This is a genomic window from Pantoea sp. JK (assembly GCF_026130245.1).
GTDB classification, from domain to species: domain Bacteria; phylum Pseudomonadota; class Gammaproteobacteria; order Enterobacterales; family Enterobacteriaceae; genus Pantoea; species Pantoea trifolii.
On record NZ_JAINFN010000010.1, the window covers coordinates 1 to 115,343 of the forward strand.

90 protein-coding genes, 2 tRNA genes, 1 pseudogene and 1 riboswitch (1 of these 94 running past the window's edge) are annotated in these 115,343 nt (G+C 54.7%); of the genes and pseudogenes, 41 read left to right on the top strand and 52 right to left on the bottom strand.

Annotated elements, in window-relative coordinates; all coding sequences use genetic code 11:
- The coding region (locus tag PanJK_RS24025; protein WP_414858957.1) for an IS3 family transposase at positions 1 to 88 on the top strand (88 nt) is incomplete at its 5' end.
- A 34-nt stretch (positions 89 to 122) separates the two neighbouring features.
- Positions 123 to 1,004 (top strand): annotated as a pseudogene (locus tag PanJK_RS19440) (IS3 family transposase); the annotation flags it as partial.
- 3 nt (positions 1,005 to 1,007) lie between these two features.
- On the opposite strand, the gene PanJK_RS19445 reads toward PanJK_RS19440, so the two are convergent.
- From PanJK_RS19445 to PanJK_RS19460, 4 genes are all read right to left on the bottom strand, one after another.
- Positions 1,008 to 1,667 (bottom strand): phage integrase central domain-containing protein, encoded by a 660-nt coding sequence (locus PanJK_RS19445; RefSeq protein WP_256696938.1) that lies wholly within the window; start codon positions 1,665 to 1,667, stop codon positions 1,008 to 1,010.
- 214 nt (positions 1,668 to 1,881) lie between these two features.
- Positions 1,882 to 1,958 (bottom strand) — tRNA-Pro (locus PanJK_RS19450).
- 70 nt (positions 1,959 to 2,028) lie between these two features.
- On the bottom strand, positions 2,029 to 3,783 hold the full coding sequence (yejM, locus tag PanJK_RS19455; protein ID WP_256696937.1) for an LPS biosynthesis-modulating metalloenzyme YejM: 1,755 nt from the start codon (positions 3,781 to 3,783) through the stop codon (positions 2,029 to 2,031).
- Between the two features lie 22 nt (positions 3,784 to 3,805).
- Positions 3,806 to 4,033: a YejL family protein gene (locus tag PanJK_RS19460; protein WP_036648480.1), complete on the bottom strand. Its 228-nt coding sequence runs from the start codon at positions 4,031 to 4,033 to the stop codon at positions 3,806 to 3,808.
- A 158-nt stretch (positions 4,034 to 4,191) separates the two neighbouring features.
- Between PanJK_RS19460 and yejK the strand changes: the two genes are divergently transcribed.
- Positions 4,192 to 5,196, top strand: a complete 1,005-nt coding sequence (yejK, locus tag PanJK_RS19465; protein ID WP_256696936.1) for a nucleoid-associated protein YejK — start codon at positions 4,192 to 4,194, stop codon at positions 5,194 to 5,196.
- A 35-nt stretch (positions 5,197 to 5,231) separates the two neighbouring features.
- Here yejK and PanJK_RS19470 read toward each other — a convergent pair whose 3' ends face one another.
- The 3 genes from PanJK_RS19470 to PanJK_RS19480 form a co-directional block, all read right to left on the bottom strand.
- On the bottom strand, positions 5,232 to 9,044 hold the full coding sequence (locus tag PanJK_RS19470; RefSeq protein WP_265302219.1) for a S6 family peptidase: 3,813 nt from the start codon (positions 9,042 to 9,044) through the stop codon (positions 5,232 to 5,234).
- A gap of 217 nt (positions 9,045 to 9,261) precedes the next feature.
- Positions 9,262 to 9,546, bottom strand: coding sequence for a 50S ribosomal protein L25 (gene rplY / locus PanJK_RS19475; protein ID WP_256696934.1), 285 nt, complete (start codon positions 9,544 to 9,546; stop codon positions 9,262 to 9,264).
- Between the two features lie 131 nt (positions 9,547 to 9,677).
- Positions 9,678 to 11,432: a DEAD/DEAH box helicase gene (locus PanJK_RS19480; protein ID WP_265302222.1), complete on the bottom strand. Its 1,755-nt coding sequence runs from the start codon at positions 11,430 to 11,432 to the stop codon at positions 9,678 to 9,680.
- A gap of 165 nt (positions 11,433 to 11,597) precedes the next feature.
- Between PanJK_RS19480 and rsuA the strand changes: the two genes are divergently transcribed.
- The 3 genes from rsuA to PanJK_RS19495 all read left to right on the top strand — a co-directional run bounded on the left by rsuA (position 11,598) and on the right by PanJK_RS19495 (position 14,236).
- On the top strand, positions 11,598 to 12,320 hold the full coding sequence (gene rsuA / locus PanJK_RS19485; protein WP_061717809.1) for a 16S rRNA pseudouridine(516) synthase RsuA: 723 nt from the start codon (positions 11,598 to 11,600) through the stop codon (positions 12,318 to 12,320).
- 12 nt (positions 12,321 to 12,332) lie between these two features.
- Positions 12,333 to 13,526 carry a Bcr/CflA family multidrug efflux MFS transporter gene (locus tag PanJK_RS19490; protein WP_256696931.1) on the top strand — a complete coding sequence of 398 codons (1,194 nt, stop codon included), beginning with the start codon at positions 12,333 to 12,335 and terminating at the stop codon, positions 13,524 to 13,526.
- A gap of 383 nt (positions 13,527 to 13,909) precedes the next feature.
- Positions 13,910 to 14,236 (top strand): hypothetical protein, encoded by a 327-nt coding sequence (locus PanJK_RS19495; protein ID WP_008105027.1) that lies wholly within the window; start codon positions 13,910 to 13,912, stop codon positions 14,234 to 14,236.
- Here PanJK_RS19495 and yejF read toward each other — a convergent pair.
- From yejF to yeiP, 9 genes are all read right to left on the bottom strand, one after another.
- Positions 14,230 to 15,819 (bottom strand): microcin C ABC transporter ATP-binding protein YejF, encoded by a 1,590-nt coding sequence (gene yejF / locus PanJK_RS19500; protein WP_265302227.1) that lies wholly within the window; start codon positions 15,817 to 15,819, stop codon positions 14,230 to 14,232. The genes PanJK_RS19495 and yejF overlap by 7 nt on opposite strands.
- The gene (locus PanJK_RS19505; protein ID WP_265302230.1) at positions 15,820 to 16,842 is read right to left on the bottom strand and encodes an ABC transporter permease; all 1,023 of its coding nucleotides are present in this window, start codon (positions 16,840 to 16,842) and stop codon (positions 15,820 to 15,822) included.
- Entirely contained in the window at positions 16,842 to 17,933 is a 1,092-nt protein-coding gene (locus PanJK_RS19510) for a microcin C ABC transporter permease YejB (RefSeq protein ID WP_265302232.1), read from the bottom strand. The genes PanJK_RS19505 and PanJK_RS19510 overlap by 1 nt, the downstream gene beginning before the upstream one ends.
- A gap of 10 nt (positions 17,934 to 17,943) precedes the next feature.
- Positions 17,944 to 19,752 carry an extracellular solute-binding protein gene (locus PanJK_RS19515; RefSeq protein ID WP_265302234.1) on the bottom strand — a complete coding sequence of 603 codons (1,809 nt, stop codon included), beginning with the start codon at positions 19,750 to 19,752 and terminating at the stop codon, positions 17,944 to 17,946.
- A gap of 65 nt (positions 19,753 to 19,817) precedes the next feature.
- Positions 19,818 to 21,383 (bottom strand): cyclic di-GMP phosphodiesterase, encoded by a 1,566-nt coding sequence (locus PanJK_RS19520; RefSeq protein ID WP_265302235.1) that lies wholly within the window; start codon positions 21,381 to 21,383, stop codon positions 19,818 to 19,820.
- 282 nt (positions 21,384 to 21,665) lie between these two features.
- A complete protein-coding gene (gene mepS / locus PanJK_RS19525) occupies positions 21,666 to 22,241 on the bottom strand; it encodes a bifunctional murein DD-endopeptidase/murein LD-carboxypeptidase (RefSeq protein WP_265302237.1) in 576 nt (191 codons plus the stop codon).
- Positions 22,242 to 22,755: 514 nt separating this feature from the next.
- Positions 22,756 to 23,463 carry a phosphatase PAP2 family protein gene (locus PanJK_RS19530; RefSeq protein ID WP_265302239.1) on the bottom strand — a complete coding sequence of 236 codons (708 nt, stop codon included), beginning with the start codon at positions 23,461 to 23,463 and terminating at the stop codon, positions 22,756 to 22,758.
- Positions 23,464 to 23,507: 44 nt separating this feature from the next.
- On the bottom strand, positions 23,508 to 24,482 hold the full coding sequence (locus PanJK_RS19535) for a CobW family GTP-binding protein (RefSeq protein ID WP_265302241.1): 975 nt from the start codon (positions 24,480 to 24,482) through the stop codon (positions 23,508 to 23,510).
- Between the two features lie 106 nt (positions 24,483 to 24,588).
- Positions 24,589 to 25,164, bottom strand: a complete 576-nt coding sequence (yeiP, locus tag PanJK_RS19540; protein ID WP_256696917.1) for an elongation factor P-like protein YeiP — start codon at positions 25,162 to 25,164, stop codon at positions 24,589 to 24,591.
- A gap of 152 nt (positions 25,165 to 25,316) precedes the next feature.
- Between yeiP and PanJK_RS19545 the strand changes: the two genes are divergently transcribed.
- The 4 genes from PanJK_RS19545 to fruA all read left to right on the top strand — a co-directional run bounded on the left by PanJK_RS19545 (position 25,317) and on the right by fruA (position 29,630).
- Entirely contained in the window at positions 25,317 to 25,571 is a 255-nt protein-coding gene (locus tag PanJK_RS19545) for a YkgJ family cysteine cluster protein (RefSeq protein WP_008105007.1), read from the top strand.
- Between the two features lie 279 nt (positions 25,572 to 25,850).
- Positions 25,851 to 26,981 carry a fused PTS fructose transporter subunit IIA/HPr protein gene (gene fruB / locus PanJK_RS19550; protein ID WP_256696915.1) on the top strand — a complete coding sequence of 377 codons (1,131 nt, stop codon included), beginning with the start codon at positions 25,851 to 25,853 and terminating at the stop codon, positions 26,979 to 26,981.
- The gene (gene fruK / locus PanJK_RS19555) at positions 26,978 to 27,916 is read left to right on the top strand and encodes a 1-phosphofructokinase (RefSeq protein ID WP_256696914.1); all 939 of its coding nucleotides are present in this window, start codon (positions 26,978 to 26,980) and stop codon (positions 27,914 to 27,916) included. The genes fruB and fruK overlap by 4 nt, the downstream gene beginning before the upstream one ends.
- 16 nt (positions 27,917 to 27,932) lie before the next feature.
- Complete coding sequence (gene fruA, locus PanJK_RS19560; protein WP_265302245.1) at positions 27,933 to 29,630, top strand: PTS fructose transporter subunit IIBC; 1,698 nt, start codon at positions 27,933 to 27,935, stop codon at positions 29,628 to 29,630.
- 57 nt (positions 29,631 to 29,687) lie between these two features.
- Here the strand turns inward: fruA and nfo are convergent, their stop codons facing one another.
- Both nfo and PanJK_RS19570 read right to left on the bottom strand, forming a co-directional pair.
- Entirely contained in the window at positions 29,688 to 30,533 is an 846-nt protein-coding gene (gene nfo, locus PanJK_RS19565; RefSeq protein WP_008104999.1) for a deoxyribonuclease IV, read from the bottom strand.
- A gap of 56 nt (positions 30,534 to 30,589) precedes the next feature.
- Positions 30,590 to 31,633, bottom strand: a complete 1,044-nt coding sequence (locus PanJK_RS19570) for a YeiH family putative sulfate export transporter (RefSeq protein WP_256696912.1) — start codon at positions 31,631 to 31,633, stop codon at positions 30,590 to 30,592.
- A 139-nt stretch (positions 31,634 to 31,772) separates the two neighbouring features.
- Here PanJK_RS19570 and yieE point away from each other — a divergent pair, with 139 nt between their 5' ends.
- The 4 genes from yieE (at position 31,773) to PanJK_RS19590 (ending at position 36,269) form a co-directional block, all read left to right on the top strand.
- Positions 31,773 to 32,639, top strand: coding sequence for a DNA-binding transcriptional regulator YeiE (yieE, locus tag PanJK_RS19575; protein WP_256696911.1), 867 nt, complete (start codon positions 31,773 to 31,775; stop codon positions 32,637 to 32,639).
- A 136-nt stretch (positions 32,640 to 32,775) separates the two neighbouring features.
- Positions 32,776 to 34,242 carry an amino acid permease gene (locus PanJK_RS19580; RefSeq protein ID WP_256696910.1) on the top strand — a complete coding sequence of 489 codons (1,467 nt, stop codon included), beginning with the start codon at positions 32,776 to 32,778 and terminating at the stop codon, positions 34,240 to 34,242.
- Positions 34,243 to 34,404: 162 nt separating this feature from the next.
- Positions 34,405 to 35,484: a FecCD family ABC transporter permease gene (locus PanJK_RS19585; protein ID WP_154181553.1), complete on the top strand. Its 1,080-nt coding sequence runs from the start codon at positions 34,405 to 34,407 to the stop codon at positions 35,482 to 35,484.
- Positions 35,484 to 36,269 (top strand): ABC transporter ATP-binding protein, encoded by a 786-nt coding sequence (locus tag PanJK_RS19590; RefSeq protein ID WP_008104987.1) that lies wholly within the window; start codon positions 35,484 to 35,486, stop codon positions 36,267 to 36,269. The genes PanJK_RS19585 and PanJK_RS19590 overlap by 1 nt, the downstream gene beginning before the upstream one ends.
- A gap of 170 nt (positions 36,270 to 36,439) precedes the next feature.
- Here the strand turns inward: PanJK_RS19590 and fghA are convergent, their stop codons facing one another.
- The 3 genes from fghA to ptrR all read right to left on the bottom strand — a co-directional run bounded on the left by fghA (position 36,440) and on the right by ptrR (position 39,397).
- Complete coding sequence (gene fghA / locus PanJK_RS19595) at positions 36,440 to 37,282, bottom strand: S-formylglutathione hydrolase (protein WP_265302253.1); 843 nt, start codon at positions 37,280 to 37,282, stop codon at positions 36,440 to 36,442.
- A gap of 12 nt (positions 37,283 to 37,294) precedes the next feature.
- Positions 37,295 to 38,419, bottom strand: a complete 1,125-nt coding sequence (locus PanJK_RS19600; RefSeq protein WP_265302255.1) for an S-(hydroxymethyl)glutathione dehydrogenase/class III alcohol dehydrogenase — start codon at positions 38,417 to 38,419, stop codon at positions 37,295 to 37,297.
- 66 nt (positions 38,420 to 38,485) lie between these two features.
- Complete coding sequence (gene ptrR / locus PanJK_RS19605; protein WP_101763711.1) at positions 38,486 to 39,397, bottom strand: putrescine utilization regulator PtrR; 912 nt, start codon at positions 39,395 to 39,397, stop codon at positions 38,486 to 38,488.
- A gap of 99 nt (positions 39,398 to 39,496) precedes the next feature.
- Between ptrR and PanJK_RS19610 the strand changes: the two genes are divergently transcribed.
- From PanJK_RS19610 to mglC, 7 genes are all read left to right on the top strand, one after another.
- Entirely contained in the window at positions 39,497 to 40,624 is a 1,128-nt protein-coding gene (locus PanJK_RS19610; RefSeq protein WP_265302258.1) for an MFS transporter, read from the top strand.
- A gap of 117 nt (positions 40,625 to 40,741) precedes the next feature.
- Entirely contained in the window at positions 40,742 to 41,407 is a 666-nt protein-coding gene (gene folE / locus PanJK_RS19615) for a GTP cyclohydrolase I FolE (protein ID WP_008104975.1), read from the top strand.
- 53 nt (positions 41,408 to 41,460) lie between these two features.
- Positions 41,461 to 42,621 (top strand): DUF418 domain-containing protein YeiB, encoded by a 1,161-nt coding sequence (gene yeiB / locus PanJK_RS19620; protein WP_265302261.1) that lies wholly within the window; start codon positions 41,461 to 41,463, stop codon positions 42,619 to 42,621.
- Between the two features lie 142 nt (positions 42,622 to 42,763).
- Positions 42,764 to 43,804, top strand: a complete 1,041-nt coding sequence (gene galS / locus PanJK_RS19625; RefSeq protein WP_256696907.1) for an HTH-type transcriptional regulator GalS — start codon at positions 42,764 to 42,766, stop codon at positions 43,802 to 43,804.
- 302 nt (positions 43,805 to 44,106) lie between these two features.
- Positions 44,107 to 45,102: a galactose/glucose ABC transporter substrate-binding protein MglB gene (gene mglB, locus PanJK_RS19630; RefSeq protein ID WP_256696906.1), complete on the top strand. Its 996-nt coding sequence runs from the start codon at positions 44,107 to 44,109 to the stop codon at positions 45,100 to 45,102.
- 70 nt (positions 45,103 to 45,172) lie between these two features.
- Complete coding sequence (gene mglA, locus PanJK_RS19635; RefSeq protein WP_008104954.1) at positions 45,173 to 46,693, top strand: galactose/methyl galactoside ABC transporter ATP-binding protein MglA; 1,521 nt, start codon at positions 45,173 to 45,175, stop codon at positions 46,691 to 46,693.
- An 18-nt stretch (positions 46,694 to 46,711) separates the two neighbouring features.
- Complete coding sequence (gene mglC, locus PanJK_RS19640; protein ID WP_007889502.1) at positions 46,712 to 47,722, top strand: galactose/methyl galactoside ABC transporter permease MglC; 1,011 nt, start codon at positions 46,712 to 46,714, stop codon at positions 47,720 to 47,722.
- A gap of 93 nt (positions 47,723 to 47,815) precedes the next feature.
- Here mglC and sanA read toward each other — a convergent pair whose 3' ends face one another.
- The 5 genes from sanA to PanJK_RS19665 form a co-directional block, all read right to left on the bottom strand.
- Complete coding sequence (sanA, locus tag PanJK_RS19645) at positions 47,816 to 48,535, bottom strand: outer membrane permeability protein SanA (RefSeq protein ID WP_008104952.1); 720 nt, start codon at positions 48,533 to 48,535, stop codon at positions 47,816 to 47,818.
- A gap of 134 nt (positions 48,536 to 48,669) precedes the next feature.
- A complete protein-coding gene (locus PanJK_RS19650) occupies positions 48,670 to 50,367 on the bottom strand; it encodes an NAD-dependent malic enzyme (RefSeq protein ID WP_256696905.1) in 1,698 nt (565 codons plus the stop codon).
- Between the two features lie 160 nt (positions 50,368 to 50,527).
- A complete protein-coding gene (cdd, locus tag PanJK_RS19655; protein WP_256696904.1) occupies positions 50,528 to 51,424 on the bottom strand; it encodes a cytidine deaminase in 897 nt (298 codons plus the stop codon).
- Between the two features lie 124 nt (positions 51,425 to 51,548).
- Entirely contained in the window at positions 51,549 to 52,241 is a 693-nt protein-coding gene (locus PanJK_RS19660) for a CidB/LrgB family autolysis modulator (RefSeq protein WP_265302269.1), read from the bottom strand.
- Positions 52,234 to 52,617, bottom strand: a complete 384-nt coding sequence (locus PanJK_RS19665) for a CidA/LrgA family protein (protein ID WP_265302271.1) — start codon at positions 52,615 to 52,617, stop codon at positions 52,234 to 52,236. Before PanJK_RS19665 ends, PanJK_RS19660 begins: the two co-directional genes overlap by 8 nt.
- 153 nt (positions 52,618 to 52,770) lie before the next feature.
- Here PanJK_RS19665 and PanJK_RS19670 point away from each other — a divergent pair, with 153 nt between their 5' ends.
- Entirely contained in the window at positions 52,771 to 53,127 is a 357-nt protein-coding gene (locus tag PanJK_RS19670; RefSeq protein ID WP_256696900.1) for an endonuclease domain-containing protein, read from the top strand.
- 222 nt (positions 53,128 to 53,349) lie between these two features.
- Here PanJK_RS19670 and metG read toward each other — a convergent pair whose 3' ends face one another.
- Complete coding sequence (gene metG, locus PanJK_RS19675; RefSeq protein ID WP_256696899.1) at positions 53,350 to 55,383, bottom strand: methionine--tRNA ligase; 2,034 nt, start codon at positions 55,381 to 55,383, stop codon at positions 53,350 to 53,352.
- Between the two features lie 284 nt (positions 55,384 to 55,667).
- Here metG and apbC point away from each other — a divergent pair, with 284 nt between their 5' ends.
- Positions 55,668 to 56,780 (top strand): iron-sulfur cluster carrier protein ApbC, encoded by a 1,113-nt coding sequence (apbC, locus tag PanJK_RS19680; protein WP_265302275.1) that lies wholly within the window; start codon positions 55,668 to 55,670, stop codon positions 56,778 to 56,780.
- On the opposite strand, the gene PanJK_RS19685 is transcribed toward apbC, so the two are convergent.
- Positions 56,777 to 57,229 carry a GNAT family N-acetyltransferase gene (locus PanJK_RS19685; RefSeq protein WP_256696897.1) on the bottom strand — a complete coding sequence of 151 codons (453 nt, stop codon included), beginning with the start codon at positions 57,227 to 57,229 and terminating at the stop codon, positions 56,777 to 56,779. The genes apbC and PanJK_RS19685 overlap by 4 nt on opposite strands.
- A gap of 316 nt (positions 57,230 to 57,545) precedes the next feature.
- Here PanJK_RS19685 and ahpC point away from each other — a divergent pair, with 316 nt between their 5' ends.
- The 4 genes from ahpC to PanJK_RS19705 all read left to right on the top strand — a co-directional run bounded on the left by ahpC (position 57,546) and on the right by PanJK_RS19705 (position 64,584).
- The gene (gene ahpC, locus PanJK_RS19690; RefSeq protein WP_007889514.1) at positions 57,546 to 58,109 is read left to right on the top strand and encodes an alkyl hydroperoxide reductase subunit C; all 564 of its coding nucleotides are present in this window, start codon (positions 57,546 to 57,548) and stop codon (positions 58,107 to 58,109) included.
- 67 nt (positions 58,110 to 58,176) lie between these two features.
- Entirely contained in the window at positions 58,177 to 59,745 is a 1,569-nt protein-coding gene (gene ahpF, locus PanJK_RS19695) for an alkyl hydroperoxide reductase subunit F (RefSeq protein ID WP_265302277.1), read from the top strand.
- A gap of 123 nt (positions 59,746 to 59,868) precedes the next feature.
- Entirely contained in the window at positions 59,869 to 62,145 is a 2,277-nt protein-coding gene (locus PanJK_RS19700) for an ATP-binding protein (RefSeq protein ID WP_265302279.1), read from the top strand.
- A 126-nt stretch (positions 62,146 to 62,271) separates the two neighbouring features.
- Positions 62,272 to 64,584 carry an ATP-binding protein gene (locus PanJK_RS19705; protein ID WP_265302281.1) on the top strand — a complete coding sequence of 771 codons (2,313 nt, stop codon included), beginning with the start codon at positions 62,272 to 62,274 and terminating at the stop codon, positions 64,582 to 64,584.
- Here PanJK_RS19705 and PanJK_RS19710 read toward each other — a convergent pair.
- Positions 64,550 to 65,254: a response regulator transcription factor gene (locus tag PanJK_RS19710; protein WP_265302283.1), complete on the bottom strand. Its 705-nt coding sequence runs from the start codon at positions 65,252 to 65,254 to the stop codon at positions 64,550 to 64,552. The two genes, PanJK_RS19705 and PanJK_RS19710, sit on opposite strands and share 35 nt — an antisense overlap.
- Before the next feature lie 573 nt (positions 65,255 to 65,827).
- Here PanJK_RS19710 and PanJK_RS19715 point away from each other — a divergent pair.
- The 4 genes from PanJK_RS19715 to PanJK_RS19730 all read left to right on the top strand — a co-directional run bounded on the left by PanJK_RS19715 (position 65,828) and on the right by PanJK_RS19730 (position 69,421).
- Complete coding sequence (locus tag PanJK_RS19715) at positions 65,828 to 66,217, top strand: hypothetical protein (RefSeq protein ID WP_265302285.1); 390 nt, start codon at positions 65,828 to 65,830, stop codon at positions 66,215 to 66,217.
- Positions 66,218 to 66,224: 7 nt separating this feature from the next.
- On the top strand, positions 66,225 to 67,052 hold the full coding sequence (locus PanJK_RS19720) for a tetratricopeptide repeat protein (RefSeq protein WP_265302287.1): 828 nt from the start codon (positions 66,225 to 66,227) through the stop codon (positions 67,050 to 67,052).
- Positions 67,049 to 68,437, top strand: a complete 1,389-nt coding sequence (locus tag PanJK_RS19725; RefSeq protein ID WP_265302289.1) for an FKBP-type peptidyl-prolyl cis-trans isomerase — start codon at positions 67,049 to 67,051, stop codon at positions 68,435 to 68,437. Before PanJK_RS19720 ends, PanJK_RS19725 begins: the two co-directional genes overlap by 4 nt.
- A gap of 363 nt (positions 68,438 to 68,800) precedes the next feature.
- Complete coding sequence (locus tag PanJK_RS19730; protein WP_265302291.1) at positions 68,801 to 69,421, top strand: response regulator transcription factor; 621 nt, start codon at positions 68,801 to 68,803, stop codon at positions 69,419 to 69,421.
- 14 nt (positions 69,422 to 69,435) lie between these two features.
- Here PanJK_RS19730 and PanJK_RS19735 read toward each other — a convergent pair whose 3' ends face one another.
- From PanJK_RS19735 to chiP, 6 genes are all read right to left on the bottom strand, one after another.
- A complete protein-coding gene (locus PanJK_RS19735; RefSeq protein WP_265302293.1) occupies positions 69,436 to 69,633 on the bottom strand; it encodes a hypothetical protein in 198 nt (65 codons plus the stop codon).
- A 177-nt stretch (positions 69,634 to 69,810) separates the two neighbouring features.
- Entirely contained in the window at positions 69,811 to 71,676 is a 1,866-nt protein-coding gene (locus PanJK_RS19740; protein WP_265302295.1) for a GNAT family N-acetyltransferase, read from the bottom strand.
- A complete protein-coding gene (gene galE / locus PanJK_RS19745) occupies positions 71,673 to 72,695 on the bottom strand; it encodes a UDP-glucose 4-epimerase GalE (protein ID WP_265302296.1) in 1,023 nt (340 codons plus the stop codon). The genes PanJK_RS19740 and galE overlap by 4 nt, the downstream gene beginning before the upstream one ends.
- A gap of 56 nt (positions 72,696 to 72,751) precedes the next feature.
- A complete protein-coding gene (locus PanJK_RS19750; RefSeq protein WP_265302297.1) occupies positions 72,752 to 73,876 on the bottom strand; it encodes a sugar efflux transporter in 1,125 nt (374 codons plus the stop codon).
- A gap of 53 nt (positions 73,877 to 73,929) precedes the next feature.
- Complete coding sequence (locus PanJK_RS19755) at positions 73,930 to 76,593, bottom strand: beta-N-acetylhexosaminidase (RefSeq protein WP_265302299.1); 2,664 nt, start codon at positions 76,591 to 76,593, stop codon at positions 73,930 to 73,932.
- A 51-nt stretch (positions 76,594 to 76,644) separates the two neighbouring features.
- Positions 76,645 to 78,042 (bottom strand): chitoporin ChiP, encoded by a 1,398-nt coding sequence (gene chiP, locus PanJK_RS19760; RefSeq protein ID WP_265302301.1) that lies wholly within the window; start codon positions 78,040 to 78,042, stop codon positions 76,645 to 76,647.
- A gap of 268 nt (positions 78,043 to 78,310) precedes the next feature.
- Positions 78,311 to 78,406: riboswitch (TPP riboswitch) on the top strand.
- A gap of 33 nt (positions 78,407 to 78,439) precedes the next feature.
- On the opposite strand from chiP, the gene thiM reads away from it, so the two are divergent.
- From thiM to fbaB, 3 genes are all read left to right on the top strand, one after another.
- Entirely contained in the window at positions 78,440 to 79,225 is a 786-nt protein-coding gene (gene thiM, locus PanJK_RS19765; protein ID WP_265302303.1) for a hydroxyethylthiazole kinase, read from the top strand.
- Positions 79,222 to 80,022, top strand: a complete 801-nt coding sequence (gene thiD, locus PanJK_RS19770) for a bifunctional hydroxymethylpyrimidine kinase/phosphomethylpyrimidine kinase (RefSeq protein WP_256696890.1) — start codon at positions 79,222 to 79,224, stop codon at positions 80,020 to 80,022. The genes thiM and thiD overlap by 4 nt, the downstream gene beginning before the upstream one ends.
- 147 nt (positions 80,023 to 80,169) lie before the next feature.
- Entirely contained in the window at positions 80,170 to 81,222 is a 1,053-nt protein-coding gene (fbaB, locus tag PanJK_RS19775) for a class I fructose-bisphosphate aldolase (RefSeq protein WP_265302305.1), read from the top strand.
- 156 nt (positions 81,223 to 81,378) lie between these two features.
- On the opposite strand, the gene PanJK_RS19780 is transcribed toward fbaB, so the two are convergent.
- The 5 genes from PanJK_RS19780 to PanJK_RS19800 all read right to left on the bottom strand — a co-directional run bounded on the left by PanJK_RS19780 (position 81,379) and on the right by PanJK_RS19800 (position 86,400).
- A complete protein-coding gene (locus tag PanJK_RS19780; protein WP_256696888.1) occupies positions 81,379 to 82,065 on the bottom strand; it encodes a GntR family transcriptional regulator in 687 nt (228 codons plus the stop codon).
- Between the two features lie 98 nt (positions 82,066 to 82,163).
- Positions 82,164 to 83,624, bottom strand: coding sequence for a mannitol dehydrogenase family protein (locus tag PanJK_RS19785; protein WP_265302308.1), 1,461 nt, complete (start codon positions 83,622 to 83,624; stop codon positions 82,164 to 82,166).
- A gap of 44 nt (positions 83,625 to 83,668) precedes the next feature.
- The gene (locus PanJK_RS19790) at positions 83,669 to 84,952 is read right to left on the bottom strand and encodes an MFS transporter (protein WP_007889540.1); all 1,284 of its coding nucleotides are present in this window, start codon (positions 84,950 to 84,952) and stop codon (positions 83,669 to 83,671) included.
- An 83-nt stretch (positions 84,953 to 85,035) separates the two neighbouring features.
- Positions 85,036 to 86,046 carry a Zn-dependent oxidoreductase gene (locus tag PanJK_RS19795; protein ID WP_256698430.1) on the bottom strand — a complete coding sequence of 337 codons (1,011 nt, stop codon included), beginning with the start codon at positions 86,044 to 86,046 and terminating at the stop codon, positions 85,036 to 85,038.
- 278 nt (positions 86,047 to 86,324) lie between these two features.
- Positions 86,325 to 86,400 (bottom strand) — tRNA-Asn (locus PanJK_RS19800).
- Positions 86,401 to 86,706: 306 nt separating this feature from the next.
- Here PanJK_RS19800 and PanJK_RS19805 point away from each other — a divergent pair.
- Entirely contained in the window at positions 86,707 to 87,828 is a 1,122-nt protein-coding gene (locus PanJK_RS19805) for a Gfo/Idh/MocA family protein (RefSeq protein ID WP_265302313.1), read from the top strand.
- A gap of 40 nt (positions 87,829 to 87,868) precedes the next feature.
- Here PanJK_RS19805 and yegS read toward each other — a convergent pair whose 3' ends face one another.
- The 8 genes from yegS to PanJK_RS19845 all read right to left on the bottom strand — a co-directional run bounded on the left by yegS (position 87,869) and on the right by PanJK_RS19845 (position 101,510).
- Positions 87,869 to 88,768, bottom strand: coding sequence for a lipid kinase YegS (gene yegS / locus PanJK_RS19810; RefSeq protein WP_265302314.1), 900 nt, complete (start codon positions 88,766 to 88,768; stop codon positions 87,869 to 87,871).
- A 231-nt stretch (positions 88,769 to 88,999) separates the two neighbouring features.
- The gene (yegQ, locus tag PanJK_RS19815; RefSeq protein ID WP_265302316.1) at positions 89,000 to 90,367 is read right to left on the bottom strand and encodes a tRNA 5-hydroxyuridine modification protein YegQ; all 1,368 of its coding nucleotides are present in this window, start codon (positions 90,365 to 90,367) and stop codon (positions 89,000 to 89,002) included.
- A 145-nt stretch (positions 90,368 to 90,512) separates the two neighbouring features.
- The gene (gene baeR / locus PanJK_RS19820) at positions 90,513 to 91,220 is read right to left on the bottom strand and encodes a two-component system response regulator BaeR (protein ID WP_008104910.1); all 708 of its coding nucleotides are present in this window, start codon (positions 91,218 to 91,220) and stop codon (positions 90,513 to 90,515) included.
- 9 nt (positions 91,221 to 91,229) lie between these two features.
- A complete protein-coding gene (gene baeS, locus PanJK_RS19825; RefSeq protein WP_265302319.1) occupies positions 91,230 to 92,615 on the bottom strand; it encodes a two-component system sensor histidine kinase BaeS in 1,386 nt (461 codons plus the stop codon).
- The gene (gene mdtD / locus PanJK_RS19830; RefSeq protein WP_265302321.1) at positions 92,612 to 94,018 is read right to left on the bottom strand and encodes a multidrug transporter subunit MdtD; all 1,407 of its coding nucleotides are present in this window, start codon (positions 94,016 to 94,018) and stop codon (positions 92,612 to 92,614) included. The genes baeS and mdtD overlap by 4 nt, the downstream gene beginning before the upstream one ends.
- A 96-nt stretch (positions 94,019 to 94,114) precedes the next feature.
- Positions 94,115 to 97,171 carry a multidrug efflux RND transporter permease subunit MdtC gene (gene mdtC, locus PanJK_RS19835; RefSeq protein WP_265302323.1) on the bottom strand — a complete coding sequence of 1,019 codons (3,057 nt, stop codon included), beginning with the start codon at positions 97,169 to 97,171 and terminating at the stop codon, positions 94,115 to 94,117.
- Positions 97,168 to 100,290, bottom strand: a complete 3,123-nt coding sequence (locus PanJK_RS19840) for an MdtB/MuxB family multidrug efflux RND transporter permease subunit (protein WP_265302325.1) — start codon at positions 100,288 to 100,290, stop codon at positions 97,168 to 97,170. Before PanJK_RS19840 ends, mdtC begins: the two co-directional genes overlap by 4 nt.
- A complete protein-coding gene (locus PanJK_RS19845) occupies positions 100,290 to 101,510 on the bottom strand; it encodes an MdtA/MuxA family multidrug efflux RND transporter periplasmic adaptor subunit (protein WP_256696878.1) in 1,221 nt (406 codons plus the stop codon). The genes PanJK_RS19840 and PanJK_RS19845 overlap by 1 nt, the downstream gene beginning before the upstream one ends.
- 238 nt (positions 101,511 to 101,748) lie before the next feature.
- Here PanJK_RS19845 and PanJK_RS19850 point away from each other — a divergent pair, with 238 nt between their 5' ends.
- Both PanJK_RS19850 and PanJK_RS19855 read left to right on the top strand, forming a co-directional pair.
- The gene (locus PanJK_RS19850; RefSeq protein WP_265302330.1) at positions 101,749 to 102,711 is read left to right on the top strand and encodes an aldo/keto reductase; all 963 of its coding nucleotides are present in this window, start codon (positions 101,749 to 101,751) and stop codon (positions 102,709 to 102,711) included.
- A gap of 218 nt (positions 102,712 to 102,929) precedes the next feature.
- Entirely contained in the window at positions 102,930 to 104,264 is a 1,335-nt protein-coding gene (locus tag PanJK_RS19855) for a carbohydrate porin (protein ID WP_265302332.1), read from the top strand.
- A gap of 115 nt (positions 104,265 to 104,379) precedes the next feature.
- On the opposite strand, the gene yegD is transcribed toward PanJK_RS19855, so the two are convergent.
- The 3 genes from yegD to PanJK_RS19870 all read right to left on the bottom strand — a co-directional run bounded on the left by yegD (position 104,380) and on the right by PanJK_RS19870 (position 109,147).
- Entirely contained in the window at positions 104,380 to 105,732 is a 1,353-nt protein-coding gene (gene yegD / locus PanJK_RS19860) for a molecular chaperone (RefSeq protein ID WP_256696875.1), read from the bottom strand.
- A 77-nt stretch (positions 105,733 to 105,809) separates the two neighbouring features.
- A complete protein-coding gene (locus tag PanJK_RS19865) occupies positions 105,810 to 108,374 on the bottom strand; it encodes a diguanylate cyclase (RefSeq protein WP_256696874.1) in 2,565 nt (854 codons plus the stop codon).
- 161 nt (positions 108,375 to 108,535) lie between these two features.
- On the bottom strand, positions 108,536 to 109,147 hold the full coding sequence (locus PanJK_RS19870) for a phosphatase PAP2 family protein (RefSeq protein ID WP_008104884.1): 612 nt from the start codon (positions 109,145 to 109,147) through the stop codon (positions 108,536 to 108,538).
- A 230-nt stretch (positions 109,148 to 109,377) separates the two neighbouring features.
- Between PanJK_RS19870 and udk the strand changes: the two genes are divergently transcribed.
- From udk to asmA, 3 genes are all read left to right on the top strand, one after another.
- The gene (gene udk, locus PanJK_RS19875) at positions 109,378 to 110,016 is read left to right on the top strand and encodes a uridine kinase (protein ID WP_008104883.1); all 639 of its coding nucleotides are present in this window, start codon (positions 109,378 to 109,380) and stop codon (positions 110,014 to 110,016) included.
- A 72-nt stretch (positions 110,017 to 110,088) separates the two neighbouring features.
- The gene (gene dcd / locus PanJK_RS19880; RefSeq protein WP_256696873.1) at positions 110,089 to 110,670 is read left to right on the top strand and encodes a dCTP deaminase; all 582 of its coding nucleotides are present in this window, start codon (positions 110,089 to 110,091) and stop codon (positions 110,668 to 110,670) included.
- Positions 110,671 to 110,816: 146 nt separating this feature from the next.
- Positions 110,817 to 112,613 (top strand): outer membrane assembly protein AsmA, encoded by a 1,797-nt coding sequence (gene asmA / locus PanJK_RS19885; protein WP_256696871.1) that lies wholly within the window; start codon positions 110,817 to 110,819, stop codon positions 112,611 to 112,613.
- A gap of 32 nt (positions 112,614 to 112,645) precedes the next feature.
- Here the strand turns inward: asmA and PanJK_RS19890 are convergent, their stop codons facing one another.
- Positions 112,646 to 114,202 carry a TerC family protein gene (locus PanJK_RS19890; RefSeq protein WP_265302338.1) on the bottom strand — a complete coding sequence of 519 codons (1,557 nt, stop codon included), beginning with the start codon at positions 114,200 to 114,202 and terminating at the stop codon, positions 112,646 to 112,648.
- A gap of 789 nt (positions 114,203 to 114,991) precedes the next feature.
- Between PanJK_RS19890 and wbaP the strand changes: the two genes are divergently transcribed.
- Positions 114,992 to 115,343, top strand: the 5' portion of a protein-coding gene (wbaP, locus tag PanJK_RS19895; protein ID WP_176972414.1) for an undecaprenyl-phosphate galactose phosphotransferase WbaP. It continues 1,082 nt past the right edge of the window; only the first 352 of its 1,434 coding nucleotides appear in the window; it begins with the start codon at positions 114,992 to 114,994; the stop codon falls past the right edge of the window.

Below are 115,343 nucleotides of genomic sequence, written 5' to 3' on the forward strand. Positions count from 1 at the left end.
TTATATCGAAGTGTTCTACAACCGGACCCGACGCCACAGCCACTTGGGAGGCGTCAGTCCAGAGGCCTTCGAAAAGGCCTCGTCGTGAGGACAGCGAATGTCTACGGGAATGGGGTCACTCCAAACAATTCTCGCTAATCAGCGAACTCAGGGCGCGTTATCCTGTGGCGCTGCTATGCCATGTGTTTGGAGTCCACCGAAGCAGTTTTAAATACTGGCGATGTCGTCCTGCTGAACCCGATGCTGAGCGGGTACAGCTGCGCAGTCTGGTCCGGGAGCTACACAGTGCCAGCCACGGCTCGGCGGGCACCAGAAGCATTGCGGCAATGGCAACGCTCAGTGGTCGCAGGATGGGACGCTGGCTTGTCCGGCGGCTGATGAAGGAAGCAGGCTTAGTCAGTTGCCAGCAACCAAAGCACAGATATAAGCGAGGAGGCCAGGAACATGTTGCCATCCCAAACGCGCTTGATCGCCAGTTTGCTGTAGCGGAACCCAACAAAATCTGGTGTGGCGATGTCACTTATATCTGGAGCGGCAAACGCTGGGCTTATCTTGCCGTTGTCCTCGACTTGTTTTCCCGAAAACCAATCGGCTGGGCAATGTCATTCTCGCCCGACAGCAAACTGACCATGAAAGCGCTGGAAATGGCATGGGAAACGCGAGGAAGGCCATCTGGTGTGATGTTCCATAGTGATCAAGGCAGTCATTATACAAGCACGGAGTTCCGCCAGTTGCTGTGGAAATGCCGGATAAAACAGAGTATGAGCCGTCGTGGAAACTGCTGGGATAATAGCCCAATGGAACGGTTTTTCAGAAGCCTAAAAAACGAGTGGGTGCCGGTGACTGGTTATATTAACTTCAGCGAAGCAGCTCGTGCGATCACAGACTATATCGTCGGGTATTACAGCTCACTCAGGCCGCATGAATATAACGGTGGATTACCACCGAACGAATCGGAATACCGATACTGGAAAAACTCTAAAGCGGTGGCCAGTTTTAGTTGACCACTACAGTTCAGGTAAGAGGGCGGGGCGATGTTTTACTTTTGGCTTATGGAACGTCTTACCGATTTTTGTCGCTGGGTTTGAAGTGACTAAGCCAGAATTCAAAGCGTAATCCATAACCTCATTAATACGCTGACTCAACCTTTTAACAGTTTCGAGTCTGCCTGCAGCATGAGTTGGGCTAAGGGATCCGATGAACTGTTGGGCTGTAATGTTGGAAATAGGCATAGAGCCAATATGTGGGAACACATATTTACTCATTGAACGCCAGATATCGTTAAGAGTGTGAGTTGTTAATCCTGCTGCCTCTTTGGTCTTAAACCACTCAGCTGCAACTTTTTCAAACGTACTTTCACTCACACTCTTCTGACGAAGTTGCTCTGCCTTTTTATGCTCTTGAGGGTCAACGTCTTTGCTGAGAAGAGCGCGGGCTGATTCACGATTTTGGCGAGCTTCGGAAAGCGAAACGGAAGGGTATGAACCAAAGCTGATCATGGCCCGTTTACGAGTGAAGGGTTTGTAATAACGAAACCGCCAGAGTTTTGAGCCTCCGGGAGTTACCTGCAGTTCCAGACCATCCCCGTCATAAAGAACCAATGCTCGTTCAGCAGCTTTGGCGTTCTTCACTTCGGTATTGTTTAAGGGCTTGGTCTGTCTTGCCATAAGCAGTCTCCATTCTGTTCCTCGGAAGGCTTAGGCATATCAAAAGGCAGTCTTAGAAACGTATGCCCATGAGTATGCCTAAATCAGGTGGATTCCACTGTATCAATCAGGATTTCACTAGACAACAGAAAAACAGCAGGTTTCAACAACCTACTGTTTAAACTGTTTTTTATGGTTCTCTCTGGACTTCACCAGACAAAACGTTGGGAGAATTTGGTCGGCACGAGAGGATTTGAACCTCCGACCCCGGACACCCCATGACCGTGCGCTACCAGGCTGCGCTACGTGCCGAACGTGGAAGAATATTACTGTTTCCGCGCACGATTGCAATATGAGCAGCATTTAACTGCCTCATAATTAATCAGTTTGCGACGAATCGCTTCTCTTCCGTCAATACCTGCAGCAGCAACGCCAGCTGCGGTTTATGATCTTTTAGCTTATGACCCTGCGCATCGTAAGCGCTGTAGCTGCCATTGTTATTCAGCACCAGCGTCACGGTTGGCGTGGTCACTACCAGCTTGCCATCTTCGCTGCTCGCCACCCAATCGTGGCTGCGTTGCGCGGCAAACAGGTCTTCACCCTGCGAGAAGTTGGCGGGGTTGGTGCGCACGTGCAGCAGACGCTGCATTAGCGTGGTCATCACGTCCTGCTGATCGGTCAGGCGATCGATGGTTTGCGCGGGCGTATTCGGCCAATGCACCACCAGCGGCACCTGCAGGGTCGCGCGATTACCTGGATTGTCATCGTTGCTATCCAGATTGACCGCACGCTGCGCCGTAATCACCACCACGGTATTTTTCAGCAAATCGCGATCCTGCAAGGTTTGCAGCACCGCATTAATCTGCTCATCGACACCGCTTGCCTGACGCGTATAGCTGCGCTGGCGCGCCTTCAGGTTGTCGCCATTGACCGTGACACCGTTCAGGGCAATCCACGAGAACCACGGCGCGCTGTTAGATCTCTGGCCGTTGAGCCAGTTTTGCCACTGCGTCACCGTGGTGCTATTCGGCTGGTTATCGGCCTGAGGCAGCGAATAGTCCGCTAATAAAGCCTGGCGATACAGCGGTTGGCTGAAGCCGTCTGATGAGAACAAGCCAAACTGATAACCTTGCGCATTCAGCGCATTGAGCAGAACGGAAGGCGTGCGTGACGCTAATACGCCATCCATATAGCTGGAAGAGATGCCGTAGAACAGGCCAAACAGCCCTTTTTCCGGCTGCACTCCCGCGCTGTAATGCTGGGTGAAGCGCACGTTTTCGCTGGCGAATTGATGAAGCGACGGCAGCGCTTTATCGACGGTGGCGTTATTCAGGCCATCAACCGTCAGCACCAGCAGATTGTGGCGCGTACCGCCATCACGGAAGGTTATGTCACTCAGCGGATACTGCACTGACAACGCTTCAGGATCGCCTTGCTGCACCAGACGGCGCTGATACTCTTGCGCATCCAGCAAACCGTGACGCTCAAGGAAGCGACGCGCGGTCATGGGATAGGAGAGCGGCAGATTGGCGCGCTGCATGGTAATCGGGCGATAGAAGTTAGCATCCGCCCAGATATACAGCAGATGGCTGGCGAAGAAGGCGCTGATAAACAGGGCCGCCAGCGGCTTACCGAACGAACGCCGATTAAGGCTGCGCAGCTTTTGCCAGCTCCAGGTCGCGAACAGCATCTCGACGAGGAAAATCAGCGGCACGCTGATAAACATCAGTTGCCAGTCGCGCGCCATCTCGCTTTGATCGGGGTTAATCACCAGCTCCCACACCACCGGATTAAGATGCAAGTGGAAGCGGCTAAATACCGCACTGTCGACCATGATCAGCGTCAGCCCGGCGGTGGCGATAATCGCCGACAGCACCCTGAGCAATCGCTGTGACATCACCACAAAGGTGAGCGGGAAAATGATCAGCAGATAGCCCGCGAAGACAATGAAACTGAAATGACCGATCCAGCTGGTAAAGGCATAGATACGTCCCGCGAGCGACGCGGGCCAGTCGGCGACCAACAGGTAGCGGCTGCCTAATATAAACGCGAAGATAATATTAAACAGGGCAAACCAATGCCCCCAGCTGATCATCTGGGAGACTTTTTCGCGGTAGCGCTGCCGGTTGGTTACCATATTATGAGGTCAAATCTGCATATTAATGAGCGTTATCGTCGCGTACGGATGACTGCAACGCATCCGCGAAAGATCGTGCCAGAGTGCGGCGTTGAGCCGGTGAAACGCTGGTATTGATCAAGTTAGTTACCATGTTACCCAATACCATTAGGGAAAGGTCGGTTGGCGCTTTGTCTTTTTCAAGAATCTGCGCCATCTCTGCGAGGAGCTTTTCCACGCGTTCGTCACTGTAACGGGATGATTGTGGCATATCGTCGTCTAATCAAGGGTGAAAAGGCGGTATATTACCGTAACAACGCACTTTTTTCCGCAATTTTATCGCAAGCAGAGCGATCAGTTTGTGCTGGCAGTTGAAAGCGGCTGCAGGCGGTGTTTGAATACGCGCCTGAGCTAAAAGGAGAGTCTACCATGAGTCTGGATATCGACCAGATTGCCCTGCATCAGTTAGTCAAACGTGATGAAAACCAGCTGGAACTGGTACTGCGCGACACTTTGCTGCCTGCGACCCGCGCGGTTGAAGAGATGGCAGAAGAGCTGCATCGGGTTTACAGCGCCAAAAGCAAAGCCTACGGCCTGTTTAACGAGGACAGTGAACTGGCCGATGCGTTGCGTAACTGCCGCAAAGGGGAAGATGACTTTCTGGCATTTAGCCGTGCGGCAACCGGACGTCTGCGCGATGAGCTGGGTAAATATCCGTTTGCGGAAGGCGGCGTGGTGCTGTTTTTGCATTATCGCTATCTGGCGGTCGAGTATTTGCTGATTGCGGTACTGAACAGCCAGTCGAGCATGCGCGTTAATGAACAGCTGGATATCAGCAGCACCCATTATCTGGATATCAATCATGCAGATATTGTGGCACGTATTGATCTCACCGAGTGGGAAACCAACCCGGAATCGACCCGCTATTTGACCTTCCTGCGCGGTCGCGTCGGCCGTAAAGTGGCGGATTTCTTTATGGATTTTCTCGGTGCCAGCGTTGGTTTAGACACCAAAGCGCAAAACCGTGGCTTGCTGCAAGCGGTTGATGATTATTGTGCCGAATCAGATCTCGATAAAAACGAGCGCCAGAACTATCGTCAGCAGGTTTACACGTACTGCAACGATCAGCTGCAGGCCGGCGAAGAGATTGCGCTGCACGATCTCTCCAGCGAATTACCGCCATTAGGCGAAAAAACCTTCCAGGCGTTTACTCAGGAGCAGGGTTACGAATTGGAAGAGACCTTCCCAGCGGATCGCAGCACCTTGCGCCAGTTGACCAAGTTCGCAGGTAGCGGCGGTGGCTTAACCCTGAACTTCGATGCCATGCTGCTTGGCGAGCGCATCTTCTGGGATCCCACCACTGACACGCTTACTATCAAAGGTACGCCACCAAATCTGCGCGATCAGTTGCAACGTCGTACCAGCGGTAAATAAAAAAAGCCGGGTCACCAAAGTGCCCGGCTTTTTTATCAGAATGAATAGTTTATCCCACTGCTGATGAGTGAATCGGTGCGGAACTTGCCACCAAAGCTGTGTTTTGCACCAATATTTGCTGACCAGTTGTCGCTGATTTTCCCTTCCAGACCCAGATGAACCCGGTAACGATCGTCATCCAGCGCACCATACACGCGTCGGCTGTGGCGATCCTCAAGAGTCAGTGAAGAGGCAGAACTGCCCGGTGAAAACTGTTTTTCAACGGTTGCGCTGAATCGCACCCTTGGTAGCAGCGCACCCAGCCCCTGCTTGCTGACTTCAATACCCGGCGCGAGTCCCCACGGCATGGCTGAACTCAGGGCAATGCTGGCATCTCGGCTTTCAAGCTTGTAACCCGGTAAATAGCCGGCGCTGGCCTTCACATAAGGCGACAGCGTGAACGATGTGTCCAGCAGAGGGAAGGATTTACCCAGTTTTGCACTGCCGCCCAGCATATGGCTGGTTTTTGAGGTGCTTTCCACTCCCAATACCGGGTCAAGGTTGATGTCCTGACGCAGGTGCAGGTAGCTGGCAGCAAGATCCATAAACCATCCATCTTCGCTCATGCCGCTTGCATACAGACCCAGAGTACTCAGCTTATGGCTGACGCTGGCTTCATCCCTGGCATTTCCCTGGCTGTAACTGGCGGTGACGCCGTACAGCCAGGCATCCGCTTGCGTATCGGCGCCTATCTGCAGCTTACTGTCCTTTAACGTTACGCTATCCATACTGCCGCGATTCTGGCTAAGGCTGGCCCATGCACCGCTGTCTTCATGGCTACCGCGCAGCAGCTGAGCGCGATCGGTTAGCATGTTGCTGATTTCACTGAACAGGTAATGACGCGAAGCGAGCAGGGCGCGAGTACTCTGCACCAGCGGCTGATTATCAATGACGTCAAACCAGTCTTCAGCAGTACCCGGTTTTGGCGTGATCTCAGGCTCAGGTTTTACTTCAGGCTCAGGCTTCACTTCGGGTTCAGGCTTAATTTCGGGTTCTGGCTCGGGGTTAGTTACCGGATCGGGATCGGTTACCGGATCGGGGGGCAGCACCGGATCGGGCGTTTTGACAATGATCCATTTCACGCGACCATTCTCTTCCACAACCTGATGATCGGCGGTATACAGCGAGAACCCGCGTTTGACCGGAGGTAGCGTGAAATAATCATGCGCGGTACCGGCGGGTGCGTTGACCAGCACGATCTCTTTTGCGATGCGGTTGGGGAAGGTTTCGCCCAGCATAAAACCGAGATCGAGGGTGTTGCTGCCGCCCTGCGCGCTGGAACCAATGTATAAGCTGTCGCTGATGGCGGATTGTGGCGCGATACCGAAACCAAGCTGCAGGTTATTTGCCGTCAGATGTTCAACAGAGAGCAGCTTCGGCGTCCAGGCCATTTCATCTGCAGAAAGCAGGGAAATGATACCGCCTTTACCTGCATCCAGCCGATGCACGCGGCTGTTACCGTTCATGTTCCAGAACGTCTCACTGCTCAGGGTCATTCGCGCTGCGTGACTGTCGTTGATGTGGCCGTGATAATTGACCTTGCCAAGGTGGAGCGCAGCGTTATCACCCAGCGTGATATTGCCTTCGACTGTACTGGCGGGAAGAAAGCGCAATTCTTCAGCGTTTCGCTGTGCAACTTTACAGCTGCCTTTGCTGCTCTGAACCGGCGAGGTGCAGCGTAAGATCTGATCCTCATCCTGCGCATCAGAATTGTAGCCAAGGATAAGCTGGCTGTTATCACCGGCCTGAATATCGGTTTTAACCTGCGCGTATTCACCCACCTGGAAGCGAGCGCCACTGGCGACCACTACGTTATTGGCTGAGAAAGAAGAGGCATACCAGTCATCGTCAATAATCAGGCCACCGGCATGAGGAACGGGCTGGCCGGAAAGTAATAGTGTGCCATTGTTGACGTTAATATTACCATTGAGATTCGCCCCGCCGACTAATGCCAGGTTGGCACTGGCTAGAGTGGGTGAAAAGGTAAAGTCCAGTTTCCCATTAACAGCGGATTTTTCGTCTGCTCCCAGAAACCCCCTATACACCAAGTGGTTCAGTTCTTTAGCGCGATATTCCTGCGCCTCGTGAGAATCAAATCCAATGTACTTCCAATAGTAGTTGTCTTTCTGATCGGTCGGTAACCAGCTATATCTGGGCATCTTTAACTGAAAATATTCCAGGCGCTTTGATTTGTCATTATAACCTTCATAAATGTCGCCTACATTACCTGCAGCTGCAAGTCCCTGCCACTCCTGAAGAGTAATATCTTTAGGATCGAATCCGGTTAGTGTTAATACTGAGTTGTTGTTCAAGTGTGGGTTAATGATTGAAGCGCCGCTGTCTGTATGATTAATCTGCCTCATGGTCAGACTATTACCATTTAAATCTAGCTTACCCCCTCGATATCCAAAGAAGATATTATTCGCATCAACTTGCTCAGCACTATTCATTATTACAGTTGGGCGACCGCTGGTAATATATATACGCGAAAATGCTTGCCGATTTCCCTGCGTATCTTTTTGTTGATCCAAAATGACGGTGCCATCACCGATGTTCAAACCTCCTTCATTGACTCCTTTAGCACTAATATGCAGTATGCCGCCGCCAATTTTATGCAGGTCGTCATCTTTTAGGCCATTAACCTGCCACAGAACGGTTTTATCTTCATCGACTTCAACGCCGCCGCCCACCCAAGTGGCATCAACACCATCGGCAGACTTGAGCGTGTAATTACTAGAGAACTGCAGTTTACCCGCTCCGAGGTTGACAGCATTGGTGAGGATAATGTCGCCACCTGCTCCATTGAAACGTATATCTTTGGTGGCGTCGAGTTCAGTTTCAAGGGCAGAAGCAGGTGCAATGTGACGATATTTTTTATCCAGTCCCTGCCAGCTCCAGTTTTGATTAAGCTGCTCAATATTCGTATCGTTCCAGTAAATTGCTCCTGCATTGGCAACGTCTAATACATCAGGCGATATATTAGCTGTAATAACCGAGTCAAAATAGTTATCGGGTATGAGTGTTCCTATACTCTTTCTACCGTATCCCGTTGTTCCACCATAGTGACCAAAAAGTTCCGCCGCGAGCTTCCATTTTTTATCGATATTATCGTAGACGTAAATGGGGCTTCCACTGTCTCCTTGTACTGAAGCGTTTGCGAGTGGTGAAGAGAGTGGATGGTCGGGTGAATGGTGGACCCAATACATATCGCCTTTTGCAAAAGTAATAATATTGGGATTGATAGGACCGCCAGCCAACCAACTACCAGAGTCAGCAACCCAAGATGTTTTGCTTTGATCATCCGTAACGACAAGCATTTCCCCAGCGCCAACACGAACATAAGCGATGTAACGAGTGCCATGACCACGCAATAATTCACTCATTTCAACACGTTCAGCAGGTGCAGTTTCAGTTACTACCTTATTTAATCGAGGCAGATAAAAATCCGCAATACCATGATCGTTGCGATTAATAAAGAGATAGTGAGTTGAAAACTCTGAAGGACCGCCGAAATGAGAACCAGATTTTCCCTTAACATGTGCCGCACCCATCACATATGACGGAGCAGTTAATGTCGTGTACCCTCGTCGTGAAACACTGCTCAGATCTGGCATAGAGAAATTAAGCAAACCATCCAGTTCACCATTCTTCTTAAAGATGGGAATGTTGCTGACTCCAGGACGAAACTTTCCCATGTTTTCAGCAAAATCACGATAATCCTGAATGTTGGTGTCATGTCGCATTATGCTTGCCGATGAAGAGAGACAAACAAAGAGTGTGCCGCACCATAGCAATTTTCTTTTTTGCATATGAATTCCTTTTGAATTAATTCCTGTGCATGTGGTAATGCCGGAATATTCCATCAGAATTCATCTTTTTCTCGCAAAGAAATGTCTTGAAAACAACTGAAAATAATGTGGATACAATGGTTATGGGTACAGTGAGAGAGGATTTTGGAAGAATGTTAAGACAAAATAAAAGGGCCGGTTTCGCAACCGGCCCTTCTACTTACAACTCATTTCGCGATTAAGCGCGAATGAAGTCGATATGGAACAGTTTTGGCTTGAACGGATGACGCTGTACCGCCTGAGCTTTAACTTTAACTTCTTTACCATCAACCGCGATGGTCAGCACTTCGCTGTAGAACTCAGGTTTAACCTGCACGTTCATTACAGCGTCGTGGTCCAGTTCGATAGCAACTGGTGCTTCATTTCCGCCATAGATGATGGCTGGGAATTTGTTTGCTACACGCAGGCGGCGGCTCGCACCCTTACCCTGGTCTTTACGTACTTCAGCGTTAATAGTGAACATTTGATGTCTCTTCAATAGTTCCTGCTACAGGCGACCCAGCAACAGGACGGTTATTCAAACTGCTTTTACGGATGCAAAAGCGGGCGGCATTATAGCCTCAATGGTGCCGCAGGGGCAAATGATTCCGCCGCTTATCGCAGCTCATTGGCGCGGCGGTAACGGCCCTGATAATCGAACATTTTTTCGCGGATCTGCCAGAAATGGCCTTTGGCGCGCGCCACCACGAAGTCCGGATGGCGTAATAAAGGCTGTAAGGCGATGACATCTGCTGCGGTTTGCCAGCCGAGTTCCACGCCCGGTGCGCGCTGATGCGGACGCATAAACAGCTGCTCAAAGGCTTTACGTTGCGCTGGCGTTTGCAGGCGAAAACGCTCGCTGACGCTGGTGCCATCCTCATCGAAATAGGTGGCTTTCAGCCATTCACCTTTGTCATCGCGTCCTTGCTCCAGCACCATGCCAGCACAGCGCAACACGCGCGCATCTTTCAGTTTCAGCGCGGCTTTCAGCATGTCATCCGGGTCGACCAGAATTTTGTCGCATTGATTGCAGCGCCGCGCGGCGATGTCATTCTCGGCGCCGCAATCCGGGCAGCTTTTAAAGCGGAAGCGGTAATCACACTGCTCGCGCTCGCCTTCATCATCTTCCAGCACGCCCTGACAGCGGCGACCAAAATGCTCAATGATGTGACCATCTTCAGTGGTTTTTCCCCAGAAGGTATTGGCGAAACCGCAGGCGGGACAGAACACCTGCACCGGCTGATTATCGCTGGCGCCTTTCGGTGCGCCGACTTCAGGGGTAAAAAGATCGTGTGGATTTCCAGCGTAATCCAGCACCAGACAATCGGTTTTGCCGGGCGACAGGCGTAAACCGCGACCGACAATCTGTTGATAGAGGCTGACGGATTCGGTGGGGCGCAGAATGGCGATCAAATCAACGTGGGGCGCGTCAAAGCCGGTGGTCAGAACTGCAACGTTGACGAGGAACTTCAGCTGCTGCGCTTTAAATTCAGCAATCAAGCGGTCGCGATCTTTCACCGCCGTTTCCGCCGAGACCAGCGCGCTGTTTTCGGGCAGCAGCGTGAGGATTTCACGGGCATGCTCCACAGTGGAGGCGAACACCATCACGCCGCGCCGATCTTCAGCAAACTCAACAATCTGCCGGATAATATGCGGCGTCACGCGATGTTGTTGTTTCAGCTCGCGGTTGAGCTCGGCTTCGCTAAATAGCCCATTATTCTGCGGGACTAGACGGCTAAAATCGTACTGCACCACCGGCATATCTAAGCGCTCCGGCGGTACCAGAAAGCCGTGTTTGATCATATAGCGCAGCGGCAGTTCATAAATGCAGTCGCGGAACAGCGCTTTCTCATCACCGCGCATCATGCCGTGATAGTGGAACTGGTAAATCCAGCCTTTGCCGAGACGGAAGGGCGTGGCGGTCAAACCCAACAGTCGCAACTGCGGATTATGCTGCCGCAGGTGGGTGAACAGCAGCTGATACTGGCTCTCTTCGTTATCGCTGATGCGATGACACTCATCGACGATCACTAGCGAAAAGGCGCTGTCGAAGCGATCAAGATTGCGCGCCACCGACTGCACGCTGCCAAATACCACTTTGCTTTCGCTCTGCTTGCGCTGCAAACCGGCGGCGAAGATGTCGGCTTGCAGGCCATACGCCTGATATTTACTGTGATTCTGCTCCACCAGCTCTTTCACGTGGGCCAGCACCAATACTCGTCCGCGCGCTAACCGCGCCAGTTCAGCAATCACCAGGCTTTTACCCGCGCCGGTCGGCAGCACAATCACCGCAGGCGTGGTATGGCGGCGAAAGTGGTTAAGCGTGGCGTCAACCGCCTCTTGTTGGTATGGGCGCAGGGTGAATGACATCGGGGCAAACTTTTTTTGGAACGGACGCGCATTATGGCATGAAAGCCAGTTAAACGCAGGTTCACTACTGTTAGCAGTCTAAGGATCAAGCTATACTGCCCACACTTTCTTAACGGACAAAAACACCGTTTCAGTTTCCCCCGCAGTAACAGGCAAAGCGAATTCATGCGACTCGAAAAATTCATATCTCAGCAACTGGAAGTTAGCCGTGCTATCGCCGGACGCGAAATCCGCGCCAAAAAAGTCACCATTAACGGCGAAGTCGTGCGCGATGCGGCTTACAAGGTATTGCCAGACGATGAAGTCGAATACGACGGCAATCCACTGGTGGTGCAGCAAGGTCCGCGCTACTTCATGCTGAACAAGCCGCAGGGTTACGTCTGCTCAACCGACGATCCCGATCATCCTACCGTGCTGTTCTTTATCGAAGAACCTGCGGCGTTCAAGCTGCATGCGGCGGGACGTCTCGATATCGACACCACCGGTTTGGTGCTGCTGACCGACGATGGTCAATGGTCACACCGTATTACCTCCCCGAAGCATCACCTGGAAAAAACCTATCTGGTGGAAGTCGAAGAGCCGATCGATCCAGAACTGGTTGAGAAGTTCGCTGCCGGTGTACAGCTGCACAATGAAAAAGAGCTCACCAAACCGGCGGTGCTGGAGATTCTTGATGAGAAAGCGGCACGCTTGACCATCAGCGAAGGGCGCTATCATCAGGTCAAACGCATGTTTGCGGCGATGGGTAACCATGTCTCGGCGCTGCATCGCGAACGTATTGGTGACATCGAACTCGATGAAGATCTCGGTGAAGGTGAATATCGTGAATTGACGCAGCAAGAGGTCGACAGCATCGGCCTGCCAGAAGAACTCAAACAACGCAAATAGCGGGAGAACGCGGTGCGCAAGGAAAAGAATTCTCCGGTTGGTTTAGTGGTCATCCTCGGATTGCTGGCGATGTTGATGCCGCTTTCGATTGATATGTATCTGCCGGCCATGCCGCAAATCGCCCATGAGTTTGCGGTTTCGGCGGGCAGCGTGCAGATGACGCTCAACCTCTACATCCTCGGTTTCGCCATTGGCCAGTTAGTGTATGGCCCACTGGCGGACAGCTACGGACGTAAACCGGTGATTGTGCTGGGCACGCTGATCTTTGCCTGCGCCGCTGCGGCTTGTGCGCTGTCACAAACTATCGACCAGCTGATCTTTATGCGCTTCCTGCACGGCTTATCGGCCGCCGCTGCCAGCGTCGTAATTAACGCCTTGATGCGCGATACCTACTCGAAAGAGGACTTCTCGCGCATGATGTCGTTTGTGATGCTGGTGACCACCATCGCACCGCTGCTGGCACCGATTATTGGTGGCTGGTTGCTGTTGCTGTGGAACTGGCACGCCATCTTCTGGACGCTAGCGGGTGCCGCGCTGATCACCACGATGCTGGTGGTGACGCAAATCCGTGAAACGCTCAAGCCCGAACAGCGGCAGCGTTTTCATCTGCGTACCACCCTGGGTAACTTCGTGGCACTGGTGCGCCACAAGCGTGCCTTCAGTTATATGCTGGCAAGCGGTTTCTCCTTTGCCGGATTATTCACCTTCCTCAATGCCGGTCCGTTTGTTTACATCGAAGTGAACCACGTTTCACCGCAGAACTTCGGCTACTACTTTGGTTTGAACGTGGTGTTCCTGTTCGTGATGACGCTGATTAATAGCCGTGCCGTGCGCCGCTTTGGTCCGGTGAAAATGTTCCGTTTAGGATTGGTGATTCAGTTCGCGATGGGCGTTTGGCTGTTGATCTCCAGTGCGCTGGATTTAGGTTTTCTGTCGCTGGTGTTTGGCGTGGCGATGTTTATTGGCTGCGTCTCAACGGTATCGTCGAATGCGATGGCGGTGATTCTGGATGAGTTCCCGCACATGGCGGGCACGGCTTCTTCGCTGGCGGGCACGCTGCGTTTTGGTGTGGGTGCCTTAGTCGGCGCGCTGCTCTCATTAGTTAGCATTAACAGCGCCTGGCCGATGGTGGCTACGATTGCGCTGTGCGCCACCCTCTCGATTGTGCTGTTCACCTATGCTTCACGGCCTCAACAGCCAGCGTGATATCCCCCAAGGCCGCCATGAATGGCGGCCCTACATATCCTGAATCTTTTCGTAGGGTCGCCATTCATGGCGACCTGGCCTCTCTTAAATTTCTCCCCTCACTCGCTAATCCCCATTCATTCGTTATGCTTAATGTTTCCATCATGTGAAAATTTAGATGTAAAAAAGTAACGAGATTGCGTCTAAAATGATTGTTAACCGCAGCCGAACACGGTAAACATAGGAATAAATGTGAGAAGCCTCGCAAATTATAAATTGGTTACATGCTTTGTGCTGAAAACGAGAAGGCAGACTGAGTGGGTTTTCTGACCTAACCAGGTTGGGATTCACCACGTTGTGCCGTCGTCGTGAATAAAGTTAACGTCTCTGGGGGCCGTATATCTATGCTGCAACTTTCCGTTGTGCATCGCTTGCCACAACATTATCGCTGGTCGCTTGAACATGCAGGAGAAATTGAGCGTCAGGAAGCGGCGAATGGCGTGCATGCAGAAGATTTAGTGGTGCTGCGCCTGCTGAGCCACGATGGCCATCCGGCGCTGGAAATTCTGCACCAGCTGAAAGAAACGTTGGCGCAGATTCAGGTCGAGTGCAAAATCGCCCAGTGTGAAGGGCAACCTTGTCTGCTGATTCAACGCGATGACGAAAGCGCCACCAACTGCTGCCTGAAAAATCAGGGTGTCGCTATCGCCGAAACCTTCGATGGTCACTGACTCAGATCTTTTCCCTGCGCTGACGCCAGTAGCTGCCGCGTGTAATCGGCTGCTGGTGCGTTAAACAACGCTTCGCAATCACCTTGTTCCACCACTTCGCCCTGACGCAGCACAACCAGCTGATGGCAGAGCGCGCGTACCACCTGCAAATCATGACTGATAAACAGATAGGCGAGCTGATGCTGCTGCTGCAAACGACGCAGTAAGGTCAGAATTTGCTTCTGCACCGAGCGATCCAGTGACGAGGTGGGTTCATCCAGTACAATCAGCTGCGGCTCAAGGATCAACGCGCGAGCGATAGCGATGCGCTGGCGCTGACCGCCGGAAAACTCCGCCGGATAGCGCGAACGGCTGTCGGCATCGAGTCCCACTTCCTGCATCACCGCAATCACCTTGGCTTCCTGCTCCACATCGCTCAGTTCTGGGCGATGTACCGCTAAGCCTTCCGCAATCACCTGTTGCACCGTCATGCGCGGATTGAGTGAGGAATTGGGATCCTGAAATACCACCTGAATGCGCTGGCGCAGCGGCAATAACTGCTTTGGCGATAGCTGATGCAGCGGCTGATCCTCAAACCAGATCTCACCGCGCGCGGTGATTAAGCGCAGCAGCGCCAGGCCCGTAGTACTTTTACCCGAACCCGATTCGCCGACCAATCCCAGGCTTTCGCCGCGCCGTAGCGTAAAGCTAAGATCCTTGAGCGCCAGCGTCTCTGCCACGGTGCGACGCAGCAATCCACGCCGGATCGGGAAACCAACCTGCAGATTCTTCACCTGCAACAGCGGTTTAGCATCCTGCAGCGGCACCGGTTGACCATCCGGCTCGGCGGCGATCAGCTCGCGCGTGTAGGGCTGCTGCGGCTGGCTAAACAGCAAATCGCAGCGATTGTGTTCCACACTGCGGCCATTTCTCATCACTGTGACGCTGTGCGCCAGCTGACGCACAATATTCAGGTTATGGGTGATGAACAGCATGCCCATGTTGAGTTCACGCTGCAGCTCGCGCAGCAGTTGCAGAATCTGTGCCTGCACCGTGACATCCAGCGCGGTGGTCGGTTCATCGGCGATCAGCAGCTTCGGCTGCGTCAGCAGCGCCATGGCGATCATCACGCGCTGTCGCTCACCGCCGGAAAGCTGGTGTGGAAAATCCTGCAAACGCGATGCCGCGTTACGAATGCCGACGCGATCCAGGCAGCTGAGCATTTCGCCCCGCGCGGCTTCGCGCCGCATCCCGCGATGCACCGACAGCACCTCATACAGCTGCTTTTCCACGTTATGCAGCGGATTGAGCGATACCATCGGCTCCTGAAAAATCATCGCCATCTGGTTGCCACGTAACCCGCGCAGGGTGCGTTCGCTGGCCTGCAAAATATCCTGACCGTTAAACAGGATTTCACCTTGCGGATAGTTGACCGGCGGCTGCGGCAATAAGCGCATGATTGACAGCGCGGTCACGCTTTTACCGGAACCGGATTCGCCCACCAGCGCCAGCGTTTCGCCGGCATCTATTTGCAGCGAAATGTCGTCCACCACGCGGCGATCCTGAAAGGCCACCGCCAGATGATTCACCGTTAACAGGCTCATTTAGCGTCCTCGGCTCGGGTCAAAGGCATCGCGTACCGCTTCGCCGATAAAGATCAGTAATGACAGCAGCAGGGCGAGGGCAAAGAAGCCCGCCAATCCCAGCCACGGTGCCTGTAAATTGTTTTTGCCCTGCAGCAGCAGCTCGCCAAGCGATGGCGATCCGACCGGCAAACCAAAACCAAGGAAGTCCAGCGAGGTTAACGTGGTGATTGAGCCGCACAGGATAAACGGCAGAAACGTCAATGTGGCGACCATGGCGTTTGGCAGCATGTGGCGCAGCATAATACGGCTGTCGCTGACGCCAAGCGCGCGTGCCGCACGAATGTAATCATAGTTACGGGCACGCAGGAATTCGGCGCGTACCACGCTCACCAGACTCATCCAGCCAAACACCACGGTAACCAGCAGCAGCCACCAGAAGCCGGGCTGAATCACGCTGGAGAGCAGAATCAGCAGGAACAGCGATGGCATGCCGGACCACACTTCAATCAGCCGCTGGCCGACCAAATCAATTCGGCCACCAAAGTAGCCTTGAACCGCGCCGACCACGATGCCAATCACGCTGGAGAACAGCGTCAGCATGATGCCGAACAGTAATGAGATGCGCGTGCCATACAGCAAGCGTGCCAGCACATCGCCGCCGTTGGCGTCGGTGCCGAGCCAGTTTTGCGCCGAAGGTGCAGAAGGGAAGGGCACATCGGTGGCAAAGTTAATGGTGCTGTCGCTAAAGCGAATCGGTGCCCAAATCGCCCAACCTTGCTGATCGATGCGCTGCTTCAGCCACGGATCCTGATAATCAGCGGGCGTAGAGAAATCACCGCCGTAATCACTTTCGCTGTAGTTGAACAGCAGCGGCATGTACCAGCGCTGCTGATAATGCACCAGCAGTGGTTTGTCGTTGGCCAGCAACTCAGCGCCCAACGACAGGACAAAAATGATCAGGAAAATCCACAGCGACCAGTAACCGCGACGGTTATGGCGAAAACGCTGCCAGCGCTGTTGGTTAACAGGAGATAAGCGCATCAGCGTCCCTCAAAATCAATGCGCGGATCGACCAGCGTGTAGGTCAGATCGCTGAGAATGTTCATCAGCAGGCCAATCAACGTGAAGATGTAAAGCGTGCCAAACATCACTGGATAGTCGCGCTGGATGGTAGCGTCGTAGCCGAGCAGGCCCAAACCATTGAGCGAGAACATCACCTCAATTAACACCGAGCTGGTGAAAAACATGCTGATAAAGGTGGCAGGAAAACCGGCGATCACCAGCAGCATGGCGTTGCGGAACACGTGGCCGTACAGCACGCGCTTCTCATCCAGCCCTTTGGCACGCGCGGTGACCACGTATTGTTTGCGGATCTCATCGAGGAAGGCGTTTTTGGTCAGCATGGTCAGCGTGGCGAAACCGCCAATCACCGTCGCCAGCACTGGCAGCGTGATGTGCCACAGGTAATCGGTGATTTTGCTGTACCACGGCAGCGCATCAAACTGTGGTGACGTCAGGCCGCGCAGCGGGAACCAGTCGAAGTAGCTGCCGCCGGCGAACAGCACAATCAGCATGATGCCGAACAGAAATGCCGGAATCGAATAGCCAATGATGATAAAGGTGCTGCTCCAGATATCGAAGGCGCTGCCGTTGCGCACCGCTTTTTTGATGCCTAACGGAATCGACACCAGATAAATGATCAAGGTGCTCCACAATCCCAAACTGATGGAGACCGGCAAACTCTCTTTGATCAGCTGCAGCACCGATGCGCTGCGGAACAGGCTGTCGCCAAAGTCAAAACGGATGTAGTTCCAAAGCATTTCGCCATAACGCTGCAGCAGCGGTTTATCGAAGCCGTAACGATGCTTAATTTCCGCGATCACTTCCGGATCAAGGCCGCGTGCGCCGCGATACTGGCTGTCGCCGGGATTGTCGCGCACCAGCGATCCGCGCGCGCCGCTGTCGCCACTGCCTGAACCGGGAATGCCAGTGCTGTGACCAAACTGCACGTTGGCTAACGCCTGATCCACCGGGCCGCCGGGCGCGATCTGCACAATAAAGAAGTTCAGGGTGATGATCGCCCACAGCGTGGGGATGATCAGCAGTAACCTGCGTAGAAAATAGGCTGCCAAACCGTGCTCCTCAGCGTCGATCGGCCGGCAATCGCCCGGCTTTGTTCACATCGTACCACCAGTTTTCCAGACCGGTAGCAAACGCGGGTTTAATCTCGGGATGGGAAAACTTGTCCCAATACGCCATGCGATCTTCCGCGCTGTACCACATCGGAATCATGTAGGCATTCCACAGCAGGATGCGATCCAGCGCCTGACCAAGCGGCAACAGCGCCTTCTCATCGCCCTGATGCTCCACGATCTGCTGGACAAAATGGTCGACGATGGGATCTTTCACGCGTGGCGTGTTCCATGAAGAGTTAATGAACTCAGACTGCCAGATAGTGCGCAAGCTGGTGGAGGGCCATGGCATCGCGTAATAGAGTGACGGAATCATGTCGTAGTCACCTTCGCGTAAACGCCGTAAATATTGCGAACTGTCAATCTGGCGCAATGTGACCTGGATGCCAAGCCGTTGCAGGCTGTGCTGGAACGGCAGCGCCCAGTCGTTTTGCGTGCCGCTGCGCATCAGTAATTCGAAACGGAACGGCTGGCCGGTTTTCACGTTCACCAGCTGCTGGTTTTTAATCTCCCAGCCCGCTTCTTTCAGCAGCTTCATGGCTTGCAACAGGTTGCCGCGATCGAAACCGCTGCCGTCGGAACGGGGCGGGGCATACTCATTGTTGAACACTTCCGCTGGCAGCTGCGCCTTGTACGGCGCCAGCAGAATCAACTGCTCGGCTTTGGGATAGCCAAGCGCTGCATATTCGGTGTTCTGGAAATAGCTGCGCGTGCGTTTATAAGCGCCGTAGAACAACGCTTTATTCATCCACTCAAAATCGAACGCCAGCGTAATGGCTTCGCGTACGCGACGATCGGCGAACAGCGGCTTTTCGTTGTTAAAGGCCAGCCAACGCGTGTCGGTGGAAACCGTGTTGGGAATGGTTGATTTGACGATGGCGTGACTATCAAAGTTGCGCCCGCGATATTGCGTGGCCCATTTTTTGGCTGAACTCTCTTCACGTAAATCGTAAGCACCGGCTTTAAAGGCCTCGAACGCCACGTTGTCATCGAGATAATAGTCATAACGCAGGGTGTCGAAGTTAAAGCGTCCGCGATTGACCGGCAGATTGGCCGCCCAGTAATCTTTCACCCGGCTGTACTGGATAAACTGACCCGATTTATACGAGGTGACGCGATAAGGCCCGCTGGCCAGCGGCGGATAACCAATCGGCTCATTAAACTTTTTGTTTTGCCAGAACTTTTCCGGAATAACCGGCAGCGTCAACCAGCTGAGAACCCGATCCTTGTCCGGCTTCGGCATGTCGATGCGCACGGTGAGGCGGTTAAGCGCTTTGACTTGCACGTCACGAAACGCCACGCGGAACTGCGGCACACCTTCCGTCATGAATTTCTGAAAAGTAAAAGCCACATCCTGCGCGGTAATCGGTGTTCCGTCCTGAAACTGTGCATGCGGATTGATCGACACTTCCATCCAGCGATAGTCGTCGGGATAGCGCGCCGATTCAGCGATCAGCGGATAGTAGCTGCCAGGTTCATCATCGGAGGTAGTAAACAGGCCGTCATACAGCGTATCAGTGCCAATGCCGGGATTGCCGCGCGAGGCGAAGCGATTGAAGTTGTCGTAGGTGCCGACCACCGCCAGTGTGATTTTGCCGCCTTTGGGTGCGGCGGGATTGGCGTAATCGTAGTGCGTGAAATTGACCGCATATTTCGGCTCGCCCAGTTTAGCAAAGGCATAGCTTTCGTTAATGGTTGCGGCATGCAGCGGCGCAATGGCGCTACAAAACAATAACGCTGTGACAAGACGCAGCAGCATAAGTGAGGCGATCTCCTGTGGTGTTCCGCACTTTATGGTAGCAGTTTCATGGGGTTCGCGTGATGCTAACTCAGTATGCGCTGGCGTTGGAAGTAACTGGCGAGTTTTTCAGGTCGTAGCGGCCGGCTAAACAGATAGCCCTGTAAATGTGTCACGCCGCGATTCACCAGCCATGCCGCCTGGTCGCCGGTTTCTACGCCTTCTGCCACGGTTTTCAGGTTGAGTTTTTTCGCCAACAGCAGCACCGCATCAAGAACCGGCGAGGTGACGGTTTCCGTACCAATGCTTTGCACAAATCCACGATCGATTTTCAGGTAATCGAAGGGATATTTTTCCAGATAGATCAGCGCACTGTGTCCGGTACCAAAATCATCAATCGCAATTTTAAAATGGTTTTCGTGCAGCCAGGCGAAGATCTCACCGGCGTTTTTCTCTCCCACCATGGTGCGTTCGGTAATCTCAAACACATAGTTGAAATGGTCCGCCGGCATGGCGTTAATCCATACCTGCACATCATGACGGAAACTCTCAGAGGCGAGATGCAGCGGCGAGAGATTGAGGCTCAGACGTGTGCCGCGCGGCAGTTGTTTACAGAGAAACTGTGCATCGCGAGCCACCAAGGTAAACAGATGCTGGGTGAGCGGAATAATCAGGTTTTGCGCTTCGGCGTAGCTAATAAAGGCATCCGGCGGAATCATGCCTTCAGTGGGATGCGTCCAGCGCAGCAGCGCTTCCACGCCGTATGGTTGTCCATCATGCGCGGTGACCAGCGGTTGGTATTCAACGTGAAACTGGCCACGTTTGATTCCCTGCATAATCTCTTTACCCGGACGCTGATGTCGAGTCAGCAATAGCCAACTCAAAGCGGAAACCAGTAAGGAAAATAATATCCCAGTCAGCAGCGTCAGTGAGTAATCGCGTGGCGCTAAAGTGCTGCCAAACAGTACAAAGTGTAGGTCGCTATTGTTAAAAGCTATTTCATGCAGCGATGCAGGCAAATCACTGGCGTGCACCACTTTGTTGCTGCCGCTGAGTAGCGCTTTATTGCCGATCACCAACGCCATGCCGGTGATTTCGGGATGATAGGAAGCCAGCAACTGATAAGGCGTCAGGCTGATGTTCATGGTGGCCAGAATGCCGGTCTCTGCCGAACCTGGATTTTTCAGCCAAAGCGCCAGCGCCGGTTTCGTTGGCAGCAATGGCGTGCCTTCCAGTAAGCGCATATCGCGATCGCGTTCCAGTTCAGATTCAGGCGATATCGCGTTGGCAGCCAACAAAAAACTGCCTGTTGCAGAAGAGCAGTAAGCATTACTGTCGCGGACCAGCAGGATGGCGCGGATATTTCCCGCAAACGCAGCGCGAGAAGTCAGCTCACGGCCGACGCTGCTGCAGGTTAATTGTGTGTATTGCTGCAGTGGATAAAGCGTATCCACCAGGGTTGTAATGACTTGTTGTAAATCGTCACGGCTGTGCGCCAGTAGTTGTTGGTGTTGCTGTACGCGTTTTTGCCAGGTCAGCGTTAACAGGACGGTGACAAACAGCAGAAAAAACAATGTGCCGATGATTACGCTACTCCAGGCGATGCGTCTTGAGTAGCTGGCGTGGTGTTTTAATGTCCCCGAAAGTGGCATGGAGTGTATTCCCCTTGTCTTGCCATTTTTTATTATGTTTATCACTTTGGTCATTACCCAGAGTCCTGCCGACATCGCTGTAATCACGGCGTCTGAAGGGCGATATTTGGGTATCAGGAAGTCAACGAGAATATAACGAGAGCGCGAAGAATGTCTCGTTATATTTTTGATTCTCAATTACTTTTATCGATTAGATTTGAGTTAAAAACCGTGGGCGAAAAAAAACGCTGCCGGGGCAGCGTTTTCTGATTCTCTGGCTGAGAGGATCTTCAAAGGAATACGTTAGCTCGGGTTTTTAGCGAGAACCCGACGCGCTTCACGATAACGGTTTTTCCAATAACTGTCGTTCAGATTGGAAATCATCACGCCACTGCTGGTGGACGCGTGAACAAAGTTATCGTTGCCGAGATAGATGCCAACGTGGCGACCGGTAGAACCGGCGCGGAACAGCACTAAGTCACCTGCGCGCAATTTATTGCGTGAAATCTCTTTGCCGGTGTCTTGCTGTTCTGACGTTGAGCGTGGCAAATCTAAACCAAACTGCTCGCGAAAGGTGCGCTGAACAAAAGCAGAACAATCAATGCCGTGTTTAGTGTCGCCGCCTAAGCGATAACGTACACCTTTCCAGTCACTGTACTGTTCCATGATGCGGGACTTAACGTCCACGTTCTGCACCATCTGTTCAAATTCGTCCTGAGACGCTTGAAGTAAAAAACCATTCTGGTTGTTAACTTCATGATTCTCGTTATTCGCGTTCTGACCGTTATGGGTGCTGCTACATGCTGATAAAAGTGTTGCCAGAGCAACTGCGGGAATGATCCGCCTGAGGTATCTCAGTATTGGTTGAGACTTGACCATTGTACGTGAATTCCTTCGGTTTCCTTACGACAGAATGTCGTCAGCCAGATGACAAAACGGGTTGAGATTAATAAGGACGGCCGTCTAAGACAAATCCTTAATTACTAAAATGTGTTAATGCACACATTTTTGTAGCTTTAAGCACCGCATTTTATGCTGTTGCTTACTAATCGGATTTGAGGTTAACCGATTACAGACCGCGTGGCGAGTGCTTTTATATAAATATTCAAAGGTTTTTTCGATGTGAAATCAATCTGTAACACAATGGCTAGTTTATCAACAATTGGCAGCGATTTAATAACCAAACAGCGGTGGAATAAGGGGGTAATTCTGGCGCTAAGGCCGATTTTAAGAGGGTTCGGGCTGGACAGACTCAGATAAAGGCTATTGTTCCGCGTTTTTCATCATAATCTTTTCTTTTACCTGAATAATGTTAGTTTGCTAATAGTTTATTCAGGTTTTAAATAAGCGCGAGCGATCGACTTTTTCTTCTATGATCACTCGCGCTTAACAATTACCGGCGCGGCTTATATTTGCCCGGCAACGAACGGTCCAGCCAATTGACGAGCTTGTCGCTGAATGGCGTTAACAGGCACCAGCTCATACCAACCAGCACCACCGACAACGAACCAACAGCGATATCAGTAAACCAGTGCGCACCCGCCATCACGCGTGGCAGCGCAAACACCACGCTAATCGCCAGGCCCACCAGAAACGCGCGGAAGCCGAAATAGCGCCACATAAAGCAGGTGAAGATCATCAGCATCATGCCGTGGTCGCCTGGGAAGCTATCTTTCGAGGCATCTTTGGCTGGGATGCCGGTCAGTTCGCTGACGCGATGTACATTGTCAAAGAACAGCGTTGGGCTGGAGTGTTGCACCGGCAACAGATGGCCGAGCTGGTTCAGTACTACCGCGCTCAGCAGCATCGTGATGCCAATGGCCAGCAAACGGCGGCGACCTTGCGGTGTCTCGCGACGCCAGTAGCTTAAATAGAGCAAACCCATAGCCAGCAGCGAAACCACATCGAAACCGCGGAAGTTAGTGATGGCCACTAACAGAGCGAAAACGTGATGATCAACCATCTGGTCATTGAAGCCATAAAAGATGGCTTTATCGATACCAAACCAGAACCCGTGATCCGGCGGCAGGTACCATGAAAGGAAAAGCATCACACCCAGTGCATTCAGCAGCAGGATGGTGACTAATCGAGAAGCGCGCATAGAAAATAGACTCAAAGTGAAAACAACGGGGCAACCTAACGCATCTAATTTAAACGAATCTTCAACAAAGCGGTCTGCAAAAGATTCCAGTCAGCTGGCTGATGATGAATCAATTCGATGCGGCTATCAGGTGGTGTAGTAGGGCGGGTTTCTATAAACAGATCGTCGCCCTGGCGATTGATATTCACTAAACCATCGGCAGTGCGCAACACACCTTTAACGCGATCAACCGGCGCATGCCTTGCCCACTCTAGCGCTTTGATCGTATCAAACACGGTTTCACCATCGAAAATCCAGCCACAGGAAGCATAGCCCTGACCTTCATTTAGCGCACGACGCCAGCGCGCCTGGCCATCCAGTTTCAGTGCGGCCAAGCCTTGTGGACGTGAATTATGGTAGTGATGTGCTGCATCGGGAACCGCACGATCCGCCAAGGCGGGTTGAGTCAACAACGCGGGATCGATGTGTCCCCACGCCACTTCCACCAGCTGACGCTCGCCCAAAAATTGCTGTTGCCAGGTCTGTAACCGCTGACGATCATCATCGTTCCAGCGGTCGCTTTTGTTCGCCACGATGATATCGGCCGCCACCAGCTGATCGCGGAAATTCTCATTCTCCACTACGCGTGCGTCGGCAAGCTGGCGCGGATCGAGCAGCGTTAAGGTGGCATCCACCTGAATCCAGGGTTGATAGACGGCAGCACGCAGCATATTCAGCAGCTGTTTGGGATGGCCAAGGCCGGTGGGTTCGATAATCAGACGATCGGGTTTAGCCTGTTTCAGCAGCATGTTCAGCCCAACCTGCAGCGGCAAGCCGTTAACGCAGCACATGCAGCCGCCGGGAATCTCTTTCAGCGTGGCACCGCGATCGGCGAGCAGTGCGCCGTCGATGCCAATTTCGCCAAATTCGTTGACCAGAATCGCCCAGTTTTCGTCGGCGGGTTTATTGGCTAACAGATGGAGCAGAGTGGTGGTCTTTCCGCTGCCGAGAAATCCGGTGATGAGGTTTACGCGCGTCACAAAAGGGCTCCCAAAAAAAGAGAATAAATCGCGCGCGGATGAGGGGCATCCGGCGCGCACGGCCTTGTTATACTATAACAATCACCGGCGGCCGGACGGAAGCACGTTATGCGTCAGCGCGTCCCATGTAACGACGTTCTGCAATATGAATACGGATGCGTTCGCCATTGCTCAGATATTCTGGCACCTGAATGGATAAACCGGTGCTCATGACAGCGGGTTTGGATCGCGCGCTGGCGGAGGCACCTTTGATGCCCGGTGAGGTATCAACAATTTCCATATCGACGGTTTGAGGCAGTTCAAGTGCCAATACCTGGCCGTCCATCGTCAGCACCTGAATGCCGGGAATGCCGCCTTCAGGAATAAACAGCAGCTCTTCTTCGATTTGATCTTTCTTGAAGTTGTACGGCGTGTAGTCTTCATCATCCATAAACACATACTCATCACCATCTATATAAGAGAAGGTGACGGCGCGGCGGCTAAGTGAAATGGCGTCAATAATATCGTCGCCTTTAAAGCGCTCTTCCACTTTCAGGCCAGTGCGAACATCGGTAAAACGCATTTTGTAGAGCGTCGCGGCACCGCGAGCACTTGGGCTCTGTACATCAATGTCTTTCACCAGCAACAGTTTGCCGTTCCAGGTGACAGCCATCCCTTTTTTGATCTCATTTGCCTTTGGCATGGTGGTTTTCTCGCTGACAGGAGGTTAATGCGCGTCACGTTACTCGTGCGGCGAAAAACTGGCAAGCGAGGCAATGTAAAATTGTTTCCGGTGCATGGCATTCGCGGCCTCAGACTGTTATTGTCGCGGCGAATTGTTTACAGGAGCGCATGATGTTTTGTCGTGACCAGTGCGGTGCCTGTTGCACAGCCCCCTCAATTTCATCCCCGATTCCTGGCATGCCGCACGGCAAGCCGGCCAACACGCGTTGCGTGCAGCTCGATGAGCAGCAGCGCTGCAAAATCTTTGGTTCACCGCTGCGTCCTGCGGTCTGCGCCGGCTTACAACCAAGCGCGGAAATGTGCGGCAGCAGCCGTGATAGCGCGATGACGTTTTTGTTAAAACTGGAAGCCGATACTGCACCTTGAACCGGTTGCTGACGCAGAGCTGAAGAATTTGGCTTAATGCCGCTGGTCTGTACAGCAAAAGCATCAGCCTGACTGTCCGTAAAAATCTTAAATCCAACATGAAGTGTGCGGAACGTCAAAAATCTGCTACTCAGATCGCGCATTTTCTTGCCTGCTGTACGTGGCTGTACCATATTCCCTGAAACGTTTCAGCGTTGTCATTCCGGCTAAGTCCGCGATGCAGAGCATTTTTTTTCAACACCTAGCTGAAACGATTCAACACAGCAAGCGAGGAGAGATATGTTCCAGCTCGAAGTTCAGGCCATTCATACCGGTGCTAGCGCACAGAATAAAGAAGAGGCCATTCGTCAGGTTGCCGCTGCGTTGACCGCTGCGGGCAATGTGGCCGAAGGCTACGTTAACGGCATGCTGGCGCGCGAACAGCAAACCACCACTTTCCTGGGTAACGGGATTGCCATTCCGCACGGCACTACCGACACCCGCGACCTGGTACTGAAAACCGGTGTACAGGTTTATCAGTTCCCGCATGGCGTGGATTGGGGCGAGGGGCAAACAGCGTATGTGGCAATCGGTATTGCCGCCAAGTCTGATGAACACCTCGCGTTGCTGCGTCAGCTCACCCACGTCTTAAGCGACGACAGCATTGCTGAACAGCTGAAAACCGCCTCGGCGGAAGATCTACGTGCGCTGCTGATGGGCGAAAACCAGGCGGCAGAATTCAAATTCGATACCTCGCTGATTGCCGTTGATGTGGCGGCCAGCGATTTAATCACCTTACAGGCTCTGAACGCCGGTCGTCTGCAGACTGCTGGCGCGGTGGACGCGTCCTTTATTGCTGATGTGATTTCCCGCGCACCGCTAAGTCTGGGTCAGGGCATCTGGCTGAGCGACAGCGCCAACGGCAATCTCGGCAGCGCAGTGGCAGTCAGCCGCGCTGCTAGGCCATTCCAGCATCAGGGCGAAAACGTCGCGCTGTTGCTGACCGTGGCGGCTAACGATCAGCGTCCGCTGGAAGTGCTGGGCTACCTCAGCAACCTACTGTTGACCAACAAAGCTGAACGTCTGCTGAAGGCCGATGCAGCCGGGATTCTGGCGCTGCTGACCAGCGAAGTCGATGAAGCTGCCGAGCTGCTGACCGCTGAGTTCACCATCCGCAATGAACACGGTCTGCATGCGCGTCCGGGTACGGCGCTGGTTACCGTGATCAAACAGTTCAACAGCGATATCACCGTGACCAATCTCGATGGCAGCGGTAAACCGGCTAACGGCCGCAGCCTGATGAAAGTCGTCGCGCTGGGCGTGAAAAAAGGCCATCGCCTGCGCTTTACCGCCAGCGGTGATGATGCGCAGCAGGCGCTAAACGCGATTGAAGAAGCCATTAACGCCGGTTTAGGCGAGGGGGCAGCATGAGTCGTCGTGTCGCAACAATTACCTTAAACCCGGCTTACGATCTGGTCGGTTACACGCCAGAAATTGAGCACGGTGAAGTCAACCTGGTGAAAACCACCGGCCTGCACGCGGCGGGTAAGGGCATCAACGTTGCCAAGGTGCTGAAAGATCTTGGTATCGATGTCACCGTCGGCGGTTTCCTCGGTAAAGAGAATCAGGACGGCTTTCAGCAGCTGTTCAGCGAGCTCGGCATTGCTAACCGTTTTCAGGTGGTGCAGGGCCGTACGCGTATCAACGTCAAGCTGACCGAAAAAGATGGTGATGTGACCGACCTGAATTTCTCTGGCTTTGAGGTCACCGCGCAGGATTGGGAGCGTTTCACCGCTGATTCACTCACCTGGCTGGGCCAGTTCGACATGGTGTGCGTCAGCGGCAGCTTGCCAGCCGGCGTGGCGCCAGAAGCATTCACTAAATGGATGAGCGATCTGCGCACGCTGTGCCCTTGCATCATCTTCGACAGCAGCCGCGAAGCGCTGGTTGCCGGTCTGAAAGCCGCGCCGTGGCTGGTGAAACCGAATCGCCGCGAGCTGGAGATTTGGGCTGGTCGCAAATTGCCTGCGCTGCAGGACGTGATCGGTGCTGCACATGAACTGCGTGAGCAAGGTATTGCGCACGTGGTGATTTCTCTCGGTGCGGAAGGCGCGCTGTGGGTGAATGCCTCCGGCGAATGGATCGCCAAACCGCCCGCTTGCGAAGTGGTCAGCACCGTGGGTGCCGGCGATTCGATGGTCGGCGGCCTGATTTACGGCTTGCTGATGCGTGAATCCAGCGAGCACACGCTGCGTCTGGCGACGGCAGTGGCGGCGATGGCCGTCAGCCAAAGCAACGTTGGCGTTAAAGATCGTACCCAGTTGGCCGCGATGATGGCGCGCGTCGACTTACAACCCGTTAACTAACAGCAGGAGAGCGATAATGAAAACGCTGCTGATAAAAGATTCTTCACTGGGACTGGCTTCAGGACATCTGGCGCTGGAACGTTTACGCGCGACGGCGGCACAAGCCGGACTGAAGCTGACCGATAATGCCGCCGAAGCGGAACTGGTGCTGGTTGCTGGTCATGATGCGCCGCACGACGCAGAGCTGGCGGGTAAATCGCTGGCGCTGGTGGATGTGCAGCAAGCGCTGCGCGATCCGCTGGCGGCAATCAATCAAGCCAAAGCAAGTGCCAAAACCTGGCAGCCTGTTGCTGCAACCGCTGCCGCGCCAGTGGCGGCGCAGAGCGGTGGTCAGAAACGTATTGTGGCGGTGACCGCTTGCCCTACTGGCGTTGCGCACACCTTTATGGCTGCCGAAGCTATTCAGGCCGAAGCGACTAAGCGTGGCTGGTGGGTGAAAGTCGAAACCCGTGGTTCTGTGGGCGCTGGCAACGCGATTACGCCAGAAGAAGTGGCGGCAGCCGATCTGGTCATCGTCGCGGCGGATATCGATGTGGATCTGGCGAAATTTGCCGGTAAGCCGATGTACCGCACCTCAACCAGTCTGGCGCTGAAGAAAACCGCGCAGGAGCTGGATAAAGCGCAGGCTGAAGCGAAAACCTATCAGCCGAGCGGCAATCAGGCGGCCAGCGCACAGGGCGACAGCAAAGAGAAAGCCGGTGCCTATCGTCACCTGCTGACCGGCGTGTCCTACATGCTGCCAATGGTGGTCGCGGGTGGTTTGAGCATCGCGTTGTCATTCGCCTTTGGTATCACCGCATTTAAAGAGCCGGGCACGTTAGCGGCTGCACTGATGCAGATTGGTGGCGGCAGCGCCTTTGCGCTGATGGTGCCGGTTTTGGCCGGTTTTATTGCCTTCTCGATTGCGGATCGTCCGGGTCTGACGCCAGGTTTGATTGGCGGCATGATCGCCACCAGCATTAACGCCGGTTTCCTTGGCGGCATCATCGCCGGTTTCATTGCCGGTTACGCCGCGAAGATGCTCAGCAGCAAAGTAAAACTGCCGCAGAGTATGGAAGCGCTGAAACCGATTCTGATCATTCCGCTGGTAGCGAGTTTGATAACCGGTTTGCTGATGATTTACGTGGTTGGTAAGCCGGTTGCTGGCATCATGACTGGCCTGACAACCTGGCTGGCAAACATGGGTACGGCGAACGCTGTGCTGCTGGGCGCGATTCTCGGTGGCATGATGTGTACCGACATGGGCGGTCCGGTGAACAAAGTGGCTTATGCATTTGGTGTTGGTCTGCTCAGTTCACAAACCTACGCACCGATGGCAGCCATTATGGCAGCCGGTATGGTGCCACCGCTGGCGATGGGCCTGGCGACGATTGTTGCGCGTCGTAAGTTCAACAAAGGTCAGCAGGAAGGCGGTAAAGCGGCGCTGGTGCTTGGTCTGTGCTTCATCTCTGAAGGTGCCATTCCGTTTGCAGCGCGTGACCCAATGCGTGTACTGCCGTGCTGTATCATTGGCGGCGCGGTAACCGGTGCGATTTCCATGGCGATTGGCGCGAAACTGATGGCACCGCACGGTGGCCTGTTCGTTCTGCTGATTCCAGGCGCGATTACCCCAGTGTTGGGTTATCTGATGGCGATTGTGATTGGTACTGCGGTGGCAGGCCTTGGCTACGCCATCCTGAAACGCCCGGAAGAAGAGCTGGTAAAAGCAGCGTAATCTTCGCCAGACATGAAAAAGGGAGCTTCGGCTCCCTTTTTGTTTTTTATCAGATAATTAACCCTGCTGCTCTGACTTCAGCCACGCAATCTCATCCTTCCAGATATCCGGATTGATGGTTTCCAGAATCATTGGAATGCCGTCAAAACGCTTATCCTTCATCAGCCAGCTAAATGCGGTTTTGCCGATATTGCCTTCACCCAAACTGTGATGGCGGTCGACGCGACTGCCCAGCGTGCTCTTGGCATCATTCAGGTGCATCCCGCGCAGATACTGGAAACCGACGATGCGCTCAAAATCGCTAAACGTCTCAGCGCATGCTTCTTCGGTACGCAGATCGTAACCACCCGCAAAGGCGTGGCAGGTATCAATGCACACGCCAACGCGCGACTTATCTTCCACGTGTTCAATAATGGTAGCGAGGTGTTCGAAGCGGAAACCGAGGTTGCTGCCCTGACCGGCGGTGTTTTCGATCACCGCCACCACGCTGCTGGTTTTATCCAGCGCGATGTTGATCGATTCGGCGATACGCTTGAGGCACGCTTCTTCATCAATTTGCTTAAGATGGCTGCCGGGATGGAAGTTCAGCAAGGTCAAGCCCAGCTGCTCGGCACGTTGCATCTCATCGAGGAAAGCTTCGCGCGATTTCTCCAGGGCTTCCATCACCGGATGGCCAAGGTTAATCAGATAGCTATCGTGCGGCAGGATCTGCGCAGAGGTGAAGTTGTAACGATCGCAGGCGGTTTTAAACGCATCGATCACTTCCCCAGACAGCGGTGCTGCTTTCCATTGGCGCTGATTTTTGGTGAACAAAGCAAACGCGGTGGCTTCGAGTTCGTGGGCACGGATAACTGCCTGGTCCACGCCGCCTGATGCACTGACGTGTGCGCCGATATATTTCATGCCGCTCTCCTGATTGGGCGATTGCTACTGCAAAACGCCCACTATAGCGGATGCGATTACGCCATGAAATGTTGCACCAGCACATTGAGTGCGCCGCCACCGAGAATTAACCAGCCAAACACCACCAATCCTAGCAGCAGCGGTTTTAAACCGGCCTGCTTTAAGGCGCTGAAACGTGTGGTTAAACCCAGCGCCGCCATCGCCATCGCCAGCAGCAGATTCGCCAGCTGATTCAGCGCACCAACCACGTTAGCAGGCAGCAGATGCAGCGAGTTAAACAGCGCAACCACAATAAACAGCAGCGCGAACCACGGGAAACTGATCGCTTGTTGCTGCGCGCTGTGACGACGCTGACGCTTCAGCCAACTGCCCAGAATCAGCAAGAAGGGCGCTAACATCATCACGCGCAGCATTTTGGCAATCACCGCACTATTTTCAGTTTCTGCGCCCATCGCATGTCCAGCAGCGACAACCTGTGCCACTTCATGCAGCGTCGATCCGGTGAAGATGCCGAAATGTTCTGCACTGACAGTCGGCAGTAGCGACCACAACAGCGGATACAGCACGATGCCAACGGTGCCAAACAGCACCACGGTGGCAACCGCTACCGCGACTTTTGACGGTGCAGCTTTAACGATAGGTTCACTCGCCAGCACCGCCGCCGCGCCGCAAATGCTGCTGCCCGCACCAATTAGCCACACGGTTTCGCGATCCATCTTCAGCAAACGAATGCCGATAAAACAGGTCAGCAGGAAAGTGGAGCTGAGAACCATCACATCAATCAATACGCCGCTCAGACCGACATCAGCAATCTGCTGCACGGTAATACGAAAGCCATACAAGATGATGCCGAGGCGCAGCAAGCGCTGTTTCGCCAGCAGCACGCCGCTGTCACAGGCCCCAGCAATCTGCGGATAAAGGCTGTTGCCGAGCACGATGCCCAAAATAATCGCTAACGTCAGCGCACCGAATCCGGCACCGGCCAGCCACGACTGATTGCCAAGCCACGCCGCGATTCCGGCAATCGCGACAGTCAGCAGCAAACCCGGCAGCCAATGATGTAGATGAAACGGGGTTTTATTCACGCTTAGCTCAGCCATACTTTTTCTCCTGTAGGGGCGCCATTTATGGCGACCTTCTAACATTCAATCTCTGCCTCAAGCGTGCGCCGCACTGGTATAAAAGTAAAATTGATAATATATTTATAATTAACCAGAATAAGTAATATGCGAGGAACACATGCACATCACGTTGCGGCAGATTGAAGTGTTTACCGAAGTGCTGAAAAGCGGCTCGACGACGCAGGCTTCGCAAGTGCTGGCGCTGTCGCAGTCGGCGGTGAGCGCCGCGTTAGCGGATTTGGAAAACCAGCTTGGCGTGCAGCTGTTTGACCGCGTCGGTAAGCGGCTGGTGGTGAATGAGCATGGACGTTTGCTCTATCCGCGCGCCGTGGGTTTGATGGAGCAGGCCGGCGAAATCGAACAGCTGTTTAAAGAAGATAACGGGGCGATTCGCCTGTTCGCTAGCAGCACCATCGGCAACTACCTGCTGCCAGGCATGATTGCCGCCTATCGCCGTGATTTTCCCGCGCTGCCGCTCGAGCTCAGCGTCGGCAACAGTCAGGATGCAATTAATGCGGTGGCGGATTTTCGCGTCGACATCGGCTTGATCGAAGGTCCATGTCACGAGCTGGATATTATCAGCGAGCCGTGGCTGGAAGATGAGCTGGTGGTCTTTGCCGCGCCGGATGCTGCCATCCTGCAGCAGCCGATTACGCTGGAAACACTCGCCGCCGCGCCGTGGATTCTGCGCGAGCGCGGCTCAGGTACGCGCGAGATCGTGGATTATCTGCTGCTGTCGCATCTGCCACAGTTTCAACTCGGCATGGAGTTGGGCAACTCAGAGGCGATTAAACATGCGGTGCGTCACGGCATGGGCATCAGCTGTTTGTCGCGGCGGGTGATTGAAGATCTGCTGGAAGCCGGCACGCTGGTGGAAGTAGTGATCCCGCTGCCGCGTCTGACGCGTACGCTGTATCGCATCCATCATCGACAGAAGCATGTCTCCAAAGCGTTGAGCCGTTTCCTGTCGTATTGCCGCGAATAATCGCAGCGCTCAACACGCTGCGGCTAATAATTCCTGGCCGATCATGAAGGTAACTAATAACCCGACGTGAATGCTATACAGCTTGGGGCTAGCTGCTACAATCTCGCCTCATTTTTATCCAGCATAGCGTTTACACATGCATAATGACTCAAAAACAACACAACAACCTGGATTGCGCCGTGAATTAAAAGCGCGTCATCTCACCATGATCGCCATTGGCGGCTCCATCGGTACCGGCCTGTTTGTCGCCTCGGGTGCCACCATTTCTCAGGCCGGACCTGGCGGCGCGCTGCTCTCCTATGCGCTGATTGGCCTGATGGTCTACTTCCTGATGACCAGCCTCGGCGAACTCGCGGCATTTATGCCGGTTTCTGGCTCTTTCTCCACCTACGGTTCGAAATACGTTGAAGAAGGCTTCGGCTTCGCGCTGGGCTGGAACTATTGGTACAACTGGGCGGTCACCATCGCCGTTGACCTCGTCGCCTCGCAGCTCGTCATGAACTACTGGTTCCCGGACACGCCCGGCTGGATCTGGAGCGCACTGTTCCTCGGCCTAATGTTCCTGCTCAACTACATCTCCGTAAAAGGCTTCGGCGAAGCGGAATACTGGTTCTCGCTGATCAAAGTGACCACCGTCATCATCTTTATTGTGGTGGGCGTGCTGATGATCACCGGCATTCTGCGTGGCGCAGAAAACGCTGGCTGGCACAACTGGACCGTGGGCGAAGCGCCATTTGCCGGTGGATTTGCCGCTATGATTGGCGTGGCGATGATTGTCGGCTTCTCCTTCCAGGGCACCGAGCTGATCGGTATCGCGGCCGGTGAATCCGAGGATCCGGCGAAGAACATTCCGCGCGCGGTGCGTCAGGTGTTCTGGCGAATTCTGCTGTTCTATATCTTCGCCATTCTGATCATCAGCCTGATCCTGCCGTACACCGATCCGAAGCTGCTGCATAACGACGTCACCGATATCGCCATCAGCCCGTTCACGCTGGTGTTCCAGAATGCCGGACTGCTCTCGGCAGCAGCGGTGATGAACGCGGTGATTCTGACGGCGGTGCTGTCGGCGGGTAACTCCGGCATGTACGCCTCAACGCGCATGCTGTTCAACCTGGCACGTGAAGGCAAAGCGCCACGCATTTTCGGCAAGCTGTCGAAAGGTGGCGTGCCGCGTAACGCGCTGATTGCCACCACCGTGGTGGCGGGATTGTGCTTCCTGAGCTCGAAATTTGGTAACCAGGAAGTCTACCTGTGGCTGCTGAACACTTCGGGTATGACCGGCTTTATCGCCTGGTTGGGTATCGCCATCAGCCATTACCGTTTCCGTCGCGGTTATATCGCGCAGGGTCATAGCCTTGCCGATTTGCCATACCGTTCGGGCTTCTTCCCGCTGGGACCGATCTTCGCCTTCATTCTGTGTCTGATCATCACGCTGGGGCAAAACTATCAGGCGTTCCTTGCCGATCGCATTGATTGGTATGGCGTCGCCGCGACCTATATTGGTCTGCCGCTGTTCCTGGTGATTTGGTTGGGTTACAAGCTGACACGCGGCTCGCGCTTCGTGAAATACAGCGAGATGGAATTCCCGACGTTTAAAGAGTGATTGTTGTACGAAGGTCGCCATAAATGGCGATACGACAATCCTGGAAAGTGCGCAATTATGCGCACTTTTTTTTGGATTTTGTTACTCAGATTGAATTGATAATTATTATCACCTGCACTATTGTGGCTGCCGTTATGATTTCGACAAGAAACGGGTAGAACAATGCGTACCACCGACGCCACGCTGCTGGCGGAAAACGGCCTCGAAACCGATACCATCACACATTATCGTCAGGTATTGCGCCAGCGACTGTTGTTAATTGGCGTGCTGGTGCTGGCGATACTGGCCTCAGTGATTCTGGATTTCACGCTCGGCCCGGCTGGGCTCTCCCTCGATACCTTATGGCAAACGCTGACCCATCCCGATGCGGTCGATGCGGGTACGCGCGTGATTGTCTGGGATATCCGTTTACCTTACGCCTTGATGGCGGTGGTGGTGGGCTTCTCGCTTGGCCTTGCCGGTGCAGAGATGCAAACCATTCTGAATAACCCCCTTGCCAGCCCGTTTACGCTCGGCGTCTCGTCAGCGGCGGCCTTTGGTGCGGCGCTGGCGATCATTCTCGGCATCGGCATTCCGGGCGTACCGGATCAGTGGTTTATCTCCGCCAACGCCTTTGTGTTTGCGCTGTTTGCCGCCTTGATGCTGGATGGCGTGACGCGCTGGACCAAAGTCTCAACCTCTGGCGTGGTGCTGTTTGGTATCGCGCTGGTGTTCACCTTCAACGCATTAGTGTCGATGATGCAGTTCATCGCCAGCGAAGATACCTTGCAGGGCTTGGTGTTCTGGACCATGGGCAGTCTCGCACGCGCGTCGTGGGAAAAGCTCGGCGTATTAACCGCCGCCTTTGCCATCCTGATTCCGTTCTCGATGCTCAGCAGCTGGAAGCTGACCGCGCTGCGCCTCGGCGAAGATCGCGCGGTGAGCTTTGGTATCGACGTGCGCCGTCTGCGCCTGGCGACACTGCTGCGCATCAGTATTCTCTCCGCGCTGGCGGTGGCCTTTGTCGGTCCGATTGGCTTTATCGGTCTGGTCGCGCCGCATATTGCACGCATGATGTTTGGTGAAGATCACCGCTATTACCTGCCAGCCAGCGCGCTGGTCGGTGCGCTGGTGCTGTCGCTGGCCTCGGTGGCGTCGAAAAACCTGATTCCCGGCGTGATCATTCCGGTGGGGATTGTGACGTCGCTGGTCGGCGTGCCGTTCTTCCTCAGCATTATTCTGCGTCATCGGGGGACGGTGTAATGGAACAGGGATTACGTCTGAGTCATTTCTCCGCCGGTTACCCGAAGCGCAAGGTGATTGAAGATCTTAACGTGCCGGAACTGCCGCAGGGCAAAATCACCGTGTTGCTCGGCCCCAACGGCTGCGGCAAATCAACGCTGCTGCGCGCGCTGGCTGGTCTCGGCAAAGGGCAGGGCGAGCTGTGGCTGAACGGTGAAGAGCTGATGGGCCAGCCGTTTGCGCGTCGGGCGCAGCGTGTGGTTTATCTACCGCAAAGTCTGCCAGCGGGCGTGCATTTGCATGTGCTGGAGTCGATTATCGTGGCGCAGCGCGCGTCGGGTGGCTTACACAGCGCCTCGAGCGAAGCGGAGATCATGCATCTGCTCGAGCAACTCGGCATCGCGCATTTAGCCATGCGCTATCTCGATCAGCTGTCGGGCGGACAGAAGCAGTTGGTTGGCCTGGCGCAATCGCTGATTCGTCGCCCGGAACTGCTGCTGCTGGATGAACCGCTCAGCGCGCTGGACCTCAACTACCAGTTCCACGTGATGGATCTGGTACGTCGTGAAACCCGACTGCGCAATATTGTGACGGTGGTGGTGGTGCACGATATCAACATTGCGCTGCGTCATGCGGATCACGCGCTGATGCTGAAGGATGGCAATCTACTGGCGGACGGCGAGCCATCGCAGGTGATTACGCCAGAGACGCTGGCGCAGGTGTATGGCGTGCGCGGCCGTATTGAGCACTGCTCACGCGGCATGCCGCAGGTGATGATCGACGGGCTGGCGGAGACGTTGGTTTAGCTAAGTAGGTGCATGCTGTCCCCCAGATGGTGCACGCTGTCCCCCATCCCGGCCTTCCCCCATAAATGGGGGAAGGAGACGCTGCCACATGCAGCTTCAATACTCATATATGGCAGCATCTTCCTCCTCCATTTATGGGGGAGGACCGAGGAGGGGGACAGCCAGCACAATTACACCAACAAATGCTTCGCGTGGAAACGCAGATGGTCTTCCACGAAGCTGGCGATAAAGAAATAGCTATGGTCGTAACCCGGCTGAATGCGTAACTCCAGCGGGAAACCTTGCTCACGCGCCACTTCTTCCAGTCGCTCTGGACGCAGTTGATCGGCGAGGAACTGGTCGCTATCCCCTTGATCAATCAGAATCGGCAAGCGCTGTTCCACGTCACGCATCAACAGGCAGCTATCCCATTCACGCCACGTCTGACGATCTTCACCCAGATAAGCGGCAAAGGCCTTCTGGCCCCACGGCACTTCGGTCGGATTGACGATCGGCGCGAAAGCCGAAGCAGACGCAAAACGCCCGCCGAGACGCAGTGCCAGCACCAGCGCACCGTGTCCGCCCATCGAATGCCCCATCACCGACTGACGATCGCTCAGCTTAAAGTTATCCGCCACCAGCTCCGGCAACTCGCTGCTGAGGTAATCGAACATGCGGAAGTTCGCCGCCCACGGCTGCTGCGTGGCGTTGAGGTAGAAACCTGCGCCCTGGCCGAGATCGTAACCGCTGTCGTTCGCCACCTCGTCACCGCGCGGGCTGGTGTCCGGCATAATCAGCACCAAACCCAGCTCCGCAGCAACGCGCTGTGCACCGGCTTTAGTCGTGAAGTTCTCATCGCTGCAGGTCAACCCAGCGAGAAACCACACCACCGGCGGCGGTGCGTCACTCTGCGGCGGCGGCAGAAAAATGCTGAAGGTCATCGGACAGTTCAGCACCGCCGACTGATGACGCCAGCGCTGCTGCCAGCCACCAAAGATGCGATGCTCTTCTAACAGCTCCAAAGTGGAAGCCATAACGTCTCCTGATTACTTAGTAAAGTGCACCACCGTACGGATTGATTTCCCTTCATGCATCAGATCAAAGGCGTCGTTAATCTCTTCCAGCGGCAGGTTGTGGGTGATGAAATCGTTCAGGGCGAATTTACCGTCGAGGTAATCCTGCACGATACCCGGCAGCTGTGAACGGCCTTTCACGCCACCAAACGCGGAACCACGCCATACGCGACCGGTCACCAGCTGGAATGGACGGGTAGAAATCTCCTGGCCCGCGCCAGCCACGCCGATGATCACCGATTCGCCCCAACCTTTGTGGCAGCACTCCAGCGCCGAACGCATCACGTTGACGTTTCCGATGCACTCGAAGGAGAAGTCGACGCCACCGTCGGTGAGTTCAACGATCACATCCTGAATCGGCTTATCGTGATCTTTCGGGTTGATCAGATCGGTTGCACCCAGTTTGCGCGCCAGATCGAATTTACTGGTGTTGAGATCGATACCAATGATGCGGCCGGCTTTCGCCATTTTCGCGCCAATGATCGCTGACAAACCAATGCCGCCGAGGCCGAAGATCGCCACGGTATCGCCTTCTTTCACTTTAGCGGTATTCATCACCGCGCCCATGCCGGTGGTGACGCCGCAGCCCAGCAGGCACACTTCTTCCAGTGGCGCTTCTTTGCTAATCACCGCCAGCGAGATTTCCGGAACCACGGTGTATTCAGAGAAAGTTGAAGTGCCCATGTAGTGGAAAATCGGCTTACCGTCTTTGAAGAAGCGGGTGGTGCCGTCTGGCATCAAACCTTTGCCCTGGGTGGCACGAATCGCCTGACACAGGTTGGTTATGCCAGAGAGACAGAACTTACATTTGCCGCATTCTGGGGTGTAAAGCGGAATCACGTGGTCGCCGACAGCCACGCTGGTCACGCCTTCACCAACCGCTTCCACCACGCCGCCACCTTCGTGGCCGAGTATCGCCGGGAATACGCCTTCCGGATCTTGTCCAGACAAGGTGTAAGCATCGGTGTGGCACACGCCGGTGGCCACGATGCGCACCAGCACTTCACCTTTTTGCGGTGGCATCAGATCCACTTCTTCGATTTTCAGCGGTTCGCCAGCTGCCCAGGCAACGGCGGCGCGGGTTTTAATCATGTTCATGCAATCCCTCTTCCTGTAGATGCGGGACAAAAGCCCCGATGGTCGTGATGTCGATAAAACAGAAACTCACTCGGCAACGTGCAGCGGATGCCGCAACTCGTCGTTAACCGGGCGATCGTCAAACAGTTCAATAATCAAATACTTCAGCGCTTCCACGTTGGGGGTAAACGCATCGCGTCGCCACATTAGCCAGGTGGCGGTATCGCGGTAAGCGGGCGGTAACGCATGTTCCTGCACGCGTGCGCGCGCTGGCATTTGCGCCAGCACCGAGGCGGGAATCATCGCCACGCCCGCGCCACCGGCCACGCACGCTACCATCGCGTGATAGGACTGAATCTCCATCACGCTGCTCGGCGCGGTCTGGCTTTCGCGATACCAGGCTTCCAGCTTGGTGCGGTAGGAACAGCTATTGCGGAAAGCAAACAGCGTGTCGCCTTGTACATCGCGCGCGCTGGCAATCGGCGCATGTTCCGGGCTGGTGATCAGCACCATCTGCTCGTTAAAGGCAATACAGCCGTTGAGATCGTCGTGCGCCACCGGGCCATCCACCAGCGCGGCGGCCAGCGTACCTTCACGCACCTTGTCGATGATTTCACCGGAGGTATTGGTGATCAGCGACAGCTCCACAGCCGGAAAACGCTGGTGATAGGCCGCCAATAGCGCGGGCAGCCGCGTCGCGGCGGTGCTCTCCATCGAACCAAGTGCGAAATTACCGCCCGGCTCACCGGCGCGCGCCATATTCAGCGCTTCATCGCTCAGCGCCAGGATGCGCTGCGCATAGTTAAGGAAATTGTGGCCCATTGGCGACAAACGAATGCGTTGCTTCTCACGAATAAACAGATCAACGCCAATTTCATCTTCCAGCTGGCGCAGACGCGTGGTGAGATTGGAAGGTACGCGATGGAGTTGCTCGGCGGCACGCGCCAGCGAACCGGATTCGGCGACGGAGCAAAACATGCGGAGCTGTACTAAATCCATATTCTCTTCTCGTAAACAACTTGGTTAGTATTATTCACTTTCCGTGAGTTTAAACGTCATGCATGCTAGTGACAAGTGATAAAACATCCTGAGGTCGGTATGGCGTTTCGTGTCGCGCTGAGCGCGTTCTTAAGTTTAGTGGTTGCAATGGGGATTGGGCGATTTGCTTTCACGCCGCAGGTTCCGCTGATGATTCATGACCATCAACTGACGCTCACCAGCGCCAGTCTGGTGGCAGCACTCAACTATCTCGGTTATCTGTTTGGCTCTTTTGATGCGATGCGTGCGCGCAAACGCGTCGAGTGGCGCTTACAGGCGGGCGTGTGGGGCGCGGTGATATTAACGCTGCTGTCGGCCTGCGTTAGCGGTCCGTGGTTACATGGCCTGATTCGTTTCCTGATTGGCTGGGCCAGCGGCTGGGCCATGGTGTTGCTGGCGGCATGGGCCAGCGATCAGCTGCATCATCATGGTCGTCCAGGCTTGCTGGCAGCGGTGTTTGCCGGCCCCGGCACCGGCATCTTTATCAGCGGCATGCTGGCCGTAGCGCTGCATGCCAGCGGCGTCAGCGCCGCCTTTGCGTGGGCGGCGTATGGTTTGCTGGCGCTGTTGTTGATTGCCGCGATTGCACGTTTTCTGCCGCGTACCGGCCAATTGCACCGTCCCGATCAAGCCGCATCGCCGCTGGTGCTGAATGGCGATCTCAAGCGCTTGGTAATGAGCTACAGCCTTGCCGGATTTGGCTACATTCTGCCCGCCACCTTTCTGTCGCAAATGGCGGCGGCGCGTTTTCCTGACAGCGCCTTTGCCCAGTTTGTCTGGCCGGTGTTTGGCGGCGCGGCGGTGATCGGCATCGTGTTGGGCATCCTGACGCGTCGCTGGGGCAGCAGCCATGCGCGTTTAGCAATGGTGCTGTGGGCGCAGGCATTGGGCGTTATCGCCGCGATTGTGCTGCCAGGTTTAAACGGTCTGATGCTGGGCGCCGCACTGATTGGCGGCGGCTTCCTGTGCGTGGTGCAACTGACGCTGCAATATGGTCGTGAGCTGGCACCGCAGCATGCGCGCTATCTTGCCGGTTTGCTCACCACCGGATATGCGGTTGGGCAGCTGGCCGGTCCGCTGCTGTCGTGGATTTCCAGCATGCTGTGGCATCAACTGGAACCGGCGCTGTGGGTGGCGGGCGCCAGTTTAATCGTTGCCGGGATGCTGGTTTTACGTCGCCGCACGTGATGAAAAGCTTATCGGAATGATTACTGGATTAAGGGCGCGGAGTATTTCACAATACGCGCTCAGAATTTCCCCCGTGGGCGAAGACCCGCGGGCGCATCACCTGCCGGAGAAGAGTAAATGAGTATCTTAAGTCAGGAAGCCGCCCTGGTTCACGAAGCGCTGTTGGCGCGTGGTCTGGAAACGCCGTTACGCGCCCCGGTGCGTGAAATGGATGACGACGCACGTAAACGCGAAATTGCCGGCCACATGACGCAAATCATGCAGTTGCTGAACCTGGATCTGGAAGATGACAGCCTGATGGAGACGCCGCACCGCATCGCCAAGATGTATGTGGATGAGATTTTCTCAGGTCTGGATTACGCCAACTTCCCGAAAATCACCGTCATCGAAAACAAGATGAAAGTGGATGAGATGGTCACCGTGCGCGATATCACGCTGACCAGCACCTGCGAACACCACTTTGTGATTATCGATGGCAAAGCCACCGTGGCGTATATCCCGAAAGAGAAAGTGATCGGCCTGTCGAAAATCAACCGTATCGTGCAGTTCTTCGCCCAGCGTCCGCAGGTGCAAGAGCGCCTGACGCAGCAAGTGCTGGTGGCGCTACAAACGCTGCTGGGCACCAATAACGTTGCGGTATCGATTGATGCGGTGCATTACTGCGTGAAAGCGCGTGGCGTGAAAGATGCCACCAGCGCCACCACTACCACCTCGCTGGGCGGCTTGTTCAAATCCAGCCAGAACACGCGCCAGGAATTTTTACGCGCAGTTCGCCACAGCTAATCTGTTTGGGCGACAGCGTGTCGCCCGATTTCCTCTCTCCGTCAGGGCACTCGATGCAACGCTATCTCGCGCTGGATTTCATTCGTGGTTGCGCCATTCTCGGCATCTTGCTGCTAAACATCGTCGGCTTTGCGTTGCCCTCGGCAGCTTATCTCAATCCGGCGTGGCGCGGCGAGGCTTCAATGTCTGATGCCTGGACATGGGCGATCATGGATGGCCTGGCGCAGCTGAAATTCCTCACGCTGTTTGCCTTACTGTTTGGTGCTGGCCTTTACATGCAGGCACCGCGCGGCAGCCGCTGGATGTCGGCGCGTTTGACGCTGCTGGTGCTGCTCGGTTTCATTCACGGCATCTTTTTCTGGGAAGGCGATATCCTGCTGGATTACGGCCTGATTGGGCTGATTATCTGGCGCATGCTGCGTGATGTGCCGTCCGACCGCGCGCTGTTACAAACCGGCGCATTACTCTATTTGGTCGGCTGTGGCGTGTTGGTGGTATTCGGCTTAATTTCCAGCCCCAATCCAACGAATTCCTGGCTGCCGGGCGCGGCGGAGCTGCAATATGAAAGCTACTGGAAACTGCTCGGCGGTTGGGAAGCGGTGCAGAATCGGCTGGATCACCTGTCATCCGGCTTAATGGCGCTGGCGTCACAATATGGCTGGCAGCTGGCGGGATTGATGCTGATTGGTGCGGCATTGATGCGCAGCGGCTGGCTGAGCGGGCAATTCAGCGTGGAGCATTATCGCCGTGCGGCGGCGCTGCTGCTCACTATCGGCTGGCTGATCGCCATTCCCGGCATCGCCGCGCAGTGGATGATTGGCTGGGAATTCCGCTGGACCGGTTTCTTCCTACAGGTGCCGCGCGATCTTGCCAGCCCGTTTATCAGCCTCGGTTATGCCGCACTTTGTCTGGGATTCTGGCCGCACATTGCGTCATCGCGCATCAGTTACGCCATTCAATGCGTTGGCCGCATGGCATTGAGCAATTACCTGTTACAGACGCTGATTTGCACCACGCTGTTCTACCGTTTCAACCTGTTCCTCAAGTTTGACCGCCTGCAGCTGCTGGCCTTTGTACCGGCTATCTGGCTGGTTAATATCCTGTTTTCCGTGCTGTGGCTGCGCGTCTTCCCGCAGGGGCCAATGGAGTGGATCTGGCGCAAACTGACGCGTCTTGCTGCTGGAAAATCTGACCCTTCCTCCTCGCTCAGATAATGATGTTCATCACAAAGGTTGCAGAATTGTATGTAACCGTTTTCATTGATGTGACGTGATTCACGTAGTCGTGCCAGATGCCCTGACAGAATAGCGCCGTTACGCGCTTGTCGCGCATTTTCAGCCTTTGTGGAACAGCTGCATGATAACGATTCGTGATGTCGCCCGTCAGGCCGGTGTGTCAGTAGCCACCGTGTCACGTGTGCTCAATAACAGCAGTGCAGTCACCGCCGATACCCGTGAAGCCGTGCTGGCCGCCGTTGAAGCGTTAGGCTATCGCCCGAACGCCAACGCGCAGGCGTTGGCCACGCAAATCAGTGACACCATTGGCGTGGTGGTGATGGATGTTTCCGATCCCTTCTTTGGCGCGCTGGTGAAAGCGGTCGATACCGTGGCGCAGCGCGTGCATAAACACGTGTTAATCAGTAACTCCTGGCATCAGGAAGAGAAAGAACGTCACGCAATTGAGGTGCTGATACGTCAACGTTGCAACGCATTGGTGGTGCACGCGAAAACGCTTTCAGACGCTGAACTGACGCAGTTTATGGATCAGGTTCCGGGTATGGTCTTGATTAACCGTACAATTCCCGGTTATGAACACCGCTGCGTCTGCCTGGATAATGTCACCGGTGCTCAGGTAGCGACGCGCATGTTGTTACAACAGGGACATCAACGCATTGGCTTCCTCAGCTCCAGTCATCCGATTGAGGATGTGACGCAACGACGCGAAGGCTGGCTGCAGGCCTTGTCAGAGCAGGGAATTCGCCCGCAGGAGTCATGGATTGCGCATGCTGAACCTGACATGCAAGGCGGCGAAGCAGCGATGGTGGAATTACTTGGCCGTAACTTACATTTAACAGCGGTGTTTTCCTACAATGACGGCATGGCAGCGGGTGCATTGACCGCTTTAAAGGACAACGGCATCCAGGTTCCACAGCATTTCTCTGTCATTGGCTTTGATGACATTCCCATCTCACGTTACACCGATCCACAGTTAACTACGGTCCGTTATCCTATTGTTTCTATGGCAAAACTTGCCACTGAGCTGGCGCTGAAAGGTGCTGTTGGTGAGCTGGATATCAATGCATCACACTGCTTTATGCCCACGCTGGTACGTCGCCATTCTGTCGCCCAGCGGCAAATTGTGGAGTCGGTCACTAATTCAGGCGATAGCTCAGTGTAACCGTTTCCAATCTGTGATTGCATTCACAGTTAATTAACATGCCGCTCACTATGATGGCAGCGTCTTACCGGACTGAAACATCATGTAACGCTGAGAAATCCACTTCCCAGCCGGTTTCAGTAGCCGATTGAAATAGTTCACAACACTCTTCAGGAAGCGTTTACCTACAGGGAAGTCAGGATTGCGATGGTGGCCCGGCTTTGCGTTACGCGTCCGCCCATTATCAGGTTTACAACCGACGGCGCTGTTTGCCCGCAGGCACATAGCGCAATGAAATGCCCTACATAAAAACCGGAGATACCATGAATAAGAAGGTTTTCACGCTCACAGCACTGGTTGCCAGCATGATGTTTGGTGCAACTGCGCACGCCGCCGATACCCGCATTGGCGTGACGATTTACAAATACGACGACAACTTCATGTCGATGGTGCGTAAGGACATTGAGAAAGAAGCGAAATCATTGGGCGGCATTCAGCTGCTGATGAACGACTCACAGAACGACCAGTCCAAACAGAACGACCAGATTGACGTGCTGATGGCTAAAGGCGTGAAAGCGCTGGCTATCAACCTGGTGGATCCGGCTGCTGCGGCAGTGGTGATTGATAAAGCGCGCGGCAATGACGTGCCGGTGGTGTTCTTCAATAAAGAACCTAACGCCAAAGTGCTGGCCAGCTATCCGAAAGCCTACTACGTCGGTACCGATTCTAAAGAGTCAGGCATTATCCAGGGTCAGCTGATTGAGAAGCACTGGAAAGCTACGCCAGCGTGGGATCTGAACAAAGACGGTACGATTCAGTTTGTGCTGCTGAAAGGCGAGCCGGGCCATCCGGATGCTGAAGCGCGTACCAAATACGTGATCGATACCCTGAACAAAGACGGTCTGAAAACGCAGCAGCTGGCGATGGATACCGCGATGTGGGACACCGCACAGGCAAAAGACAAAGTTGACGCCTGGCTCTCTGGCCCGAACGCCGACAAGATTGAAGTGATTATCGCCAACAACGATGCGATGGCAATGGGTGCGGTTGAAGCGCTGAAAGCGCACAACAAAACCAGCATTCCAGTGTTCGGTGTCGATGCACTGCCAGAAGCGCTGGCGCTGGTGAAATCAGGCGCACTGGCCGGTACCGTGCTGAACGATGCGGAAAACCAGGCGAAAGCGACGCTGGATATTGCTAACAATCTGGCCAATGGCAAAGAGCCAACCGCTGGCACCAACTTCAAGATGGACAACAAAATCGTACGTGTTCCTTACGTACCAGTAGATAAAGAAAATCTGTCGCAGTTTGTGAAGTAATTCATCCTGGGCGCGGCATTTCGCCGCGCCTTATTGCATCTGACCAACGCTTTATTTAGCCAGGTAAATTATGGCCAGTGAGAATCCGACCACACAGCGTGAATATCTGCTGGAGATGACGAATGTCTCTAAATCATTTCCAGGGGTTAAAGCCTTAGATAATGTGAATTTAAAAGTGCGGCCGCACTCCGTTCATGCATTAATGGGAGAAAACGGCGCCGGGAAATCTACATTATTAAAATGTCTGTTTGGGATTTATAAAAAGGATACGGGGAGCATCCTGTTTCAGGGTGAAGAAATTGATTATAAGAGCTCCAAAGAGGCGCTGGAAAATGGCGTTTCCATGGTGCATCAGGAATTAAACCTGGTTCTGCAACGCAACGTCATGGATAACATGTGGCTTGGCCGTTATCCACGTAAAGGCGTATTTGTTGATCAGGATAAAATGTATCGCGATACCAAAGCGATCTTTGATGAATTAGATATTGATATCGATCCGCGCGATAAAGTCGCCACCTTATCTGTCTCGCAGATGCAGATGATCGAAATCGCCAAAGCTTTTTCCTATGACGCGAAGATTGTCATTATGGATGAGCCGACATCATCGCTGACCGAAAAAGAAGTGAATCACTTGTTCACGATTATTCGTAAGCTGAAAGATCGCGGCTGCGGCATTGTCTATATCTCGCACAAGATGGAAGAGATATTCCAGCTGTGCGATGAGATCACCATTTTGCGTGATGGGCAGTGGATCGCCACTCAGCCGCTGGAAGGGCTGGATATGGACAAGATCATCTCGATGATGGTTGGCCGTTCATTGAACCAGCGTTTCCCGGACAAAACCAACGTGCCGGGGGAAACCATTCTTGAGGTGCGTCATTTAACCTCACTGCGTCAGCCTTCAATTCGTGATATCTCGTTCGATCTGCGTAAAGGTGAAATTCTGGGTATTGCCGGTTTGGTGGGCGCCAAACGCACCGACATCGTCGAAACCTTGTTTGGGATTCGCGAAAAGTCGGGCGGCACGATTAAATTGCACGGTAAGGCGATTAATAACCACAGTGCCAACGAAGCCATTAACCACGGTTTTGCGCTGGTGACGGAAGAGCGTCGTTCCACCGGTATTTATGCGTATCTGGATATTGGCTTTAACTCGCTTATCTCCAATATTAAAAAGTATAAATCCAGCATGGGGCTGCTCGATAATAAACGCATGAAAAGCGATACCCAATGGGTGATTGATTCGATGCGAGTGAAAACGCCGGGTCATCATACGCAAATTGGTTCGCTTTCCGGTGGTAACCAACAAAAAGTGATCATTGGTCGCTGGTTATTAACGCAGCCGGAAATATTGATGCTGGATGAACCAACGCGCGGGATTGATGTGGGCGCGAAATTCGAAATCTACCAACTTATTGCTGAGTTGGCGAAGAAAGAGAAGGGCATCATTATTATCTCTTCTGAAATGCCAGAACTGTTGGGTATTACCGATCGTATTTTAGTGATGAGTAATGGCCAGGTAGCAGGCATTGTTGATACCAAAACGACCTCGCAGAATGAAATCCTGCGTTTAGCGTCATTACACCTTTAATGAAGCAAGGGCTTTAACATGAAAGCGACTACTAAAAAGAATGCGCTAACCTGGTTAAAAGAGGGCGGCATTTACGTTGTCCTGTTTGTACTGCTGGCAATTATTATTTTCCAGGATCCAACGTTCTTAAGTTTAATGAACCTGAGTAACATTCTGACCCAATCCTCGGTGCGTATTATTATCGCATTGGGCGTGGCCGGTTTGATTGTCACTCAAGGTACGGACCTTTCAGCGGGTCGTCAGGTAGGTTTAGCGGCGGTGGTGGCAGCAACGCTGCTGCAGGCGATGGATAACGCGAACAAGGTGTTCCCGCATCTGGACACCGTGCCAATCCCGGTAGTTATCCTGACCGTGTGCATCATCGGCGGCGTGATTGGTCTGGTAAACGGTGTGATCATTGCTTACCTCAAGGTAACGCCATTTATCACCACCCTGGGCACCATGATCATCGTTTACGGCATCAACTCACTCTATTACGACTTTGTGGGGGCATCGCCGATTGCCGGTTTCGATCCTGGCTTCTCCAAATTTGCTCAGGGCTTCCTGCGTTTCGGTGACTTCAAACTGTCGTTTATCACCTTCTACGCCGTGATTGCCATCGTATTTGTTTGGGTGCTGTGGAATAAAACCCGTTTCGGCCGCAACATCTTCGCTATCGGTGGTAACCCGGAAGCGGCGAAAGTGTCTGGCGTAAACGTACCGTTCAACCTGATTCTGGTGTATGCATTGTCAGGCGTGTTCTACGCGTTCGGCGGGATGCTGGAAGCGGGCCGTATCGGCAGCGCTACCAACAACCTCGGCTTTATGTATGAGCTGGATGCGATTGCGGCTTGTGTGGTCGGCGGAGTGTCGTTTGCCGGTGGCGTGGGTTCTGTAGCGGGCGTGGTGACCGGTGTCATCATTTTTACCGTCATCAACTACGGCTTGACCTACATCGGCGTCAACCCTTACTGGCAGTACATCATCAAGGGCGGCATCATCATCTTCGCTGTGGCGCTGGATTCACTGAAGTACGCACGTAAAAAATAAGACATCACACAACAAACAAAGGGCCGCGCAATACGGCCCTTTTACATTGGTGGTCGCCATAAATGGCGACCCTACAAAATGCACCGCTACCACTTACTTCTGCAGTTTCTCTTCCAGCTCCAGCAACTGCTCTGGCGTTACTGCCGGATAACTCTGCGCATCTTCCGGCACTTCATGCACCGCAGGAATCGGCACTAGCGGGCCGAGGAAACGCGGCTCGCGCTTCATCAAATACAAATCCGCCAGCGCACCCAAACGTGCACCCACTTCACGGAAACGCACCGACAACATGTTTTTCGGCGATGGCACCGCATAACACTGCGCCTGAATCCCCAGATGCTGCGCGATGTACAGCGCGCGTTCGCAGTGGAAGCGCTGGGTAATGATGATGAAATCGTTGGTATCGAACACTTTGCGCGTGCGCACAATCGAATCCAGCGTGCGGAAGCCAGCGTAATCCAGCACGATGTCCGACGGCGCGACGCCCGCTTTAATCAAATCGCGGCGCATGGTCATCGGTTCGTTATAGCTTTGCTGCGCATTATCACCGCTCAGCAGCAGGTAATTGACCTTGCCGCTGTTATAAGCGTTCAACGCGCCCTGAATGCGATAGAGGTAATACTGATTGATCACGCCCGTGCGGTAGTACTTCGCCGTGCCCAAGACCACGCCGACCTGACGATGTGGCAACGAGGTGACATCTTCATATATAAAGGGCGCGGTTTTCCAGCTGATCCAGCGATCCAGGCCGAGCGCGGTCGCCACCATCAGTAAGATGATGAAAAACAGACCAAAGAAAACGCGTTTAATCATGCGCGCGGGCACTCGGTTGGCAGAATTCAGAATGGATAAAGGCTACTTGAGGCGGGCGGGGGAAGCAAGTAAACGCCCGTTGGCTGACGTTTTTTTAAACGTTGCCGGATCTAAATGATCCGGCAACGGATTTATCAGATCGAAGTACGGCGATAGTTACGATACTGTGGCAGCCAGAAGTTGTTGCTGACGGCTTTCGACAGCACATCTTCCGAGGTCACCACCGCCACACCAGCCAGCTGCGCGGCTTTGCCCACTTCAATGGCAATCAGCTTGGACACGCCTTGTATATCTTTGATCTCCGGCAGAACCGGACCTTCGCCATCGTTAACCAGCGGTGAGCAGTCGGCCAGTGCGCGGCTGGCGGTCATCAGCATCGAATCCGTCACGCGACTGGCGCCCGCAGCGATCACACCCAAACCGATGCCAGGGAAGATATAGGAGTTGTTGCACTGGGCGATTGGATAGGTTTTCCCTTTCCAGGTGACCGGCGAGAACGGGCTGCCGGTGGCTACCAGCGCGGCACCGTCGGTCCAGGCGATGATGTCGGCTGGTGTTGCTTCCACGCGTGACGTTGGGTTCGACAGCGGCATAACGATCGGACGCTTGGTGTGCTTGTGCATCTCGCGGATGATCTCTTCGGTGAACAGGCCAGGTTGACCTGATACGCCGATCAGAATATCCGGCTTGGCGTTGCGCACCACGTCGAGCAGAGAAATTGAATCGCTATCGGTATCCCAATCTTTCAGGCTCTCGCTCTTCTGCACCAGCTTGCTCTGGAAATTGAGTAGGTTCGGCAGTTTGTCGGTCAGCAGACCGAAGCGATCGACCATCATCACGCGGCCACGCGCTTCATCATCGCTCAAACCTTCCGACTTCATCTGCGCGATGATTTGCTCGGCGATACCACAACCGGCAGAACCGGCACCGAGGAACACCACTTTCTGCTCGCACAGGCGGCTGCCCGCAGCGCGGCTGGCGGCGATCAGCGTGCCGACGGTCACTGCGGCGGTGCCCTGAATATCGTCGTTGAAGCAGCAGATCTCATCGCGATAGCGCTCCAGCAGCGGCATGGCGTTTTTCTGCGCGAAGTCTTCGAACTGCAACAGCACGTTCGGCCAGCGACGGTTGACTGCCTGGATGAACTCGTTAACAAACTCTTCGTACTCTTCGCCCGTGATGCGCGGATGACGCCAGCCCATGTAGAGCGGATCGTTCAGCAACTGTTGGTTGTTGGTGCCAACATCCAGCACCACCGGCAAGGTGTAAGCCGGGCTGATGCCGCCACACGCGGTATACAGCGACAGCTTACCGATTGGGATGCCCATGCCGCCGATACCCAAATCGCCGAGACCAAGAATACGTTCGCCATCGGTCACCACGATCACTTTTACATTCTGCTTAGTGGCGTTCTGCAGCATGTCTTCAATGCGATCGCGGTTGTTATAAGAGATGAACACGCCGCGCGCGCGACGGTAGATTTCAGAGAAGTGTTCACAGGCCGCGCCGACCGTTGGGGTGTAGATAATCGGCATCATCTCTTCCAGATGATTGTCGAGCAGGCGGTAGAACAGGGTTTCGTTGGTGTCCTGGATGTTGCGCAGATAGACATGCTTGTCGTTGTTGTTTTTGAAATCCAGGAACTGGCGCCAGGCACGTTCTGCCTGCTCTTCGATGGTTTCTACCGCTTCCGGTAGCAGACCGTTGAGGTTAAATTCGTTACGTTCTTCGAGGGTGAAGGCGCTGCCTTTATTCAACAGCGGAAATTCCAGCAGGATCGGACCCGCATAAGGAATATACAGCGGGCGTTTACTTTCGTAGTCGAGTTCCATGCAGTGCTTGCTCCGGTTGCAGTGTTTTCTGACGTATCGCCGGGAAAAGGTCACGCCAGTCCATCTTGAAGTGAAGAGGTTCTGGCGCCCGATCCTATGAAAATTCCTGCAGATGTACAGCTTTTGTTAACAGAAGGTCACAAAAGCGGTAAAAGGATCACTAAACTGATGTTTTCGAAACTAAAGTAAGTGAGAAATCCTCACATCCCAACGCCTTAAGCGTCGCGCGAGTCGCATCCAACTGACTCAGCGTGCTCTCCTGACATTCTGCCAAAACGGCTTGCTGAATAGTCTCCAGCGCTTCGTTGCTCATGTTCATCAAAATCAGTGCGGCCTGCAGCGGCGGCAAGCTTGGGTTGAAGGCGGCGTTTTCCGCATAGCGACCGGTAAAGACCTTGCCGCTCAGGCTGCGCAGCGCCACGCCGCTGTAACTCTGGCTATAAGGGGCGTGACTGTGATTGGCGGCAGTAATGGCAGCCTGTTGCAACGCATCACCTTGAACGGCAAAACCATGATCGATCGGCGTCAGCAGACGTTCAGTGATGTTCAGATCGGCTGGACCAAACGCATCCGGCAAATAGTCGCCCAGCGTGCTAACCGCGCGTCCAGGCAGGCTGATGCGAATCGCCGTGCCGCTGTTCAGCTCGTTCATAAACTGACGACAATGTCCGCACGGCGTGTAGTTGACGGTAATCGCTGCCAGTTTCTCTTCACCGCGCAGCCAGGCATGCGTAATGGCACTTTGCTCGGCGTGCACCGTCTGCTGTAGCGGCGTGTGCAGGAACTCCATGTTGGCGCCGAAATACCAGTGGCCGCTGACGCCGCGCGAGATCGCGCCGACATTAAAATTTGATACGGTTGCCACCGCGCAGCTCGCCGCCAGCGGCAGCAGTTCCAGCGCCAGCGCATCATCATCCAGACCGGTAAGCTGTTTCAGTTGCGCGACATCCTGCGGACGCAATACGCCGTGAAAATCCGGCGCATCGAGCAGCGGCTGAATTGCAGCTTGCAGCGCAGTGGGCAGGGCAGAAAAAGCAGTAAGGAATCGTGAATGCATGATGTGATGGCCTCAGTTACGCGTTAACGGCGATGCGCCGCCAGAGGTTTTATATGTGATCCAAGTCGCTCTGACAATGCAAGCTGATTGGGTTGTTTCAACTTTGCGAGATCTCTCGCAAGTTTCAGCCCCACCAATGCATTAATAGCGGAAAAAGGAAGGGTGCCAGTAACGAAGTGATGATGCCGCAAATCACCAAAGCTAGTGAGCTGAAGGCACCTTCCTGATAATCAATCTCGGCGGCGCGCGCGGTGCCTAATGCGTGCGAAGCGTTTCCAATCGCCAATCCGCGCGAAGATTTGTTTTTTACTTTAAACAGATTAAGCAGCATATGGCCAAACACCGCGCCCAGCACACCGGCGATCAGCACGCAAATAGCGCTGATGGCGGGAATACCGTGCAGCGAGGCGGAGACCGCCATCGCAATCGGCGTGGTGACGGATTTCGGCATGATGGTGGCGGCGATTTCCGGCGTTGCGCCCATCCACAGCGCAATCGCGGTGCCTGACACCATCGCCGTGATGCTGCCGATGAAACAGACGCTGATAATGGTTTTCCAGCGCGCGCGAATCTGATGCATCTGCTCATACAGCGGCAACGCCAGCGCGACAACCGCCGGTTGCAGCAACTGATTGAGCAGGCTGCTGCCGGCAAAATAGCGCGTGTAAGGCAGATTGGTGAGCAGCAGAATCGGAATGACAATCGTCATCGCCACCAGCAATGGATTGACGATGGAGATATTGATTTTCGCCGCCAGTTTGCGCGCCAGAAAATAGGCGATTACGGTCAGCGGCAGCGACCACCATGCGTCAATCATTCGGCTTCTCCTGCGGGCGCTGCAAACGTTCTGCACTTAGACCGACAATCAGCAGCACCATAAAAGTACTGACAATGCACGACACCACAATCGGTCCAAACTGCGCGATGAGGATATCGGTATAGCCCATCACGCCGACGCTAATCGGCACAAACAGCAGCGCCATATAGCGAATCAGTAAATGGCATCCGGGTTTCACCCACTCAACCGGCATGATTTGCAGCGCCAGCAACAGGAACAGCAGCAGCATGCCGATGATGCTGCCAGGAATGGTTATCGGGAGCAGGGCAGAAATCCCCATTCCGGCGTAAAGCGCCGCATAGATGATGGCGAAGGCGCGCACATAGCGCCAACAAGCAGAGAGAACGGCAGGCATGTCAGGCTCCTGTTTTCGTAGCGCTTTATCATACGCATTAAGCGATTAGCGTGCTAGCGATCACATTGGAATGCAGATTCCAGCTTTTTCATCGCGATCTTTTATTCCTTTAAACATGACGTAGGGTAAGCCGATAGCGTGAAAGTGAGGGCGATGATGAAAGCGATTACGCGTCAGCGACAACTGCGTCAGGCGATGCCAGAAGCGGAGCATCTATTATGGCGTTTTTTGCGTAACCGGAATTTATGCGGCGTGAAGTTTCGGCGTCAGCATCCGATTGGATGTTATATCGTGGATTTCGCCTGTATTGAAAGGCTGCTGATCGTTGAGCTGGATGGCGGACAACATAATGAAGATGAAGCGAAAATTTATGATCAACGAAGAACGGATTATTTACAGCGCGGTGGCTGGAGAGTGATTAGATTCTGGAATCATCAGGTTTTCGAAGAGTTTGATGCGGTGATGGAGGAGATATATCGGCAGTTGTTGCTGCCTGGGCCCTCACCCTAGCCCTCTCCCGCAAGCGGGCGAGGGAATGATTAGGTGGAGCAGGTTTGCAAAAAGTAGAATCAAGATTAAATGACCGCACTGAGCGGTTCCCTCTCCCGCAAGCGGGCGAGGGAATGATTAGGTGGAGCAGGTTTGCAAAAAGTAGAATGAAGATTAAATGACCGCACTGAGCGGTTCCCTCTCCCGCACGCGGGAGAGGGCTAGGGTGAGGGCAAAAATCCCTTACTTAACCGGCATACCCGGCACTGCACCGCTATCGACGGACAACACAAACAGGTCTTTGCCGCCTGGACCCGCTGACAGCACCATGCCTTCTGAAATGCCGAAGCGCATTTTACGCGGCGCGAGGTTAGCCACGATGATGGTCATCTTGCCGACCAGCACGGACGGATCCGGATAGGCTGCGCGAATGCCAGAGAAAATCTGACGCTTCTCGCCACCCAAATCCAGCTCCAGACGCAGCAGCTTGTCGGAACCGTCAACCAGCTCAGCTTTTTCGATCAGCGCCACGCGCATATCGACCTTGGCGAAATCATCGATGGTGATGGTGTCGCCAATCGGCGCATCGGCCAGCGGACCGGTTGCTGCAGGTTTGTTCGCCGCCGCCGCGTCTTCTTTCGAAGCCTCAACCAGCGCGTCAACTTTGGTCATCTCGATACGGCCATACAGCGCTTTGAACGGTGCCACTTCATGATCCAGCAGCGGTTGGGCAATCGCATCCCAGCTCAGTTCGCTCTGCAGGAAGGCTTCGGTGCGTTCGGTCAGTGATGGCAGCACCGGCTTCAGCCAGGTCATCAATACGCGGAACAGGTTGATACCCATTGAGCAGATCGCTTGCAGGTCGGCATCGCGGCCTTCTTGCTTCGCCACCACCCAAGGTGCCTGCTCATCGACATAGCGGTTCGCCAGATCGGCCAGCGCCATGATTTCACGGATCGCGCGGTTATATTCGCGGCTGGCCCAGGCTTCGCCAATCTTCTCAGAGGCATCAACAAAGGTCTGATACAGTGCCGGATCGGCCAGTTCGCTCGCCAGCTTGCCGCCAAAGCGTTTGGTCAGGAAGCCCGCATTACGCGACGCCAGGTTCACCACTTTGTTCACCACGTCTGCATTCACGCGCTGCACGAAATCTTCCAGATTCAGGTCGATATCGTCGATGCGCGAAGAGAGCTTGGCCGCGTAGTAATAACGCAGGCTGTCGGCATCCAGATGCTGCAACCAGGTGCTGGCTTTAATAAAGGTACCGCGCGATTTGGACATCTTCGCGCCGTTCACCGTCACATAACCGTGTACGAACAGGTTGGTTGGCTTGCGGAAGTTGCTACCTTCCAGCATCGCCGGCCAGAACAGGCTGTGGAAATAGACGATGTCTTTACCGATGAAGTGATACAACTCGGTGGTGGAATCTTTCTTCCAGAACTCGTCGAAATCGAGATCGCCGCGCTTGTCGCACAGATTTTTGAACGAACCCATGTAACCGATTGGCGCATCCAGCCAGACGTAAAAGTATTTGCCCGGCGCGCCAGGAATTTCGAAGCCAAAGTAAGGCGCATCGCGGGAGATATCCCACTGCTGCAAGCCCGACTCAAACCACTCCTGCATCTTGTTCGCCACCTGCTCTTGCAGCGCGCCTGAACGCGTCCACGCCTGCAGCATCGCGCTGAAAGAAGGGAGATCAAAGAAGAAGTGCTCGGAATCACGCAGCACCGGCGTCGCGCCTGAAACCACCGATTTCGGGTCGATCAGCTCGGTCGGGCTATAGGTCGCGCTGCACACTTCGCAGTTATCGCCATACTGATCCGGTGACTTACATTTCGGGCAGGTGCCTTTCACGAAACGGTCCGGCAGGAACATGCCTTTTTCAGGATCGTACAGCTGCGAGATGGTGCGGTTCTTGATGAAGCCGTTCTCTTTCAGACGACCATAAATCAACTCAGACAGCTGGCGATTTTCGTCGCCGTGCGTCGAGTGATAGTTGTCATAGCTGATGTTGAAGCCAGCGAAATCGGTCTCGTGCTCCTGCTTCATCTCCGCGATCATCTGCTCCGGCGCGATGCCCAGCTGCTGCGCTTTCAGCATAATTGGCGTGCCGTGGGCGTCGTCTGCACAGATGAAGTGAACCTGGTTGCCACGCATTCGCTGGTAACGGACCCAAATGTCAGCCTGAATGTGTTCAAGCATGTGACCGAGATGGATTGAACCGTTTGCGTACGGCAGCGCGCACGTTACCAGAATTTTTTTAGCGACTATAGTCATGATTGCGTAGCGTTCCATTGATGAAAAAGCGGGTTTCCCCGTCATACTTCGCGTTGCAGGCGCGTTGTCTTCTCTCGCTCACCCAAATCACTTACTTGAGTAAGCTCATTGGGATTCTCTCGTTTGCCGCCTTCCTGCAACACGAATTATTTAGGGGAATGATGGTAACCGAAGCACCCTCTGGCGTAAACACAGCAGCACACCCCCATCACTTTTAGCGCCTATCTGATACTATTGAACAGACACCGCCGCAATCTGGCGTGAAGAATAAACAAGGAGAGGGGATGACTTCACAATCCCAGCAACATCATTCACCTGAAGCGCTGCGAGCATTGGTTATCGGCGTGCTAAGTGACTTTGAACATCCGACGCTGCAACACAACCTGACCACGCTGAAAGCGCTGCGCCACGTCGCGCTGCTGGATGACAAGCTGCATATCGAACTGATGATGCCGTTCGCGTGGGCCAGCGCCTTTGAAGAGCTGAAAGCGCAAACCAGCGCCGAGCTGCTGCGCCTGACCGATGCCAGCGCCATTGATTGGCGGCTGCGTCATGACATCGCCACGCTGAAGCGGGTGAAAAATCATCCGGGCGCGACCGGTGTGAAGAACATCATCGCCGTCAGTTCAGGCAAAGGTGGCGTGGGTAAATCCAGCACCGCGGTGAATATGGCGCTGGCGCTGATCGCCGAAGGGGCGCGCGTGGGGATTCTCGATGCGGATATTTACGGCCCGTCGATTCCGAACATGCTCGGTACCGAAAATCAGCGTCCAACCTCGCCAGATGGCACGCATATGGCGCCGATCATGGCGCACGGTCTGGCAACCAATTCGATTGGTTATCTGGTCACCGACGACAACGCCATGGTGTGGCGTGGTCCGATGGCGAGCAAAGCCCTGATGCAACTGCTTAATGAAACCATGTGGCCGGATCTGGATTATCTGATCCTCGATATGCCGCCGGGCACCGGCGATATTCAGCTGACGCTGGCGCAAAACGTGCCGGTGACCGGCGCGTTAGTGGTCACCACGCCACAAGACATCGCCTTGATTGATGCGCGTAAAGGGATGGTAATGTTCGAGAAAGTCAACGTGCCGGTGTTGGGCGTGGTCGAGAACATGAGCATGCACATCTGCAGCCAATGCGGACATCACGAGCCGATATTCGGCACCGGCGGTGCGCAGAAGCTGGTGGAAGATTACAACACGCGTTTGCTGGCACAACTGCCGCTGCACATTACGCTGCGTGAAGATCTGGATGATGGCGAACCCACCGTGGTGCGCCGTCCGGAGAGTGATTTCACCGCGCTCTATCGCCAGCTGGCGGGGCGTGTGGCGGCTCAGCTCTATTGGCAGGGAGAAATCATCCCTGGCGATATCGCCTTCCGCGCCGTTTAACGGCCTCCATTTCCGCTGGCGCGTTTCGCCAGCGGAAAATGCATCAGCACATATTTTCCCTGCTCGCTCTCGCCAACCGCTTCACGCCGCCAGCCGTGTTTGAGATAGAAATCCATTGCCGCCTGATTCTGTTGCAGGCATTTCAATGCGCCAGTCGAGCTAAATCGCGACTGCACTTTTTCTAACAACGCGCTGCCCACACCTTTTCCCTGTGCGTTTGGATCGACGTACAGACTATGCAGGAAGTTGTCATTATCCAGCACCGCCGCAAACCCCACGCGATGTCCGTCCAGCTCAGCAACCAGCACGGTTTCGCCCAAAATCACAGCATCGAAATCTTCTAACTGCCAATCTTCGCCATCCAGCCACGTCCAGTTATGGCGTCGCGCGGCAAGATAGAGCGTGCGCAGAAAAGGCCGATCGGTTTCCTCAAATAAACGTATATCCACTTAAGCACTCCATTCGCACGATTATTTGACGCTTTTGCCAGGTCACCATAAATGGTGACCCTACGAAAATGACTCTGCTCTCCGTAGGGTCGCCATTTATGGTGACCTGTTCGTATTCCTAAAAATAGCAGCAGCGAGACGAAAAGATAAAGCCTGTTTAATCAGAGCTTTTTCTGTGTAGAATGCCCGCGCGAGCCGCATGAAATCAGGTGTCGGCGCTTTGATAGCTTTTGGTTATCTAATTGATAACGTCTGCATATTAGAAGTTGGCCCGAAAATTCTGTAGCCTGCATCACATCTTTTAACGGAGGTCACCATGTCCATCATTAATACCAAGATCAAACCATTTAAAAACGCAGCGTTCAAAAACGGCGAATTCATCGAAGTCACCGAGAAAGACGTTGAAGGTAAATGGAGTGTTTTCTTCTTCTACCCGGCTGACTTCACCTTCGTATGCCCAACCGAACTGGGTGACGTTGCAGACCATCACGAAGAGTTCCAGAAACTGGGTGTAGATATCTACTCTGTTTCTACTGACACGCACTTTACCCACAAAGCCTGGCACGGTTCTTCAGACACCATCGCGAAAATCAAATACGCGATGATCGGTGACCCAACTGGCGCGCTGACCCGTAACTTCGAAATCATGCGCGAAGACGAAGGTCTGGCAGATCGCGGTACCTTCATCGTTGATCCGGAAGGCATCATCCAGGCGATCGAAATCACTGCAGAAGGCATTGGCCGTGACGCATCTGACCTGATCCGCAAAGTGAAAGCAGCTCAGTACGTTGCTTCTCACCCAGGTGAAGTCTGCCCGGCCAAATGGAAAGAAGGCGAAGCCACTCTGGCTCCATCACTGGACCTGGTTGGCAAAATCTAAGTTAGCTGCCATTCGATCTTTCTCTATCGGGTGCTACGGCACCCGATTTTCATGACAGGAACTCACTATGCTCGACACCAATTTAAAAACCCAACTCAAGGCTTACCTTGAGAAACTAACGAAACCGGTTGAGTTGATTGCCACATTGGATGATGGCGCCAAATCCGCAGAGATTCGCTCTCTGTTGGCTGATATCGCGGGCTTGTCAGACAAAGTCAGCTTCCGTGAAGAGAACGATCGTCCGGTTCGTAAACCCTCTTTCCTGATCACTAACCCAGGCAGCCAGAGCGGTCCGCGCTTTGCCGGTTCGCCAATGGGCCACGAATTTACGTCACTGGTTTTAGCCTTGCTGCAAACCGGTGGACACCCGTCGAAAGAAGCGCAGAGCCTGCTGGATCAGGTTGTGGCTTTGGAAGGCGACTTCCACTTCGAAACTTATTACTCGCTGTCATGCCACAACTGTCCTGACGTGGTACAGGCGCTGAACCTGATGGCGGTACTCAACCCGCGCATCAGCCATACCGCGATCGACGGCGGTATGTTCCAGAACGAAATCACCGAGCGCAACGTGATGGGCGTGCCAGCGGTGTTCCTCAACGGCAAAGAGTTTGGTCAGGGCCGTCTGAGCCTGGCGGAAATCGTCGGTAAAGTGGACACCAACGCAGAGAAGCGTGCGGCAGAAGAGCTGAACAAGCGTGATGCCTATGAAGTGCTGATCGTCGGCAGTGGCCCGGCGGGCGCGGCTGCGGCCATCTACTCTGCCCGTAAAGGCATCCGTACTGGCCTGATGGGCGAGCGTTTTGGCGGTCAGGTGCTGGACACCGTAGACATCGAAAACTACATCTCGGTACCGAAAACCGAAGGCGCGAAGCTGGCCGGTTCTCTGCGCGCTCACGTGGATGATTATGACGTCGATGTGATTGATACCCAGAGCGCCATCAAGCTGATTCCAGCGGCAAAAGAGGGCGGTCTGCACGCGATTGAAACCGCCTCTGGCGCGGTACTGAAATCACGCAGCATCATCATTGCCACCGGCGCACGCTGGCGCAATATGGGCGTACCGGGCGAAGAGCAGTATCGCACCAAGGGTGTAACCTACTGCCCGCACTGCGATGGTCCGCTGTTTAAAGGCAAACGCACCGCAGTGATCGGCGGCGGTAACTCCGGCGTGGAAGCGGCTATTGATTTGGCCGGCATTGTTGAACACGTGACGCTGCTGGAATTCGCCAGCGAAATGCGCGCCGATAAAGTGCTGCAGGACAAACTGCGCAGCCTGAAAAACGTTGATGTGATTCTGAACGCACAGACCACTGAAGTGAAAGGCGATGGCAGCAAAGTCACCAGCCTGACTTACATCGACCGTAACAACCAGACTAGCCACGAAATCGTGCTGAGCGGCATCTTCGTGCAGATTGGTTTGCTGCCGAACACCACCTTCCTTGAAGGTGCGGTAGAGCGCAACAAAATGGGCGAAATCATCATTGATGCCAAGTGCGAAACCAGCCTGAAAGGCGTATTCGCCGCAGGCGACTGCACCACGGTGCCGTACAAGCAGATCATCATCGCCAGCGGTGAAGGCGCGAAAGCCTCACTCAGCGCCTTTGATTATCTGATTCGCACCAAACCGGCTGAATAAATTTTGCGATAGCCACGCAATAGCCCCGCAACCTGTGTTGCGGGGCTTTTTTTTATCTACATTTCCATGCGAGTTCAACGCGGCTACACTGCGAATTGGTGACGATGGGCAGGGGAAGCGTGGATGAACAGGCTGTTATTAATATTGCTGTTAATGGTGAATGTGGCGCAGGCGCAGCGCATTGATCTGTCTCCACAGCTGCAGGCGTGGATTCAGGCGCACCCCAACATCACCTACACCGTTGCCGATCGTTGGCCGCAGGATTATCGCGAAAACGGTAAACCGGTGGGACTAAGCCGCACCATTCTTGATGAAATCAGCGAACGCACCGGACTACATTTCACCTACGTTGCACCTGAAGAGGCGCTCCTCAACCCGCCGATGCTTAACGCGGCTGTCAGTGCGGAGCTGATCTCCCCGCAGGACAAACAGCGCTGGCTGTTTAGTCAATCCTGGATGCAAACCATGCCCATGTTAGTGGGCCGCAAAGAGACGGTGGATATCCGAGGCATTGAACGATTAGACGGCAAGCGGCTCGGGATTGCGCAATCCTCAGAGTATGAACCCTGGATCAGTAAGCACTATCCAGCGATTCAGCTAGTCGATTTTCCCAGCGTTAGCGAAGCGCTGCGCGCCGTTGACGAACGCCAGGTTGATGCAGTGATAGGATCCGGCTTGATCATTCTGCCGATATTACAGCGCTTCTACGCAGGTGATTTAGCGGTGACGGGTCAGGTACCCGAAATGGCCAGCGGCATCAATATGGCTATCGATCCCGCTTATCCCGAGTTGCGCGACATCATTAATGCCGCCTTTATCACCATCAATGGTGTCGATGCACAAAACATTTTCAAACGCTGGGTCGGCATTGTCGATCTCGGCACGCCGTCTATTGGCGTGATTGTTGAGCACTATCGTTATCAGCTTATCGCCTTTGCCACGCTGCTGGTGCTGCTGCTATTGGCGCTTAGTAGTGCGATAAAAGCCCGTCGTCGTGCCCAGGCAAGCGAAAAAAGTAAGTCCGAATTTCTGGCGATTATGAGCCATGAAATCCGCACGCCAATGAACGCCATCATTGCGTCGTTAGAGCTTCTGCAACAGCCTGCGACAGCGAAAAAGCAACAGGAGTATCAGGCACTGGCGCTCTCTTCATCGCAGGATCTGCTGGAATTACTCAATAACGTGCTGGATCACAGCAAACTCAGTCAGCAGCAGATTCCGTTGCAGATTGCGCCATGTGAAATCAGCAGCTTACTGGCGGCAATCTGTGATAGCCAGCGGCCTTCAGCCGAGCGAAAAGGTGTGACACTGGTGCTGGAACTGCAGCCCGTGCTCGAAGCATTATGGCTGGATGTGGACGCGCATCGTCTGCGCCAAATTGTGAATAACTTGTTGTCGAATGCGGTGAAGTTCACCGATAGCGGGGCAATTACCCTTAAAGCCGATTGGCACAGCGAGCCAGGATTACCGGATGCATTAACCCTCGCTGTGGAAGATACCGGCATCGGTATCGCAGCCGCCGATCAGCAGCGGATGTTCCAGGCCTGGCAGCAGGCGGAAAGTCGCGGTGCCCGCGTGCGCAGTGGTAGCGGTTTGGGGCTTTATCTGTGTCGCACCCTGGCAAAACGTATGGGCGGAGATTTAACCCTAAGTAGTGAGGAGGGCAAAGGCAGCATCTTCACCTGTATTTTGCCGCTGAATAAGAGTCATTCGCCGGGTAGCATTCAAGACCAACAGCCAATGACAGCGCTTCCCGCTGGGCTAGCAGTGTTAGTGGTGGAGGATCATCCCGCCAATCAGCAGGTGCTGGCTGCTCAGCTTAAACAGCTCAATTGCCATTATGAAATGGTTGAGAGTGCCGAACAGGCTTTACAACTGCTGGAGGAGGAAAACTACTACGATATCATGCTGTTGGATTGTAATTTACCCGGCAAGGATGGCTATTGGCTGGCAGAACAGATCCGTGAGTTAGAAACCGCACAACAGCGCGATCGCACGCCGCTGATCGCGATCTCCGCCGTCAGCAGTCTTGAGCATCGGCAACGCTGTTTAACCAGCGGCATGGATGATGTGTTAGTTAAACCGATTCGATTAGCCGAGCTGGCAGAAAAACTCGGACACTATCAGGCAATTCAAGAGCAGGATACGCCGTTGTTAAGTGATGAAGTGAAGTTATGGCTGCAACAGGATCGGGATAACTTTGTTCATGCCTGTGAACAGCGCGATGTGCCGCACATGATCCATTTTGTACATCGCATTCGCGGCGTAGCACAGATGTACCAGCTGCCAGAGCTGGCTCATCAAGCCGACGTCATTGAAACGCAACTGCGGCAAAAGTCTACGCCAACCGTTCAAACCACCAGAGATTGGCAAACGCTGATTAACAACCTGATGCCTTGAGATAAGGCAATTGAGAGTGCTCTCGTAGAGTGTTTGACGCTTTTTCCATCAAATAGCCTGCCTAATCCTGCGGCATCAACGCTTTTAGCGCGCAGCAGTTCGTCTTATTAGTCAGGTTATTATGTTATGCGTGCTTTGCTATCGGGCCTGCTGCTTCTGGCTGGCCTGCTACTCTCTTATTCTACTTTCGCTACGCAGATCGCCTTCACCGAGGATGAGCAGCGCTGGATCGCTGCGCATCCGGTGGTTCCTTACCACTTCATCGCCAGTTGGCCACTGGATTATCAGGAAGAGAATCAACACATTGGCCTAAGCCGCGATTATCTGGACAAAATCAGCGAGATCACCGGCCTGCGTTTTGTGCTGGCGGAAAAGAGCGAACAGTCGCCGACGTTAATTTCAGCGATAGCGCCTGAGCTGCTGGCAGCGGATCAGCTGGAAGGCTGGCTGTTCAGCAATCGCTGGCTTGCGACCAGCGCGACGGTAATCACCCACAACAACAGCGCCACCATTCACTCCCTTGATCAACTGCGCGGCAAACGTGTCGCGGTGCGCAGCGGAACGCTGTATGAGAGCTGGCTGAAAGAGAACTGCCCAGACATTCTGTTATTGCCGGTAAATCATATGCGCGAGGTGTTTCAGGCGGTGTATGAAGATCGTGCCGATTTGGGCCTCGGTTCCAGTCTGGTCATGCGTCCGCTGCTGTGGCGCTACTATTCACATAAGCTGGCGATTGCCGGTCAAATTCCCGAATTATCGGCCAGTTTAACCATGGGCATTTCCGCCGCCGATCCGCAGCTATTGAGCATCATTAATAAAGCCTTAAGCGCCATACCAGCCGCGGATGCCAACGAGATGTTTAGCCGTTGGGTAGGTGACATGCGCCTCGGTTATCCATCGATGGGCGTGATTTTTTCCCTTTATCATTGGGAAATCTTCACCTTCTGCTTTTTAGTGTTGTTGCTGGGTTGGCTGCTGCAGCGCGCGATCATGCATCGCCGCCGCGCTACCGCCAGCGAAGAGCGCAAAACCCAGTTTCTCGCCATGATGAGCCATGAAATTCGTACGCCAATGAATGCGATGATTGCCTCGCTGGAACTGATGAAACGTAACGAGAATGCGCATCAGCAGCAGCAATATCTGGCGCTCGCCTCTTCGTCGGCACGCAGCCTGCTCGATCTGCTCAACGATATTCTTGATCACAGTAAGCTCTCCGCAGAGTGCATCGTTATTGATAGCCAGCCTTTTGATCTCAGCGAACTGATCAACACCATTTGCGCGAGCTATCGCCCGATGATGGAGGAAAAAGGGCTGAATCTGTTGATTACCATTGATGAACCACTCAAAAAGCAGTGGATGAAAGGCGATCCGCATCGCTTACGCCAAATCATCAATAACCTGCTCTCTAACGCGATTAAGTTTACTCACCACGGCGCGATTTCGCTGACGCTGGAGGCAGAATTCTTTGCCGATAATACCTGCATGATCGCGCTGGCCGTGGCGGATACCGGCATTGGTATTGCGCCGGACGCGCAAAAAACCTTGTTTGATGCCTGGACGCAGGTGGATGACGGTGCCGATCGCCGGTATGGCGGCAGCGGATTAGGTTTATGGATTTCACAACAACTGGTAACGCTAATGCGCGGTGCGTTGACCTGCCAAAGCCAGCCGGGCGAGGGCAGCACCTTCACCTTAAAAGTGCCGTTACGCCTTTGCACTGCAAAACCCCCGGTGCTTGAGCCTGCATTACCGCGTTTTACGCCGGACACCATGATTCTGCTGGTGGAAGATCACCCCGCCGCACAGCGGACTTTCCAGGCGCAGTTGGCCACGCTGGGTTGCCAGGTTGAGCTGGCGGAAAACGGCCAGCAAGCGTTAGCGCTACTCGACGAAGAGAATTACTACGATGTGATTCTGCTGGACGTTAATTTGCCAGACATCAGCGGGTATGACATCGCCAGACGCTTACGCATGATGGAGCGTGAACGAGGTATTGAAGCCACGCCGGTGGTGGCGATTTCCGCCATGAGTGACGATGCGCATCTTGAGCAATGCGAGGCCAGTGGTTTTGATGCGGTGCTCAGCAAGCCCATCATCCTCACCGCGCTAGCTGGTTGTTTACGCCGCTGGTGCCATCTGGCGGCAGCGAGCGGTGTGCATGTGCCACGAGAAGAGTCCGATCAACAGGAGCTGCAAGCCTGGCTGGAAGCGGATATCTGTGGATTCAATCACGCCTGCGAGGCAATGGACACGCGACTGATGCAGCACCATGTGCATCGGCTACGCGGTACCGCACAAATCTTTCAGATGAACGGCCTGGCGCAGTTGGCGGGCACCATCGAAAGCCAACTGCGCGCAGGCGCTAGCGTAAGTGAAGAGCTTGCCCGCCAATGGTGGGATTCGCTTAGATGTGAAGTGACTTCAGCAATTCGTCCTTGATGATAAACAGTTCGTGATCGGCTTTCAGTCCCAGCTTGCGCATGGCGCTTTGCTTCTGACCGCTGATGGTTTTCAAACTGCGATTAAACTTCTCCGCGATGTCTGTCACCGTCATACCGGCGAGAAAACAGCGAATCACTTCCTGTTCCTTGGGTGACAGCGCCGACAAACTCACCGCCTGGCGAACATTGGCTTCGCTGTAGTTGCCGCTGATCAGCACTTCGCCATGTCGCTGTTGGTTAGCCAGTTCCTGAGCCATTTGCGGTTCGATAAAGGTGCGTCCACGGCTGACTTCCAGCGCAGCGTTTTGAATCTCTTCAAACGGACGGTTTTTCCCGATAAAGCCTTTTGCACCACCGCGTAGTGCCAGCGCTACCGTAGCCGGATTGTAATGTGCTGACACCACCAACACCGCAACGTGCGGATACAAACGCGTCAAGGTTTTGATCAGATTCAGGCCATCGACATCGGCTGGCGCCAACTCATAATCAGCAATCACCACGTCGACCTTGGTGGCTTTAATGCAGTTCAGCAACTCCTTGCTGCTGGTAAAGGTTCCCACTACATCGAAGTCGGGATTTTCCCGCAGTACATCACTGAGCCCGCGCAACACCAGGAAGTGATCATCCAGCAGGGCGATAGAGACGTTATTACGACGGAATGTTTTCATCCTCAAACACTCTTGCTTATCAATAGGGGGTGAGAATCAGTGTACTGTATTTTTCTGGCTGTATGACGTAAGCGGCTGTTGAAAGCGCAACGTGTCAAGGTTACAGCGGCCGGAAATTACCGCGCTTAACCACCAATGTCATCTTTTTTGTTTGATAATTCGCGTCAGTCGCCAAAAATTTCCAGAAAGGGTGGATATATCGCCGCAGATTAGCCTGACCTGCGAAGATTATTAATCGTCATAATGTTCGGTACGAGAAAGGGAATATTTTTTGAGAGTGCTCTCGTAGCGAAGAATAGTGGCTCTGCTTATTATGTCACCCGAACGTTAAGCCTCTCCGAACAATATTTTGCACGTTATCCACTGATGTTAAACACCTTATTTCCTGCGGCACAGCCACAAGGAAAGGGCCAGTTACAGCTATAGATATTACCGAACACCTTGGGTAATAACGGGATAACGAGAGCGCCGCAAAGGATGATAAAACATCCCGCATCCTGCAATAAAATAAATGCGCCAGCAGATTGAAGCGAGAGACTTAATTTGCCCCCAATCGACTGGAACTTATTAGTCATGAAAATTTCAGGATATTTTAAATTCGGAGCCACTATCGGTAGCGTATTAATGCTTACCGGCTGTTTTTCCCTGCCTAATGCCAACGCATCCTATCATGCGGAAACCATCCCGGCCGCGCAGCATGCTAATCAACTACCCAGCCTCGATCGCTGCCAGGCCGAGGTTTCTGCGCTGGCGCAGTACGATGAGGCACGTTTTCAGCAACAGCACGATGCGCTCAACGGGTTAATGGATCGCAGCGCCAAATATCTGCTCACCCGTCCGCAACTTGCTGCCGATATGCAAGCCACACTCGACAGCGTTTATCAGGCCGAACTGGCAAAGCGTTGTCAGCAAATCCACAGCGAACTGTTCCGCGCCATGCTGGCGCAGGCAGATGGGGAGTGATGTGACGATGAAAACTCTCTTCTCTTTCGTAGCACTGAGCGCATTGCTGAGTGGCTGTGTCACACACGTGCAGCCGCACGCATCGCCTGCCACTGAGCCTTTTGCTCAACCGCGTTTACTCAGCGACTTCAATCAGCAGATGACAGCTACGCGTCAGCAGGCCGAAGCCGGTGAACAACGCGCGCAGCAACAGTATGGCGGCTGGCTGGCGTCGGCTGGTCAACGCGATGCCGCACAACCGCTGCTTAAGGCCGCCGCCGAAAGCGGCCAGCCTGAAGCGCAATATCAGCTCGGCAAGTTGCTGCTCGATCATCAGCCCGGCGATGGCAAACAGTGGTTAGAGCGTGCCGCCGAGCAGGGCAACAGCGCCGCCGCACAGCAGCTGGCACGTTACCATCGCAGCGGCAATCCGCTGCTGCAGGATAAGCAGCAAGCCTTTAACTGGTTGCTACAGGCCGCGCAGCAGGGCGACGCACAGGCGCAAAACGATGTCGGCGCCGCTTACAGTCGCGGCTTTGGCGTGAAAAAAGATGCTGCGCGCGCGGTGGAGTGGTATCGCAAAGCCGCCGAGCAGGGTAATGCGCTGGCGCAATTTAATCTGGCCGGTGCTTATCAGGCGGGAGAAGGCGTCAAAGCCCAGCCGCTGCTGGCTTACGCCTGGTATAACGTTGCGGTGCAAAACAGCGACGATCGCCATCTGACGCAAATCGCCGAGCAGATGAAACTTCGCATGTACGCCAGCGCGACGCGCGGCGGCAAAGCCGCGCAGGCGCGTCAACTGGCGCAAAAAATCACCCAGCAGTATGTCAAACCGCGCAAGGAACCAATGCCATGAAACCCTTATTTACCCGCTCGCTGATTGGCCTGGCAGTGGCTGCAATCTTGTGGTCATCCGCCAGCCAGGCGGCACCGGCGCTGACCGGTTACAGCTCGGATCACACCATTCCTTATTCACTGTTCGATGAAACCGAAGCAGCGAAACCGTGGGTAAAAGCGCCGCCGCCAAAGAAAAAGCCTTTGCGTCCTGCCACCACACACAATGTGGAGCAGACGAAAAAACTGCAGGTACTGGAACACTCTCTCAACGAGCAACAGCGAATTAATAAAGAGTTGCTGGCTGGTCATCAGGTGGAGAAGCAGGCGCTGCAACAGCAGTTGCAAGCTTTAGAAACTGATAAAGCCACCGTTGAAACGCAGCGCGAGCAGCTGGAATCTCTGCGACAGCAATTGGCCGAGCATCAAAGCCAGCAGAGCGGTTCGCAAGAGCAGTTGAGTGAACTGCGTGCCCAGTTAGCCGCGCATCAACTGCTGGTGGATACCCATGCGCTGCAACAATCTTCACTAGAGGGCAAGCTGAAAGAGAAGGAAGAGAGCGTGATTGCGCTTAGCAATCAGCTGGAGGAGGTGCGCGTCGAAACGCAGGCGCTCAAAGCGCAAAAGCAGCCCGATACGCAACAGCTCGCGGAGCTGAAGCAGCATCAGGATCGCATTGCCGAACTGGAAATCAGCTTGCAGGATGCCGAGAAACAGCAGGTCGCGATGCGTGAGCAACTGACCAAGCAGCAGGCGATGCAGGAGAGCGCGGCACCGGAAAGTCACGAGCAAAAACTCTCTTATGCCAACGGCGTGGCATTTGCCAGCAATATTGTGCAGAGCCTGCGCGCCCAGCAGAATCTTGGTGTTGAGCCGGATCGTCCAATGGTGCTGGCGGGAATCAAAGATGCTTTCAGCCAGCGCGTCGCACTTAATAGCGATGAAGTGGCGAAACTGGTCACCGAGCTGGATGGCACGCTGAATGAAAAACTTCAGGCGCAGCAGCAAACTCAGGCAACCGAACGCGAGAAACAGCAGAAAGCCGGGAACGCGCTGATTGAAAAAACCAAACAGCGCAAAGGGGTGAAAACGCTTGATGGCGTTTATTACGTTGTGAATAAAGTCGGGAAGGGCGAAAAACTGACTGAAGAGAGCACCGTTGATATATTGCTGACCGGACATTTATCGGATGGAACAATATTTGATAACAGCGGTAAGGAAAATAAGGTGCAGCGCGTTAAGCTGGACTCCTTATTACCGGCCTTAACTAAGGTATTAAGCCAGCTTAAAAAGGGTAGTGAAGTGGAAGTGATATTGCCAGCGGATAAAGCCTTTGGTGATGCCGGCGTAGATAAGATGATTCCACCGGGCGCAACGCTTATTTTCGATATTAAAATTAATCCCTGAATAACTGACGTCGACAGGGGGCTGTCGTCAACTTGAGGAATGTGCCTGACAATTTACCTCGCGCCACACTTTTAAGTGTGGCTTTTTTTTCGGAGTCTTCTGAGGTTTTGAGAGTGCTCTTGTTTCAACTCCATGAGCGCTTGGTCATTATTGCTTTACTGGAAACGGTAATAAAAAGAAGTTTGGTTGTGCCACGTGAAAGACAAAGGAAAGAATAAAGTTATCTTTCACTTGTCAAATCTGGCATTGGTTCCTGCGTTATTTGCCTGGCGCGAATCATCAGCAAACCGGTAATTTTAATGCGGTTGCGACCTATACCATAACGATTCAATAATTCATTAACTTTAAATACACCAGCAAACTATGAACGAAAATAATGTCGTTATTCTCGATGACCATCCGATATTTCTCGAAGGTCTGAAGAGAGTGATTAATAATGAGTCTGAATTTATCGTCACGGACTGTTGTAAAAATAGCAGTGAATTGTTTTTTTCACTCAGTTTGGCTCCCGCCAATATTGCTTTAATTGATTGCTCACGGCCGAAAGGGGATTTGAATATTAAAACGTTAGTTGATCAATTAATCTCCAACTATCCAAAAATGACGATTGTTGCAATGGGGGATTGTCCTCAACAGCAGCAGCTCAGTGATGCAATGAAACCGCAGATTAAGTCGTACTTTTGTAAGTCGTTGACGCCTGAAAATTGGATTACAGGATTGCGTCATATCTGGACTAACCATTGTCAGACTCAGCAACTGATGCTGGATGACACTGTCGATACAGATAATTTCATCAGGCAACGTCTTTCTGCAAAAGAGAAAATTGTCGTTGAATATCTCTATGCAGGGCTGAGCGTGTCACAAACGGCTCTGCGTTTGTCGCGCAGCGTGAAAACGATCAGTTCGCAGAAACGAGCGGCAATGCGCAAGTTGGGTCTTGTACGGGACAGTGAGATTTTTCGTCTGGATATTAATTCACTTTAATTTCATGCTGGTGATCAACCCAGCCAGCGTCGCGCTTGCGCATCGGTAATATCGCGATAATAGATTTTATGCAGTCGTTCATCACAGCCTTTACATTGCGCCTGAACGTAAGTGGCAAGACAGGTGCGGCCAGTAGGCGATATTGCGCTTTTGCGCGTGATAGTGATGTTATGCCAGCGATGGGCGTGTGGAATAAAACTGAATAATTTCATTATCGCTTCCGGAGGTGGTGAATGATTTCAATTCCGGAGCGCAATTAGGCCTGTTTTCTGGCGTAATAAATTTGATAAGTATCAATGTGCTTAAGATTTTACTTATTTCTGTGAACTTCTGTTGCTTCCGGTGCGAATAAAAATAGATTCGCACCGGATTATTTGATCGCGGAAGGATTACAGCATTAGCGCCATAAACACGACTTCATCACTAAACCGTGCAACCTCCTGTTTCATACTGCTCACCACCTTAAAACCTTTCTTGCGATAGATCATAGCTGCCGGGTTCGATTGCCAGACGCATAAGGTGATGCGGCGCATTTTTTGCTGTTTGGCTTGATCCTTAAGCTTTGACAAAATTTGATTGAAATAGCCTTTTCCCTGTTCCTCGGGCTGCAGCGCCACGCTGAAAATGAAGAAATCGTCCGGCTGGCGATGCTGATTCACGAAACTGTCGTAAGCCACATCCAGTGGAAAAACCTCCTGACGATAGCCATATTCCACCTTGATGTGATCGTAATCCTGAATCGGCGCAGCGTTAACGAAACCCACCATTTTTCCCTGCGGGTTATAAATCACGGCAATCTGTTGCAGGAAAGGCTGGATATTTTGCCGCAGCTGTAAGGTGGTTAAATCAGTGGCATAAATATTATCGACCGAGCAGTATTCCAGATAGCTGGTGGTGAAAATTAATTTCGCCATCGCGAGTTGTTCTTGCTTGTCTGTAATACTTCCCGGTTTAAAGCACAGCGGCGACGCTTTCTGACCTTCAACCGGCTGCCAGAAATCACCTGCTTTTATGTTCCTGGCATTAAGCGCAATTAAAAAGTCGCTGAATAACGCATTCACTTTATCAAGTTGCGGATCGTGAGAGAGCACGCCGTAATAGTGATAATAGGGAATTTCAGCGCGCAGCTGCGGCGCATAAGCAATTTGCAGGATATCGCATTCAGAAAACAAAGGTACCAGTTCACCCAACTGCAGAGGATCGCTTAATTGCCAGTCGCGTTGTGCTAGCTGAGTAATCGTATGCTGATAATGCTGCTGCTCTTCACCACTCAGCGGGCGACGTTCACCGCTGAGAATATCCTCCGTCAGGCGCATGCCTTTAATCCCGCTCACGCGATGCTGCTGAACATCAAAGCCCCATACGGCAAACCGGCTGAAATCTTGATGGCTGAGCTGCGTGACCTGCAATTGCTCACACCATAACTGGTAAAAAGGTTCGAAGATGGCGCGTTCGCTTTCCGGCGTTTTTGCTGGAATTGGCTGAGGCCAGCCGCGATACACCGCACTGAGCCGCCGTTGTAAATCCTGCAACACCGGATTGTTTTGATGACTGATGATCATGCCGGTTTCATCGGTGAAGAGATTCAGCCAGTTTAGTTGCTGCTGTTCTGCCGTGAAATCAGGCAGTTCAGGATGACAGAGAAACAGTGTCGCAGGCCGAGCAGGAAGTGTATCGGCATCCAGATAAACGCCGCCGCACTGATTGAGAATCGTCAGGCGGAAGAAGTCAGAGAGCGTGGCGTAATAGCGTTTGTCGTGCAGCTGCTGTAAGACGTCGACCAGTGCGCAATCAAAGGCGTGCATCAGTGCACTCAGGCTGTTCACCTGCACTAGCGCATCAGGCAGAAACAGCGTGCCCAGCTGTAATGCACTATCTGCCTGCTGACCGACAAAACGGCTATCCGTCGCCAGCTGTTGCGCATCCCACACCCACAGCGTTTGCTGAAAATCACTGCGGCTGGCTTCAATCGCACGCTGCCACTGGGCGATTGTGCGGTTGACGTTAAGCGGCGTTGATCCGCCAAGCCAGACGCGATGCAGCCTACACTCGCTTCCCGTCAGCCGACTGGTGGGCACTGCGAACATCGAAGAGAAGTCGGCTACTGCGACATCTTGTGGCTGATGCTGCTGCCGCCACTGCTTAAACTGGCTGAATGCTTGCTGCCAATCCGCTGAAGCAAGCGCGGTGAAGTCTTTTTTTAGCGCGGCGAGCTGGCGCTCATTGAGCGGTAAAAACGTTTCGCGCGTCATCATAAGGTTTCGCTCCCCATGTAGCCCTGCGGATTCTGCGTATGCCAGCGCCATGCATCGCGCAGCATCGCTTCAAGGCCGCGCGTTGCCTGCCAGCCAAGTTCTTTTTTCGCCTGCCCAGGATCGGATAAGCAGATAGCGACATCGCCAGGACGGCGTGCGCGCATATCGACAGGGACATGTTTGCCGCTTACCTGTTCAAACATCTGCACGATTTCCAGCACCGAGTAGCCTTGTCCGGTGCCCAGATTGTAATGACGATAGCCTGGTTTGAGATGATTTAGCGCCTGGATGTGGCCCTCGGCGAGATCCATTACGTGGATGTAATCGCGCACGCCGGTGCCGTCCGGCGTCTCATAATCATCACCAAATACCGGCAGATTGCCTCTTTGTCCATTGGCAACCTGAAACAGATAGGGCAGCAAATTGTTGGGAATACCTTCAGGGTGCTCACCAATCTGGCCGGAGGGATGCGCGCCGGCAGGATTAAAATAACGCAGCGCAGTAATGGCTAATTCGGGTTGTGCATCCACCACTTCACCCATGATCTTCTCAACCATATATTTGGAAGCACCATAAGGATTGGTGGTATTACCGGTATCGCAGTTTTCGCACAGGGGGATTTTTTCCGGGACACCATAAACCGTGGCAGATGAGCTAAATATAAGTTTATTAACCTGATGCTGTTTCATGATTTCCAGCAGCATCAACGTTCCCGCAATATTGTTCTGATAATATTTCACCGGCTTTTGCAGCGATTCATTCACCGATTTCAAACCCGCCATATGAATAACGGCATCGATCGGTTGCTGATTAAAAACCTGATTTAAATCGGCTCGGCGGCGAATATCGCCCTGATGAAAAGTGATTTTCTTTCCGCTTAATGCTTCAACGCGTGTTAAGGCTATTGGCGAGCTATTGCACAAATTATCCAGCACAATCACCTGATGATTTTGCTGCAGCAAACTAAGGGCAATGTGCGAACCAATATAGCCCGCGCCACCCGTAATTAAGACATTCATTAGCGTACACTCCATGTGTTTTGATGCGCGCAGTGATGCGCGACGAATGAGGGTTTTTAAACATTGTCGACCTTTGTTATCAGTAGTAATGACATCACCAACAGCACACAGGCCGCTGGCCAGATGGCTAGCGGTGAGACTGCGGTGAGAACTCCCTGTAATACGCCAGCAATCAGCACGCCGATGGACATCGAATTGGTATAGAGCGTTGCTGCCATACCTTGACGATGTTGCAGCAAGTCCTGAAACCAGAACAGTCCAACGGTAGCGATGATGGCGATAAAAACGGCATTGAAAAATTGCAGGATCATCAATGGAATAAACCCATTGCTGAAGAAAATACCGGCATAAAAAATGATGCCGCACAGCATGGCAGCCTGCATTTGTGATTGCTTGCCCCAGCGCTTAAGCATTTTGGCACTGAGCAGCATGATGGGAATTTCCAGCGCTGCGGCGAGGCCAAACATCACGCCGGCCCATTCAGCGGAAAGCATAGGCTGCTGCGCCAGATGCAGAGGAAAGCCAATCAGATAGAGTGCGCTGCAACTCCAGACCAGCAAGGTGGCGAGCATCAGCAACGTCAGGTTTTGCCCCAGCGGTTGCTGATCATCTTGCTGTTCAGGCGTAGCGACAACCGCCTGATCGCCCAGTGGCAAGGTAAGTGCCAGAAGCGCCACGCTGAGTAATAAGCCGGACATAATGGAATAAAGCCAGGCGAAACCGGCCAATTGAATAATCCAGAATGCCAGCGGCGGGCCAAATACCCACGCCAGCGAAAATTGGGCGCGTAAGATCGCGCTGAAGGTATTGTCGCTGCGGGTTTGCCGCGCAAGCGCGAACAGCTGAGGTACCGCCGCGCTGCCACAGGCGCTGAGTAACGATCCAAGCGTGATGAGCACCAGATAATTACGGCAGAAGATAAACAGCAGTGAATTAAGCGAGAGCGAGAATAAACAAAACAGTAACAGGGGACGGCGCTGACTTTTACGATCGGAATAACGAGCAATGAGCAAACTGATAGCAATACTGCTGAGCGCATTAATACTGTAAAAGGCACCGATCTTCCAGGCTGCCACATTAAGTTCGTTAGCCAGAAATAAGCTGAGTGTCGGAATAAACAGGGCGCCGCTTAAACCGGCGCCCAGCGCAACAACATAAAAAGAAAACGTTGAGTGTTTCATCGACATCCTTGTCAGTGTTCGCCCCTTGCACTCCAGCGAGGGGCAAATCAGTTTTAAAGTGCTTCAGCGCGGCTGAAACGTTTGCCATCCGGACTTACGCTGCGCACCCAGACTTTATCGGCGACGGTGATGGTCGGTTTGGCATGCGGCAGATAACGTTGCCAGTTTTTACCGTTATCCACGCTGTACTCCAGCGGCAGACCCGGCAGCGCAATGTTCATGGTCAGCGTGCCATTCTCCACGCGCGCACCCGGCACCGGCAGACGATAGTGAATACCGGCTTTATCCATCTTGCCCAACTCACGCTGGCCTAACAGGTTGGCGAAACGCTGCCAGTCCTGATTGCGCTGCTGCTGGTTAACGAAGTGGGTTTCGCCGCCTTTAAAGGTGCGGCCCTGTTGATAATCCAGCTCCCACTTCGCGCGATGCCAGCCACGTTCAGCGACCGACAGCAGGCGAGGGAACACCATGTAATCCATCTGCTGATCGGTACGTGTGGTTTCACTCCACAACTGTACCGAAATGCCGTGTGCGCCTGACCACGGCTTATTCGAGGTGGCATCGAAGGTTTTGCCATCGCGATCCACCGAGGTTTCCGCGTTCTGCGGCAGGTTGTCTGGCGCGAAGCCTAACATCTTGCGCTCATCGCTGAAGCGCGTGCCCCAGTAATAGCCGCGCTCGTTGGGATTCACCTCATACGGGAAGTCCATGTAGACATAATCCGGATTGGAGATCACCACTTCGTAATCTTTCATCGTCCAGTCGTTAGCGGTGTCAAAGCCGCCCCAATAGAGCGTGTCCCAGAAGTTAACGCGAACGCGCGAGGTGGCGAAGGCGTGCGCGTTAGCTGCATCTTTCAGCCCATCTTGCCAGGCCTGCATCACCGGAATGCCGTGTGCTTTTACCATTTTGCTCACTTCCAGCGCGAAGTGACTTGGCAAGTGTTCCAGATCTTCCACCTTGCCGGATTTCACCTCCGCCTGGCAGACCTGAGATTTTGCCCAGGGTTTGTCCTCTTTGCTTTGGTCTAAAATGCCCGTTCCCGCTTTCGGGTTTTTGATATCGCTGTAGCCGGTACCGAGGCGGATGTTTTTCGCTTCATCACCGCCGAAGTGCCAGGTGGTCAACGGTTGGCCCGCTTCGCGGTGCATCGCCTGCACTTCACCCATCACTTTATCGACAAAGCGCTTTGAGGAATCGAGGCAAGGATTGAGATAGCTGGTGCGATCGTACAACTGCACGGAACGGGTATTCGAGGTATCCGTTGGATCCACCAGACGATATTCACTGGCTTGCTGCGGTTTACCCGCTTTCATGAGTTGCTGATAACGCGCTTCCATCGAAATAACCGCAGCGCGCGCGTGCGCAGGCATATCGATTTCCGGAATCACTTCGATGTTGCGTGCCTGCGCGTATTTAACGATCTCAATATAATCGGCGCGGCTGAAATGCCCGGTTCCGTTGTTATCCGTGAACGGCCCGGAGCCCAATTGCGGCAGCAGACATTGCTGCTCCGTGAGATCGTGACAGCGCTTGCTGCCCACGTCGGTCAACTCAGGCAGACCGGGAATTTCAATGCGCCAGGCTTCATCATCGGTCAGGTGGAAGTGGAATTTATTCATCTTCCATGCCGCCATTTGATCGAGCATGCGCAGCACCGCTTGCTTGCTGTGGAAATTACGCGCCACATCGAGGAAGGCACCGCGATAGGCAAAGCGCGGTGCGTCTTTCGCTTCAAGCGTGGCGATAATCGGTTTACCTTCAGCCGGCACCAGCGACAGTAACGACATTAAGCCGTAGTAAACGCCAGCCTGATCGTAACCAATGATATCGGTGCCGCGCGGTGTGATGCGCAGTTCATAAGCACCGGAAACCGCCTCTGCGCCGTGGAAATGATTGACGGCGATACGGGTATGAATGTCATAACCCGCTGACTGCGGTTTGAGCCCCATCAAATCGAAACGCTGTTTAACTGCATCGGCCTGGTTGTCCGCCAATACCTCAAGATGCAAGGCAACGCCACGGCTCAGATCGACATCCGCCGCATGAACTTTCACCGAACGCGGCGTTGGGGTGATTTGTCCGCGCAGCGCGCTGGCAGGCAGTTGCGCCACATCGGCATTCTTTGTGAAACGACTTTGCGGCAGCATTAGCACGTTTTTATCGTCGGCAATGCGCTTCCATTGGCCGCCAAACGGCTTAACAAAGTCGCTGAGGTTTTCGGTATCGGTGCTGGTGATAATTTTTGGCGTGGCATTGGCGGCGGTGACATACCAGCGCGGCATCACGTCGGTGATAAACAGCTGCCAGTATTCATTGACGATAGGGATCTCAATCGACTCACCCGCCGCGATACCTTTGAATTTCTCCGTCGGTTCCAGACGGGTTAAATCGCCGACGATATGGGTCATTTTGAACTGATCGTTATCCACCCGCAGCGTTTCGTGCACGTTGCTCATGTAGATTGCCCAGTTTTTACTGGTGAGCGCCGGACCGTTGTTGGTCAGCGTGATGGTAGCGGTGTTGCAGGATGCCCAATCGGCACCGAGTTTCGCGCAGTTCACGCCGTGATCGGCCGCCTGGTTGTCAGTGACCTGATACTGCACGCCGAACTGACTGATTTGATCGACGACCTGCTGATTATTGCGCGGGGATGAACTGCAGGCGGCAAGGCCCATCACGCTCAGCGCCAGTAAACTGATTTTTAACTTTTTCATGTTGTTATCCTTCTCCACGGAGGTAAGTCTCTGGCTCCTGCCAGATCGGGGTCAAAACAGGGTGAATGGCGCGACGATCATAAATTTGATGTCTCTTTCGTCCTGGAAGATGTTGCCGTAACCGCCGCTGTAGCTGGGAAGAGCGCTGTGATTGTCGTAGCGGGTGTAGTGCAGTTTGAATTGCGTGTCTTTGGCGCGGCCTTGCTGGATGGTGTAAACCAGATCGAGGCTCCACGCCGACTCTTTCAGGCGCTGGTTTTGGTCGTAAATCGGATTGGTGGAAGGCTTAGCGTCCCAGCCGTAGGCGTACGACGTACCGACTTGCCAGCCGGGTAATTGCCAGTGCCCCAGATCGACCATCACACCGGCGAATAGCGCTTTCTCACCGTTGGCGTTCCAGTCAGAGCGGGAATCCCACCATACATCCATGCGGCCATTTGAGCTGGCATAGGATGGCGTCATACGCTGCAGGAAGAAGCCCTGATTACCTTCGGCTTTTACCCAAGTGCCTTCAAGGCGGAAATCGAACGCTCCCAGCGTGTAGCCGAACGTCAGCGCCTGTAGCCAGGCGAGGCCATCATAAACATCGTTGACCTGGCCCACGCCGCTGTTGTCACGATCCTTCGCGCCGTAAAACTGATAGCTGGTGCGCAGTGGCGCATCGGCCAGCGGCAGCTGATAAGACGCTTTAGCAAAATACTGATCCATGTAATTCGCCGCCTGGCCGTAAGCGCCTTCCAGCAACAGCGAGTTTTTGAAATCATATTTGGCACCAAAGGATTGCAGCCACGGAATCTCCGTCACACCATCGGCTTTGCGGAAGTTGTACATGCCGCGATACCACGGCGCTTTGTATTCGTCTGTCCACATCCAGGAGACGGAAAGGGCGCCCGCATCGCTAAAATCGAAGACGGTGCCAGCCTCAACACCGCGATAAGTGCCGGGCAGGAAACTCCAGTGTGGTGCCAGCAGCGTCTGTCCGCTGGGTTGCAAATAGCCTGCGCGTAGCCAGTTATCCTGCCATTTTGCCTTGATCGCCGCTTTATAAAGACTTAAGCCACTCTTATCTCCGCTCCAGTCCTCATCCCAGCGTGTGCGGGCATTGCTGAAACCAATTTCATTCGGTGCCGCCGGGCCGCTATTGCTTAACTCCAAAGCGCCAAACGCCGCCAGATCGAGGCCAATTACATCACCGGCATAACCGGATGAGAAGTCGAGATTGGCGTTGGCAGAGGCGTGATGCAGATTGGCGTCATACTGACCATACGCGCCTTTTTGCGGATCCATCTCTTTACGATCGCGCTGGCGTTGCCAGTAAAACAGGTTGCCAGTGAGCGATGAGTCTTCGACAAAACCCGCAGCGTGGGCGCAGGGAACAGGCAAAAACGTACCGGCGAACAGGGCAGAGATAATGGCCGCAGAGAGCGGCGCGCGTGGAATTCGACGCATAGCAAATCCTCCGTGATACTTCCATGAACAATTAATAAATCCGTATTGTTTCGTCATGAAACAAGTTGCGAGGGATGCTATTTTTCGCGACGCGAATTATCAATGGAGTTTATTACAAAGTATGACATGGCACGCAAAAAGAAGGGTTTTTAAGGAGTTTATTCAATCAGTTAGATGAACCTGTAAAATGTAACTTTGCGAACAAGATCCTCAGGAAAAGTGTCGATAGCTTGCTTTAATCTGGCTTGTTCCCTATGCTCGCCAACGTAGTTTTGACTCGGGGTGCCCCTCTAATACAGGGCTGAGATACACCCGCCGACCTGATCTGGATAATGCCAGCGTAGGGAAGTCAGATGCCTGACCGCATTCGCCTTCTTGATCGCCGGTTGGGAGCCTAATGAAACAGCCTGACCTTCTTTCCCCCGTGCAACTCGCGCACTCTTTGCAACTGCTGCGTCAGCAAGCGCCGCTGGTGCACTGCATGACCAATGAAGTAGTGCAAACCTTTACCGCCAACGTGCTGCTGGCACTGCAAGCTTCGCCCGCGATGGTGATCGACCCCGATGAAGCGGCGCAGTTTGCCGGTTTTGCCGATGCGGTGTTGATCAACGTAGGCACCTTAACCTGCGATCGTCGTGATGGGATGTTGGCGGCGGTGCAAGCAGCGCAAGCGGCAGGCACGCCGTGGACGCTGGATCCGGTGGCGGTCGGCGCATTAACGCTGCGCACCACCTTCTGCCAGCAGCTGCTGAGCCTGCAACCTGCGGCGATTCGCGGTAACGCTTCAGAAATTCTCGCCCTGGCGCATCAGGCAAGCGGCGGACGCGGCGTGGACAGCCTGCATCAAACCGATGCCGCGCTGAGCGCCGCCCAGCAGCTGGCGCGTGATTATCACACCGTTGTGGCGGTGACCGGTGAAGTCGATTACGTCACCGATGGCGCGCGTACCCTGGCAATCCCCGGCGGCAGCCCGCTGATGACGCGCGTAGTTGGCACCGGTTGCGCATTGTCGGCAGTGGCTGCGGCCTTCACTAGCTTGCCGGGCGATCGCCTGCAACATGTGGCAGCGGCGTGCCGCGTGATGTCGCTGGCCGGTGAGCTGACAGCACGCCAGGTCGCCGGGCCGGGCAGCTTCGTTGCTGCCTTCCTCGATATGCTGTGGACGCTGGAGGTGAAAGCATGAAACGCATCAACGCATTGACCATTGCTGGCACCGATCCCAGCGGCGGCGCGGGGATTCAGGCCGACCTCAAAGCCTTCTCCGCATTGGGTGCTTATGGCACCAGCGTGATTACCGCGCTGGTGGCGCAAAACACCTGTGGCGTGCAGTCGGTCTATCGCATCGAACCTGATTTTGTCGGCGCACAGCTCGATTCGGTGCTGGATGATGTGCGCATTGATGCCGCGAAGATCGGCATGTTGTCCGAAACCGCGATAGTCGAGGTGGTCGCCGAGCGGCTGAAACGGGCCAGCCTGCCGTTTGTGGTGCTGGATACGGTGATGATTGCCAAAAGCGGCGATGCGCTGCTGTCGCCTGATGCGGTAGCCAGCGTGCGCGAATTGCTGCTGCCGCAGGTGTCGCTGATCACGCCAAACCTGCCGGAAGCCGCCGCGCTGCTGGGACGCGCGATGGCGCAGGATGAGAAAACCATGTTGCAGCAGGGCGATGCGCTGCTCGATCTTGGCTGTGAAGCGGTGCTGATGAAGGGCGGACATCTCAGCGATGCCGAAAGCCCGGACTGGCTAATCACGCGCGAAGGACGCCAGCGCTTTACCGCGCCGCGTGTTAACACACGCCACACGCACGGCACCGGTTGCTCGCTCTCCGCCGCGCTGGCGGCGTTGCGTCCGCGTCATGATGATTGGGCGGCAACGGTCGCCGAAGCCAAGGCGTGGCTACAACAGGCGCTGTTGCACGCCGATTCGCTGGAGGTCGGCAAAGGCATTGGGCCGGTGCACCATTTCCATCAATGGTGGTAGGGCGTAACGCCAGATTGCCGCTTTTTCACTGCGCATACGTCTGAAAAATGGAGTCAGCAATTTGCCAGCCTGGCGTTTTCCGGTCCAGGCTGTTGGGGGCGAATCGGCATTGGCCGGTTCCAATCCAGCCATTTATCAGGAGCGAACATGACGGACATCGTACAGTTATTGGGCAAAGAGGCGGACGGCCTTCTTCAACATCGCTGCATGACCATTCCAGCGGATAGCCTCTATTTACCAGGCGCGGATTATGTTGATCGCGTGATGATCGACAACAATCGTTCTCCCACCGTATTGCGCAACATGCAAACGCTGTACAACACCGGACGTTTAGCCGGTACCGGCTATTTGTCGATTCTGCCGGTCGATCAGGGTGTTGAGCACTCGGCGGGTGCCTCCTTTGCCGCTAACCCGGCTTATTTCGACCCGAAAAACATCGTTGAGCTGGCGATTGAAGCCGGCTGCAACTGCGTGGCATCGACCTACGGCGTGCTGGCCGCGGTTTCACGTCGCTACGCGCACCGCATTCCGTTTATGGTGAAGCTAAACCACAATGAAACCCTGAGCTATCCAACGCAATATGATCAGACGCTGTACGCCAGCGTTGAGCAGGCCTTTAATCTGGGTGCGGTGGCGGTTGGCGCCACCATTTATTTTGGCTCCGAGCAATCGCGTCGTCAGATTGAAGAGATTTCGGCTGCTTTCGAGCGCGCGCACGAACTGGGAATGGTAACGGTGCTGTGGGCTTATCTGCGTAATGACGCGTTCAAGAAAGACGGCGTCGATTATCACGCCAGCGCTGATTTAACCGGCCAGGCTAACCATCTGGCGGCGACCATTGGTGCGGATATCGTGAAGCAGAAGATGGCGGAGAATAATGGCGGCTATAACGCGGTGAAGTTTGGTCACACCGATGAACGCGTCTACAGCAAGCTGACCAGCGAGAACCCAATTGATTTGGTGCGTTACCAACTGGCGAACTGCTATATGGGGCGCGCGGGATTGATCAACTCTGGCGGCGCTTCTGCCGGGGAAACGGATATCGCGGAGTCAGTGCGCACGGCGGTGATCAACAAACGTGCCGGGGGGATGGGGCTGATTCTTGGGCGCAAGGCGTTTAAGAAGACGTTGAAAGAGGGCGTGCAGCTGATTAATGCGGTGCAGGATGTTTATCTGTCAAAAGATGTGACCATTGCTTGATTGAGTGGGGGCTGTGCTCGCTGTCCCCCATCCCGGCCTTCCCCCGCGAGCGGGGGAAGGAGATGCTGCCACATGCTGCTTCAACACTTACATATTGCAGCATCTTCCTCCCCCATTAATGGGGGAGGACCGAGGAGGGGGACAGCGAGCACTAAATTAAGGCGCTTCGAACCACTCACTATTACGCTCGGCAATCGGCGTAATGGTCAAAATCATCTCCTGTAGATGACGACGCATCGCGCTTTCAGCCGCGTCAACATCATGCGCTTTCAACGCGTTATAGATATCTTCATGCTGCTGAATCAAACGCTCCGGCGGTGACACTTCGCTCAGGGTCAGAAAGCGCACGCGGTCCATAGCCGCTTTGATGTTCTCCACCGTTTCCCACGCCAGCAGGCAGTTAATCCCTTCCGCAATCAGACGGTGAAACTCATCATCCAGTCCTAAGAAGGCCTGGCTGTCATGACGTTCAGCGGCGAGACGCTGCAGTTGCAGGTTGTGCTCCAGCGCCATCAATCCGCTGGCACCAATCTCCTGCGCGGCGCGGCGTACCACGGCGATCTCTACCGCTTCACGGATAAAGCGGCCGTCGGCCACGCGTTGGGCAGAGATTTTGCGTACGAAGGTGCCGCGCTGCGGTAACACCTGCACCAGTCCGGCTTCCGCCAGCTTGATGAAAGCTTCACGTACCGGCTGACGCGATACGTTAAAACGCGCCGACACTTCCTTCTCCGACAGCAGCGAGCCCGGATGTATAACGCAGGTCACAATATCTTTACGCAGATAACGATAGATCTGCTGATTTACCGGTTCGCTGGTGGTTATGGTATAGGCAGTCGACATGCAGCAATATCCGTATTACGGCTGGCATCTGCCAGCCCGTTAAGAAAGGTTCAGTCTAATCAGCACGCTGCGTCTGCGCTACACATTTGTGCAGGCGCTTAGCCTTGTGTGACGAGGCTCTGCACCGTGGCGCGCGCACCCTGTTGCACCAGCTGCAGATAGAGTTCGGTCACGCGTGAGACAAAGGCCGGCTGCTGAAGCAGATCGTCGCCAAACACGGCAGTTAGGCCGAGCAACGCTTTAACACGATCTGCACCGTCATCACTGTTAGCCACGATATTTGCCAGCTGATCTTTCAGCGGATCGCGAATCTCAATGGCCTGGCCTTGCTCGTCCACGCCGCTGACGTAGCGCATCCAGCCTGCCACGCCCAGCAACACGAAGTCGCATGAAGTGCCGTTGCGCAGATGCCAGCGCGCGCTATCCAGCAGACGCTGCGGCAGCTTCTGCGTGCCATCGGTGGCGATTTGATAGGTGCGATGTTTGATGGCGCGATTCTCGTAACGTGCAATCAGGGAATCGGCATAGGCTTCGAGATCGACGCCCTGCGTGCGCAGCGTCGGCGCCTGATCCTGCAACATCAGCGCGCGTGCCGCCGCACGATAGCTGGCATCGGCCATGCAATCGCTGATGTGCTCATAACCGGCGAGAAAACCGAGATAGGCGAGGAACGAGTGGCTGCCGTTGAGCATGCGCAGTTTCATCTCTTCGAACGGCAGCACATCGCTGACCAGCTCCGCACCGGCGTTTTCCCACGCCGGACGTCCGTTAACAAAGTTGTCTTCGATGACCCACTGGAAAAACGGTTCTGCTTCTACCGCCACCGGATCGCGGCTGCCTAAACGTTCGGCCAGCGCGTCGAATGCCGTATCGGTCATTGCCGGGACGATGCGATCGACCATGGTTGAAGGGAAGGTGATGTGCGTCTGGATATACTCCGCCAGTTCAGCGCTGTGGCGCTCGGCCAGCTGGGTGATCACGTTGCGCGTGACATGGCCGTTTTCCGGCATATTGTCGCAGGACATCACGCTAAACGGCGGCAAATTGCGTTCGCGGCGGCGGATAATGGCCGCCAGAATCAAGCCGGGCAGCGAACGTGGCTCAGTCGGATTGGCGAGGTCGTGCACAATATCGGGATGATCGGGATTGAGCTTGCCGCTCGACGGCATGTAGCAATAGCCTTTCTCGGTCACGGTCATCGAGACAATCGCCACATCCGGCTGGCTCATCGCCTCAATCACTGAATCAATGCCGTCGCCTTTGCCATGCAGCGCTTGCGTCACCACGCCAATCACGCGCGTGTGTAAACTCTCATCGGCCATTTCGGTCAGCGTATAGAGCAGATCCTGCTGACGCAGCGCCTGAATCAGCGTGCCGCTGTTGAGATTCACTTCGCAGTAACCCCAATCGCTGCCTTGTGCCGCCAGCTTATCGGTTGCCAGCGCCTGATGCGCACGATGGAAGGCACCAAAGCCGATGTGCACCATGCGGGTTTTCAGTTGGCTGCGATCGTAAGCGGGACGTTGGACATCAGCGGGGAGGCGTTCAAGCTCTAACATAGTCATTCCTTTTGGCAAATGGGGCGCTCAGCGCCCCATGAGATTTACACTGAAACCGGTTTATTGTTGGCCTTGGGTTCGCGAATTACCAGCAGCACCAGCAGCGCACCGACGCCGGCCACCGCACCTGCGAGGATAAAGGCGCTGTCAAACTTACCCGAGTGCTGCACGATGAAGCCCGTCACCACTGGGCCGATCACGCCTGACAGGCTACCAATCAGATGGATAAAGCCACTGATGCTGCCGACACGGCTTTTATGCACCACGTCCTGCACAATCGCCCAGTAAATCGCGCCGGTGATGTAGAGGAAGAAGATCGAGATCGACATCATGATCACCGCCGAGTTGACCTCTTTTATCGTACCTGCCAGCGCCACGCAAATCGCGGCGGCGGTAAGTGAAACCACCAGCACAATTTTTCGTGAAAGCAGCAGCTTGCCGGTGATGTTGAAAATCTTATCGGAGATCCAGCCACCCAATGCCAGGCCCACGAAGCCAACAATCCACGGGATCATGGTGGTGATGCTCATCGCTTTGATGTCGAGGCCGTGCGCCTGCACCAGATACGCCGGGAACCAGCTCAGGAAGAAGAACAGAATGTAGTTGTAGCAGAAGAAGGCAAAGGCGGTGACCAGAATGATCGGCTGGCGCAGATAGAAGCCCAAACCGTGCGCGTTGCCGCTTGGGTCGATCACGTCAGCCGGTTCTTCTGCTTTCAGTTTTTCCACCAAGGCACGCTCTTCCGCCGATACGCGCTTACTTTTCGCCGGGTTATCTGACGCGAAGAAGAACCACAGCGCCAGCCAGACAAAACCAATCGCGGCGATAACCACAAACGCCGGACGCCAGCCGAACGACAGCGCCAGATAACCCACAATCGGGCCGGCAACCGCGCCACCCAGCGGTGAACCCGAGCTGAGTAAACCCATCGCGGTGGCGGCCTGTTTTTTCGGGAACCAGCCGTTAATCGCTTTGTTCGCCGACGCCGAGATGGGGCCTTCCGCCATGCCAAACAGCACGCGCAGAATCATCATCGACCAGAAGCCGGTCGCCATCGCGGTCAGGCCGCAGAACAGCGACCACATGCCAACGGCGGTGCCGAGCACGATAGTCGGGCCGAATTTATCGGTCGCTAAGCCACCGATGAAGTTGAACAGGGCATAACCGAAGAAGAAGCTGCCGAAAATCATGCCGAACTGTTCGGCGTTGATCATCAGGTCTTTTTCCACCAGCGGTACGGTCAGAGAGAGGGCGATACGATCCAGGTAGTTGATCATAAACACCAGGAACAACAGCAGTACGAGGGTCCAGCGCAGGTTCTTAAACATAGAAACTCCGTCATCGTCATTTTTATAGTAATAATGCCGGCGGGTAAGGGACCGGCATGGGGACACCTGGTGTGCGGGTTAACTTAACCCATTTGTAGGATCACTTTGCAGCAGGTGCGGGGATCTTTTTCGAACAGCGTCATGGCTTGCTCCACCTCGGCCAGCGAGAAATAGTGCGTCACCAGTTTCTCCGGCTGGATCTGGCCTTGCTCAATCCACTCAATCACCTGCGGGAAGCGATTGCTGTTGAGGCGCGAGGTGAACAGCGACAGCTCTTTACTGGTGAGACTTTGCTGCGTAATGCTGCACGGCTCGCCAGAGAAGCCCAGCAGGCCGATACGCGCTGCAGGTGAGGCGAGGGCAGCGGCTTCGGCCAGAATCGTCGGATGGCAGGCGGCATCAATAATCAGCGTTGGCTGCACGCCTTCCAGCTGCGCGGCTAATGGAATCTCGCTGTTGTTGAACACCTGATCGGCACCGTTTTCCTGCGCCAGCGCCAGACGTTCCGGCAGACGATCAACCACCAAGACCTGTTCAACGCCGTATACGCCTTTCAGCACCTGAATGGCGGTGAGGCCCATTGGACCGGCACCGTAAATCAGCGCCACATCGTTTGGCTGTGGTTTGAGGAAGGCGGTGATATTGGCCGCGATGGTGAAAGGTTCGACCATGCTGGCGAGTTTGTCGGGAATGCTATCCGGCAGGCGGAAGGCGTTTTTAGCTGGTGCGACGGCATATTCGCTAAAGCCGCCGTCGCGGTGCACGCCAATCACTTGCAACTCTTTGCAGACGTTTGGGCGACCAATGGAGCAGGGATAGCAGTGACCGCAGCTGACAACCGGATCGACAGCCACGCGTTCGCCAATGCGGCTGGCGGCAACGTCAGCGCCGACTGCATCGATCAGGCCAAAAAATTCGTGACCAATGACGCGTGGATATTTAGCGAAAGGATTGTGACCGTGCCAGATATGCACATCGGAACCGCAGATGCTGGCAAATTGCACCTTCACGCGTACTTCACCTGCAGCGGGTTGCGGCAGTGGACGCTCTGCTAGTACCAGTTCACCCGGTTGCTCTATCACTACACTTTTCATCATCTACTCCAACGGGAATGCAATGATGAAAAAATACGCGCACAAATACTACCATACAAGTCGGCGTTAAAAGAGTTGTGAACAGAATCACAGAGCGTCATGTTCCCCTCACCCCAACCCTCTCCCAAAGGAGAGGGAGCCGATCGGCGAGTGCATAAAGGCATGGTGTAGCGGAGTGTTCCCTCTCCCAGTGGAAGAGGGCCAGGATGAGGGGGAAAACAGCACCCAAATCGCAGACACAAAAAAAGCAGCCTTATAGGCTGCTCTTTTCAAGAATTTGGCTCCTCTGACTGGACTCGAACCAGTGACATACGGATTAACAGTCCGCCGTTCTACCGACTGAACTACAGAGGAATCGTTTGAACGGGGCGCATATTATCGAGCAGACCTCGCCTTGTCAAAACTCTTTTTCACAATTCGTTCTGACTGCTGAATAAAGCGTCAATTGCACGTTATAAGCGAACTCAGAGCAGTAGAATCACGGCTGACAGAATCCATTTTGTGACGATGATCACCAACTCTATGCAAAATTACATTCTGATTTGTCGATTTTGTCAGATACCTCGCATGCATGATCACAGATATTTCATTTCACCGTTGTCGGGGCAAAAAGCGAAACATATATTCCACATCAACGCTTACCCGAATGCAGGATTAGTCATGAACAAAGTCAGAATCGGTATTATTGGCAGTGGTTACATCGGTCGTTGTCACGCGATTGCCTACGCTCAGGCCCCCACGGTTTTTGCCCTGAAAGGCGAGATCGTGCGTGAGATGCTGGCGGAGGTAAATCCAGAGCTGGCGGCGAAACAAGCGGCAACCTTTGGCTTTGCACGTTCTACTGGCGACTGGCGTGAGCTGGTACGCGATCCAAACATCGATGTGGTTGATATCTGTGCGCCAAACTTCCTGCACAAAGAGATGGCGCTGGAAGCGATTCGTAACGGCAAGCACGTTTACTCCGAGAAACCGTTATCGCTGTCAGTGGCCGATGCGGAAGAGATGGTGCAAGCGGCGCAGCAGGCGGGCGTGAAAACGCTGGTCGGTTTCAACTACATGAAAAACCCGACCAGCCAGCTGGCACGCGAGATTATCGCTCGCGGTGAAATCGGCGACGTGGTGCATTTCTACGGCACGCACAACGAAGATTATCTGGCACGCCCAGAAACCCCACTCGACTGGCACTGCCAGAAAGCGCTGGCGGGATTAGGCGCGTTAGGCGACCTCGCTGCACATATTGTGAATATGGCGCACTATCTGGTCGGTGATATTGAAGAAGTCAGCGGCGATATGATGACGGTGATTAAAGAGCGTCCGGACCCGAAGGACAAGTCGCGCCTGCTGCCGGTGGAAAATGAAGATCAGGCCAGTGCCTTGCTGCGCTTTAAAAACGGGGCGCACGGCGTGTTTGAAACCTCGCGTATCGCCTGCGGCAGCAAAATGGGTCTGACTTATGTGGTCACCGGCACCAAAGGCACGCTGCGTTATACCCAGGAACGTATGGCCGAGCTGGAGCTGTACATCCACGATGAACCGGCAGGACGTCAGGGTTTCAAAACCATTTTGACCGGTCCGGCACATCCGGATTACGCCAATTTCTGCGTCTCTGCCGGACACGGCATCGGTTTTAACGATCAGAAAACCGTCGAGATCCGCGATTTGATCAATGGCATTGCCGCTGGCGATCGCATGTGGCCAGATTTCGCCGAAGGATTGCAGGTGCAGAAGGTGCTGGAAGCGGTAGCGGTTTCCGCGTTGGAACGCCGCTGGATGAAAGTCTAAATCAGCGACTGGGTCGCCATGATTGGCGACCCGCGAAAAATCACGCTAATAATGGGCACTGCGGCGGCAAGCGGCAGCTCAGTGCGCCCGCCATCACTTCAATCTCAAACTCACTTCCCGTCAGCGGTTCACCATCCAGATTAAACGTCATCTCATGCGGTGAGCGGATGGTGAGTGACTGCAACTGCGCGGTGACGATATTCGGATTTTCATCGTCACGCGTCAGGGAATGCAGCAACGTGGGCAGCAGCTCTTGCGCGGTGACGATGCTGAGGTTGAGCTGTCCATCATTGATCAGCGCATCCGGGCAGAGCTTTTGTCCGCCACCGGCCTGACGTCCATTGCCAATGCCAATCACCAGCGCATCGCCTTGCCAGTTAAAGCCAGGGCCGCTGATTTCACAGCTGTCAGGCTTCAGCGCATCGACACGCATCAACCCATGAATAAAGTACGACACGCCACCCAGCGCCGATTTCAGCTTTTCAGGCGTTTCGGTGGTGATGCGGGTGCCAAATCCGCCGGTCGCCATATTGATAAAGTAGCGATCGCCATTCACGCGCGCCAAATCGATCGCCGTGGCTTTTCCCACCAGCGCTAAGCGTAAAGCCGGTTCCATGCCTTCGGGAATACCGACGCTGGTGGCGAAATCATTGGCGGTGCCGAGCGGTAAAATGCCCAGCGCTGGACGTTGTTGCTCTGGCAATCTCGCTAACGCGGTCGCGATTTCATTGATGGTGCCATCGCCGCCTCCCGCCACCACGGTTTCTGCCTGCAAAGCGACCGCTTCTTGTACATAACGATCGCCATCACCCTTTTCCCAGGTGACGCGCACCGCCAGATTAAAGCCTTCATCACGCAGCGTATTCACCGCAGCGCGCAAATCTTCATTACCTGCGCCTTTCCCATTGAGGATCAGCAGCGTCAGCGGTTTGTTTTGCATTATCAGTTCCTTGATGCGAGAGACAGAGCACTGGTTATAGCATAGCTGGGGAGAGAACTTTATCGGCGGGAGACGAAAAAAAGAAAACCCGCACGGGGGAGCCGGGCGGGTGAATGAGGTGGTTCCTGGTACTACCTGCTTTTATTCTTACTCGTTAGCAGCAGGCGGGATTCTAAAGCGAGGCGAAGAGGTGGTCTGTGATCCTAATCTAACTTCGCCGAAATCTTTTCATTACGTGCGATTTTTCCCGTGTGGATCGTAGGTGCTGTTGCCATCGGTGAAGTTACGTAGCAGCAGGGCAAAGGCGAGGTTGACCGATTCCGGTACCGGGATCCACACGCGATGCCCATCGCCTGGCGCCACGTCTACCGCTGATCCTTTATCGTTCTGCATGGTTTCGAGCGTGCAATTGAGGTTGCCTTCAGGCGTCATGATCTCGACAGCATCCCCGAGCATAAACTTGTTCTTCACCGCAATCTGCGCCCAGTCGCCGCGACGTTCGCCGGTGAATTCACCGACAAACTGCTGGCGCTCGGAGATGGAGAAACCTTGCTCGTAGTTCTGATAGCTATCATGGGTATGACGACGCAGGAAACCTTCGGTGTAACCGCGATGCGCCAGGCCTTCCAGCGTCTCCAGCAGTGCCGGGTCGAACGGTTTGCCGGCTGCGGCATCGTCAATGGCGCGACGATAAACCTGCGCGGTGCGCGCGCAGTAGTAGAAGGATTTGGTGCGACCTTCAATTTTCAGCGAATGCACGCCCATTTGGCTCAGACGTTCAACGTGCGCCACCGCGCGCAGATCTTTTGAGTTCATGATGTAGGTGCCGTGTTCGTCCTCAAAGGCACTCATCACGTCACCCGGTTTCATCTTCTCTTCCAGCAGGAACACGCGGTCAGTGGTCGCACCAACGCCGAGCGTAGCTTCTTGCACCTTAACCGGCTCATGGAAACCGACAATATTGCCAACCTCGTCCTGCTTGCCTTCTTCCACTTTATATTCCCAGCGGCAGGCGTTGGTGCAGGTCCCTTGATTAGGATCGCGTTTGTTAAGATAGCCGGAGAGCAGGCAGCGGCCGGAATAGGCCATGCACAGCGCGCCGTGCACGAAGATTTCAATCTCCATTTCCGGTACCTGCTGGCGGATTTCGGCGATCTCATCCAGCGACAGCTCACGCGACAGAATCACGCGCGTCAGCCCCATTTGCTGCCAGAATTTCACCGTCGCCCAGTTAACCGCGTTGGCCTGCACCGACAGGTGAATTGGCATCTGCGGGAAGGCTTCACGCACCAGCATAATCAAGCCGGGATCGGACATGATCAGCGCGTCCGGCTGCATCGCCACCACCGGCGTCAAATCGCGGATAAAGGTTTTCAGTTTGGCGTTGTGCGGGGCGATGTTGACCACCACGTAGAATTTCTTACCCAGTTCATGGGCTTCATTGATGCCCTTGGCCAGAATTTCGTGGGTGAATTCGTTATTGCGTACGCGCAGGCTGTAGCGCGGTTGGCCGGCATAGACGGCGTCAGCGCCGTAGGCAAAGGCATAGCGCATATTCTTCAGCGATCCCGCTGGAGAAAGCAGTTCAGGTTTTAACATGGATTTTCTCACTGATGTCAGGTCAGCATGCCATCGCGGATGGCAGGTGCAGCGGCCGCATTATACGGCCCTGCAAAAGGTGGGGAATTGTAGGCAGGCCCGCATCCGATGTAAATTGACCTTGATCAACGTAAGCCGCTGCAGGTTACAGCAAGCGGCAGACGTCCGCTTCCCAGCGATAGCCCATGCCGTATACGGCTCGGATAAACGGCTGTTCCGCATCGAGGCTTTCCAGCTTGCGGCGCAGGTTTTTGATGTGGCTGTCGATGGTGCGATCGGTGACCACGCGGTAATCGTCGTAGAGATGATTGAGCAACTGCTCGCGCGAGAACACTTTTCCCGGCTCCAGCGCCAGCGTTTTCAGCAGACGAAACTCCGCAGGCGTCAGCTCCAGCTGCTGTTCACGCCAGCTGGCCTGAAAGCGGCTCTCATCAATATGCAGATGCGATTCCTGCTGCGCTTCTTCCGGTGAACGTTTGACGCGGCGCAAAATGGTTTTGACGCGCGCCACCACTTCACGCGGGCTGAACGGCTTGCAGATATAGTCATCGGCACCGATTTCCAGCCCCAGCAGGCGATCAATCTCTTCGGTACGCGCGGTCACCATGATGATCGGCAACTCGGAGAAGCGGCGAATTTCGCGGCACAGCGTTAAGCCATCGCGGCCGGGCAGCATCAAATCCAGCAGCATCAGATCCGGCGGTGTTTGCTGTACGTAGCTCAACACCTCGTTACCGTCGGCAATGTGGTGCGTGCGATAGTTGGATGCCTGCAGATAATCAATCATCAGCTGCGCCAGTTTGGGTTCATCTTCTACAACAAGGATCAGAGGATCGCTATTTTCCGGGCTCATATGGGACGTCTAGTGAGGAACATACGGCAAGTTTAGCGTGATTTGCAGTCCACCTAAATCAGAGTGATCCGCACTGATGCTGCCGTCATGCGCTTCCACGATGTTTTTACAGATCGCCAGGCCAAGCCCCGAGCCGCCGCTGGCGCGATTACGCGAACTTTCCGCGCGGAAAAATCGTTCAAATAATTGTGCCTGATGGGCCGGATCGACGCCCGGCGCGCTATCCGCAAACTTCAGCTGCCAGTTTTCACCCGCCAGCGCCATCGAGAGCTGCACCGCGCCGCCGCTGTCGGTATAACGCAGGCTGTTTTCCAGCAAATTGGTGAACAGCTGCATCAGACGATCGGGATCGCCAAAGCTCTCGGCCTGCGCGGGCAATGCCAGATTCAGCGATAAGCCGCGGCTGCGATAACGTTCGCCGAAGCTGCCAGCCACCACTTCCAGCAGATTAACCAAATCAACCGGCTGTGTGCGATAGGCGAGGGCGCCCGCATCGGACAGCGACAGCTGATGCAAGTCGTCGACCAGTTTAGTCAGCACCACCACTTCGCTTTGTAGCGAGCTGATGGCTTCGGGCGTCAGCTTGCGTACGCCATCCTGCATCGCTTCAAGCTCACCGCGCAGTATCGCCAGCGGCGTGCGCAGTTCATGGGAGATGTCGGCCATAAAGGCGCGGCGGTTGCTTTCGTTTTTCTCCAGCGAGCTGGCAAGCAGGTTGAAGTCGCGGCCCAGTTGACCGAGTTCATCGCTGCTGCCGACTTCCACGCGGGTGGCGAAATTGCCCGCCGCCAGATGGTGCGTACCATCTACCAGTCGTTTCACCGGTGCCAGTAAACCGCGCGCCAACAGCCAGGTGACCAACGCAGCGAGTAAACCGGTTAACGCCACGATCATCCAGCTGGTACGTCGCTGTTGCTGATCAAAGTTGATGTCGGTGCTGCGCGTCAGACGTTCGGCCGGTGAGGCAATCACCCAGCCAACAATCTTGCCGTTGCTGGTGGTGATATTGCGTCGTGTGCCTTCCGGCGGCACTGGCTGACGCGGCCCTGACAGCACTTTGTATTGCTGATCGATAATCCAGAACTGCGTGCGCCAGCCGTGCGGCGGTAGCTGGTTAACGCTGCCAGGATTCTGCTCCAGCGAGCGCAAGATAGAAAAAATCAGCTTGTCATTGGTACGCAGAAAATCCCAGCTACCGTGCTGCTCATACTGATCGGCCAGCGCATCGCTCAGCAGGGTTAAGCGCTGTTCGTTGCCTTTTTTGATGTAGTCCACAAAGCCGTGCTCAAAGCTGAGCCGCACGCCCCAATGCATGGTGATGATCACCAGCATGCAGGTGGAAAAAATCGCCGCAAACAGTTTGGCGCCAATGCCCCATTTTACCGGTCGTTTCATCCTTTGCTCCTGCCTCTAAGGTCAACGTTTTTACTGACATCCTTCGGTACGCGCCAAAATACAAACGCCGGCAGCGCTATCACCAGCGCCATGCACAGATAGGTGTAAATAAAGGTTTGATGGGCCGCCGCGCTGTCGGTCACCACGCCGTGACCGAATGCGCCCAGCAGCAAACCGGCCACGGTGACGCCAATACTCATCGACAGCTGCATGATCATCGATAACAACGAGTTGCCGCTCGAAGCCAGATCGTCCGGCAGTTCCTTTAGCGTCAAGGTGTTCATCGAGGAGAAGCGGATGGCATTCACCATGCCTTGCAGCAACAGCACCACCGGCAGCAGCCAGATCCAGCCGAGCAGCGCCACCAGCGGGAACAGCAGCACCACCAGCGCCAGCGCGATCGTCGCGCCGACTAACGCATGGCGATAACCAAACAGGTTGACGATGCGCACCACCACGCGTTTGGTGCCCATGTTGCCGAGCACCATTGGAATCATCATCAATCCGGCGTGAAACGGGCTGTAGCCGAGGCCGACCTGCAGGAAAATTGGCGTCATAAACGGCAGCATGCCGCTACCGATGCGGCCGGTAAAACTGCCGATCAGGCCAATCGAATAGATGCGGTTATCAAATAATTTCAGACTGAACAGCGCGTTATCGTTGTTGCGGCCGTGCATCAGGTAGAACAGCAGCGAAAACACGCCTACCAGAATCAGTAAGCCGAGCAACAGCGGCGATCCGCCGGAGCTGCGCTGGCCATCCAGCGCCAGCGTTAAAGTCGCCATGCCAACAGCCAGCAGCACAAAGCCGAGAAAATCGAAGCGTCGCGTCTGCATGGTGTAATTGGGCATCAGCGTTAGCGTGGCAATCGCGCCAATAATGCCAACCGGAATGTTGATCAGGAAGATCCAGTGCCAACTGGCGTACTGTACCAGAATCCCGCCGAGCGCCGGGCCGAGCAGCGGACCAATTTGTCCCGGCGTGGTGACGAAAGTCATCGCCGACATATATTGCTCGCGCGGCACGATTTTCATCACCGTTAAACGGCCAACCGGCACCATCATCGCACCGCCAATGCCTTGCACCACGCGCGCCATAATCAGCTCATCCAGCGTGGTGGAGAAGGCGCACAGCAGCGAGCCGATGCTGAACAGCACAATGGCGCAGAAGAAGATATTGCGCACGCCAAATCGGTCCGCCAGCCAGCCGCTGATTGGCAGCGTAATCGCCACGGTCAGCACATAGGAAACGATCACCGAGTGCATATTCAGCGGACTGACGTTGAGATCGCGCGCCATCGAGGGGATCGCAGTGTTAACGATGGTGGTATCCAGCGCCTGCATAAAGAAGCCAAACGCGACGATCCACAGCTGCCAGCGCACGGTGGCGTTTTGCGTGTTCACTGAATCTCCTCTGCTATACGGTCACCCTAAATGGTGACCCTACGAATGCTGGGTGGGTAGGGGCGCCATTCATGGCGACCTCCCTTAACCCGCCACCTACACTTTTTTCTTACGCCGCCGCAGCTTATCCATCATCAAATAGACCACCGGCGTGGTGTAAAGCGTCAGCAGCTGGCTCATCACCAAACCCCCGGCGATGGTGATGCCGAGTGGCTGACGCAGTTCTGCGCCGTCACCGCTGGTCAATACCAACGGCAGCGCGCCAAACAGCGCGGCGAGCGTGGTCATCAGAATCGGGCGGAAGCGCAGTTGGCACGCCTGGAAGATCGCGTCGCGCGGCGACAGATTGCCGTTGCGCTCGGCATCCAGCGCAAAGTCGACCATCATGATGGCGTTTTTCTTCACGATACCGATCAGCAGCAGAATGCCGATCAGCGCAATCAGGCTGAACGGCGTGTTGAACAGCTCCAGCGCCAGCAGCGCGCCGACGCCCGCCGACGGCAGCGTGGAGAGAATGGTCAGCGGATGCACGTAGCTCTCATACAGAATGCCGAGCACGATATACACCGCCGCAATCGCTGCCAGCATCAGGTAGAGCTGGTTGGATTGCGACTGCTGGAACACCTGCGCGGTGCCGGCAAAACTGCCGCGCACGCTGGAGGGCACGCCAAGCGCGGTGATGGTGCGATCGATGGCTTCAGACGCCTGCGACAGCGACACGCCTTCCGGCAGGTTGAACGAAATGGTGGACGCCGCCGACAAGCCTTCATGGTTCACCGACAGCGGCGCGTTGGCCGGTTGCCACTTGGCAAACCAGCTCAGCGGAATCGCTTTGCCGTCGCTGTTAATCACAAACATCTGATCGAGTGAACTGATGTCCTGGGTGTAACGCGGATCGACTTCCATCACCACTTTGTACTGATTGAGCGGCTGATAAATGGTGGAGATCTGGCGCTGACCAAAGGCGTTATTCAGCAGCGCGTTAGCGGCAGACACATCGATGCCGAGCCGCGCCATGCTTTCACGATCGTAGGTCAGATTCATTTCGCTGCCGTTGTCCTGCTGATCCGAGTTGACGTCCGCCAGCTCGGGCAGGGCGGCAAACGCCTGACGGATTTTCGGCTCCCATTCGCGCAAATCATTCAGGTTGTCCGACAGCAAACTGTATTGATAGCTGGCGTTGGATTCACGTCCGCCAATGCGAATGTCCTGTACCGCGTTGAGATAGAGATTGGCGCCCGGCTCTTTTGCCAGCTTGATACGCAGCCGGGCGATCACTTGCTGCGCGCTTTCGCTGCGCTCGGAGAGCGGTTTGAGCGAGACGAACATCGAGCCGCTATTGGTGCGCGAACCGCCGGTAAAGCCGGTGACGTTATCCACCGCCGGATCGGCTTTGATGATGTTCATGAAATCCTGCAGCTTGCCGCGCATCGCCTGGAACGAAATGCTCTGGTCCGCCGAGATAAACCCTTGTAAGCGGCCGGTATCCTGCTCCGGCATAAAGGTTTTCGGTATCGAGATGAACAGCCAAACCGTAAGAGCCACGGTGCCGAGCAGCAGCATCAGCACCCAAATAGCGTGGTTCAGCACCCAACCTAGTGAGCGCGCGTAGCCGTTTTGCACCTTCATCAGCAGCTTGCCGAAACCGCGCGTGCGTGGCTGGCTACGCTTGACCTGCGGCTTGAGCAGATAAGCGCACATCATCGGCGTCAGCGTGACCGAGATAAACAGCGAGATCAGAATCGCCACCGACAACGTGATGGCAAACTCTGAGAAGAAGCGGCCAATGATGCCGCCAATCATCAGCAGCGGCAGGAACACGGCAATCAGCGACAGGCTCATCGACAGCACGGTAAAACCGACTTCGCGCACGCCGGTCAGCGCCGCCTGCAGCGGCTTCATGCCCGCTTCGACGTGGCGCGCAATGTTCTCCAGCACCACAATCGCGTCATCGACAACAAAACCGGTGGCGATGGTTAACGCCATCAGCGACAGGTTATTCAGACTGAAACCGCACAGATACATGGCGGCAAAGGTGCCAATCAGCGAAACCGGCACCGCAGCGGCGGGGATCAGCGTCGCGCGCCAGTCGCGCAGGAAGGCAAACACCACCAGAATCACCAGCGCGACGGCGATGATCAGCGATTGTTCCACTTCATGCAGCGAGGCGCGAATGGTGGGCGAGCGATCCTGTGCAATTTGCAGATCGATGGCGGCGGGGATCACGTCATGCAGTTCCGGCAATTCGCCACGAATGCGATCAACGGTATCGATGATGTTGGCTTCCGGCGATTTGCGCACCACCAGCAGCACCGCCGCTTTGCCGTTGGTCATCCCGGCGTTGCGTACGTCCTGCACCGAATCCTGCACGTTAGCGACATTGCTGAGCCGCACCGCCGCACCGTTGTTGTAATGCACCACCAGCGGCTGATATTCGCTGGCGGTTTGCAATTCTCCGTTGGTGCGTAACTGCCAGCGCTGCTGCACATCATCAATCGCGCCCTGCGGACGGCGTTGGTTGGCGTTGCTGATGGCGGTGCGCACCGCATCCAGCGACACGCCTTGATTGAACAGCGCCTGCGGGTTGAGTTCGACGCGCACCGCAGGCAACGAGCTGCCGCCGACCGTCACATCGCCTACGCCTTCAATTTGTGACAGCTTCTGCGCCAGCTGCGTTGAGGCGTAATCATACAGCTGACCGGGATTATAAATGTCCGAGGTCAGCGTCAAAATCATGATCGGCGCATCGGAAGGATTGGCTTTGCGGTAGCTGGGACGGCTTGGCATACCGGTTGGCAGCAGGCTTTGTGCCGCGTTGATTGCCGCCTGGACATCGCGCGCCGCACCGTTGATGTCGCGATCAAAATCGAACACCAGAATGATGCGCGTGCTGCCCAGTGAGCTGGTGGAGGTCATTTCACTGACGCCGGCGATGCGCCCCAGCGAGCGCTCGAGCGGCGTTGCCACCGAGGCCGCCATGGTTTCCGGCGATGCGCCGGGCAGCGAAGCCGAGACCAAAATCACCGGGAAATCGAGCTGCGGCAGCGGCGCCACCGGCAACAGGCGAAAGCCGAGAATGCCGGCCAGCGCAATCGCCAGCGTCAGCAACGTGGTGGCGACCGGGCGATGGATAAACAGCGCGAAGAACTTCACGACTGCGCCTCCGAGCCTTTAAAGCGACGGCGCGTAGCGTGCGACAGACGATCAAACAGCAGATAGATCACCGGCGTAGTGAACAGCGTCAGCACCTGACTTACCACTAAGCCGCCGACCATGGCGATCCCCAGCGGATGGCGCAGCTCTGCGCCGACGCCGGTGCTCAGCATCAGCGGCAGCGCACCGAGCAGCGCCGCCAATGTCGTCATCAGAATCGGACGGAAACGCAGCAAGCATGCCTGATAAATCGCCTCGCGCGGCGGCATGCCTTGTTCACGCTCCGCAGCCAGCGCGAAGTCGATCATCATGATGGCGTTTTTCTTCACGATACCGATCAGCAAGATAATGCCGATGATGCCGATGATATCCAGCTCGTTGCCGCTCAGCATCAGCGCCAGCAGCGCACCCACACCAGCGGTGGGCAGCGTCGAGAGAATGGTGATCGGGTGGATAAAGCTCTCATACAGCACGCCGAGCACGATATACATCGCCACCACCGCCGCCACGATCAGCCACACGGTACTGGACAACGCGGCTTCGAAGGCCAGCGTGCTGCCCTGGAACTGCGTCATCATCTCGGCGGGCATGCCCACCTGATCTTCCGCCGCGCTCACCGCTTTCACCGCATCGCCCAGCGAATAGCCGTCAGCGACATCGAACGAGAAGGTTGCTGACGGGAACTGATCGAGATGGTTGATGCTGAGCGCGGCGTGGCGCTCCTCAATTTGCGCGATGGCGCTAAGCGGCACGCTGCCGCCGTCACTGCTGGTCAGACGAATGCCGTCGAGGCTCGCCAGCCCCGGCGTGGCATCGCTGTTCTGTTCCAGCACCACGCGATATTGGTTGGCCTGGGTGTAAATGGTGGAGATCAGCCGCTGACCAAAGGCGTTATATAGCGCGTTATCCACATCGGCCATGCTGATGCCCAGCCGGCTGGCGCTGTCACGATCGACGCGCACAAAGGCTTCCAGTCCTTGATCCTGCCAGTCGCTGCTGACGTCACGCAGCTGTGGCAGCGTATTCAGCTGCTCCAGCAGTTTCGGCACCCACAAACTCAGCGACTCGAGCGAGCCGGATTGCAGCGTGAACTGGTACGGCGTGCGGCTGGCTTGGGTATCAATGGTCAAATCCTGCACCGGTTGCAGCCACAGTGAAATGCCTGGCACTTTGGCTAGCGCCTGTTGCAGGCGCTGCTGCACCGCCGGAATGCGATCGTCACGTTCATTCAGCGGCTTGAGGTTGATTTGCAGGCGAGCGCTGTTGAGCGCGGCGTTGGTGCCATCGACGCCGACAAACGAGGTCATGCTCTGCACCGCCGGATCTTTCATGATGATCGACGCGACATCGCGCGTGCGCTCCGCCATGTTGGCGTAGGAAACCGACTGCGGTGCCTGCAAGGTACCCTGAATAATGCTGTTATCCTGCTGCGGGAAGAAGCCTTTGGGGATGACGATCCACAGCAACACGGTGATCAGCAAGGTGCTGAGCGCCACCGACAAGGTGATCCACGGATGCAGCAGCACGCGCGTTAAGCCGCGTCCGTAGCTGGCAATAACGCGGTCAAACATCGCTTCGCTGGCGCGCGAGAAGCGGTTCTGCTTGCGCAGCGATTCGGCGCTTAACATGCGCGCGCACATCATCGGCGTCAGCGTCAGCGACACCACGGCGGAAATCAAAATCGCCACCGCCAGCGTCACGGCGAATTCGCGAAACAGGCGGCCAATCACATCGCCCATAAACAGCAGCGGGATTAGCACAGCAATCAGCGAGAAGGTGAGGGAGATAATGGTGAAGCCAATCTCGCCCGCGCCTTTCAGCGCCGCCGTCAGCGGCTTTTCGCCTTTTTCGATATAGCGCGAGATGTTCTCGATCACCACGATGGCATCATCAACCACAAAGCCGGTGGCGATGGTCAGCGCCATCAGCGTCAGATTGTTGACCGAGAAGCCAAGGAAATACATCGCGGCAAAGGTGCCGATCAGCGACAGCGGTACGGCGACGGCAGGAATGATGGTTGCCGGGACGTTACGCAGGAACAGGTAGATGATCATCACCACCAAACCCATCGCCAGCATCAGTTCGTGCTGGGTATCGCTGACCGAGGCGCGGATATTGGTGGTGCGGTCAGTTAGCAGTTTCACATCCACCGATTTCGGCAGCGTGGCGGTTAATCCAGGCAACATGGCGCGAATATTATCGGCGGTGGCGATGATGTTGGCGCCGGGCTGGCGCTGCACGTTGAGCACAATCGCCTGCTGACGGTTTGCCCAGGCGCCGAGCCAGCTGTTCTCGGCACCTTGTTCAATGGTGGCGACATCGCCCAGTCGCACCGGCGCGCCGTTGTTATAGCTGATGATCAGCTTGCGATAATCTTCCGCCGAGGTCATCTGGTCGTTGGCCGACAGCGTAATCGAGCGCGTTGGGCCGTCGAGGCTGCCTTTCGCCGAGTTGACGTTAGCGTTGGTAATGGCGGTACGCACCGATTCGCTGGTCAGGCCGAGCGCGGCCAGCGCCTGGGTGTTCATCTTCACGCGCACCGCAGGGCGTTGCCCGCCTGACAGCGTCACCAAACCCACGCCAGAAACCTGGGAAATCTTCTGCGCCACGCGCGTTTCCACCATGTCCTGCACCTGCGTGAGCGGCATGCTGGTGGTGGTAACGGCGAGCGTCATGATTGGCGGATCGGCCGGATTCACTTTGCTGTACACCGGCGGATTCGGCAGATCGTTAGGCAGCAGGTTGGTGGCGGAGTTGATCGCCGCCTGCACTTCCTGCTCGGCAACATCCAGTGACAGCGTCAGCTGAAACTGCAATGTCACCACGGAAGCGCCGCCCGAACTCTGCGACGACATCTGCTTCAGGCCGGACATCTGGCCGAACTGGCGTTCCAGCGGCGCGGTAATGGATGAAGTCACCACATCAGGACTGGCGCCGGGATAGAGCGTAACTACCTGAATGGTTGGATAATCGACTTCAGGCAGAGCGGAAACCGGCAGAAAACGGTAGCCGAGCACGCCAGCTAACAGAATGGCGATCATCAGCAGCGTGGTGGCGACCGGGCGCAGAATAAACAGGCGCGAAGGTCCACCGCTGCTGTCAGGAGGCATCACCTGCATTATTGACGCTCTCCGCGTGCGGGCTGCGCAGCGCGCGTGCTGTGTGTCGCGGCACTTTGCGGTGCCACCACTTCAACGGTGGCGCCTTCCGTCAGACGATCCAGCCCGTCGGTCACCACGCGATCGCCTGCTTCAAGGCCCGCGCTGATCACCACTTTCTGGCTGTCCTGCAACCCAGCGGTAACGCGTTTCTTGCTCACTTTGTTGTCGCTGTTAACCACCCAGACAAAGTGGCCGTCGTTGCTCATCTGCAGCGCGGCGGTCGGGATCACCACCGCATCCTGCAAGGTATCGACTTTCAGACGCGCGTTGACAAACTGATTCGGGAACAGCGTGTCATCTTCGTTACTGAAGCGCGCTTTGAGCTTGATGGTGCCAGTGGTGGCATCAATCTGGTTGTCGAGACTCAACAGCGTGCCGCTGGTTAGCAGCGTTTTATTGCTGCGATCCCAGGCTTCGACGATCAGCGGCTGTCCGCTTTTCTGCGCCTTGAGGATTTGGCTGATGTTGTTCTCGGCGACGCTGAACACCACGTCAATTGGATGCGTTTCGGTGATCACCACTAAACCGGTGGTGTCGCCGGACGTGATGTAATTGCCGACATCAACCTGCTTCAAGCCGACGCGTCCACCAATTGGCGCGGTAATGCGGCTGTAAGTCAGATTGAGCTGGGCGCTGGCGACGTTACCTTCATCGGCTTTGATGGTGCCAAGCGTTTCGCTCACCAGCGAACGTTGTGTATCGAGTTCCTGCTGCGACACCAGCGAGGTTTTTGCCAGTTTCTCATAGCGGCTGAGATCGCGGCGCGCATTGGCGAGTGTGGCCTGGTCTTTTGCCAATTGGCCCTGCGCCTGGGTTAACGCCACCTGATAAGGACGCGGATCGATTTCCGCCAGCAAAGCGCCAGCGGCCACTTGTTGTCCTTCCTGGAAGTGCAGCGCCATCAATTGCCCATCAACGCGACTGCGCACGGTGACGGTGTTGGCGGCGGTGACGGTGCCGAGGCCGCTAAGGAAATACGGCACGCTACTGGTTGTGGCAGCGGCGGCTTGCACTGGCGCTAAGGGGCGTTTGCCGCTTGCGCCGCGTCCACGCTGCTGCTGACCTTCAGCCTGCGTCTGTTTATTCGGTTCCGCTGGATGTTGCCACCAGTAATATCCGCCAGCCAATACGGCAATCACGGCTACGGCCAGCAAGCTTGTTTTGAGTCGACGGTTCATCAAGGTGTGTGCTCTCCAGCGGTTTCGTATTCCCAAGGTGCGTAATAAAAATGCCACTACGCAAACGAATGATTGTAGTCGCCCGGATCGGGCAAAAATTGAAGGAAATAAGAATATCGCCCTGGCGAAGGTAAGTATTCATATTCTGTAAATATTCTGCCAGCAATAGGCATAAGCGCGACGAATTCCTTTGCTAAGCTCAATAGCAGACCTGTCTCGTTTGAATAAGGAGAACAAAATGAGTCAACAGAAACTCCGCCAGCTTGGCGACAGCGGTATCGACGTTCCCTGTCTCACCTTTGGCGGCAACGTGTTTGGCTGGACGGTGGATGAGAAAACCTCGTTTTCACTGCTTGATGCGCTGGTGGAGAAGGGCTTGTTCTTCATCGATACCGCCGACGTTTATTCGCGCTGGGCGCCGGGTAACGAAGGGGGCGAATCGGAAACCATCATCGGTAAATGGCTGAAGAAAAGCGGCAAGCGCGACAGCATCGTGCTGGCTACTAAAGTCGGCATGGAGCTGTCGCCAGAGAAAACCGGTCTTAAACCGGCTTACATTCGTCAGGCGGTGGAAGATTCACTGCGCCGCCTGCAAACCGACGTTATCGATCTCTATCAGGCGCATCGCGATGATGAAACCACGCCGCTGCTGGACACGCTGAAAGCCTTCGATTCACTGATCAAAGAGGGCAAAGTGCGTGCGATTGGCGCGTCAAACTACAACGCGAAACGTCTGCAGGAAGCGCTGGATGTGAGCAAGCAGCACGGCCTGGCGCGCTATGAAACGCTGCAGCCGGAATACAATCTCTACGATCGTCAGGAGTACGAAAGCGGTCTGGAGCAGGTCGCGGTGAAAAATGGCCTCGGGGTGATCAACTACTATTCACTGGCCAGCGGCTTCCTCAGCGGCAAATACAAAAAGCCGGAAGATGCCAGCAAAAGTAAGCGCGGGCAGGGCATCGTAGATAAATATCTGAATGAACGCGGCAAGCGCATTGTTGAAGCATTAGAAGATGTCGCCGCCTCGCACGATGTGTCGGCGACGCAGGTTGCGCTGGCGTGGCAGATTGCGCGCCCAGGCATCACCGCGCCCATTGTCAGTGCCACTTCACTGGAGCAGCTGGATGAGCTGGTGAAAGCTACTCAGCTGGAACTCAGCAAGCAAGAGATCGAAGAGCTGGCGAGCGCCAGCAAACTGTAATGTTTTCAGGGACGCTGCGGCGTCCCGCCATTTTCCTGCTCTGCCTCACAAAAAATGCCATTTTCGCCAAAAGATTTTCAATCATAGACAGGCGTCACAATTGCGCTAACGCACTATCAACCTCAGGTTAACTGCGCACATATTTGCAAAAACTGACAAATCCTCAGCACTATCCTCTGTTCGATCCATTCCAGTAACTTCATATAAGAATAACCATCATGAACAGAAAAGAAGCAGTGCAGCATTTACCCCGCCTGGCAGCGGGAACCCTGATGTTTGCGATGCTGAGTGCATCTGCGCTGGCCGCTGATGCTTTCAGTTACGACTCTCCATATATGTTTGGTGATTGGGGCGGTTACCGAACGCAGCTGGAAAACGACGGCATTAAATTCGACGTTAACTACACCATGGAAACCGGCTCCAACCTGGCAGGCGGTGCCGATACCAACACCACCATGCGCTACAGCGACCAGTGGGCATTTGGCGCTAACTTCGACCTGGAAAAACTGCTCAACTGGCAGGACGCGCAATTCCAGGTGACGATTACCGATCGTAATGGTCAGAACATCGCCGATCAGGTTGCCGATTCTCGTACTGGCATGTTGTCATCACCTCAGGAAGTGTACGGACGCGGCCAAACCTGGCGCTTGACCCAGTTCTGGTTGAGCCAGGGTCTGTTCGATAACACCGTGAACCTGAAAGCGGGTCGTGTGACCGTGGGTGAAGATTTCGATAACTTTGACAGTAAGTTCCAGAACCTGGCGTTTGGTAGCGGCCAGGCAGGTAACTGGCGTGGCGATCGCTGGTTCAACTGGCCAGTTTCCCAATGGGGCGGCCGCGTGAAGGTGAATATCACGCCTGAGGTGTTCTTCCAGGTCGGTTTCTATAACCAGAACAGTGCCAACTACGATCGCGGTGACGGCTTCCGCCTGGATACCAGTAACTCCGAAGGCAATATGGTGCCGGTAGAGTTGGGCTGGAAACCGACCTTGGGCGCAGACAAGCTGCCGGGTAATTACCGCATCGGTTATTACTACTCATCGGCTAACGGCGACAACTACGGCAGCTGGCGCGATGGCGCCTATCAAAGCCAGGATCATGCTTATGGCGGCTACGTGCTGTTGCAACAGCAGTTGACGGCACAAGGCGGCGATGCCAGCCGTGGCTTGGGCGTCACCGTCCAAGCGGTGATGAACGACCAGAAAACCTCGAAAACCGATAACTATCAGTCGGTGAGCTTCACCTGGAAAGGGCCGTTTGATGCGCGTCCGCAGGATGAGATTGGTGTCGGTGCGGCGCGTATTCACGTTAACAGCGCTTACACGCGTTCTCTGCGTGAGCAGAACAATGCTAACGGCGAGGCGGACTTCAATAGCCCAACTTATCTGCCGATTCAGGACGGCTCAGAGTACAACTATGAAATCTACTACAACGCTCAGCTGACCAAATGGCTGCAGCTGCGTCCGAATCTGCAATATGTGGTTGCGCCGGGTGCGGTGAGTGAAGTGAAAGATGCGTTTGTAGGCGGGATCAGTGCGAACGTGAATTTCTAATCTGGCAGAATCTTTGGCTTTTCCCTCTCCTTTTGGGAGAGGGCAGGGTGAGGGGAAAATCGCACCGTGCGTTCTGTCCCTCACCCTAACCCTCTCCCGCAAGCGGGAGAGGGAACTAACTGAACATCACTTCGGCCCAGCGCGCCAGGCCGGCGGTCACCGAGGCGAAGTCATCGCCGCTGGCGATAGGCGTGTCGGGCAGCGCATGCTGCAGTGCAGCGCGCAGCACCGGCGAACGTGCGCTACCGCCGGTGAGATAAATCACTTCTGGCTTGGTTTCGCAGGTGGCGAGCGCCAGATGCACTTGCTCCAGAATCCGTTCCAGCGGTTGGTTAATCGCTTCTTCCAGCTGCGCTGCGCTGATCTGCGCCTGCAATTGGGCGGCGATAAACGCCAGCGAGGTGTCGGTCTCTTTCATCTCCGACAGCGCAATCTTGCTCTCTTCCGCCGCACGCACCAGACGATAACTCAGCTTTTGCTGCCACACTTTCAGCAGGTGCGATACTTTGTCACCGTGTTCGGCATCGCGAATCAAATCGCGCAGCAGTTTGCCGCTGGCTGCGGAATAGAAGTCGCTTTGCGCTGGAACATCGTTGATCGCCACCGCATTCCACCATGGCAGCGCGGGCAGCGCGGTGCCTTTCTGCGTATTGCCACCGAGGCCCAGCAGCGGCATCAGGGTTTTGAACGCCAGCATAATGTCGAGATCGTTTCCGCCCACGCGGCATCCGCTGTGTCCGAGCAAGCTTTCACGGCGATCGGTTTTGTGACGCCATTCTGGGCCCATCAGCAGCATCGAGCAGTCGGTGGTGCCGCCGCCGATATCCACGACCAGCACGCGCGTCTCTTTCTGCAGCGTGGCTTCAAAATCCAGGCCTGCCGCCACCGGCTCAAACTGGAACTCGACATCACGGAAACCGGCGCGCTGTGCTGCACGCAGCAAAATACCTTGCGCCTGCTGGTTGGCTTCTTCACCGCCTAAACCCTGGAAGTTAATCGGGCGACCAATTACCGCTTGCTCAATCGGGCGATCGAGCTGGGTTTCACCTTGCTGACGAATGTGCAGCATCATGGCGCACACCAGATCTTCAAAGAAAGCGATCTGCTGCGGTTTCAGGCCATTCGCGCCCAGGAAGGATTTCGGTGATTTCACGAACCACACGTCTTCGGGATCGACCATGTATTGCTGCAGCGCAGTCAACCCGAACTGCACGCTGCCTGGCGTGACGTCGATGTCTTCTTCACGGTTATAACGCAGCGCACGCTGCAATAAGGCGGTGCCTTCGCTGTCGGGCGTGGGAACCTGATGATGGCGATACAGCCATTCGCTGATCGCTTCACGCGTTGGTGCACAAATCATGGAGGGAAGCAGGCGCTGACCATTCTCCAGTGTCAGCAGGCGCGGCGTGCCATTATCGCTGACCGCAATTGAGCAGTTTGCTGTGCCGTAATCGAATCCGATAAACATATTTATCCCCCATGCCGGAAAAAAGGGGGCGACTTTAGCGCAGCCAGCGCGGGCTGGCAATGGGCAGACGTGGCAGATTACATCTGCACTTCCTGATAAACGTGATACTGACCACGGCCCGCGTGTTTCGCGCTGTAACAGGCGACATCAGCCTGGGACATCACCACATTACTGATACAGTTGCGTTGATCAATTTGCGTGATGCCGGCACTCGCGCCCACGTGATAAGGCTGATCCTGCCAGATAAAACGGTATTCGCTCACGGCGCTGACGATGCGCTGCACCACGTCGCGCACCTGATCCACTTCGCAATTCGGCAGCAACACGCCAAACTCATCGCCGCCCAAACGCGCCAGCATATCGCTGCTGCGCAGATGATGCGGCATCAGCTCTGCCAGTTCGCGCAGCAGCGCATCACCGGCGGCGTGGCCAGCGGTATCGTTCACCGCTTTGAATTTATCCAGATCGATAAACACCAATACGTGATGGCTGTCATTGGCCGCCGCATCGTTCACCAACTGTTTTAAGCGCTGTTCGAAGCTGTGACGATTGGGCAGGCGTGTCAGCATGTCATGTGAGGCACTGTAGCTCAGGCGCTTCATCACCTTGCGCGATTCACTGACATCCTGAATAACCATTACCGCGCCGATGCTGGCGCCGGTCAGGGTTTTCAGCGGCGTGATGCTGTAATGAATCTCGACGCGCGTGCCGTCTGGCGTGTGCAGCACCAGCTCTTCATCGAGATCGGGGGAAATTTTTTCGCCCGGCAGCTGGCACAGCAACAGGTTGTCTACACGCGGCCCGCTTGTGCCGCGCGTAATGTTGAGGAGCTCGGTAATCGGCACGCCTGCCGCTTTTTCCTGCGGCCAGCCGCTCAGCGTTTCGGCCACCGGATTCATAAAGGTAACGCGCATTTCATCATCGGTACTGATCACCGCTTCGCCGATGGAGTCGAGGGTGATCGCCATGCGCTCTTTTTCCTGGAACAGCGCTTCATTCAGCGCGCGCAGCGGCGTGATGTCCTGACAAATGCCAAGCATACGTTCAATCTGTCCATCCTGACTGAGGATGCGGTTGGCCTCAGAACGCACATAGCGCGGGCCTTCCGGCAAATTGATGCGGTATTCCAGCTGGAAAGCGCTGCGGCGTTCGATGGCCTGCTGCACCACCAGCGCGGCGGTTTCCCGCTCGGCGGGATCAAGCAGATGCACCCAGAGATCGTAGGTGGGCGTTTGATGCGGACCTAAGCCAAACAGCTCGTACATGCGCTTGTCCCACAGCATTTCACCGGTCAGCAGATTCCACTCCCAAACGCCGATACCGCCAGCTTCGTTGGCCAGCGTGATGCGTTCCATCAGGCGGCGATTGACCTGCTCGCTCTGCTTCAGCTCGGAGATATCGATAATCTGCGCGATGAAGTAGTGCGGCTGCTGCGCGGCGTCGCGCACCATCGACACCGTCAGGCGCGCCCAAACGATCTCACCATCCTTGCGGAAATAGCGCTTCTCCAGGGTGTAGGTCATGATTTCACCCGCCACCAATCGTTCGAGTTGGTGCAAATCGCTGTTGAGATCGTCGGGATGGGTAATTTGCTGGAAAGTGAGCTTTTTCAGTTCATCGGCCGGGAAGCCCAGCGTCTGGCACAGCGACTGATTGACCTGCTGCCAGCCCCCATTCGGCGCAACCAGCGCCATACCGATCGCAGAATATTCCATGGCGTTACGGAAGCGGGTTTCGCTCTCGCTGATGTGATGTTTTTCGCGCTGGAAGGCATCCATTACTAGCGCCATCACGTGGCTTGGCAGCAGCACTAACAGGAACGGCAGCCAGGTGCTGACCTGGCCGAGCAGCATGCCGTTTTGCGCCAGGTTGACCAAATTAAAGGCGAGCAGAATCGAGATAAAACTGGCGTTCAGGAAGAACAGCAGAAAGGCTTCAAATTTTGGCAGCCGCACCGCACACCAGAACAGGATCACCACAATAAATGTGAAGGGCCACGGCAGAAAACGCAGCGATAAATAGCTGGCGAGCAGCGTGCCAAGCAGCGTCAGGCAGGTTTCCAGCTGACGACCTGGCGTTAAAATCTGGCGCAGCGGTTTGTTCGGCCACAGCAATAACACCGGACCAAATGCCAGCACGCCGATCACTTCAGAAATCACCCAGGTTGAGAAGAAGGGCAGTGACGCGCTGCTACCGACATGCAGCATCCACAACGCCACCACGCCGCCGAGCAGCGGCGCAATCAGACCGGCGCACAAGGCAAAGCGTACCCAGTCGAGTAACGAATTAAGCGGGGCGCGGCGATCGAGCAGGGCGCGCAGCATCAAGCCGCCCAGAATCGCCTGCACCATATTTAAGATGGCAAATTTAATGTTGCTGAGCGCGGGACCAATAATGATCAGATTGGCCAGCGCGGTACCCATCACGCAAGCAAGCAGCAGCAAGGGAACGTGTTTTGAGTGGGCACGAAACACGATCACCGTCATCAGCGCGGTGGAGTACCAAAGCGGTGAAATACGTCCGCTGACAACGATCAGTTCCAGACAAAATAGCGTCAGTAGAAAAGTGAGCCCGCCAATGAGCAAGGCATTGAGCCAAATTCGTTGTGGTCTTTCTCGTGAAGTCAATATTTCGAGGGTCATGCAAGAATCCAGCTGCGCGCACCTGATTCACGATGGAAAATGCGCCAATCAATCACTATTTCGCATGCTAGCACATCTGTTTGAGATTTCTGCCGGGAATTGCATTTCAGCCGTTATTCACTGAATTGATTGGCCCTTTGCACGCAAAGGGCCAACCGCTGTTAGCGAAAAAGATCGGCGCGGGTATAAGGCTTTTCTAAGCCGGCAAGATTGGCAGAGAAGCGCTCGAGGAATTGTTGTGTGGTGGCGACGCGACCGTGGCCCAGCAGCAGCAGCGGCACCAGTAGCGCGACGCCGATCTGCGGCAGACTAAAGCCCTTCAGCGAAGTCCGGCGCTGCGTCAGCAGAAATGCGGTGCTGAGTGTGAAACCGAGCATCAGGCCCGCAAGTACTTCGCTTTTTGAGTGCGCGTGGATTACCAAACGTGAAAGGCCGACCATCAACGGAATCAGATAGCCGATACCAATGGTAAACAGGCGCCAGCGCGGCGACCAGCGACCGGAGATCAGCCACATCATTACCGGCCAGAGCGTGGCGGACATCGCGCTGTGCCCACTGAAGCCGGTGAAGTTAAATCTGGCGCTACCAATGCCAAAGCCGAGAAACAGTATTTTCGAGACGCTCACCACCAGGCCAGCCAGACCAAACGCCAGCACCCAGTACCACACGGTTTGGCGGTTGTCGCTTTTCCATGGCAATACCAGCGCGATGATTACCGCAGTCGGGATCAGCAACATGCTGTCGCCAAAATAGGTCAGGGTTTTCCAGCTCATACTTTTCCTTGCGGCTACATTCGGAGTGCCAACGCCCGCCACAGTGTTGGCAGATGTACAGTGTATCGATTAAGCGTCTGGCTGCAAAAGGGGATATTCTGAAAAGCCGTTGGCCCATTTCTCTGGCATCAAACCGGTGAAATACCTATAATTGCCGCCAACTAACCCTCTCATTCGGCCCGTTGCAGCTTCGGCTTAGGCAGGCTCCAGTTATCAGGTCTTAAAAAAGTATGACTGACAAGTCTCATCAGTGCGTGATCGTTGGCATCGCAGGTGCATCCGCATCCGGAAAAAGTCTTATCGCCAGCACGCTCTATCGTGAAATCCGTGACCAGGTCGGTGACGAGCATATCGGTGTGATCCCCGAAGATGCCTACTATAAAGATCAGAGCCACCTCACCATGGAAGAGAGGGTGAAAACCAACTATGACCATCCGAGTGCGATGGATCATGATCTGTTGTTGCAGCATCTGCGCGCGCTGAAAGCCGGTCAGGAAATTGAGTTGCCGGTTTACAGCTACGTTGAGCACACCCGCACCAGCGATTGCATTCATCTCAAATCGAAGAAAGTCATCATCCTTGAAGGCATCTTGCTGTTAACCGATGCGCGCCTGCGCCAGGAGATGAATTTCTCCATCTTCGTCGATACGCCGCTGGATATCTGTTTAATGCGTCGTATGAAGCGCGATGTGAATGAGCGCGGCCGCTCAATGGATTCGGTGATGAGCCAGTATCAGAAGACCGTGCGTCCGATGTTCCTGCAATTTATTGAACCTTCCAAGCAGTACGCTGACATCATTGTGCCGCGCGGCGGAAAGAACCGTATCGCGATTGATATCCTCAAGGCCAAGATTAATCAGTATCTTTAACGACATGGCGTCCGCCTCGGCGTGACGCGCTGTCGTAGCCATTCGCTACACTTAATTCACGGAGTACCTGCGATGAGATTATGCGATCGCGATATTGAAGCCTGGCTGGACAGCGGAAAGTTGGCGATTGAGCCGCGCCCGCCGGTGGAACGCATTAATGGCGCCACGGTGGATGTGCGCCTCGGCAACCAGTTCCGCACTTTTAGCGGCCACACGGCGGCATTTATTGATTTGAGTGGTCCTAAGCACGAAGTCAGTGCCGCGCTGGACCGCGTCATGAGCGATGAGATTGTGCTACCAGAAGGCGAAGCCTTTTTCCTGCATCCTGGCGAACTGGCACTGGCGGTAACGCTGGAATCGGTCACCATTCCCGACGATCTGGTCGGCTGGCTGGATGGACGCTCTTCGCTGGCGCGCCTGGGTTTGATGGTGCACGTCACGGCGCACCGTATCGATCCGGGCTGGCAAGGCCGCATCGTGCTGGAGTTCTATAACTCAGGTAAACTGCCGCTGGCACTGCGTCCCGGCATGTTAATTGGTGCATTGAGCTTTGAGCCGCTGTCGGGCCCCGCTGCGCGACCGTATAACCGTCGTGAAGATGCCAAATATCGTGGTCAGCAGGGCGCGGATGCCAGCCGTATCGACAAAGACTGACTAACACTAATGCTTGCCAAAATAATTCGAGGTGCAGCAAGGCGGCAAGCGAGTCAATCCCCGGGAACTTACATCAGTAAGTGACCGGGGTGAGCGAGCGCAGCCAAGGCTGCTGCAACTTGAAGTATGAAGGCAATGAGGATGTGATGAGAAGAGTGATAACTACGCTGGCCATCCTGTTAGTGGTGGTCGTAGCGGGCATGACGGCATTGGTGTTGCTGGTCAATCCCAACGACTTTCGTACCTATATGGTACAGCAGGTAGAGCAGCGCAGTGGTTATCAGCTTCAGGTAGGCGGCGATCTGCGCTGGCACGTCTGGCCGCAGCTCAGCATTCTCGCCGGGCGCATGAGTCTGACTGCGCCTGGCGCCACGCAGCCGATGGTCACCGCCGATAATATGCGACTGGATGTCAATCTCTGGCCGTTATTGTCGCATCAATTGAGCGTCAGCCAGGTGATGCTGAAAAACGCCATCATCCGCGTGACGCCAGACAGCGCCGCGCAAAAACCGACCGGTGCGCCAGTTGGACCGGGCGATGCCGAGCCGGTGAGCAACAGCAATAACGGCTGGTCATTCAACATTGGCAAATTGCGTCTTGCCGATAGTTTGTTGATTTGGCAGCAGCCAGGCGGCGATGAATACAATTTCCGCGACCTCAATCTCAACCTCGATCAGGATGCCAGCAAACAGGCCAGCATCAATCTGTCTACCCGAATTTCGCGCAATCAGCGCAATGTCAGCGTCAATCTCAAAGGGCAAATGAATGTGGCGCAGTATCCGCATCGTTTAGTCGGACAGCTGGATGAGTTGAATTACGCCATCGACGGCGCCAATCTGCCGACGCAGGGGATTAAAGGTACCTTGAGTGGTCAGGGCGAATGGAACGGCGACAATCAGCGTTTCTCCTTACAGAAGATGCAGCTTACCGCTAATGACAGCGCACTGGATGGCAGCGCCGAGGGACGTCTGGCGTTGCCGCAGCAGCTTAATCTGGCGCTGCATGCCACCAGTTTAAACATCGACGCGTTGATGGCGAATGCACCGGTGACGGATAGCAGCGCGCCGCAGCGTGCCAACGTGGTGAGCACGCCAGTGATTGCGGAGCCGCGGATGCGTGACAACAGCGATTCGCCGCTGAATCAGCTGGATTTGACCCTCAACCTCACCGCCGATAGCAGCGTGTGGCGCGGCCTGACGCTGACCAATTTGCAGCTCGACGGCAGTAATCAGCAGGGTCTGATGACGTTGAGTAAGCTGCAAGGCAAATTCGGTGAAGGGCATTTCTCGGTGCCCGGCTCGGTAGATATCCGCAAACCGGTGACGCAAGTGGCGTTTCAGCCTGAGCTGAATAACATCGCCATAGCGCCATTGCTGAAGGCTTTAGAACTGCCAGAGACGCTGCAAGGTACCGTTTCGCTGAAAGGTGATATCAGCGGAGCGGGATTAAGCATTGAAGAGGCAAAACGCAACTGGCAGGGTAGTGCGGATCTGGAAGCGACTAATTTGCAGCTTTCGCAGCTGAATCTGCAACAGATGGTGCGACGTGCGGTGGCGCGCGTAAGTAATCGTGTCACCAACGATCAGCCCGACGATCAGGGTATTCAGCAGTTGAGTGGACGCGTCACGCTCAAACAGGGCATCTTCAGCTTACCGGATCTGCAGGGTGGCAACAGTCGTCTGGCGGTGCAGACCAAAGGCAATGTGGATATGGTCAAACAGCAGCTCGACGTCACCATTAATATGATGCTGCGCGGCTGGCAGGGCGACGACAAATTAGCTGCTTTACTGAACCAGCAAACTATTCCGCTGCGCATGTACGGCGGCTGGAATAATTTGCAGTACTCCTTGCCGGTGGATGACGTGGTACGTCAACAGCTGCAAAGTGAAGCGAAGTCGCGCTTGAATCAGTGGCTGGACCGCCAGCAACCGGCGAAACCTTAACGTAAGGTCGCCATTTATGGCGACCCGGTTAATTACGGCGCGATCGGCATTATCTCCACCTTCTGCACGCGATGGTTTTCAACCTGCAACGTGCGCAAAAGATAATCGCCGATCTGCAACTCTTCGCCTTCCTGCGGCACATGTTGCAGGCTATCCATCAGCAATCCCGCCAGCGTGTGGTAATTGCGTTTTTCATCGAGTGGCAACTGCACGTAGACGGCTAAATCCTCCAATGGCATATGACCGTTTGCCACCCAGCCGCCGTCGGGCAGCGCCTGAATATCATAGCGTGCATCAACTTTCTCCCCTTCAATCGGCAGATTGCCGGCGATGGTTTCCATTAGGTCGCTCAGCGTAACCACGCCCTCTACCGAACCAAACTCATCCACCACAAAGGCGAAGTGGGTGCGCGCATTGCGGAACTGCTCCAGCGCCTGCAATAAGGTGACACGCTCAGGGAAGATCAGCGGCTGGCGAATCAGCGAGCGTAAATCCAGTGAGTTGCTGTGCAACGATTGATGCAGTAAATCAATCACGTGCACCACGCCGAGCGGGTCGCGGCCCTGTTCGGTCAGCAGAATACGCGTGTGCTGATTACGATCGAGCTTTGCCATAATCTCCGCCGGATCTTCGCTGAGGTCGATATGCTCAACGTCGTGGCGCGAGGTCATGATGCTATTAATCTGACGCTGTCCAAGCCCCAACACGCGCGCAATCATGCGGCGTTCCTGGCGATTGAAGAGTGCACCTTCCTCGCCGTCGGCCACCAGTGACGCGGTATCGGCGTCAAGTTCCGCACGTTGCGCTTCGCCGCGCAGAATACGTAACACTGCTTCCGAGGTGCGCTGGCGCAGCGGACGGCCGGCGGAGAGGAAGCGGCGGCGATTAAACATCGCCAACTGGTTGAGTATCTCGATGACAATGGAGAAACCAATCGCCGCGTAGAGATAACCTTTCGGGATGATAAAGCCTAATCCTTCGGCCACCAGACTGAAGCCGATCATCAGCAGGAAACTCAGACACAGAATCACGATGGTAGGATGGCCGTTGACGAACCGCGTCAGCGGCTTACTCGCCAGCAGCATCAGCAATATTGCCACTGTGACCGCCGCCATCATTACCGGCAGCTCATTGACCATGCCAACGGCGGTAATGACCGAGTCCAGCGAGAAGATGGCGTCCAGCACCACTATTTGCGCCACCACTGGCCAGAATTTAGCACCGTTCTTATTTTGACCAGTTTCCTCGTCAGCCCCTTCCAGACGGCTGTTTAACTCGGTGGTGGCCTTATAAAGCAGAAAGAAACCGCCGCACAGCAGCAGCAGATCGCGGGCGCTGAACCCATGATTCAGCAGAGTAAACAGCGGTTTTGTCAGCGTAACCAGCCAGGAAAGTGAGGCGAGCAGCGCTAAACGCGACACCAGCGCGAGTAGCAGGCCGATCACGCGCGCGCGGTCGCGTTCTTTCGACGGCAACTTTTCTACCAGGATGGCAATGAAAACCAGGTTATCAATGCCCAACACCAGCTCGAGAACGATTAGCGTTACTAATCCTGCCCAGAGCGACGGATCAATGATCCACTCCAACATGTGTTAATCACCTTAATGTCTTCGAATTGAGCTAAATCTGATGATAGTGAATTGGCGTAAAGCGTACAAATAGCCGTTGACCCGGTCAATCCGGGCTATGTCCAGGCAAGAAGAATAACCCTGATTGCCGATTTGCACAGATAAGATGAAAGTATGGATAAAAATTGCACCTGAATAATGGCGGCTATTATTTTTTTTCAGCAGACAAGTGCGTACATTTTTAATGCAGTGTATTGCGTCGTTGAGTATCGAATTAATCTGAATTTTGCAGAGGAAAGGCCTGAAAGGGGTGGCATCAATACTTATGGCTGGTAGTCTTTTTCCTAAAGTAGTGCAGGGAACACGGGGCCTACTTGTAAACAAGCCAGTAATAACTAGTATAGCAACGTGTTAGTAAATGTCTGTGCCAATGTTGTTAATAGCGTGCTCTATAGCCTTTTAATGTTGCGAATTGTGATCGCACGCGGACCACGGCCAGTAATTAGCGCAAAAATGCCGCATACAACAAGTTGTAATTAGGATGATGAAAGCGGTATTGGCAGCGACAGCCAAGGGCGGTAGCGTGCCTGAAGCGCCTTTCTCTTGGTTTAACGGTCTGCCACTGTGGTAAGGGAAGTCGGACTAATCTGTTGGTATTAATCACAATTCTCTTGCTTACTATTGTGAGAATTGATTTGGCCTCAGAGAATTTACCGCAGATTGCCTCAACAAATGCAGTGAAAGTTTCGCTCGTTTATTAAACAGCGTTGAGGCATTAGGGATTAAAGAAATAATATAAAAGAGTTAAATATGCGCGATAACGAAATTACTTATAAAAGTCTTCTGACCAAAATTTTACTGGCGTGCTCGGATTTAATTTGTTTCAACGCAGCATTATTTATTGCGATGGCGATGATTAATTCGTTCACCCATTCTCCACTGGCAGATATATCTGAAAAATACCTGCATTTGAAAATCGCTACGCACATTGCGTTATCGGTTATTTGCGTAGGCTGGTTCTGGGTTCGTCTGCGACATTATACTTACCGCAAACCATTCTGGTTCGAGCTCAAAGAGATCTTTCGTACCATTCTTATTTTCTCTGTCATTGATTTGTCAATTTCGGCACTTTCACAATGGCAAATGTCGCGCTTTGTCTGGG

Coding starts and splice junctions, on each gene's coding strand:
- PanJK_RS19445 (WP_256696938.1), bottom strand. CDS start 1,667: ATGGCAAGACAGACCAAGCCCTTAAACAATACCGAAGTGAAGAACGCC.
- yejM (WP_256696937.1), bottom strand. CDS start 3,783: ATGGTAACCAACCGGCAGCGCTACCGCGAAAAAGTCTCCCAGATGATC.
- PanJK_RS19460 (WP_036648480.1), bottom strand. CDS start 4,033: ATGCCACAATCATCCCGTTACAGTGACGAACGCGTGGAAAAGCTCCTC.
- yejK (WP_256696936.1), top strand. CDS start 4,192: ATGAGTCTGGATATCGACCAGATTGCCCTGCATCAGTTAGTCAAACGT.
- PanJK_RS19470 (WP_265302219.1), bottom strand. CDS start 9,044: ATGCAAAAAAGAAAATTGCTATGGTGCGGCACACTCTTTGTTTGTCTC.
- rplY (WP_256696934.1), bottom strand. CDS start 9,546: ATGTTCACTATTAACGCTGAAGTACGTAAAGACCAGGGTAAGGGTGCG.
- PanJK_RS19480 (WP_265302222.1), bottom strand. CDS start 11,432: ATGTCATTCACCCTGCGCCCATACCAACAAGAGGCGGTTGACGCCACG.
- rsuA (WP_061717809.1), top strand. CDS start 11,598: ATGCGACTCGAAAAATTCATATCTCAGCAACTGGAAGTTAGCCGTGCT.
- PanJK_RS19495 (WP_008105027.1), top strand. CDS start 13,910: ATGCTGCAACTTTCCGTTGTGCATCGCTTGCCACAACATTATCGCTGG.
- yejF (WP_265302227.1), bottom strand. CDS start 15,819: ATGAGCCTGTTAACGGTGAATCATCTGGCGGTGGCCTTTCAGGATCGC.
- PanJK_RS19505 (WP_265302230.1), bottom strand. CDS start 16,842: ATGCGCTTATCTCCTGTTAACCAACAGCGCTGGCAGCGTTTTCGCCAT.
- PanJK_RS19515 (WP_265302234.1), bottom strand. CDS start 19,752: ATGCTGCTGCGTCTTGTCACAGCGTTATTGTTTTGTAGCGCCATTGCG.
- PanJK_RS19520 (WP_265302235.1), bottom strand. CDS start 21,383: ATGCCACTTTCGGGGACATTAAAACACCACGCCAGCTACTCAAGACGC.
- mepS (WP_265302237.1), bottom strand. CDS start 22,241: ATGGTCAAGTCTCAACCAATACTGAGATACCTCAGGCGGATCATTCCC.
- PanJK_RS19530 (WP_265302239.1), bottom strand. CDS start 23,463: ATGCGCGCTTCTCGATTAGTCACCATCCTGCTGCTGAATGCACTGGGT.
- yeiP (WP_256696917.1), bottom strand. CDS start 25,164: ATGCCAAAGGCAAATGAGATCAAAAAAGGGATGGCTGTCACCTGGAAC.
- PanJK_RS19545 (WP_008105007.1), top strand. CDS start 25,317: ATGTTTTGTCGTGACCAGTGCGGTGCCTGTTGCACAGCCCCCTCAATT.
- fruB (WP_256696915.1), top strand. CDS start 25,851: ATGTTCCAGCTCGAAGTTCAGGCCATTCATACCGGTGCTAGCGCACAG.
- fruK (WP_256696914.1), top strand. CDS start 26,978: ATGAGTCGTCGTGTCGCAACAATTACCTTAAACCCGGCTTACGATCTG.
- fruA (WP_265302245.1), top strand. CDS start 27,933: ATGAAAACGCTGCTGATAAAAGATTCTTCACTGGGACTGGCTTCAGGA.
- nfo (WP_008104999.1), bottom strand. CDS start 30,533: ATGAAATATATCGGCGCACACGTCAGTGCATCAGGCGGCGTGGACCAG.
- PanJK_RS19570 (WP_256696912.1), bottom strand. CDS start 31,633: ATGGCTGAGCTAAGCGTGAATAAAACCCCGTTTCATCTACATCATTGG.
- yieE (WP_256696911.1), top strand. CDS start 31,773: ATGCACATCACGTTGCGGCAGATTGAAGTGTTTACCGAAGTGCTGAAA.
- PanJK_RS19580 (WP_256696910.1), top strand. CDS start 32,776: ATGCATAATGACTCAAAAACAACACAACAACCTGGATTGCGCCGTGAA.
- PanJK_RS19585 (WP_154181553.1), top strand. CDS start 34,405: ATGCGTACCACCGACGCCACGCTGCTGGCGGAAAACGGCCTCGAAACC.
- PanJK_RS19590 (WP_008104987.1), top strand. CDS start 35,484: ATGGAACAGGGATTACGTCTGAGTCATTTCTCCGCCGGTTACCCGAAG.
- fghA (WP_265302253.1), bottom strand. CDS start 37,282: ATGGCTTCCACTTTGGAGCTGTTAGAAGAGCATCGCATCTTTGGTGGC.
- PanJK_RS19600 (WP_265302255.1), bottom strand. CDS start 38,419: ATGAACATGATTAAAACCCGCGCCGCCGTTGCCTGGGCAGCTGGCGAA.
- ptrR (WP_101763711.1), bottom strand. CDS start 39,397: ATGGATTTAGTACAGCTCCGCATGTTTTGCTCCGTCGCCGAATCCGGT.
- PanJK_RS19610 (WP_265302258.1), top strand. CDS start 39,497: ATGGCGTTTCGTGTCGCGCTGAGCGCGTTCTTAAGTTTAGTGGTTGCA.
- folE (WP_008104975.1), top strand. CDS start 40,742: ATGAGTATCTTAAGTCAGGAAGCCGCCCTGGTTCACGAAGCGCTGTTG.
- yeiB (WP_265302261.1), top strand. CDS start 41,461: ATGCAACGCTATCTCGCGCTGGATTTCATTCGTGGTTGCGCCATTCTC.
- galS (WP_256696907.1), top strand. CDS start 42,764: ATGATAACGATTCGTGATGTCGCCCGTCAGGCCGGTGTGTCAGTAGCC.
- mglB (WP_256696906.1), top strand. CDS start 44,107: ATGAATAAGAAGGTTTTCACGCTCACAGCACTGGTTGCCAGCATGATG.
- mglA (WP_008104954.1), top strand. CDS start 45,173: ATGGCCAGTGAGAATCCGACCACACAGCGTGAATATCTGCTGGAGATG.
- mglC (WP_007889502.1), top strand. CDS start 46,712: ATGAAAGCGACTACTAAAAAGAATGCGCTAACCTGGTTAAAAGAGGGC.
- sanA (WP_008104952.1), bottom strand. CDS start 48,535: ATGATTAAACGCGTTTTCTTTGGTCTGTTTTTCATCATCTTACTGATG.
- PanJK_RS19650 (WP_256696905.1), bottom strand. CDS start 50,367: ATGGAACTCGACTACGAAAGTAAACGCCCGCTGTATATTCCTTATGCG.
- cdd (WP_256696904.1), bottom strand. CDS start 51,424: ATGCATTCACGATTCCTTACTGCTTTTTCTGCCCTGCCCACTGCGCTG.
- PanJK_RS19660 (WP_265302269.1), bottom strand. CDS start 52,241: ATGATTGACGCATGGTGGTCGCTGCCGCTGACCGTAATCGCCTATTTT.
- PanJK_RS19665 (WP_265302271.1), bottom strand. CDS start 52,617: ATGCCTGCCGTTCTCTCTGCTTGTTGGCGCTATGTGCGCGCCTTCGCC.
- PanJK_RS19670 (WP_256696900.1), top strand. CDS start 52,771: ATGATGAAAGCGATTACGCGTCAGCGACAACTGCGTCAGGCGATGCCA.
- metG (WP_256696899.1), bottom strand. CDS start 55,383: ATGACTATAGTCGCTAAAAAAATTCTGGTAACGTGCGCGCTGCCGTAC.
- apbC (WP_265302275.1), top strand. CDS start 55,668: ATGACTTCACAATCCCAGCAACATCATTCACCTGAAGCGCTGCGAGCA.
- ahpC (WP_007889514.1), top strand. CDS start 57,546: ATGTCCATCATTAATACCAAGATCAAACCATTTAAAAACGCAGCGTTC.
- ahpF (WP_265302277.1), top strand. CDS start 58,177: ATGCTCGACACCAATTTAAAAACCCAACTCAAGGCTTACCTTGAGAAA.
- PanJK_RS19700 (WP_265302279.1), top strand. CDS start 59,869: ATGAACAGGCTGTTATTAATATTGCTGTTAATGGTGAATGTGGCGCAG.
- PanJK_RS19705 (WP_265302281.1), top strand. CDS start 62,272: ATGCGTGCTTTGCTATCGGGCCTGCTGCTTCTGGCTGGCCTGCTACTC.
- PanJK_RS19710 (WP_265302283.1), bottom strand. CDS start 65,254: ATGAAAACATTCCGTCGTAATAACGTCTCTATCGCCCTGCTGGATGAT.
- PanJK_RS19715 (WP_265302285.1), top strand. CDS start 65,828: ATGAAAATTTCAGGATATTTTAAATTCGGAGCCACTATCGGTAGCGTA.
- PanJK_RS19720 (WP_265302287.1), top strand. CDS start 66,225: ATGAAAACTCTCTTCTCTTTCGTAGCACTGAGCGCATTGCTGAGTGGC.
- PanJK_RS19725 (WP_265302289.1), top strand. CDS start 67,049: ATGAAACCCTTATTTACCCGCTCGCTGATTGGCCTGGCAGTGGCTGCA.
- PanJK_RS19730 (WP_265302291.1), top strand. CDS start 68,801: ATGAACGAAAATAATGTCGTTATTCTCGATGACCATCCGATATTTCTC.
- PanJK_RS19735 (WP_265302293.1), bottom strand. CDS start 69,633: ATGAAATTATTCAGTTTTATTCCACACGCCCATCGCTGGCATAACATC.
- PanJK_RS19740 (WP_265302295.1), bottom strand. CDS start 71,676: ATGATGACGCGCGAAACGTTTTTACCGCTCAATGAGCGCCAGCTCGCC.
- galE (WP_265302296.1), bottom strand. CDS start 72,695: ATGAATGTCTTAATTACGGGTGGCGCGGGCTATATTGGTTCGCACATT.
- PanJK_RS19750 (WP_265302297.1), bottom strand. CDS start 73,876: ATGAAACACTCAACGTTTTCTTTTTATGTTGTTGCGCTGGGCGCCGGT.
- PanJK_RS19755 (WP_265302299.1), bottom strand. CDS start 76,593: ATGAAAAAGTTAAAAATCAGTTTACTGGCGCTGAGCGTGATGGGCCTT.
- chiP (WP_265302301.1), bottom strand. CDS start 78,042: ATGCGTCGAATTCCACGCGCGCCGCTCTCTGCGGCCATTATCTCTGCC.
- thiM (WP_265302303.1), top strand. CDS start 78,440: ATGAAACAGCCTGACCTTCTTTCCCCCGTGCAACTCGCGCACTCTTTG.
- thiD (WP_256696890.1), top strand. CDS start 79,222: ATGAAACGCATCAACGCATTGACCATTGCTGGCACCGATCCCAGCGGC.
- fbaB (WP_265302305.1), top strand. CDS start 80,170: ATGACGGACATCGTACAGTTATTGGGCAAAGAGGCGGACGGCCTTCTT.
- PanJK_RS19780 (WP_256696888.1), bottom strand. CDS start 82,065: ATGTCGACTGCCTATACCATAACCACCAGCGAACCGGTAAATCAGCAG.
- PanJK_RS19785 (WP_265302308.1), bottom strand. CDS start 83,624: ATGTTAGAGCTTGAACGCCTCCCCGCTGATGTCCAACGTCCCGCTTAC.
- PanJK_RS19790 (WP_007889540.1), bottom strand. CDS start 84,952: ATGTTTAAGAACCTGCGCTGGACCCTCGTACTGCTGTTGTTCCTGGTG.
- PanJK_RS19795 (WP_256698430.1), bottom strand. CDS start 86,046: ATGAAAAGTGTAGTGATAGAGCAACCGGGTGAACTGGTACTAGCAGAG.
- PanJK_RS19805 (WP_265302313.1), top strand. CDS start 86,707: ATGAACAAAGTCAGAATCGGTATTATTGGCAGTGGTTACATCGGTCGT.
- yegS (WP_265302314.1), bottom strand. CDS start 88,768: ATGCAAAACAAACCGCTGACGCTGCTGATCCTCAATGGGAAAGGCGCA.
- yegQ (WP_265302316.1), bottom strand. CDS start 90,367: ATGTTAAAACCTGAACTGCTTTCTCCAGCGGGATCGCTGAAGAATATG.
- baeR (WP_008104910.1), bottom strand. CDS start 91,220: ATGAGCCCGGAAAATAGCGATCCTCTGATCCTTGTTGTAGAAGATGAA.
- baeS (WP_265302319.1), bottom strand. CDS start 92,615: ATGAAACGACCGGTAAAATGGGGCATTGGCGCCAAACTGTTTGCGGCG.
- PanJK_RS19840 (WP_265302325.1), bottom strand. CDS start 100,290: ATGCAGGTGATGCCTCCTGACAGCAGCGGTGGACCTTCGCGCCTGTTT.
- PanJK_RS19845 (WP_256696878.1), bottom strand. CDS start 101,510: ATGAACCGTCGACTCAAAACAAGCTTGCTGGCCGTAGCCGTGATTGCC.
- PanJK_RS19850 (WP_265302330.1), top strand. CDS start 101,749: ATGAGTCAACAGAAACTCCGCCAGCTTGGCGACAGCGGTATCGACGTT.
- PanJK_RS19855 (WP_265302332.1), top strand. CDS start 102,930: ATGAACAGAAAAGAAGCAGTGCAGCATTTACCCCGCCTGGCAGCGGGA.
- yegD (WP_256696875.1), bottom strand. CDS start 105,732: ATGTTTATCGGATTCGATTACGGCACAGCAAACTGCTCAATTGCGGTC.
- PanJK_RS19865 (WP_256696874.1), bottom strand. CDS start 108,374: ATGACCCTCGAAATATTGACTTCACGAGAAAGACCACAACGAATTTGG.
- PanJK_RS19870 (WP_008104884.1), bottom strand. CDS start 109,147: ATGAGCTGGAAAACCCTGACCTATTTTGGCGACAGCATGTTGCTGATC.
- udk (WP_008104883.1), top strand. CDS start 109,378: ATGACTGACAAGTCTCATCAGTGCGTGATCGTTGGCATCGCAGGTGCA.
- dcd (WP_256696873.1), top strand. CDS start 110,089: ATGAGATTATGCGATCGCGATATTGAAGCCTGGCTGGACAGCGGAAAG.
- asmA (WP_256696871.1), top strand. CDS start 110,817: ATGAGAAGAGTGATAACTACGCTGGCCATCCTGTTAGTGGTGGTCGTA.
- PanJK_RS19890 (WP_265302338.1), bottom strand. CDS start 114,202: ATGTTGGAGTGGATCATTGATCCGTCGCTCTGGGCAGGATTAGTAACG.